Source organism: Paenibacillus sp. FSL L8-0494 (genome assembly GCF_038003695.1).
GTDB lineage: Bacteria > Bacillota > Bacilli > Paenibacillales > Paenibacillaceae > Paenibacillus_AQ > Paenibacillus_AQ odorifer.
This window is the reverse complement of record NZ_JBBOPQ010000001.1, coordinates 5,014,592-5,129,934: the sequence shown is the minus strand read 5'-3', so window position 1 is coordinate 5,129,934 and position 115,343 is coordinate 5,014,592. Positions and strand designations below refer to the sequence as shown.

The window sequence follows — 115,343 nt, the reverse complement described above, 5'->3', positions numbered from 1 at the left end:
CAAACCCATCTCTTCGAGCTAGGAGTTATGATAAGAGGAGAATCCGAAACGACTTCATTTGGGGGAAATACATGATCTCGTATCTTTCTAGAAGCCCAATCAAAATTAAGCTGCTTATCTATTTTCTGCCTATTCTTGTGTCATCCGTTGCGCTTACCGGTTTCTTTTCCTATTTCACCGCCGTTAAGCAGCTCGAACAAAACGCTTATTATTTGCTAAGCGATACGACCGAGCAAACGGGCTTTTTTCTTAACGACAAGCTTTATACGATCTTCGAACAGCTGGTGTCAATCGAGAACAATTCAGCTTTTCAATATATTTTATTAGATAATGGACAAGACGAAGGAGAACATCGCTACGATGATATCATCGATCTTCATAAACAGTTCGAGGAAGCCTACCGGAATCATTTGCAAGTCATCGATTCTATTTTTGTCACGTTTAATAATGGGCGGACCTTCAACATACAGAAGGACTTTATACCCCGGCATGTCGGTGTGAATCTTAATGAATGGCTGGTCCGATATAACCAAAAGGATGCAGAAAGCAGTTATTACTGGTTGAATACGCATGAGGATCAAGTGTTTACAACTGTCACGAAACGTAATGTTGTAAGCGTATTTAAAATTATCGGAAATCTTGATTCTGAGGTCAGTGGATTGGCTCTCATTAATATGAAGGAATCCTATCTGCTCGACATTTTACAGAATGTCAATATCAGTCCCAATGGCTCGTTGGCTCTGATCAGTCCAGATGGGGTGATGTATTCCAAGCCGTTATCCAAACAGTACGCTATCGGCGATGAGATCGTGAACGATATCCGTAATAACTCCAATCACCAGGGAGATTTAAGGGCGGACAGCAAGTCGGATCAACATATGATGATTCACTTTACAACTTTATCGCTGAATGGGTGGAAGCTCGCCGCCATCGTTCCTGAAAGCGATATCTTAGCCAAGGCAAGCCAGATTAAATCAATAACGCTTACAATCGTAGCAGTTATTCTCGTAGTTTTTATTATCATGGCAACTTATTTTGCGAGCAGCCTGACGAATCCCATCCGTTATTTGTCCAAACAAGTGAAGAGTTTTAGACAAGGGAATCTAAATGTTAACTTTCAGCTGAAAGAGCAAAATGAAATTGGTGTATTAGCCAGTGGGTTGGAGAATTTGGTCGATTCGGTTCGCCAATTGCTGGAGCAAGTTAAGGATGAACAGGAACAGAAGCGGCAAATGGAGTTATTAGCATTGCAGTCGCAAATTCAACCACATTTTCTATACAACACTCTCGGATCTATCAAACATATGATTGATTTGGGTGAGAAGGAAAAGGCTTCGACAATGGTTAGTGCGCTGGCCCACTTTTTTCGGATCGGCATTAGCAGAGGGAGAGAGGTCATATCACTTAGAGAAGAGATCGAGCATGTTCAAAGCTACTTGCAAATTCAAAATATCCGTTACCAGAAAGATTTTGAATTTGAGATTCAAGTTGAAGAGAGCATTATGCATCTTCCTATCATGAAACTGACCTTGCAGCCTATTGTCGAGAACGCCATCTATCATGGCATTAAAAATAAGAAGGGAAAAGGGATCATCAGAATAACAGGAAAGCCGAGTGGGGATGCAGCAATAATTGAAGTCTTCGACGATGGTGCAGGGATGGATGTAGAGAAGGTACAGGAGATGAATACTTCTATTCAAGCGCAGAATGTTCAAGAGGCTCCAGTGACATTCGGGCTGCGTAATGTTCACCGGCGGTTGGCGCTGCAATTCGGCTACGGGTTCGGAATTTGGCTGGATAGTGAAGAAGGGGTTTATACCGTAGTTACTGTAAGGATTCCATATACGATAAATGAGGTGACGAATCGTGCATAAGCTGGTCATTGCGGACGATGACGAATGGATCCGGGAAGGGCTTCGCAGGAATATTCATTGGGATCAGGGAAACATTCAGGTGGCAGGAGTTGCAGTGGACGGGAAGGAAGCTTGGGAGCTTATCCAAAGGGAGAAGCCGGATCTACTGCTTTCGGACATTCGCATGCCTTTCATGGATGGGCTGAAGCTTGCCGCCCAAGTGAAGGAGAATGGCTTGGATTTGAAAATTGTCTTCTTAACTGGGTATGATGATTTTTCTTATGCGAAGGAGGCTCTACAGCTTCAAGCGTTTGATTACATACTAAAGTATGAAGACAATGATAAAATCCTGCGGACGATCATGAATGCATCTGAGGCACTGGAGGAAGAGCGGAGAAAACGTGAGAAGGATATAAAAAGCCATGGTCTTATCGTGAACCAATTTTTTAGCGAGTTGATCTCTGGGTCGGGGAATGAGGAATCGATTGATAGGGAGGCGAAGCTGCTCGGTTTAACGTTCTGCGGCTCGATGTTCGTGATGGCTGTTCTGAGCTTGGACGGTGTCGGAAGGTTTCTTAAACCCAATAAACCCGTCGATTTGGAGCTGCTATTGTTCACTCTCAAAAACCTCTGCAATGAGGTGCTAGAATCTGCAATTTGCGACGGGGTTCAGGTGTATGCGATTCAATATAACCACCGGATCAATCTGCTGTTCAACTATCGAAACGAAGATACGGAGAAGCTGAAGCAGGATACCGAGCATATTGCCCGCCGCTTAACAGTGATGATTGAGCAATATCTCAAAATTCACGCCAAGATCGGTATAGGCAGCATTGGCGAAGGGTTTAAACATATTGGCATCTCCTATGAGGAAGCATTGATTGCGACTCAGATGAAGGATGTCCGGATGGATCAATCGATTATTTTTCATGATCAGGTCAAATATTCAAGCAATTCGCATCAAGCTATTCTTCGCACGATTATGGATTATATCGCAAATCATTATCATAATGAGAATCTGGACTTAAAAGAAGTAGCGGAGACGGTCCACATTACGCCATCGTACGTCAGTACCTTGTTTAAAAAGTATACGGACGTTAATTTTTGTGAGTATGTTGTCCAAGTACGAATAGATAAAGCTACTGAACTGCTTGTGCATACCGATTTAAAGGTATATGAGGTTGCTGAGAAGATTGGGTATGTGAATACCCAGTATTTTAGTGTTTTGTTCAAGCGGCATACAGGGTTTACCCCGATTGAGTATAGACAGCAGCATAGCTCGTAATAGTTGGAAAGCGTTCACAAACAGCCTTATTCCAGTCGGTGACTGGGGTGAGGTTGTTTTTTTGCTGCTATTTTTTATTTTCAAAAAAACAAACAAACTTTGCAAGATATATTATTTAGCTAGCTTCATGCATAGCCTATTATTCTTATTGAGGTGATTATTTCATGAAGGTGAAACAACAATTAGCAACAGGACAAGTGACGGGAACGTCCAAGAGAAAAAACAAGATGATCGGCAGCGATAGGATATTTCCTTACGTTCTGATCATTCCGACTGTCGTTCTCATGGCGGTCATTATGTTCTACCCTATTTTACAAGTCTTCCAACTAAGTTTTCAGAACTATGACTTGACTCGACCGATGGATGACGGTTTTGCCGGTTGGAGTAACTTTAAGCAGATCTTATTCCATGACGATCTATTCCCAAGCTCGCTATGGATAACCATCAAGTGGGTGGTTATTGAAGTCGTTCTTCAGCTCGTGTTCGGCTTAGGTGTGGCCCTGCTGCTTAATCAAGCCTTCCGATTTAGAGGCGTTATACGTTCACTCGTGCTTATTCCTTGGGCGGTATCAGGCGTTCTTACAACAATGCTGTGGTCGCTTATGTACAACCAGCATATCGGAGTCATTAACGATCTTTTGAAGAGGTTAGGAATTATTCACGAGAATATCGCTTGGTTGTCGAACACCCATACCGTATTCGGTTCGGTTGTACTGGCCGAGTTATGGAGAGGAATCCCGTTCTTCGCAGTCGCGCTGCTTGCTTCGTTGCAGTCCATTCCGAAAGAAGTCTACGAGTCGTGCGAAGTCGACGGTTGCGGAAAGGCAAGAAAGTTATTTTCCATTACCCTGCCTTATCTTAAGGAAAGCATTATTTTCACTACGATGCTAAGAGCCATCTGGGAGTTCAACTCCATCGATATGATCTTCACGATGACAAACGGCGGTCCAATGAATATGACAACCACTCTCCCGATTTATATGTTCCAGACGGCAATTTTGAACGGGAATTATGGCTATAGCTCGGCTATGGGGGTTCTTTCCTTCGCTGTTCTAATGATTTTCGTTGTCGTCTATATGAAATTAAGCAGAGGTGGCCAAAATGAGTAAGCTTAAACGTTTTTTAACCACTTTGTGTTTGTTCTATATCCCTATGACTGTTACGTTGTTGTTTGTCCTGCTGCCTTTTCTTTGGGATATCTCAACTTCCCTTAAACATGAAAATGATATTATCAGCTCCACGATTCGTTACCTTCCGCATCCAATTACGTTTGATAATTTCATAAAGGTGTGGAGTGTCAACAATTTTTCGAGATTTTTCGTAAACAGTCTTTTCATCTGTACGGTGTCGGTGATCTTTATTACATTGCTGTCGATTTTCAACGGCTATGCTTTGAGTAGATTCAAATTTGCTGGAAAAAATGCTTTTATGCTTATGATGTTGGGCACTCAGATGCTTCCGGTAATCTTGTTCGTCATCCCGTTGTTTCTGATTTTTAAGAGCATGGGGATTATGAATACGCCTTTTGCGATCATATTGTTCTATATCGTTTCACAGGTTGCGTTTAACTCGCTGTTGATGCAGGGATTTGTATCCGGTATCCCGAAGGAAATTGACGAAGCGGCTATGGTCGACGGAGCGGGAAGATTCCGGGTCTTGTTCACGATCATTACGCCAGTAATTCTGCCGGGGATCGTAGCGACTGCTCTGTTCGCCTTCATCGGCTGCTGGAATGAGTTCTTGGTTGCTTTCTCATTCCTGACAGATGCGTCTAAATTTACGATCCCAATCGGACTGAAGTATTTGATCGGCCAGTACAGTGTAGAATATGGATCGCTCGCAGCAGGAAGTATTATTGGATTGATACCGCCTATTGTGCTCTTTATGTTTATTCAGCGTTATCTGATTCAAGGTCTGACAGGCGGTTCGGTTAAAGGATAAAAAGAAAAAGGACATGGGGAGGATTAATTCATGAATCTTGGAGAACACGCAGAGCCTTGGGTATCAGATCAGGGAGACGGAACTTATATCAATCCGATCCTGCATGCGGACTATTCGGACCCGGACGTAATTCGCGTCGGTGATGACTTTTATATGACCGCTTCAAGCTTCGGGCACATTCCCGGATTGCCGATCCTGCATTCGAAGGACTTAGTCAATTGGGCAATCATCAATCATGCTGTGCTGGAGATGAAATTGGAGGGATATGACCGTCCACAGCATGGCAATGGCATCTGGGCACCTAGCCTGAGATTCCATGCCGGGAAGTTCTGGATCTTCTATGGAGATCCAGATGTCGGCATCATGATGACTTCAGCGGTGGACCCTGCCGGAGAATGGACGCCGCTGCATTTGGTTCACGCAGGCAAAGGCTTAATTGATGCTTGTCCCTTCTGGGATGAGGATGGACAGGCGTATTTGATTCATGCCTATGCGAAGAGCCGCAGCGGCATTAAGCACAAGCTGCTGCTGTGCCGAATGTCCGCTGACGGTAAAGGGCTGCTGGACGAAGGCCAAATTGTCTATGACGGGACCGAAAATCATCCGACCCTGGAAGGACCAAAGTTATACCAGCGCAACGGGTATTATTATATCCTTGCTCCGGCAGGGGGCGTGGCAACCGGATGGCAGACAGCGTTCCGTTCCCGAAACATCTGGGGCCCTTACGAGGACCAGATCGTTCTGCAACAAGGGCAAACCTTAGTAAACGGCCCGCATCAAGGCGGACTAGTGGAGCTGGAATCGGGCGAATCGTGGTTTGTCCATTTCCAGGATAAAGGACCTTATGGCCGGGTCGTTCATTTGCAGCCGGTCAGCTGGGTAGATGACTGGCCTTTGATGGGAGAGCTTCAAGCAAGGGATGGGGCTGGAGAGCCAGTGATACGTTACCGGAAGCCTGAGGTTGGGAAGGCATACGCAGTGTCAGTACCAGCAACTTCTGACGATTTTGATACTTCAACGCTTGGATTGCAGTGGCAGTGGCAATCTAACCCCGAATCGTCTTGGTATAATCTCGAGGCAAGAGAGAGCTATCTTCGGTTAAATGCTGCACATAAACCTGTAGACAACAAAGGGCTATACCATAGTCCGCAGCTCTTGCTGCAGAAATTCCCAGCACTTTCGTTTACAGCAGCCTGCAAGGTTGACCCTTCGGGGCTGGAAATGGGGGAGTCCGGAGGTTTGATGATTTTTGGTTATCGTTATTGTTGCTTGGTGGTACGAAGATTAGAAGACCAAGATCAGAAGGGGACGCTAGCCCTATCGCTTATGCAAGGAGATGATACGGGAGAGACAGAAATGTGGTCATGTCCTTTGATAGACACGGATAATCTTTTCCTGCGGGTCAAGGTATTAGAGGATGCGACTTGCCATTTCGGCTACAGCTTGGAGGGTACAGACTTCACTTCTGTACCTGTAGAGTCATTTCAAGCAATAGAAGGACATTGGGTGGGAGCTAAGACAGGTCTATTTGCCGTAGGTTCCGGCAACGGAGGGTATCTTGATATCGATTGGTTCCGAATCACCAAGTAACCGAATAACCCAAAACAAAGGAGATGCTTAACGTTTCGAAGCGGAATGAGCCTCTGATAAAACATATTTACACTGCCGATCCGTCGGCTCATGTTTTTGAGGATAAACTATATATTTATGTGTCTCACGATCTTGAAATCAGCGTTCCCAACAACTTAGATGGAGATCATTATGCTATGGAGGATTACCATGTTCTAACTATGGATGATAGGTCAGCAGAATTCGTAGACCATGGTGAAATACTCCATATGAAGGATGTCCCGTGGGTATCCAAGCAAATGTGGGCTCCGGACGCTGCCTTCCGAAATGGAAAATATTATCTTTACTTTCCGGCACGGGATCTCAGCGGCGTGTTTCGGATTGGTGTGGCGACAGCAGATTCACCGGCAGGACCCTTTACGCCGAAAGTGAATTACATGGAGGGAAGCTTCAGCATTGATCCGGCCGTATTCAGCGACGATGACGATGAGGTTTATCTGATCTTAGGTGGGCTTTGCGGGGGGCAGCTGGAGAAGTGGAGTACGGATACCTACATGCCTGATGGCACGGGGCCGGCTCCACACGAACCTGCATTGGGACCTCGCGTGGCAAAGCTAAGCGAGGATATGTTGTCCTTCCAGGACAAATTAATGGAAATCTCCATCATTGATACTGAAGGACGTCCTATTCTGGCAGGCGATGAAGAAAGAAGATTTTTTGAAGGTCCTTGGATGCATAAATACGAGGGAAAATACTACCTCAGTTATTCTACAGGGAACACACATAAAATCGTCTACGCCATTGGAGACAATCCGCTGGGACCGTTTACGTTTCAAGGCACACTTCTGACCCCAGTGATCGGATGGACAACGCATCATTCCATCGTGAACTTTCAGGACAAATGGTACCTATTTTATCATGATAGTTCTTTGTCGGACGGTGTGAGCCATAAACGCTGTGTGAAGGTTACTGAATTAAAATATAATGTGGATGGAACGCTGCAAATGATCGATCCAAATTTAGTATAGCTAGACTTATAAGGCAACAAGCAATGGTTTTGTAGGATTCCCCTCAGGTAGGCAGTGGAAACAGACCTCATGGTAGATGAGTCTAATCACAGTCAATCGGAGGGGATTTTTTTATAACATAGTTGCATGCGCTTTCATTAAAGGGGGTGATCATTCGGGTAGGGTCGTTTCACTAAAATAAGTAGGAGGGATCAAATGATTAAAAAAGTGCTAAGTAGTTTAATGCTGGGAAGTTTATTGGTGACTTTAACTTGCTTTAATCCAGCAGGCAACGCAGAGGCGGCAACGGTAAATACAATTCCTAACACATCTAAGGTTGAGCAGAGTTATGACAGCAGTTTTTTATCAGTTCCTGGTTTTGCATCTTTAGATGTAAAAGATAGAAGCAGTTATGCTGGTACCTCATATTATCGAGCGGTCAGCAATGGCCGAGAGTTTTTACAAGCAATCTTGGATGCAGGCAGTGGTACTGTAAAAGTTATTGAAGTTACAGATAATCTAAACTTAGGGTGGACTGAATTAGCACTAAATTCTACTGAAATTTCAAAATATAGTTTTGTTACAAAATATCCTGATCCATCAAACGGATTCACGAACCCACTCTTAATAACCTCCGGTGTATCCAAATTAAGCATAGCCAATATTGATGGATTAACGATTTTTTCAGCATCTGGTAAAACTATTAAACACGCCGAATTAAAATTACAGAGCACAGTGAATGATATTGTCATTAGAAATCTCAATTTTGATGAAATGTGGCAATGGGATGATACAGGTGAGCACAAAGAGGTAGGCTGGACTTTTATCAAGGTAAATGGCGCAAACAATGTATGGATAGACCACTGTAAGTTTTCGATAGCCGCGGATGGAATGATTGATATGGAAAATGGTTCAACGAATGTAACTTATTCTTGGAACGAATTTGGTCTATCGGCAGCTCAAAATCCAGCGACTAGTAGTTCTATTTATAAGTCAATCGAATATATGGAGCAAAAATATGCAGCAGGATCACTGAACTCCTCCACCAGCCTTTATTATAAAATGCGTAACGAAGGGGCTACCAAAAATCAAATCATGGCTTATGCCGCCTATCACTCCAAAGTTCATTTGGTAGGATCGGGTGACAAGGATTATACGAATTATGTGGGTTCTAACGGTGTGGAAATTAAAGATGGAAATCAAAGGCTTCGCTTAACTTTAGCATACAATCGTTATACAAATGTTGGGTCGCGTCTGCCAATGATTCGTCAAGGAGTTGGGCACTTATTTAATAATTCTTTTGATAACTCTACACATCAGAATGCACTCGACAGCGTTACAGCAATCTCCAAATACGGCAATGATAAATTATCGCGTGGAATGAACGCCAGAAATGGAGCTTCTATAGCGGGGGACACGAATGTCTATAATGCTTTTAATGAACCGCTGATTGGTGCGGAGCGTCAAGGGGATGATACCGCCAATATGAATGCTCCTTTTGACGTATTGTTTAAGGATGCGATGAACCATAGTTTAATTGTAAATTCTACAGTAACAACTAGTAGCGGAACAACCTATACAGGCAGCAGCTGGGATAATAATGGCCTTAATGCCTTTACTAGCGGAATGAACTGGAATAACAAAGCAACCATTGGCCAGTGGGCTTGGTCATCATCAATAGTCGGCGTTGAAAATATGAGTAAATCAAACCCGCCATCTACGCCTTTTACATTCACTTATGGGTATAACGAGCAATTGCCTTATGCTTATAAAACAGTTCCTCTATCTGGCGTTGTCTCCACAGTAAATCAATATGCCGGAGTCTCAAAAGTTACTTGGAACACTGCGGAGTGGTTAAAAACAAATTATTATGATGCCTATTCGACGATCGAAGCAGAACGTTATACCAGCATGTCTGGTGTGAAAAATGAAGCGAGTTCCGAAGGCGGTCAGAATGTCGGCTATATAGAGAACGGCGATTATATCGTGTTTAATAATGTTAACTTTGGAAGCGTCAGCCCCACGAGTTTCGAAGCAAGAGTAGCGAGCGGTACATCGGGAGGAACTATCGAAATTAGACTGGACAGCTCAACAGGAACTCTGGTTGGAACTTGTCCGGTAGCAGGAACAGGCGGCTGGCAGACCTGGGTGACTAAAACATGTGCAATCAGCGGCGCCACCGGCACGCATAATGTATATTTGAAATTTACCGGCTCAAGCGGATATTTATTGAATCTCAATGGGTTCAAGTTTATTAAGTGATTTTATTAGGTTCTGAGGGAGAGTGAAAACACTTTATGGTGGGGCGGGTAGAGAGGTCTCGGCTGGAGTGGAAGCGGGATTTATACCGTAGAATGTGACGGATCGAGCGGAAGTGGCGGATGGAGTGGATGCGGCGAAAGAGAGGCACAAATACCTAGAATGTTCCGGATGGAGTGGATGGATGGACGAATGCGGTGAAATGAGTGGTATAAACCTGCAGAACGCAGCTGATTGAGCGGATGCGAAGAAATGAACGGGATAAATCCCGCAGAATGCAACTGATGGAGCGGATGTGGGGAAATGAGCGGTATAAATCCCGCAGAAAGCAGTCGATCGGGCGGATGTGGGGAAATGAACGGTATAAATCCCGCAGAATGCAGCTGATCGAGCGGATGTGGCGAAATGAACGGTATAAATCCCGCAGAACGCAGTCGATCGGGCGGATGTGGGGAAATGAGCGGTATAAATCCCGCAGAAAGCAGTCGATCGGGCGGATGTGGGGAAATGAACGGGATAAATCCCGCAGAATGCAGCTGATCAAGCGGATGCGGAGAAATGAACGGTATAAATCCCGCAGAAAGCACCGTATGGACCGGGACCAACACACCCTAGAGGAGTGATTCCCTCCATTAACCGGAGACTCACTCCTTTTTTATAACCAACTATATAATCCAGTCAACGACGACCTCCGTGATGCTTAACTGTGTATTTTGCTGAACTCGATTCGCGAGCTGAAGGACCTAGTAAACTCTTTTTCGATTATTGTTTTCATGATGTTGTGATGCACTTTGAGTTGTGATTGATCGGCGTGGTCTCTAAGGAGTTCAAAGAGCGCTGCTGATTTTTTGAAGCCTGTATCATCGTCTAGCTTGATGCTTAATAATAAGATTTCTAGAATAGTGTTGATCGTATCGTACAAATTCTCTTGTTTATAGTAATACATCGCCAGCAAATAAATGTAATCCTCATGGTATTTGATGTTCACAATAGTCTCATGTTCTCCTATGTCATCAACATTGATTTTGAATTCCTTGAGAATCCAATCAACGGAATAATCATGTATTATCGAAGATTCTAAGATTGTAATGAGTCCCGGCAATAATTCTTCGTCATCACTTTTTCTAATAAACTCAACGTATTTATGCAGGACTCCCATTTTGCCTTCCAGCAGATCGATAACGTATGAATTGGCTTTTGCTATATTGCGGTAATATTCGACTTCATAAATACCCTCTTCATCTAAACCTACTATCCAGCCCAGGTCAGCATACTTCTGAATACATAGTTTTGCCTCGTCATACTTACCGGTCTTTTGTAGTGCTATACCTTTTGCGCATGAGCTATATCCAAAATAATAGGGGATACTCCGCTTCAGTTTAGTACCTCTTATGAGGTTACTATTGTTTTCATATATGATGGAAATTTGTTCGTGTAGCTTGTCTGCAATTTCAATCATGGCATCCCAATTCTCAAATGAAAATGATGCCTTAAGCATCTGAATCAAGGAATCCACATTCAATTCTTCCAAATCCAACTTCAATCCTATCTCCCTTTCTAGAGCATATCATGCATCGATTAAGATGATTGTATTTCATTTCTAAATTATTCATTTATTTTACATTAAATCATGTGATTTCCATCACGTTACATAAGGTTAAAAGGGTCTTTATTAATAATTTTAAAAATACTGTGAAGTCAAAAGCATATGCCCGTTTCGTCGGACTTGATTTCAAGGAAAGAGATGCGATCTTCAGTGATAACTATTTCGACCTGTCAGCTAGCGTTTCAAGAATCGTTACGGTTGCCAAACAAGATCTCGATAAACCAGCTACGGCTGAGGAACTGCGTGCCCAGCTTACTGTACGTTCCGTCTTTGATATTTAAGAAAAAGGTTATTTTCCTACTATATCCTAGGCTACCAATCTCCAAATGATAGTTTGATGATATATATTCTAGTGGTTTAGATCCTGCGTATAGATAGATCAATATTTTACTATAATAGGTATAGATATTAAGATTGTATACCCTTCCATTTCACTCTAAAATAGACTTCGAAGAAGCATTAACTACAAACAATAAACGTTCTATTGAGCTACCTTAAGGAGAGTGCAAACATATTATGGGTATTTATTATGATGACAACCGCAAGGTGTTTCATTTACAGTCTGAGAAATCCAGCTATATTATTGAAATGATCAAAGGTGTTATTCCAGCGCATGTCTACTGGGGCCCAAAATTGGCAGGGAGAGAATTTCAACATCCGTTGAATTTGGTGGAACGTTGCTCTTTTAGTCCAACTTATTTGCAGGAGGATAAAAATATCTCCCTCGACACCTTGCCAAGCGAATTCCCTTCTTATGGAAACGGTGATTTCCGCGAGCCGGCACTTGAGGTTCACCTAGTAGATGGCACGACCGTAACGGATTTCCGTTATAAGAGCCACACCATTAATAAAGGAAAACCTGCACTCAAGGGTCTGCCTGCTACTTATGTTGAAAGTGAAGAAGAAGCAGAGACCCTGGAAATTATACTGCAAGATGATAAAACAGGATTGATCGCTGCCTTGAGCTATACCGTATTTAACAATCAGGATGTTATAACACGTTCCGTGCGGATTGAGAATCTGGGTAAGGACAATCTGGTTCTGAAAAGAGTATTAAGCGCGAATGTTGACTTCCATGATTCTGACTATGACATGCTGCAATTATCCGGTACTTGGACTAGAGAACGCCATATTCACAAAAGACCACTCGTTCCTGGCATCCAGCGGATTGACAGCAAACGCGGCTCCAGTAGCCATCAGCAGAATCCTTTTATGGCCTTGCTTGCAAAAGATGCAACAGAGGATCATGGCGAAGTTTACGGGTTCAGCCTTGTGTATAGCGGAAGTTTCCTTGCCCAAGCAGAAGTGGATCAATACGGAATTTCCAGAGTAGGGATCGGTATTCAACCTTTTAACTTTCAGTGGTTGCTTGAACCGGGCGAATCCTTTCAGGCTCCAGAAGCCGTATTGGTAAGATCCAGTGAAGGGCTTGGTGGATTATCGAGAACCTATCACCGTCTGTATCGGACCCGATTATGCAGAGGTGAATTCCGCGATAGCAAGCGTCCTATTCTGATCAACAACTGGGAAGCGACTTATTTTAATTTTAATGCGGATAAAATCAAAGAAATTGCTAAAGCAGGCAAAGAGCTAGGCCTGGAGCTGTTCGTGCTGGATGACGGCTGGTTCGGCAAACGTGATAACGACGACAGCTCCCTGGGAGATTGGGTAGAGGATCGTCGCAAGCTGCCTGAAGGTCTTGGAAAGCTAGGCGAAGATATCACGGCAATGGGCATGGAATTCGGATTATGGTTCGAGCCAGAAATGGTATCGCCTGAAAGTGATCTTTACCGTGAACATCCAGACTGGTGTCTCCATGTACCTGGGCATAAAAGTTCGTTAGCCCGCCAGCAGCTAGTGCTGGATTTATCCCGCAAGGATGTATGCGATTATATCGTCGAGTCAGTTAGCTCGGTATTGTCATCTGCTCCGATTACTTATGTGAAATGGGATATGAACCGGAATATGACGGAGATTGGATCAGCGCTTCTTCCAGCCGAACGTCAACGCGAAACGGCACACCGTTATATCCTTGGACTTTATGATGTGCTGGAACGTATCGTTTCCCGTTTCCCTCATATTTTATTCGAAAGCTGCTCCGGCGGTGGCGGACGATTTGACCCGGGAATGCTGTATTATATGCCACAGACCTGGACTAGCGATGATACGGATGCCGTGGAAAGATTGAAGATCCAATACGGAACAAGTATGGTGTATCCTGCGAGTTCAATGGGTGCGCATGTGTCGGCTGTTCCTAACCATCAGGTACATCGTATTACTCCTTTGGAGACACGTGGTCATGTCGCGATGTCGGGTAATTTCGGCTACGAGCTGGATTTGACCAAGCTTACTGAAGCTGAACGCGAGGATATCCGCAAGCAGGTTTCGGAGTACAAGGAACTGAGAATGCTGATTCAGTACGGTGATTTCTATCGACTGCTTAGTCCTTTTGAAGGAAACGAGACGGCATGGATGTTTGTTTCCGCTGATAAAAAAGAAGCCTTCGCCACCTACTTCCAAGTTCTGGCCGGGCCTAATCCACCGTTGCGCAGATTGCGTCTGAAAGGACTCGACCCTGCGAAATCGTATAAGCTTGAGCTTAACGGCGGAGTATACAGAGGGGATGAGCTGATGCACTTCGGACTCACGCTTCCACAGCTAGAGGGCGATTTCAGAAGCCTACTTTTCGTGCTTAGAGAAGTTTAATCAAAAAAGGAGGGTGCCCAAAAGCCATTGGCTGCTGGGCACCTTCCTTTTTTTTCTCCTTTTTTGAGTTCTTTTGTGACTAGCTGCGCGCCCGAAGCTGTTATTGGATGGGGCGCTTTGCGAGATATGCTTACTTGGCCGGGGACTGCTGTACGCGAACTAGTACGACATGCAAGTTGCTTACCCAACCAACACAGTGCTATCGGACTCAGATGCCGCTAACTGCAGTCTTTTCACACATTTGGAGTTTTATCGGACCGCATAGTCGCTATTGGCTCGAAAAGTACCTAATATGCACCTCTTTCGAAGGAATAGCTGCACTGGAGTCCGAAACTGTGCTCAAAAGACGAAAAATTGGCAAATAGCGTCATTGAGGTCCGAAAGCGGCGGGGGATGGGTGTGACTCGGTGCTGCCGTACGCGAATTAGGGTGTTTAACAAGATGCTTACCTAGCCGGGGACTGCTGGACGCGAATTGGTACGCCTTGCAAGTTACTTACTCAGCCAACACAGTGCTATCGGACTCAACTGCCGCTAACCGCTCTCTTTCCACACATTTGGAGTTTTATCGGACCGCATAGTCGCTATTAGCTCGAAAAGTACTCAATAAGCACCTCTTTCGAAGGAATAGCTGCACTGGAGTCCGAAACTGTGCTCAAAAGGCGAAAAATTAGCAAATAGCGTCATCTGGGTCCGAAAGCGGCGGGGGATGGTTTTGAGTTGGCGCCACCAAATCTGAATGGTTACTACTTGCATCCACCGGCCCCGAATTAGCACGCCACGCATGCCACTCAGCTCTATCGAAGCCGAACGGTTATGCCGAGCAACATCAATTTTCAAAAAACACATGTTTGGACAGGAACTCCAGATCCTGCTCGCGGTAAGTGGAGGGGCTGACTCCAAAATAGGAACGAAAGACTTTGCCGAAATAGCTGGCATTGTCAAACCCGGTGTCCACAGCGATCTGGTAGATCGTCTGATCTGTTGTTTTCAGCATAGATGCTGCCAGCTCGATCCGTCTCCTTCTTAAATACTCAAAAGGCGAGAGATTGATGTTTTTTTGAAATAGCCTGCAAAGATGATGTTTGGAAATTCCAACATGTGCGGCGACATCGTCTAAGCTAAGGTTATTATTGTGCAGATCATTTTTCATAAATTGTATAGCAGCATGAAGTTTGTCATTTTTTATATAGGTGGTTAACAAATTCGGTTTCTTGAGGTATTTCTCCATGGACAATATCCACTGAAAGGTTTTCCCCGTTAGAAAATGCAAATCTCTTTCCTCATCAACCTGTATGTCCTTGAACATACTCCACAATAAATCCATCGGAACCGATTCCTGAGGGAGTTCTATAATGGGACCGCCATGTGCGATCAGCTGGTTCCAGAGTGAAATAGCTAGAGGTCCTCGTACATTCAGCCAAATGAATTCCCAGGGCTCTGTACCTTCCTCCGGATAATAATATCTGTGTATACTGGGGACAGTCACTAGGAAAGCTTTGCCCTTTGTTAATGGGTGAACAACCCCGTCTATTTCAATTCTACCCTCTCCAGATAAGGTGTACTGAAAAATAACACAACTTCTCTCCGTCCGGTTCTGGCCGTTAAATGAATATGCCGGAGTCTCGGCTTGTTCCCAGCCAATTGAATCAAACAGAAGCATAGAAGCTTGTTCTTCCGAGCGAATGGTGTAGGAGGAGCGCAACATTAGCAGGTTTCCTTTCCATGGTTCGTTACTTCATTCAAAGTGTAAACTTTTTTGCTGATCTGTTCAATTTTTGTTTCATTTAATCTGCTGTCTTCGATATTGATAAGGCGTAATGCCATACTGATCTTTGAACAGCTTAATGAAATATTGTGGCTTTTTGTAGCCGACTAGATGTGAAATATCGAGCACATGTAAGTTGGAATCGATCAATAACTTGGAGGCCTTTTCCAAGCGTTTAGAAGAAATGTAGCTCGATAAATTTTCGCCCGTCTCCTGCTTATAAAATTTGGACAGGTAAACAGGATGGAGGTGAACAATTTTCCCTAAGTCCTCCAGGCTCAAGCATTCACTAATATGATTGGAGATATAGGCTTGAATGGTATGAACAATATTTTGATTGGAAAATTTAGCGCTTCTATCTAATTGGGTGAGGCTCTGCAAGATGGATTGAAGAGCCGTATTTGGCTCTGATAATTGATTGAAAATCCAGTCTGCGGCCTCAGCTGATTGGATTTTAGCGGTTGTGGAATACAGCAAATTAATGAATTCGAGCAGGTAGAGGAGCTTTTGTTTTTTGACAGTGAGCTTGGCAAAGTTTTTTAAAATGTTTTTTCTGGTTTGCTCCCATTCTCCAAGCTCTAATTTAGGGAGAGCACTAGAGTCATGCAGCATAGTAAAGTCACTGGTACCTATATTTTCATTAAAAAAGAAATGATAAAAAATATGCCGAACAGCATGCTTTTGAGAAAATTCAAACGGCTCGGAAAAAGAAATGGAATCGACGCTGCTTGCCACAGTTTCGATATTTGATTCTGGAATAATTCCAGTAATGGCTGATGGAGTGGTCCAAATAAAGTCTCGTCCACCATTATGATCTTTTAACATCATTTCATCTTTCCCACTAGCCCCTGAGACATGAAAAAAGCAAAAATGCTCATTCCGGAAGGTAGAATCGAATGTACTGTAATCATTACGTATTGGGGAAGATTCGCTAATAACAGATAGCAGGTAACCTAGCCCATCTATCTTTTTCTCTACCACTGGGGTTTTTGAGGGTTTCTCAGCGATACTCTTAATAACTTGACTCATGGCTTTTTCCATATCCTCTTTATCTACCGGCTTGAGTAAATAATCCAAAGCGCCCAGACGAATGGCTTGCTGTGCATAATCAAATTGAGAATAACCGGAAAGAAAAATCACCTTGGTTTTGAGCTTTTTTTCATGAACATGATGCAGTAAATCAATGCCGGATACCTCGGGCATACGAATATCTGTAATAAGAATATCTATATGATTCTGATTCAATAGCTCCTTGGCTTCAATCGAATTTGTTGTCGCCTCAATATGCTCAATCCCAAATTTGTTCCAATCCAGCAGGTGTTTTAAATATTCAACGATGTAATGCCCGTCATCAACTATCAGTAATCGCATATTGACCTCCTTCATCCAGCGAGAAATCTATGAATGCCAGCACGGATAAACCGCCCCAGTCATTAATGAAGAAACGCAGTCCGCTTAATTCACCATACGCATTTTTGAGGCGATGATGAATGTTCCAAAGACCAATTCCTCTTGATCCTTCAGGAGGGGATTCATTCTCAAGCCTGGCCATTAGCTGGTGTATTTCCTCAGCAGTAAGCCCCTTACCATCATCGGCTACAATAATTAACGCTCCAGTATCAAGTGCTTTTACATCTATAGTAACGCGATAAGCCCCTTGCTGTTCTTCAATCCCATGCTGAATCGCGTTCTCGACCATAGGCTGGATAATCAGTGGCATAATCAGATGCTCTCCCAGTTCAGGGGGCAGGTTGATTTCATAATTTATTTTTTTGGAAAGTGACATGATGGATAAAAAATGATCGGCAAGCTGCAATTCAGAAGCCAACGTAACATTATCTGAATTCATTTTTGTTAAATAACGATAGTACTCTGCTAAATGTTTGCTCATCTGCATTACGGCTTCCGGTGAAGTTTTTGCCACAGCCATAATGAAAAACAGATTATTGTAAAGAAAATGTGGATTGATCTGAGCCTGCAGCTGTTTCACTTCCGCGTTTCTGCGCAGCTCGGTTTCTATTTTTAATGAAGCGAATAAAGCCTGTATTTTGGCGACCATGTGGTTAAAGCTTTTAAATAGACTATAAAATTGATTGTCCGGGTTCTCACTAATTCTGGTGCTGTAATTCCCTTGTTCCACTTGGTAGAATTTCTTGTCGAGCAAATATACATTACGATAATAGTTTCGATAGAACATAAAAATCACGATAAGACCAATGATCAGGATCATTAGGATGCTGACAAAAAACACCTGTTTATTCCGGTTAAGCGGATTCAAAAAATCACTCATTCGCGTATAGGTAACAAGATACGTATCAATCGGCTCAATATACTTCGATAAAACATAATAATCGTCATCGTTGATATGATAGTCAAACTTTAGAATTTCATGTGCATTGGGTGTTATCGTCTCCTTGGCTTTTTCCTCGATTCGAATATCCACCGCTTTATTGCTAATCATCAAACTCTTGTTCACAAGCAAAAAGGCATTGGAGCTCTCACCGCCACTCACTGCTTTTTCTAAAAGACTTGTTAAATACTCCTTTTTCAGCTTAACGCCCACAATGTATTGAATATTGGCAGGATTCTTAGGCTCATGAATATAAGGGTAGATTGAAAAATAATACAAATTATTATTAACAATCTGCCAGCCTCGCTGCGTGACCTTTTGAAAGGGCTGTTTGGCAAGCGAATCATGACCCGTAAAAATAAAAGTGCCGTCCGATTTCCAGTAGATACCGATAGATTCAATCGCCTGACTGGAGAGAAGTGGTGCTGATATGCGGTCATAGATATCATTTTTTTTCATCTGGGCATCGTAATTGTTCATCTCTTGTATTTTGCTTTGATAGAAACGTACGGAGGTGTCGGCTGTATATTGGATGCCATACAAACTTGCCTCAGAGATGATGCCATCCAGTATGCTTTCCGTATAAGCTAGCTGATTTTTGGAGGAGTTAACCAAGCTCTCTTGAATGGTTTTGGAACCTAGGGAGTTCATTATGAAAAACAAACTTAAGGTAAGTAAAAGGAAAAAAACGAAAAAATATATGAATCGTTTCATATTTACTTTTTTAATCATAAGCATTACTCCTGTCGCTAGGACTCTTGTGAATTCATCATAAGCCATATATTCCAAAAGAAAAAGGGAAGAGCTCTCGCAAAATGAAAGCGTTTATAAAGATGTTTAGCGAGTGGTTATGATATTTAATTTGAGACATTTTCGAATGAAAGCGCTTTTGTTAACATTAAACCAGAAAGAAATTAGCAGCCAAGAATGTAAAAGGGGGTAAGCACAATAGCACAGATAATGAATACCCAGCTCAAATGGAGTGAGAAAGCCAACGTTAAAAAAAGCAGAAAAAATCCTTGGAAAAAGGAAATCAAAAAAAATTGGCCATTGTATGTTTTATGTATCCCAGCTTTGGTATTCGTTCTAATTTTTGCCTACGGTCCTATGGTCGGATTAGTGATGGCCTTTCAGGATTACAAGCCCTGGCTTGGAATTACAGGTTCAACTTGGATTGGTTGGGATAACTTCGCAAGAATCTTTCAATATAAAGAGGCGACACAATCTATTATCAACACCCTCATTATTGCTGTAATCAAAATTATAGTGGGAATTATCGTTCCTATCTTTATGGCGATTCTGCTAAGCGAGATTAGAAACATGGGGACTAAAAAGAGTATTCAAACCTTGGTCTATTTACCGCATTTCCTCTCTTGGGTAACCGTTGCCGGAATCATGATTGATATCCTGGGTCTTGACGGGGGCATAAATCATTTTCTTACGAATTTCCTCGGACTAAAACCCATTTTCTTTTTGGGTGATCCTACGCTGTTCAGACCGACGATCATCATCAGTGATTTATGGAAAAACTTCGGATTTGGCATGATTGTTTACTTAGCGGTGATCACAGGGATCGACCCTTCTTATTATGAGGCCGCCGAGATAGACGGCGCGTCACGCCGCCAACAAATACGCCATGTTACCTTACCGAGTATGATGCCGATGATCATCGTAATTGCGACGTTAAGCCTTGGAAATATTTTGGATGCAGGATTTGACCAAATCTTTAACTTATACAATCCACTCGTATATAGTACGGGAGATATCATCGATACTTATGTTTACCGGTCATCCTTATTGAATGGCCAATACGGTTTTGGTACCGCTGTTGGGTTGTTTAAATCTGGCATCAGCTTCATTTTAATCGTAATTTCCTATCGAATTGCTTACAAGGTAGCTAACTACAAAATATTTTAAGTCGAAGTTGTTAAGCTTTCAAAACAGTTAGGAGGAATGGGAGTGTATTATAAATCCAAGGGATATAGGATATTTTCGATTTTCAATCATATCCTCCTGATTCTAGTAGCCTTATCGTGTTTATTGCCTATGCTTCATTTGCTAGCACAATCATTTAGTAGTAAGTCAGCGGTAAATGGGAATTTAGTATCCTTTTGGCCGGTCGATTTTAATATCGAAGCCTATGTGAAAACTTTTAAAAACACGAATTTTACAGGCTCCATGAGAATCTCAGTGGTTCGGACGGTGCTGGGGACGTTAATCAGTATGTTTATTATTACAACGTCAGGGTATGCCTTGTCCAAAGATTTCCGGGGGCGTAATGCTTTAATGTGGATTTTTATTTTCACGATGTTGTTTTCCGGTGGATTGATTCCTTCTTATATATTGGTTACGAAACTTGGGCTCAAGGATACGATCTGGTCGCTCGTTCTTCCCGGTGCCTTCGGAGCTTACAATTTGATTCTGATTATGAATTTCTTTAAAACAATCCCTAAGGCGCTTGAAGAGGCGGCATTTATCGATGGGGCTTCGTTCTTCGTCATTTTCCGGAAAATCTATCTTCCACTTTCCCTTCCCGGTCTGGCAACCGTCGGATTGTTTATCATGGTAGGGAGCTGGAACGCATGGTTTGATGGGATTTTGTATATGTCGAATACAACGGACTATCCGTTAGCTTCATTCTTACAGACTGTAGTTGTACAAGGTTCAGCGCAGAGTATGGCACTTAGTCAATCAGAAGCAGCCGCGTTGTCAGAACAGAGTATCAAAGCTGCGCAAATTTTTATTAGCACACTGCCCATTATCCTTGTGTACCCGTTTCTACAGAAGTATTTTGTCAAAGGCATCGTTCTGGGTGCTGTAAAAGAATAACGTGACCAACATATAAAAACTTTAATTCAAAGGAGCTTATTGATGAAAAAAACAGGGGCCTTAATAACGACTACTGTATTGATGGCAGGATTGCTAGCGGGCTGCGGCTCAAACGGTAAAGAATCTAATGCGGCAGAAGCGGTTCTCAAAGACGGCAAATACGATCCTCCTATTACTATCAACATCGCCAAGCAACAAGATGAGAATGCCGGTAAATATATCAACGGGGAGAGCTTAAATGATAATGTGTTGACCCGCTGGGGTGTCGAGAATCTAGGGATTAACATCCAAACTACTCTTTTGGGCGGTGATGCCTCCCAATATAATACGAAACTTCGTTTAGCGCTCACTGGTTCCGAGAAGCTTCCGGATGTTTTGCCAGTGTATGACACCTCATTAGAAAATGATTTGATTCAATCAGGACTTGTAAAAGATATTGCGGAAGACATAAACAAATACATGCCTGAGCGTCTGAAAGAAATATATAAACAATATCCAACAACGTTCAACCCGGTTATCCAGAATGGCAAGGTTTATGGGATGGCGATTTCGCCCAATCTCACCGAAGGTGAAGTCATGCTTATCCGTCAAGATTGGTTAGATAAATTAAATTTAAAAGCGCCAACAAATATAGATGAATTTGAACAGGTTATCGCTGCCTTTACGAATGATGATCCGGACGGTAACGGAAAAAATGATACTTATGGATTTGATTTCTCGGGAAAAGATTCTTACAACACGGGCTGGGTGAGTGACTCTGTAATGATTTTTAGTGCTTATACAGGCAAGAGTCTCCCCGGCCAATGGTATAACGACAATGGTAAACTCACTTACGGTTCTGTCGCTGATGGGACAAAAGATGCGTTAGCTAAACTTCGCGATTGGTACTCCAAAGGGTATTTAAATAAGGAATTGGCTACACAGGGTGCATGGGATGCACTTGCGGATTTCACTGAAGGTAAAGCAGGGATTATTATTGGCCGTCCTTGGCTGTACGGCAGTGTTAAAGATGTGGAAACTAACGTAAAAGGGGCTAAAATCAAAGCTTACCCAACAATCAACGGTGTAAGTGGGGATCGAACCTACCAATCCGGTCAACAGAACGATGGTGTCTTTATGTTTAATAAAGACTTTAACAATATGGAAGCTTTCTTCTTGTATTATGACAAGCTTTACGATGCGGCATTTGGTACCGGAGATTTCAAATATGGTTATGCTCAGGGATATGATTATGACATCGTAGGCGATGAAGTGGTATTCGATTCAAAAAAATTCAACACTCCTTTGGATGCCGCTCAAGGTGTAGGGAAAATGGCTTTTACCAAAAATACACCAAGTGTTGATGGCCCAGGTAAATCTTTTTATGATCTTTCCAAAGGTGCAAAAGCAGAGAATGGGGTCTTGATCAGATCGGCATCAAATGATGAAACAGCCAAAGAGGGATATGTGATTTCCTATGAGAATAGAGAGTCGCTGCTTCCAAATGCATTTAACGGTCCGCCTACCAAGACCATGCAGACAACCTGGGAGCAACTGAATACGATGGAAAAGGAAACCTTCACCAAAATTATTTACAGTAAAGAGCCGCTAACTGCGTACGATGACTTCGTGAAGCAATGGCATGACAAAGGCGGTACGAAAATTTCCGAAGAAATCAACGAATGGTATAACAATGCTAGCAAGGTGGATGTGATGTCTCAGATGGGATTGAAATAAGTTCGCAAGAACAGCAGGTTCAGTTAAGGTCATCCTTGGCCAAACCTGCTTTTTTGTATAAAAATCTGATCCTCTGGAGGATAATCATGGACGAAAACGCGAATATAGTCACCCTATTAAATAGCGCTCCGCTTCTGGATATGAGCGGGAACCCTGTACATGCACATGGTGGACATATGCTCTATAAGGATGGATATTATTACTGGTTTGGTGAGAACCGGATGGATCGGCGGAGAGTGAACTGCTACCGATCTGTGGATCTAGTGAATTGGGAATGGCGCAATGATGTGCTCACACTCGATTCACCGGTACAGCCGATTTATCATCGCACCACATTAGAGCTTGAACCCTTGGACAGGGAGGGGCGCCCAACGGGTGCGGTAATTGAGCGCCCAAAAGTACTCTACAACAAACTTACAGGGAGATTTGTTATGTGGATGCATTGGGAAAATGGACGCGACTACTCTGATGCGCGCTGCGCGATCGCTGATTGCGGGACGGTAGATGGGGATTATGTTTACCGGGGCAGCTTTAATCCGATAGGTAACATGTCTCGTGACTGCACCTTGTTCCAGGATGACGATGGGACGGCTTATTTTATCTCCGCGGCAAGGGAAAATGCTGATCTTATTATGTATCGTCTGTCACCTGATTACCTCAGCATAGAAGAACAGGTCAAGACCTTGTGGCCCGGACAAGCGCGTGAAGCACCTGCATTAATGAAACGTCAGGGTGTATATTTCCTCATCTCGTCCGCCTGTACGGGCTGGTTGCCTAACCAAGGAACCTATGCCTGGTCCGAGGAATTATTTGGTCGTTGGTCACCCTTGCTGCCTTTGGGCGACATCACTACATACGACAGCCAGCCTGCTTTTATAGTTCCTATTGTAGGAACAGACAATGACCAGTGCTCTTACCTGTATGTTGGGGATCGCTGGGACCCTGCGGATTATTATGCCTCTTCCTATGTATTTCTGCCGCTCAGCTTTCCTTCTGACCGGGAAATGAAGCTTGACTGGGCAGAGCGAACCGTGATTGACCTTAGGAAGGGAATCGTAGCTGTGGAATGCGGCTCTGGTAGTGGTCTGTTCAGATTGAAAAGCTTAGGAATGGGGCTTTATCTGGCGGCGGGAAATCAATCTATTGAACATGAGGAGACCCTGAACGTCGAAGTCCGTACGCTTTCGTATGAAGATCAGCAGCAGAGATGGACGGTTGAATACGGGGAGAAGGGCAGGGCAAGAATTCGAAACAATGTAAAGGTCTTATCTATTGGCCCGTTGAATTCCTTGCTGCTGGAGCCTATTCGGGACAACGAAGATCAGTTTATATGGTTGCTTACAGAGACAGAAGCAGGTTCACTGACTATTGGGAGCAATGACGGAAGAGTTCTTACCGTAGCAGGAGAACAGCATGGGGGCTGGGGTTGTGTGTTTCTTGAATCCAAACGCTGCCATGATCCCCGTATAGTTGCAGACCCGCAGCTTTTTCAACTGATTTCAGTAAGGTAAACAGTTTAGAGAAAAGAGGTATACCGATGAGTTTATCTGTCTCCTTCCCTATGGAATGGTTTAAAAGTGCCCCTCATACACAACTTACTGCGACTTCCTCTGAGGCGTTTCAGTTAATCACTACACCAGAAGGTGGTGGATTTGAGCTTCAGCCAGGGCATCTGGAATCCGCCGCTTGGTGCGATTATGGTTTCGTTAATGCGGAGGTTTACCATGAAAGCCATGATGTTCTGGTGCTGTTATTCAGTTTTTATGATCGGGATCATCGCGTCATTACTTATCATGTGGGAATTTTACCTGGTGTGCGCACGAAAATTTGTTTACCCTTGATTCATTTAAATGGGGAGAAGTTGTTCCTTCCCCGTTATCCGGGTGTGATGCAGACAGTACTGCGGGGAGATGCAGGCATCGATCGCAAGCATATCACCCGATTCTCTATCGCTACTCTCCCTTCAACAACAAGTAGAGCTGTGCAAATTAGTGGCTTAGCTCTAAGTCTAACTGAGCCCGCCTTTGAGTATGAACAGCAACCATATATAGATGATCTGGGCCAATTAAAGGGAAGGGATTGGCCAGGGAAAACGGTTGATGCAGAAGCGTTGACGGAACGGCTGCGCGCAGAGTGGCAACTTGCGGCACAAGTTGATCACAGTGGAGGTGACCTCAGCAGGTACGGAGGTTGGAAAGCGCTGAGATTCGCGGCAACTGGATATTTCCGCATGGAGTTTGACGGCAGCCGCTGGTGGTTCGTTGACCCAGAGGGTTATGCCCTGTTCAGTACGGGGATGGACTGTGTGGGTCCGGCTTGTTCTATGCATGTAACTGGTATGGAACACTTGATACCCTCATTGCCGGAGCGGGAAGGAATCTATCAAGAAGCTTGGTCACAGGATGGCGAGGAATTCAGCTTCGAGATTGCTAATCTGATCACTGCTTTTGGGGCGGAGTGGCGCTCTAACTGGGTGGCTATGACGGATTTTCGCTTACAACAATGGGGATTCAACACCATCGGTAACTGGTCCAATGATCTTTTTATTGAGGAATCTCAGCTTCCGTATGTTTATCCTCTAGTGGACTTTCCTATGACGGAGCAATCTATTTTCCGGGATTTCCCGGATGTGTTTAGCCCGGAGTATGAGCGGAATGCCGGGAGCTTTGCGGAGCAGCTTCTTCCATTAAGGGAAGATCAGAGAATGGTTGGCTATTTCATGCGTAATGAGCCGCATTGGGCATTCGTGGATGGGTTGAATTTGACCGGGCAGATGCTGAAATCTCCGGTCCGTTATGCCAGCAAGAAGAAATTCATTCGCTGGCTTGCAGAAAAGTACAAAACAGTGGAGCAATTAAACATGGCGTGGGATAGTGTTTTTGAAGAATTCGAGGATTTATACGATGTATCGAATGTGAATGTAACCGGGGATAATCTCACTTCTGCCCGAGAAGTGGATTATAACCAGTTCAACCGGATCATGATCCGGCGGTATGTAGAAGTGCCAGCCTGTCTTTGCAAGCAGACGGATCCGAATCATCTGAATTTGGGAATGCGTTATGCCTGGGTTGGCAGTGATGAGGTGCTGGAGGGCTGCGAATGGTTTGATGTATTCTCTATGAACTGCTATCAGTTCAGTCCTGACAAGGAACAGATCGCCCAGATCAGCGGACGACTGAACAAACCAGTCATGATTGGGGAATATCATTTTGGTGCGGCTGAAGGCGGCATGTTGGCTTATGGGATCCGTGCGGTGGCAACTCAGAAGGAGCGCGGTGAAGCTTGCCGTTATTATGTAGAGCAGGGGGCAGCCATCCCGCAGCTGATCGGAGTTCATTATTTTCAATGGAATGATCAGCCTGTGCTAGGACGTTATGACGGAGAAAACTATCAAATCGGCGTAGTGGATGTCTGCAACCGTCCATATGAACCTTTCGTGCAAGCAGCGAAAAAGGCCCATGACCAGATGTATCAGGTGCGGACGGGGAGGACAGCACCCTATAATATTGTGCCAATAGAGATTCCGAAAACGGGATTCTGATTGCAAATCTTTACAACAAAAAGGCCCCCAGCCAATGGGGGCCTTTTTTGTCCTCTCCTCTGCAATGTAGCCCCTTTATAAGCCAAGGCCGGAGGAGGGGAGTGAACCATCACGGGAATAGCGCTTGCGGTATTCCCCCGGAGTTATTCCGGCACAACGTTTGAACATACGGATGAAGGAATTTACGTTCTGATAACCAACCTGAAGCGCGATATCCTGAATCCGCAGTTCCAGATTCATTAGCAGCTCTTTGGCCCGCTCAATCCGCAGATTGTTCAGATATTCACTGAAGTTGATGTTTGTTTTCTCTTTAAAAATGCTGGACAGGTAACCTGGAGTTAAATTCAACTTGTCTGCTACTAGGTTGAGGTTGATGTCCTCGCCGTAATGTTTGTCTAAGTAATCCAGCACAAAGCTGATAATGGGGTCGCGCGACTCCGAGCGGTTACTGATGACCACGAGCACAGGACGAACCAGATCACGCAGCCATTCCTTGTATTGATCCATTGAGTGGAAAGCGTTAAATGGCTCTAGACGGGGTGGTAAGAGACGCTCCGCTTCCGCTTGGGGCAGATTCAGCTTCGTCACCGTTTTGCTCGTCTGTTCCGCTGATCCCAAGGCAAATGCCCGAAAATCCGCCGCCGCCGCGTCCTTGTGCTGCAGTTGCTCCAGCTGACGATCCAGCCAAGCGAATACAGCCTCCTCATTGCCAGACTGCAGCAGATTGTGCAGCTCCTCTCCGTGTGTCACCTTTAAATGAAAGGATTTGGCGGACGAAGCTCTAGGTTCTACGATAATTTGTGTTTCCCCGTTCAATCTACGCTCATTTAACAACATCGATAGATTATTGTAGGCATCGGTAAATGAGGTTTCGCCTGAATATACCGGACTTACAGCAATAGTCAGGTATAAGGATATCTCCGAATCCAGCAGTTCTTTCAGTGCATCAAGAGCCTGCAGAAAACTGCTCTGCGGTCCGGGGTTGAACAGGAGCAGCAAGAGCTGATCCTGCTCCGGCTGGAGTGCGACGCTGTCGCTTTCACCTCCGGTGATCAAGGTTTGGATTAGCTTCCATAACATCAGTGTGTGTTTCTCAAATTCGTCCGGCAAGGTTTTGAAGCTGACCTTGAACAGAATGGAGGCATAGGGTAGTTCGGATTGCCGGACATCTTCAAGCTCCGCAAGACTTTTACTCAGCGGGATATTTTTCACTTTATGAGTGTAGGCATATTGGCGTACCAGTGAGTTCTTATGATCAAGATCGGTCTGGATGAATCGGTTATTCTCCAAAATGGAGCTCAGGCGGTCGCCGATAATGGCGAATTCCTTCACACTGCTCAATTTTTCTGGCCGGCTGCCCGCTTTACGGTCCAAGGCAGCAATCAGGCGCTGGAGCGGCTGGTTAAGCCGATGGCTGAAGATCAGGGATGAGAGAACACTGATCAGTACTGCCGCAGAGAGTAACACAGCCAGCAATAGCTGCATACCACGCATTTCTGCGGCAATAGCCGCTACCTCGGTCACTCGGATATAGGTGAATCCGGTTTGTTTACCTTTTTCATAGAAGTAATATTGATCTCCGACCCGCTCATGGGCATTGCTACTTTCCGGAAGCTGGCTTGTTTGCAGTTTAACATCTGATGTAGAGAACAATAAATTTTCTTGTGCATCCAGAATATAGAATGGGGTATTGCCGGCATCACCGTAGGTATCCTGCATCAGCTGCGGATTCAGCATGACAATCCCATACACTTCCTCATAAGGAATCGCTTTGACCAGCACTGGCATTAACCTTCCGAGCGTACGGGTGGAATGTATAGTTTTCTCGGTAAAGGTTACGGCGGGCATGACTTTTAAAAATTGATTGTCCATCGTTTGCCGGCTCCAGTACTCCGGAGGGTATTCTGCACTGAAGTAGTATTTACCGAACATATCTGCGGCGCTGCTCAGGCCCTCCCTCTCCAGTACATAATCTTCCTTTTTAAAATAAAGAATGAAATTTTCGATATGCAGAAAAGGATTAGCATACAAAGTTGAGAGATCCGATGTCACTTCTGCCGGGATATCATATCGACGGTTCTCTTTGAGGTGGCTTAAAATGCCCAGATTGGCAGTCCATGAATCGGATTGGGTGAGGGCAAGAATCATGTTCTGGGTCAACCGGAAATGATTTTCGTAGCCTTCGACCGTTTGTGCGAGTCCAAGCTCATTTTGACGGATCATCTCCTTATAGATTTTGCCGCTTAAATAGAGATGGGAGAACAGATTAAATGATGCCAAAATCAAGATGACACTGAGGAAGCTTAGCATCAGCTTAACGAACAGGGCATTCAGCGCAAATTTGCCTGTAACGGATCCCTTCATATGTATCCCCCTTTGGATGCACCCGTAAATGAATTGGATTAATTCTATCATAGCGGCAAAAAGCTAACACCAACAATATGCAATTTTGCTGATTTGTACGCTATTCTATGGAAATCCGCAGTTAAGGCGAAATGTTATATAACATGTAGATAGCGCTTTCCAAAGAAATGCAGCTATAATTCGGAGACAAATCCCAGAAAAAAGGGGGAAGTAATCTGACATCTATATGATTTATGATCATTTTAACAAGAGGAGACATGCATATGGCTCAAGCTAGCGTAGTGCAGGACAAAATGCGAAAGAAAGTGCACCGGCAACCCCAACACCACAAAACGGGAATCCTTAGAACTTGGAATAAAAACAAGGCGCTCTGGCTGCTGTTCCTGCCGTGCCTGTTGTATTATTTGATCTTCCGCTATGCACCGATGTTTGGATTAGTTATCACTTTCAAGGATTACAATCTTTTTAAAGGGATTTGGGCCAGCGATTGGGTGGGACTCAAATATTACAGGATGTTTATAGAGAATCCCGATTTTTGGCCGCTGATGAAAAATACTTTTCTGCTTGGTTTATATAAGCTGTTTTTTGGCTTCCCGGCACCAATTCTACTGGCGATTTTGCTTAATGAGGTGCGCAAGGCTGCTTTCAAACGAGTTGTGCAGACCGTAAGTTATCTTCCACATTTTATCTCAAATGTCATTGTTGCCAGTATGGTGATTATGTTTTTATCCCCAACCGGAGGGCTGATTAATAATCTGCTTGGTGCCATAGGGATTGGACCGATCAATTTCATGAACGAACCTGGATTGTTCCGCGGTATTTATGTCCTGTCGGAGATCTGGCAGCATATCGGCTGGGAGACCATTATCTACTTGGCCGCGTTGACCGCTATCGACCCGCAGCTGTATGAAGCTGCTGATATGGACGGAGCCAGCCGCATGCGTAAAATATGGCATGTCACCTTGCCCGGCATTTCACCCGCCATCGTGATCACCTTGATTCTTAATATCGGTAAAGTGCTCGAGATTGGCTTCGAGAAGGTGTTCCTGATGCAGAACCCGGCGATCTACGACACAGCGGATATTATCAGTACTTATGTCTATAGGGTGGGTATGGTGCAGGGGAACTTCAGCTATGGCGCTTCTATTGATCTCTTCATGGGCGTGATTAGCTTGATCTTCATCTATACAGCAAATTACATCAGCCGTCGTGTAAGCGAGACAAGTTTATGGTAGAAAAGAGGTGTGGTGATGAGATCACCCCGTTTATCCTGGTTTAATGTCGTGAGCACTTTTATCCTTCTCGTGGTTGTGGTGGTCACGCTTTATCCGTTCCTGCATATGCTCGCTGTCTCTCTCAGTAGTGATGTGCATGTCATGAAGAATACAGTTTCTTTCTGGCCTAAGGGTTTTAACCTGAATATGTATAAGCTTGTACTCGGAGATTCGCAAATCTGGGTGGCTTACAAAAATACACTCATTTACACCGTGCTTGGCACCTTTATCTCGTTGGTGGTTACCTCCACGGGTGCCTATGCACTCTCACGCAGTGATATGGCGCTGCGCAAGAGCTTCACCCTGTTGATTGTGGTGACGATGTTTTTCAGCGGAGGGATGATTCCTACGTTCCTCGTGGTTCGCTCCCTGGATCTGGTCGATACCGTATGGGGCATGGTGCTGCCGGGGGCGGTTAGCACTTGGAATCTGATTCTGATGCGGACCTTTTTCTCCGGCATTCCTAAAGAGCTGGAGGAGTCAGGCCGCATCGACGGCCTGAATGATATCGGCATATTTATCCGTATTATTGTTCCGCTTTCCAAGGCTTCCTTCGCCACCATAGCACTCTTTTACGCGGTTGGCATGTGGAATAACTTTATTTACCCGCTGCTCTACCTGCGCTCACCGGATTTGTTCCCGCTGCAAGTGCTGCTGCGCAATTTGGTGCTGGCTGGCAGTGCTAGCTCGGGAGATGTTACTAGCATTGGAGGTGACAACATGGTGATAGAAGAATCGCTGAAGTACGCGACGATTATGGTCTCGACGCTTCCGATTCTGATTGTGTATCCATTTGTGCAGAAGTATTTCGTTAAGGGGGCCATGATTGGCGCGGTTAAAGGCTGAGGTGGGTGGAACCGTCACAAATTCAGAATAAGGGAGAGATCGTAATGAACAAATGGAAATCTGTACTGCTGCCACTGGTAATTGCAGCAACCGTAGTAACTGGCTGCAGCGGAGGGGGCAATGACACCTCGCCGCAGAGTAATACTCAGGGCAGTAGTACCGCTTCACCTACTGACTCGTCCAAAACGGAAAAAACCTTCACTGCGCTCTTAGACAACAATGCTACGTTCCCTTATTCGAAAAGCTGGCCCATTTGGAGCTGGCTGAAGGAGAAAACCGGTGTCACACTCGAGGTGCAGACCCCTTCCGGAAAGCTTGAAGAGAGCTTGAACCTGGCGATTGCCTCGAAGGCAATGCCGGATCTGATGTATATGCCTAACCGCAAAGAATCGAATAAATTCGGGCAACAGGGTGCGTTGGTGGATTTGATGGAGTATATGGACAAAATGCCGAATCTGACCGCCTGGGTAAAGCAGTATCCAGAGGAAGCGAAGGCTGCACTGTCTGCTGATGGCAAAATGTATATGTTCCCGAATCAGGGCTTTGGCGAGACGAATCGCATGATCTGGTTATACCGTAAAGACATTTTTGACAAAGAAGGAATCCAGGCACCAGCCACATATGAGGAGCTGCATACAGCTCTAAAAACCTTGAAGGCGAAATATCCGGACAGCTATCCGCTTTCGATCCGCTACGGACAAATTCCCGATGAAATGAATGCCAATATGACTGTGAATTACGGGACGGGTGAAGGGGCTTATTATGATTTTGATAAAAAAGAGTGGCTTTTTGGACCCACGGAAGATAGTTACAAGGAAATGGTTGGCATGTGGAAAATATTTTATGACGAAGGGCTGATTCCGCCCGACTTTCTATCTCTGCAAACTAAGCAATGGCAGGACATGGTGTCCACGGGCAAATCGTTTGTGACCATTGATTACATCAGCCGGATCGATTTTTTCAACAATGCGATGCAGCAGGAAAATCCGGAGTTCAACATGCAGTTCATGGCTCCTCCAGCGGGCATTGCCGGCGGCAAGCAACTGAACCCGTATTTTCATTATATGGAAGGTGGCCTAACCGTGGCATCAACCTCAAAGAACATCGATGATGTGACGAGCTATATGGACTTTTTCTATTCCGAAGAGGGACGTACGCTCAGCAGCTGGGGCGTGGAGGGCGAGACGTATGTGAAGGAAGGCGACACGATCAAGTTCAAACCAGAGTACAACGATGTGATCGAAATGCGGAAACAGACAGGACTTCAGACTAGCGGAACGTACACATGGATCGACTTTGGCTCACATCTGTCGTTGTTCTCAGACAATTTAAAGTATGCCTTTGAAGAAGCAACGAAATATGATCCGTCCATGATGCAGCCGCGTCCTGCATTTACGGAGAAAGAGAATGAAATTATCGCGATTACCGGCCAGGCGATCCAAAAACACCGCGATGAAAGCTTTGCCAAGTTTGTTACCGGCTCCCGAAAGCTGGCCGACTGGGACAAATATGTGGAGGAGATGAACAATCTCGGCGTGGATAAGCTGCTGGCTACTTATAAGGAAGCTTACGACCGTGTTCAGAACATTCAGTTAAACGGGAATTAATCTGTCTGGTGCCAAGGACAATAGTTGCCCGGAAAGGATGAGCGGTATGAATGACATCATTAAGCCTTTAGAGACACACAGAGTAGAGCAGATGTCCGTTCAGGTTTATGAAGATCGTAGCCTAATGGGCGTTGCGGCGGCATCGCAGGTTGCGCAGAAAATTAGAGCTTTGCTTCAAGATTCTGCGCGTCAGGTCCGAATTGTGTTTGCTGCCGCACCTTCGCAAAATGAACTGTACGAGGGGCTGGTGCGGGAGCAGGGGATTGATTGGTCCCGGGTCAATGCTTTTCATATGGATGAATATATTGGCCTTGCGGCTTCGGCTCCCCAGCGTTTCGGCCGTTTTTTGACAGATCGGCTATATAGTCGGGTTAACCCTGGCCGGGTAGAACTGCTGGATGGTCTCGCCGCTGATGTGGTGCAGGAATGCCAGAGATATTCGGCTTTGTTGAGCGAGGAGCCTATTGATATCGTTTGCCTCGGGATCGGGGAAAACGGGCATATCGCGTTTAATGATCCGCCAGTCGCTAATTTTACCGACCCGCAGCTGGTCAAAGCGGTCGAACTGGAGGAAGCCTGCCGCCGCCAGCAGGTGAATGACGGTTGTTTTACCGGGCTGGACGAGGTGCCAACCCATGCGCTGACGCTTACGGTACCAGCCTTGCTGGCTGGCCGTCACCTGTACGGAATTGTACCTGGGGTGTCCAAACGCAATGCTTTACAGGCGGCGCTCCATGATTCGATCGGCACGGCATGTCCAGCTACTATTCTGCGAACCCATCCGGAGATCACGATGTTCACGGATCGGGCTGCCTTCGGCCTATGAACGTGTCAATTAAAGGAAAGCACTACAAGACTGGGCTGCCGGTTGAGGTAAGTGTCGAGCAGGGGCGAATCACTTCGGTCACCGAACTTGCGGAGAGTCCAGCCATGGCCGATTGGCCCTGGCTGGCACCCGGGTTGGTGGATCTGCAAGTGAACGGGGGCTGGGGGCTGGATCTCAACACGCTGCCTTTGCAGCCTGCCACGGTATTGGAACTGTCCCGACTTCTGCTAGGAAACGGGGTTACCAGCTATTGTCCAACTCTGATTACCAATGGCAAAGAAGCGCTGGCTCAAGCGATCTCAGCCATTGCGGAAGCCGCTTCGCTGTATCCGGAAGATGCTGGGGGGATTGTAGGTATTCATCTGGAAGGACCTTTTCTGTCACCAGAAGAGGGTCCACGCGGCGCTCATCCAAGGGAACATATTGGCCCGCCGGATTGGGATATGTTGTGCCGCTGGCAGGAAGCGGCTGAAGGGCTTATCCGTATCCTCACCGTCTCCCCGGAATGGCCAAACGCCGCTGCATTTATCGCCCGGTGCAGTGAATCAGGCATCCTTGTTTCCATAGGGCATACAGCAGCTTCCCCCGAGCAGATTAGGGAGGCGGTTGCCGCAGGAGCGGTGATGTCTACGCATCTCGGCAATGGTACACATCTGACGCTGCCCCGTCATCCCAACTATTTGTGGGAGCAGCTGGCGGCGGATGAACTATACGGCTGTATGATTGCAGATGGCCAACATTTACCACCCGCTCTGTTGAAAGTAATCCTACGGATGAAGCGCAGCCGCACCATCTTGGTCAGCGATGCTGTATCACTGAGCGGAATGCTGCCGGGAACTTACCACCTGCACATCGGTGGAGAGGTTGTATTAACAGCAGAAGGACGGCTGCATCTGGCCGGTAATCCGCAGCTGCTGGCAGGCTCCGCCATGATGCTTCCAGATCAGGTAGCCTATCTTGCGGAGGCTGGATTAGCCCGGCTGGATGAAGCCTGGGATTGTGCTTCTGTTCATCCGGCTACTTTGCTGGGGCTGGAGCAGGCGGCAGGGCTTAGGGCTGGAGCACCTGCCGATCTCGTGAGCTTCTGCTATGACGACAGGACACTTACCGTGCTGGAATGCTGGAAGAATGGTCACAGCAGGGCTTGCAGTAATGAATTACAGCAAAGATTAGGAGGAGAACGATGCAGAGCTTGATACCGCAACCGAAGCAGATCCAAGTGAAAGAGGGAGAAGCTTTTCAGTTCAGCGAGGATGTAAGCCTGAGCCTCTACATGGAGCGGCATGATCCGAGACTGGTGGTTCATTGCCGCCGCTCGTTTCCGGAGCTGGAATGTACACATGTTATCTCGGGAAAAGGATATTCACTTATTCTTCAGAGTCTCTCGCAGCCAGAAACGGAAGGAGCACAGCCAGATGAAGTGGATCTGAAATTGCTTAACGGCCGGGCGGAAGGGTACAGGCTGGAGGTGTCGGAGTGCCGGATGGTAATCCAAGCACTGGACGCGCCGGGGCTGTTTTACGGGTTACAAACGTTACTACAGCTGCGTAAGTCAGCAGGGGAAGTTCCTGCCGTGACCATCACAGACTGGCCGGACACTTCTGTGCGGGCGATGAACTTTGATCTTCGCCAGACATTTTCCAAGCCAGAGCTGCTGTTATCGTATTTGGCGGATTTTGCCCGGTATAAAACGAATGCGGTTCTGATTGAATACGAAGATAAATTCCCATTTCAAAAATACCCGGAATTCGTGCATCCACAGCATTCGTTAAGCCTCACACAGCTAGAGGAGCTGAAACGCACAGCCCATGAATATTTTATTGAGATCATTCCGCTGCAGCAGAGCTTTGGACATCTGGAGTATGTGCTCCGCCACGACACCTGGCGGCACTTGCGCGAAACGGAGTTATCCCTCGGGGAGATCTGCCCGTCGCATCCGGAATCCTTCGAGCTGATTACCGATCTGTTACAGGGGATGATGGATGCCCATCCTGATTCCCGTTATATTCACCTCGGCTGCGACGAGGTGTACAGCTTATGTGAATGCGAACGCTGTAAAACGTTGTTCGGAGGGGTACGGGAGCGGGCGTTTATCGCTTTTTTGAACACTTTGATTGAATTTACAGCCAGCCGTGGTAAAAAAGCGATTTTCTGGCATGACATGCTGGACAAATGCCCGCCGGAAGAACTGGCAAAGCTGGATAAGCGGAGTGCGGCGATGATCTGGATATACAACGGACGTAATATCGAAGCTGAGGTTTCCTCTCTTGCGGATAAATTCAGGTCACTAGGTATCGAGGTTATGGGAGCACCGGCGGTTCGCAGCTTTGACTGGGCTGAACATCAGAATTATCCGGTACTATTGAACCGGACGGATAATCTGCTCCAATGGGCGGAGACAGCGGATAAGCTGGACCTCGGTTGCATCGTCGCCACGAACTGGACGGGGCCGTTCAGCCTTGGCGTTCCTTATGGTATCTTCGAGACGACGTGGTATCCGATGCTGCTGCACGCCGATTTGGCCTGGAACCGCAAAGCGGACGCCTCAACATTTATCGATCGATTCATGGAGCGGTTTCATGGCATTGATCCTAGAACAGGTCATGCTCAGCTCGGGAATTATCAGCTGGAAGATTATTATGATGTTATCTGGAAGCTGCTGGACAAGGTGAAGGATCATAAGGATGAAGCAGAGCTGATTGCCATTATGCATGATTTTGAAGCGGCGACGGACCGTTCGCGGGCGATCCACAAATATGTCTACCGCTGGGAGCTCTATCCGGGAGACGATGCGGAATGGCATTCGCTGCTGAACAATTACATGAGAAATCGCCGTGGACGTGAGAACGTTTTGCCTCGCATGAAAGCGGTTTTGGAGCGTTACCAGCCATCCGATATGGCGGAGCATTTTGTGAAATCCCGGTTCTATCTTCACGATTATCTGGAGCAGACATTATACCGTGAGCTGGGGTTTGGCCAGGCTGAATAAAGGTTTTGAAAAGATCGTACGGCTACCGTGTAAGCGGGTAGCTGTGCGGTCTTTTGTTATTCCTATCTGGATAAAAATGTATATTGAAACATAGTCAGGAACAAAATCCCATTTCGCTGCGTCTAACCTTATAAAGTTCTAGCAAACTACATTGGAGGAGAATGAATATGAGAGCAACACCCATAAACAGGACGATAAGGAAGGTTACACTTACCGCATTATGTATTTTGCTTGTATTGCTGAGTGGCAGGGTAATGGCGGAGCCGTCTCCGGCACAAAAGACAACCGCGGTATTCACAGCGGAGATGCAGAGTACCTTGGAAGGGGCGCAGAATGTGCTGCTTACGATACAGCCATTCCCGGACGAAGCAGCCGTAGGTTTCTTCAAGAATGGGCGCAGTCTGCCCAAGGGATATCTGGAGCAGACTGCCGATAAGATTCTGGAACAGCGGGGCAAGTTCACCAAGGTGGCAGAGCTAACTCGAACAGCGTTGGCTTACAGTGCTGCGGGGGGAAACATCAACAACATCGCGGGTATTGATCTTTATCCATTCCTGATGAATCATGACGGAATTGATTCGGAAGGGGCAGCAGCGGTAGCAGCCGCCTATATTACCTCGAAGAACTCCATTTCAAATTCATTGGAGCGGACAAACCGTTACCCCGATTTGCTGTTTTATCAGCTGCTTGATATGCAGCTAGCGGATGGCAGCTGGCCGCTGGCCGGGCAGAAGCAAGGAGATCTGGTAGCTACTGCCTGGGTACTGACGGCACTTGCTTCGGAAGTGAGTTCAGAACAAACTGCGCAGCCGATTGAGAAGGCTTTGCAGTGGCTTAAGAGCAAGCAGCAGCTAGACGGAGGATTCGATGGTAAAACTACGACGACAGCGCAGGTGATTGTTGCTTTATCCTCGCAGGGAGTTGATGCAGCAGATTTCACCAAGGAAGGCGGAGCCTCGTTGCTGGACCATTTGCTGGCGCGGAAGCTTACGGGTGGCGGCTTTGCGCAGACAGCAGGCGGAGGAAACGATAGTCCCGCTACTGTGCAAGCCTACCTTGCCTTGACTTCCTATAAGCTGCTGTCCAAGCAGGCTGGCATGCTGTATAGCGGACTACATCATGCTGGACTTGACCGGGCAACGATTCAGGTCGAAGGACCCGGTGGCACCCTTGCCGGGGGGCATATTGTTGGCGGAGATGCTGTGAAGGCAGCGGCAGCTTTTTTACAGGCGAAGGGTCTGGCGTATAAGCTGAATGCGGATGCAGCTAAACCGGCCTTCACAGCTATAGAAGGGATTCAGAACGGGCGATACAATGGACGCGGAGAATGGAAGATTGCTGTATTCAGCGGGGGTAGTGCATGGATGTATCCTGAGAATAGCCCGTACAGACTGACAATAGGCAATGGGGATCAGCTGCTTGTTTACTACGCGGATGATACAGAACTGCTTGACCGGATGGAAGTGAAATGGAAAGATAAAAACGGCCAGGAAATGGGTGGATACGCAAGCGCCAATATGCCGTTTTCCCTCCATATCACCAAGTCAAACGGTCAGCTGGGCGGTCTTCCGGCTTTCGGCACTACAGTGACACTTCAAGGAAAAAGCGTAGTGGCTGACAGCACGGGAAAGGTGTCTTTTGCCGGGATGAAGCCCGGTGTCTATCCTGTGCAAGTCACCAAATACCGTAAAGATGCCGCTCCAGCACTTTCCAAACGGACGTTTGCGCTGCATGTCTCTTCCCCGGAATTGGCCAGCTTTACGGATGCCAATAAAGTCGCAGCTTGGGCACGTTTGGATATCGCAACAGCGCTCAGCAGCGGATATATTCAGGGCGTGAGTGCCAGCGGAAATGTGCTGGCTCCTAAGCAGAAGCTGACCCGGGCTGAATTTCTGACCCTGCTGTTGCGGCTATTGCATGAGTTCCCCGATGCCAAGGCCACTTCTAGCTTTAAGGATGTTCCGGCGGACAAATGGTACAGCGGTACCATCGCCAAGGCTGAGGAGCTGGGCATTATCAGCTCTTCAGCCGGCAAGTTCGAACCGGACCACGGTATTACGCGGGAAGAAGCGGCGGATATGGTAACCAAAGCTGCCCGGTTGTCTACGTACGGCAGTCCGGACCGTGTGAAGTTTGCCGATACTTCCAGTTTGTCAGAGGCGAGCCGTCAGGCGATTCAGGCTGTGAATGAACATGAAGTAATGACCGGCAGCGGGGGCCGTTTCGATCCTAAGCAGATTCTGGTGCGTGAGCAGGCAGCGGCAATTTTAGTCAGACTGCAGAAATTAATCCCGGAAGCCTTCTATTAATGGAATAAACGTCCAGGGATATGATAAGCTTCAGATAGAGTTATCACATCCAGTGCAGAGGAGGCAAATCTATGAGCCGCTTGATCACAGGCAACATATATTATGGATTTCAGGTCGTTAATGAGGAATTTATCCGGGAGATCGATTCCGCCGTATTCACGATGGAACATCTGAAGAGCGGCGCCAGGCTGCTTTTCGTGCAGAATCAGGATGACAACAAGGTATTCAGCGTAAGCTTCAGGACTCCGCCTGAAGATAGCACAGGAGTCTTTCATATTTTGGAGCATTCCGTATTATGTGGTTCGGAGAAATATCCGGTGAAGGAACCTTTTGTAGAATTGCTAAAGGGCTCGATGCAGACATTCCTGAATGCATTTACGTTTGGGGATAAGACGATGTATCCGGTGGCGAGCCGGAATGAGCAGGATTTCTCCAATCTGATGGAGGTCTACCTGGATAGTGTCTTTCAGCCGAATATTTATAAGCAAAAGGAGATATTTGAGCAAGAGGGCTGGCATTACGAGCTTCAGCAAACTGAAGCTGATCTGATCTATAAAGGCGTGGTTTACAACGAGATGAAGGGTTCCTATTCCTCGCCGTTTACGGTACTGATGGACAGGATCAAAAAGTCGTTGTATCCAGACACGATTTACCGCCATTCTTCAGGTGGAGATCCGCAGGAGATTCCTGCGCTTACGTATGAGCAATTCCTTAAGGCGCACAGCAACTATTATCATCCGTCCAACAGTTATTTTTATCTGTACGGAGACGTCTCTATTGAAGAGAAGCTGCAATTTATAGACCAGGAATACCTTAGCCGTTATGAAAAGAACAGCTTTGATACCACCATTCCCCTACAACAGCCTACCGGAATGACGGAGCTGGTAGCGGATTATCCGATTCTGGAAGCAGAAACGGCCGACGACAAAACTTATTTGAGTCTGAACTATGTAATTGGAACCTCTACGGATCGGGAACTGAATCTGGCTTTTGATATTTTGAAAAGCATGCTAATGGACAGCAATGCAGCTCCGCTTAAGCAAGCCCTGCTGGAAAGCGGTCTGGGTAAAGATGCCTTTGCTTTTTATTCCGACAGTATGGTTCAGCCGCTGCTTGGTATTACCCTGACACATTCGAACGCCTCCGCCAAAGATGCCTTCGTGGAGCTGGTGAAGACCACATTAAGCAGCTTGGTTAAGAACGGGCTGGATGAGAAGCTGGTGCTGGCGGCGGTCAACAGCAAAGAATTTGAGCTGCGGGAAGCGGACTTTAGCCGATATCCAAAGGGACTTACTTACAATATCGAAGTGATGAAGTCCTGGCTCTATGACGGTCAGCCGTCTACTCATATGCTTTATGAAGAGGTATTCACTACCATTCGGGAAAAAATAACGGATCGTTATTTTGAGAAGCTGATTGAGGTCTACTTACTGAATAGTGATCATTGCAGTCTGGTGGTGCTGAACCCGTCCAAGACGATTGCAGCCGACAAGGAAGCGAGCACCCAGCGTCAATTAAGTGAATACAAATTATCACAGCAACCAGACCAGCTGGAGCAGCTTGTGCAGAGTACACAGCATCTTCTGGCGCGGCAAGGTCGTGCAGATGCAGCCGAGGATTTGCAGAAGCTGCCGAGTTTATCTCTACAGGACATTAACCGCAGTGCTGAACCTCAGGTGCCATCCCATGAATATAACCTTGAGGGTCTAAAGCTGATCCACCATGACGTATCTACTCAAAAGATTGCGTACTGCAAGTTTTATTGGGATACGAGTGTTGTGGCTCCTGAGCAAATTCCTTATCTTGTACTGCTGGCAGAGGTATTGGGCCAAATGGAGACAGCTTCTTACAGCATTGAAGAGCTCACTAGTGAAATTGGGATCAAAACCGGAGGCATTCATTTCAAAAATGAGATCTTTGGCGCTGCAAAAGATACTGGAGCCAGTTATCAGCCTAAATTCACTGCGCAGGTTAAGGTGATGGCGGGGCATATTGGCGAATCGCTGGATCTGCTGCGCGAGCTGCTCTATACCAGCGCGCTTGATAATCTGACGAAGCTGCAGGAAATCGTCCGGCGAGAAGCCTCGCAGATGGAATCTGTTCTGAATCAAAAAGGCAATGAAATTGCGGCCAGCCGCCTGATGTCTTATTTTTCGGACATGGGAGCGTATCAGGAACAACAGGGTGGTGTGGCCTATTACCACTTTATCCGTGAGCTTGCCGAGAAGATCGATCAGCAGGGAGCTGAGGTGGCAGACACGCTGAAGGATATCTGTGCGGTTTTATTCAATAAACAGAATTTAATCATCAGCGTGACGGGTACCCCTGATTTGTATGAAGAATTTGCCGCTAATGTAGCGAAGCTGGATATTCAGGATCGGCCAGTGGTGAATAAACCTAAGATTACGGCGCAGGGGCATGCGGATAATGAAGGTTTTATGTCTTCCAGCCAGGTGCAATATGTGGTTAAAGGCTACGACTTCAACAAGCTGGGATTTACGTATTCCGGCAAAATGCAGGTGCTCAAAAAAATCATGAGCCTCACCTATCTGTGGAATGCCGTGCGCGTGAAGGGCGGAGCTTATGGCGGAAGCCTGATGCTGCGCAGAGATGGGATATTGATGTTCACTTCCTACCGTGATCCCAATTTGCAGGAGACGCTGGAGGTTTATGATCAGGCGTACCGATTCACCGAAGGATATGAAGCGGATGCCGACGAGATGACCAAAGCAATTATCGGCACCCTGTCCATGCTGGACCAGCCGCTGAGCCCAAGCGCTCAGGGACGGCGGGCGGACCGGCATTATTTTGAGCAGGTAACCGGGGCCGAGCTGCAGCAGGAACGGGATGAAATCTTGTCGACCACACCGGAAGACATCAGACAGTACACCGATTTGCTTAAGGCTGTGACGGAACAAAATTATTTCACTGTTGTCGGCAATGAATCCAAGCTGAAATCAACAAAAGGCTTATTCGGAAACCTAGAAGAACTTGTGATGTAATTCTCTCTATAAACTCCTCTTCAGTACCTGTCTGCCGACAAGTGCTGGAGAGGAGTTTTTTGTATTTAGATAGAACCTTGACAGTTAGAGTTCTATCTATTATGATATTGATGTTACTTAGAGTTCTAACTAATTCAAAAGAGGAGGGAATAACAATGAACAAACCCGTTGTAGACACACCATTTTCTAATTTAATACGAGAGATTGGGATAAAAATAAAAGGTACAGCTGACACCAGGTTAAATGAGTTAGGTCTGAATTCACAACAAGGCCGCATGATCGGCTATATTTTTGAGAATCAAGCAGAAGGGGTTATTCAGAAGGATTTAGCGGAGGTCTTTAACAGGAAGGGGGCGAGCATCACCAGTATGCTTCAGGGGTTGGAGAAGAAAGGGTATATCCAGCGTGTCACTCCTGAAAATGATGAACGTCAAAAGAGTATTTTTGTATTGGAAAAAGGTGCTCTTTTAGTGGAAGAGTTCAATGAGATTTTCTCTGAGGTAGAAGCAAGCATTACTAAGGCGCTTAGTCCGGAAGAAACTGCAACCCTAAAGTCTTTACTTCAAAAAGTTAGTTCGAGTTTATAAACGTTCGGAGGTTCACTTATGACAAATGAGTTCTCAAATCAATATTATTTAGAGTCGGCGCCCATGAAAAAAGCGATCGCTCATTTATCGATTCCCATGATGATTGGGATGTCTGTGGGTACTATTTATAATGTAATCAATGCTTATTTCATCGGCTTATTACACAATACAAGTATGCTGACCGCAATCACGCTGGGCCTGCCTATTTTCACCGTTTTAATGGCTTTTGGAAATGTATTGGGGGTAGGCGGAGGAACATTTATAACCCGCTTGGCGGGGCAAAAAGAGACGGAAAAAGGGAAAAAGGTTGCTGGATATACTTTTTACGGGAGTATTGTAGTGGGGCTTCTTATCGCGCTCATCGCTTGGTTAGCTATTAATCCGATCACGCGAATGCTTGGTGCAGATGCTGCTACCTTAGACTTTACGAAGTCTTATGCGCTCACTCTTTTTGCCGGCGGATTTGCTGTTGTGCTTAATTTTGCTTTGGAACAACTGGTCCGTTCGGAAGGGGCCTCGAAGGAATCAATGTATGGTATTTTTATCAGTACGGCTTTAAGTTTGATTTTTGATCCTTTATTTATTCTCGTGCTGAATTGGCATGTTGCCGGAGCTGCTTTGGCTATGGTTTTAGCAAATTTGGGCTCTGCCATTTATTATATTTACTTTTTGGAAACGAAAAGTGAGCATTTAAGAGGATTTTTGAAGCATTTCAAGATATCTGTACGAGATCAGCTTGAGGTTTATAAAATAGGTACAGCGGAGCTATTGCAAGCCAGTTTTTTAATTGTCAGCACGCTTTTGTTAAATAACTATTCCATTCAATATGGGGAGAGTGTGGTCGCCGGATTTGGTGTGGCTTTAAGAATTGTGCAGATTCCAGAATTTTTATCGATGGGTTTATTTTTGGGATTGATTCCGCTATTTGCTTTTAACTTTGCTAGTAAAAATACGGAGAGACTTAAATCCAGCATCAAATACGCTTTTGCATATATAGGCGGCATTGCAGTTGTTTTTGTGAGTCTAGTATATGTGTTTAGAGGAACGATTCTTCATTGGTTCTCAGGCGATCCTTCTGTGTTAAGCATGGGAACTTATATTTTGGCAGCTATGCTGATTTCGGCTTTATTTAATGGATTTACCGGATTATTTATGAGCATTTTTCAAGCAACGGGGCAAGGCACACCCACTACTATTATGGCAATAAGCCAAGGTGTATTATTTATACCGATGATTATCGTATTGCATTCTATTTTTGGCCTGCACGGTGTGATTTGGTCGATGACTGTGACTGAGGTAATAACGAGTGTGATGGGTGTGGTTTTGTTTATGATTTTTCGGAAAAAACTGAATAGTGCGGGCGGGGATGGAAAAGGCGCTGTAGAGGTTACGCCGGTATAACGCGATTGCTTTATGTAAAACTCAATATGGATTTTGTTTACTGCGGGAGCTTGGCTCGCGCTTTTTTTGCGTTGTGCAAAAGGAATATAAAACTGTTGGATCGGTAAAATTCGTTCCAAAATGAACAATTCTAGTTCTTATGATGACCGCTTACTTTTTCTACAATTATGGATAAGTAAAGGAGGAGAACTATGATACGCAAAAAAAGGTTTCATCTTAACATGGACACACGCGAAGCGATGGCGGGATATCTATTCGTTGCTCCGCTTATGCTTGGGCTGATCATCTTGACCTTGATCCCGGTGCTGGGCTCACTGCTGTTAAGCTTCACGGACTGGAACTTTGTGGCTGGGTTAGGGGGGATTAAGTTCGCGGGCGTGGATAATTTCATCAGGCTGTTTCATGATGATGCTTTTATGAAAAGCTTGCTGAACAATTTGCTCTTTATTATCACAGTACCGGTTACGATCATCGTTGCCCTGCTGCTGGCTATCCTGATTGATAAACAGGTTTTTCTGAAGGATTTGTTTAAAGTGATTTATTTCCTTCCTTATATCTCCAGTGTAGTAGCCATCGCTATGGTTTGGCAGGTTATGTTTCACCCTTCGCTGGGACCCGTCAATCAATTCCTGATGTCACTGGGGTGGAACAACCCACCCAAATGGTTAGCTGATATCCATTATGCTCTGCCGTCGCTGATGCTGATTCAAGTCTGGATTCAGCTCGGTTACAACATTATTATTTTTATCGCAGGTTTACAGAGTATTCCAAAGGATCTTTATGAAGCGGCTGATATTGATGGTGCCAACGTCTGGCGCAAATTCCGCAACATCACGGTTCCCTGCATTTCGCCAACTACCTTTTTCCTGCTGGTAACAGGGGTTATCGGCTCATTTAAAATCTTTGATCTGATACAAGTATTGACCCAGGGTGGACCGGCTAACTCCACGACCGTTATCGTCTACGAGTTATATGATACAGCCTTCAATCAGCTGAAGACAGGTTACGCCTCTAGCATGGCACTCGTTCTGTTCCTTATTTGCCTGATCATTACAGCCTTGCAGATGTTGGCGCAAAAAAAATGGGTCAACTATTAAAGGCGGAAAGGAGAAATTACAGTGAAAAAAGAGCTTCTATCCAGAACCTTCTGGACCATCGCCATGGGACTGCTAGGTATCGCATTTCTTTTACCGTTCCTATGGATGTTATCCACTTCCTTTAAGCTGGAGAAAGATGTGTTTAACTTTCCGATTCAATGGTTGCCACAGCAGTGGAACCTCATTGAAAATTATAAACAGGTATGGTCGGGTGACTTCGCTCGCTATTATGGAAATTCCATTTATATTACGCTGGCTACGACTATAATTAATGTGCTGATATGCGCACTTGCTGCTTATGGGTTCTCCAAGCTGCGTTTTCCGGGCAGGGATGCGATGTTTATAGTTGTATTGGCACTTTATATGGTTCCTCCGCAGGCTTCGTTGGTTCCACAGTTTCTACTGTTTAACTGGCTGAATTTAATTGACACACATTTGGGATTGATCCTGATTAACAGCTTTAGTATTATTGGAGCGTTTATGCTCAAGCAATTTTTTATGGGGGTAAACAACGAGTATCTTGAATCGGCGCGGATGGATGGAGCAGGGCATTTTCGCTCTTTTCTACAGATTGCCTTTCCGCTGATCCGTCCCGCTGTAGCTACTTATGCTATTTTGCGCTTTATTTGGACCTGGAACGACTATCAATATCCACTCATTTTTTTGAAATCTAAAGAGTTGTTTACGATTCAGCTGGGGATCCGGTTGTTCGGGGATCAATACGGGGATGTCTATTCACTCATGATGGCTGGTGCGGTATCTGCAATTCTGCCGTTGCTCATCATTTTTGCACTCGGACAGAAGCAGGTTATTGAGGGAATTGCCCTCGGAGGTGTGAAAGGATAATAAAAGTCAAAATAGTTTCTCTTCGGTAGAATATGAGAACTTTCCTCGTCAATCCTACATGTTAGGATGTTCTTGTAAGCAGTTACATAGTCACTGGTTATTAAGCGAGTGATGCCCAACACATTTATAGGAGGGTCTAAATGAAAAAGAAATTATTATCTGCATTCATCATCACATCGATGGCGTTATCATTGGCCGCTTGCGGCGGAAATGCGAAAACCAATAATGCAGGAGCGACTAATGCACCCGATGCTGGTGGAAATTCAAAGCCTGCAGCAGAGAAGGTTACCCTGAAGCTGAGCACCTGGCAGACAGAAGCCAAAGCGAAATGGAGCACGATTATCACGGAGTTTGAGAAGACGCATCCCGATATTCATGTGGAAGTAGATTTGCTGAATGAAAAAGGTGATTCGGTTGCCTCTATGCAGAAGCTGGATTTGATGGCGGCTGCGAGCGATCCGCTGGATATTGTCGAACTGCCTTATACCAACTATTCACAGCGTGCAGATATCGGGTTATTGGAACCGATGGATGACTATATTCAGAAGGAAGGTTATAAGCTCGCAGATGAATATCTGGTGGACACTACGGTCAATGGCAAAATCTATGCGTTACCGTCTTCCATGCAGCGCTGGTTCGTGCTCCTTAACAAAGAAATGTTAGATGAAGCAGGCCTTCCGGTTCCGACAGATTGGACATGGGCGGATTTCGAAGAGTATGCCAAGAAATTGACCAAGGGCGAGGGCGCAACGAAACGTTTTGGCGCGTATCTGCATAATTGGCCGGATTATTTCCAGCTCCAACTGATGAGCAAGTCTACGGATAATACTTTTCTAAAAGCTGATGGAACCTCCAATGCACTTGACCCGCAATTTAAGGCTAATCTGCAGATGATGAAGAAAATGATGTACGAAGATAAGAGTGCCACTCCTTATGAGGATATTATTTCGCAAAAACTAGCTTACCGGAATCAGTATTTTAACGGTTTAGCAGCGATGCTTCCGATGGGCGACTGGATGGTTGCGGAATCGGGTGGAACGGATGCCATTCCGGCAACCTTTGTTACCGCGTTTGCGCCGATTCCCCGACTTGAGAGTGAGAGCAAACACTACTCACCCGTACAGCCGACCTACATGGGAATAGCCGCTAAATCCAAGCATAAGGAGGCTGCCTATACCTTTGTGCGCTGGTATACCTCAGAAGGACTTGAAATCGGTGGACGCGTTTTCTCTGGCTGGGCCAAATCGGATACGAACAAATTAGTGGATACAATTGTGAGTGGTTCTAAGGATGCCTCTAAGATTGATGTCGATTCTCTGAAATATACGATGGAGAACTCGACACCTGGTGCAACGCAAGTTCCGGCTAAATATGCGGATGAAGCTAAGAACAACGTTATTCCAGAAGCGGAGATGTATCTCCTTGGCCAACAGGATCTGGATGTCACGGTTGCCAATATCGATAAAAAAATAACGGAAGTTGTTCAGAACAATAGCGGAAAGTAAGCGGAGGCTGATTGTACGCTTTTCAAAGGGGGCTTATAATGTGGGGGCAGGAAAGCATTTCTGCCTCCTGCTCCAAATTCAAACAGATGTGGGGCCTGTAATCCGTGTTTAGAAAGCATCAATCCCTCCGTAAGAAACTTGTCTGGTCATCGCTGATCTGCGTCCTGATCCCGCTTATCTGCATTTACATGGTTACTGATTATTTGACCCGGGATCTCATTCTGGAGAAAGCGGTTGGTAGCGCAAGAGAATCTTTAAATGCAGCCAGCGCCAATATGAATGCCATATTTGAACAGACACTGGAACAGTCCAATTTTGTGCTCCAGAACAGCGAGATCAGGCAGATGATGTCTGCCGATTCTGAGTCGCTCCGTGCACCAAAGCAGATCATTCAGTATAACCGTATGTCGCGGATGCTGGATGATATGTTTGTTTTAACAGAATATTTGAAAGTGACGTTAATCGGAAAGAATGGTTTTATTTATACCAGCTATCCTTACAGTGACTTTAATCCGAGTAATTTCTACAACAAGAATTGGACATCGTTGCTGAAACAAATTCAACCCATCTCGACTTATTGGAGAGCGGAGCACGATACTTACTACAATTATTCTGATAAAGGCTCAGCTGATTGGGTAACCATTGCAAGGCCGATTCAATCGACCTCTAGCAGTACCATCGGATATTTAATTATTAATATCAATGAGCGCAAGCTCCGTCCTTATCTAAATAACGATAATGATAAAGAGATGATGCTTTTGGATGACAAGGGAACTGTAGTTTCCCATGCTGATAAGGCCCGAATCGGAGAGACGATGACGTGGTTGAAAAAGGATGGCGAGGTTGACACTGTGGAAATCGACGGAGAGAAGTTTTTATATGTTGATCAGGAGCTGAGCAGCAACAAATGGCGGATGGTCAGCATTATCCCGCTGAAGGCAGCCTTGTCAAAAAATAAGCAGATTTTATTTATCAGCCTGGCGGTGCAGATTCTTTTCTTTACTTTGTTTTCCGTTCTCTTAACCGTTCTAATCTCAAAGCTGACTCAGCCTATCGTAAAATTAAGCGCTTTTGTAAAGCGAATAGGTCGTGGTCAGTTAGATGAACGTTCGTTCATTCGAGGGAATAATGAGGCAGCACAGCTCGCCCGCACCATTGACCAGATGCTAGATCGGATCGAGTCTATGATTGAACAAATCACTTATGAACAGACGGGAAAAAGAAAAGCCGAACTAGAGATGCTACAAGCGCAGATCAATCCACATTTTATGTTTAATCTGCTGAATTCGATTCGCTTAAATATTCTGATGCAAGGCGATCGGGAGAATGCTGAGTTGATTGGTTCGCTGTCGTCTTTGCTCCGTATGACCTTTAACAGGGACAATGAGTTTATCCCGCTTCGTGAGGAGACAGATACGATATCGCATTATGTCACTTTAATGAATTTCCGCCATGCCAATCAGGTCAGGCTGGAAATGAATTTAGCGGACGGGAGCGCTGAAGCACTGGTGCCTCGATTTATGATTCAACCCATGATCGAGAATGCCATCATCCATGGCTTCGAGCAGTTTGGTGGCGAGATTTTTATTGAAGCTCGTATTGTTGCAACTACGGGAAGCTTGGTTATCACCATTAAGGATAATGGGATCGGGATGTCACCGGAAACTTTAACAAGACTTCGTGAAACCGCATACAGCAGCGAACAAATTACAGAGGAGGACAGAAAAGGGTTCTCCGGCATAGGTTTACGCAATGTGGCCCAACGCCTCAGTATGATTTATGGCGCTTCTTTTAAGCTGAATATTCAAAGTGAACCTGATGTGGGCACGGAGATTTGTCTGGAGTTTCCTCTGGATTACGGAAAGGTGGGTGTGGAGAATGCTGACGGCAATATTGGTGGATGATGACTATCCGGTTATCCGTTATTTGTCGCAGGCCGTACCTTGGAGTGAGCTCGGTATTGAACTCATCGGTTGTTATTATAGCGGTCTCGAGGCTTGGGAAAAAGCACAGCAGAGTCCACCAGATCTCATTATTACCGATATTGGCATGCCCAAGATGAACGGGCTGGAGATGCTGGAGCTATTCAGAGCTGTGCAGCCCGGAATCCGTGCGATTATTCTCTCCTGCCACAACGAATTCAAATACGCCCAGCAAGCGCTGAAATTAAACGTAGGAGAATATATTTTAAAGGAATCACTGGATATTGAGCAGTTACAGCAAGCGATTAGAACCCTTGTGGCGGAAGTGGGACTGAATAGGCAGCAGCATACGGAGATGCTGGTTTATAAGCAAAAGCAGTCTCAAAATCGCGCCGCGCTGAAGGAAAAGTTTCTAAAAGATACCTTGTATCAATCCTGGGACAAGGGGGCTTGGATCGAGCAGGCCCGATCAAACGGAATTATGATCCATGCCAAAAACTATATTCCGCTGGTTATTGTAATTGACCGTCCAGAGGAAGCTTCAAGGGTGCGCCGGATGAGTGAATATACGATTTCTTTTGCAGTTGAGAATATCATGCAGGAAGTGCTTGAGGCTGATCACAGTCTGTTTATTTCGAGATACAGCCATAAGGAGATAGTCATTCTCTTTTGTAGCGACCAGCCTTCCAAAGATCACCAGGCAATCTATCACTCCATTCAAAATGCGGCCTCTGCGGTTCAGAAATATCTTAAACTTTCTGTCTCTTGCTTATTTGGCGCTGAGGCGCGCAGTCCTGAGGAAATTCGTGGGACATTGCAGCGGATGCTGAAGGAGAAAATACAGCGCTTTTATCTCCCTGCGGCGGGAATTCACCGTTTTGAAGAAGTCTGCTTTTCCGGAGAAGATATTTATGCTGAATATGGAACCTTGTACGCTGTTATCAATGATGATATTGCCTTGAACAGGAACACGGAGCTTCGCGTTCATGTAAAGGAATGGAGGGAATGGGTGGCCTCGCAAAAATTCCATCCGAATGAAGTCAAGGAATGTGTGCTTCGCTTGCTGATGGACTTGCAGATGAAGACGAAACAGCTTCTGCAATCTCCATTGCCTATAACCGAAGAAAAGCTATTTAGCGTGGTTGGTGACATTGAAACTCTGGAGCATTTGGAACAATGGCTGGTGCAGTACTTGGAGGAATTAGCGCGGAAAATAAGTATGTTCTCCATCAAGTCTAAACGGAGTGAAGTCATCAAAGCCCAGCAGTTCGTGATTAGTCATGTGACGGAGAAAATAACGCTGGAGGACATGGCAGGCCGCCTTAACTTAAATGCGAGTTATTTCAGCCGCTTATTCAAACGGGAAACAAACCAGAACTTCATTGAATATGTAAATATGCTAAAGCTTCAGAAGGCAAAGGAGCTGCTTAACCAATCTGAAAAGACAGTGGAAGAGATCTCCGAGTATTTGGGATATGCCAACAAAAGTTATTTCATCAAGCTGTTTAAACGGGAAATGGGCATGAGACCTAGCGAATATGCGGCTTGGCATTAAGTGTGGACAGGAGGAAACATTGCTGTGGAAATAAAGGCCACTAAAAATGAATTACAGATGTTCCTAAATGAACTATATACTCCACTGGAGAGCAGATTTACTTCTGGTTGTGCAGGAATTAATATGGGCGCTACAGGATCGATTTACAATGAAGCTACAGCGCTTATGGAAGCTTTCGCACGTCCTTTATGGGGCCTTGTTCCTCATGCCAGCGGTGGAGGGGAAAGTGCACTCTGGCCGATGTTTCTGGAAGGGATCATCAACGGAACAGACCCGGAGCATGAAGAATATTGGGGGCAATTTACTACCAAAGATCAGCGTATGGTAGAGCAGGCCGTGTTGGGATTGGGGCTTGCTCTTGCACCACATAAAATGTGGGAGCCGCTGAGCGACACGCAGAAAATGAATGTATATAACTGGCTGAATCAGATTAATCATGTGGATCGTTCCAATCCGAATAACTGGCTGATGTTCACGGTTCTTGTGAATGTGGGCTTCAAGAAAGTCGGATTGCCTTATGATCAGAGCATAATGGATGATTATCTAGCGAAGATCGATAATTACTATCTTGGTGACGGTTGGTATTCCGATGGATTGACCGATCAGAGGGATTATTATATTGCTTTTGCTATGCATTATTATACGCTGATATACGCTAAGCTGATGGCGGATGATGATCCTCAGAGAGCTGCTGTTTATCGGGAAAGATCCGCACGATTTGCCGAGGATTTCATTTATTGGTTCGCTGAGGACGGAAGCGCACTTCCTTTTGGTCGTAGCCTGACCTATCGTTTTGCACAGGTTTCTTTCTGGAGCGCGCTGGTGTATGCAGAAGTGGTTCCTTTTTCATATGGCGTTCTTAAGGGAATCATTATGCGCCATTTTCGTTGGTGGTTTGAACAACCTATTATGGGATTAGACGGACTGCTTAGCATCGGATATGCTTATCCGAATCTAGTTATGACAGAGAGCTACAACGCCCCCGGATCTCCGTATTGGGCCTTTAAAGCTATGCTTATTCTTGCCTTGCCAGATGATCATCCTTTTTGGCAGGCGGAGGAAGAGCCGCTGCCTATTTTGAAAGAGGTACGGGCTCTCCAAGAGGCGCGAATGCTTGTGAGTCGTCCGGAAGGAAACAGGCATGTTATTGCCTATACCTCTGGCCAGATGGCTAATTTTGATATGGCCCATAGTGCAGCCAAATATTCTAAATTTGCATACTCCACTCTGTTTGGCTTTAGTGTCCCGAAAGCGGGTTACGGGTTGGTTCAAGGCGCTTACGATTCTACACTCGCACTATGCGAATGTGATGAACACTATCGGGTACGCAGATTCTGCGAGACCTGGGAAATCGGAGACAGCTATGTATATTCCCGCTGGCATCCCTGGAGTGATGTAGATGTGGAGACATGGATTATTCCGGCAGGTCTATGGCATGTTCGTGTTCACAGCATTCATACTGCCCGGCGGCTGGATGTAGCGGAGGGTGGATTTGCCATTGGCCAGTCAGCTGGCTTCTCGCACAGTGAACGGGAAACCATTAAGGTATCAAACACTGCTGTTTCGGTGCAGCTGCCCTGGGGAATCAGTGCCATACATAGGCTAAGCGGCTTTGATCGGGGAGAGTGCGTACATCCCGAGCCGAATACCAATCTGCTGAAGCCGCGGACACTTCTTCCGAGCTTGTGCTCCAGACTGGAACCGGGAGATCAAGTATTGATATCTGCTGTCTTCGGAGCGACGAATACTCCGGAGAACCAGGCAAGTCTTGCTTCACCACCGCTTATTCAATGGCACTCGGACGGAAGGGTTGCTGTATACGAACCTAGTAACGATACACTTTTGCATACTGTTGATTTAAGGGAAGGGAGAAACAAAGATGTGGAATAAGGCTATTGAGGATGCGATTCACAAAGTTGGGAGCAATATGGCTAACCATCCGGGCAAACTGCCTCATATCGCTGAGGGGCAACAGTACGAATGGGGAGACAACGACGACTGGATAGAGGGTTTCTATGTTGGGATGATCTGGCTTGTCTATGAATATAGTAAGGATTCATGCTATAGGGAGGCGGCAGCCTCTTGGTTAGGGGACTTCAAGCATCGTCTGGATCAGCACATTGCCCTGGACCATCATGATATTGGTTTCTTGTATACACTGACTGCAGTTGCGGAGTGGAAAATAACGGGCAGCGAAGCTGCGCGAGCTGTCGGCCTGCAAGCTGCGGACACGCTGTGCAAGCGCTGGCGTGAACCAGCAGGGATTCTTCAGGCCTGGGGACTGGAGAGTGACCCGGAGAATGCGGGACGTATCATTATTGACTGCTTGATGAATTTACCTCTATTGTTCTGGGCAGCGGAGGAAACAGGAGATAAGCGCTATTATGAAATAGCGCTCGAACATGCGTTTAAGAGCCGGAAATTTCTTGTGCGTGGGGATGCCTCCTCTTACCATACTTTTTATTTTGATCCGGCTACCGGAAATGCAATTCGTGGGGGAACACATCAAGGTTATGAGGACGGATCGACCTGGACACGGGGTCAAGCTTGGGGAATATACGGTTTTGCTCTGGCGTATCGCTATACGCAGAATGAGGATTTTCTTAAGACCTCTAAGAGCCTAGCGGATTATTTTATCAGCCATCTACCGGAGGACAGTGTGGCTTATTGGGATTTCGATGTGCCAGTGGGAGCGGACACCCCTCGCGACAGCTCGGCTTCGGCGATTGCTGCAGCCGGTCTTTTGGAACTGCTCGATCACCTAGGCGTAGATGATCCGGACCGGGCCATTTATGAAGTTGCTTTACACCGTAGCATGAAATCCCTAGTGGAACATTATGCGACATCTGGAAATCCGGAAGCAGAGGGACTTCTAAAGCATGGTTCTTATCATGTGAGAGGTGGACGTGTGCCTGATGGTCATATGATTTGGGGAGATTATTATTATTTGGAAGCGTTGATCCGCTTGCAGACTGGCATCCGAGGCTATTGGTAGTGGGATGTTAGAATGTGGAAAGGTTTAGCCTATAGAAAAAGGAAACTGCTAAGACTAATCTCTTAGCGGTTTTCTTTTTTTTGTGGACTACTATACAAGAATTTTAAAACGTAGTTATTTACTTGGAATAGTATGAATAAAATCATATCACCACACGTAAGGTTTAATGTAAGATTTTGATAATTATTAGAAATTAAGAAAAGGGGATCGGGTTACTCAGATATGAATTTAGACTGGGAGTTTATCTATGAGAGTTTGCCGCTTTATAGTGAGGCGATGTGGCTGACAGTGAAGCTAGCGTTGTTAGCTATTGTCTTCTCACTCCTTATTGGCTTACTGTTTAGTATCGTCTTGTACTATAAGGTCAAAATCGTAAGTGATGTTATTAAGATCTACATTGAGCTTTCACGGAACACCCCTTTACTTGTGCAGCTCTTTTTTCTTTACTATGGCTTACCTAAGATCGGAATTCACTTTAGTGAGATGACCTGTGCGATTGTAGGCATGACATTTTTGGGCGGGAGCTATATGACGGAGGCTTTTCGTGGTGGGTTCGAGGCAGTTAGCCAATCGCAGATTGAATCAGGTCAGAGCATTGGACTGTCTAAGCTGCAGCTGGTCAGATATGTTATTTTTCCCCAAGCCTTTGCGATAAGTATTCCTTCTTTAGGGGCAAATGCGATCTTTCTGCTGAAGGAGACCTCTATTGTAGGTGCCATTGCTTTAATGGATTTAATGAATGTGGCAAAAGACTTGATCGGCATGCATTACAAAACAGCGGAGTCTCTGCTCCTTCTGGTACTCGCCTATTTGGTGTTAGTCCTGCCCTTATCGCTTTTATTGACTTGGGTGGAAAGGAAGGTGAGATATGCAGAATTCGGGGATTGAGGTGCTTTTTGAAGGTTCTAATTTCGAACGATTATTAGGGGGCTTACTTGTAACGATTGAAATTTCATTCCTCTCTATTGGAATCGGTACGTTATTAGGTATCCTTATGGGATTGCTCCGGACGCTGGGATCGAGGCCTTTAAGGTTTATATTACGTCTTTATTTGGAGACCTTTAGAATTATTCCGATTCTAGTGTGGCTGTATGTAGTACATTTCAGTTTCTCTCCATTACTTCATATCGATATCAGCGGGGAGGCTACCTCTATATTGGTGTTCAGCTTATGGGGAGCTGCGGAGATTGGGGATCTTGTTCGTGGAGCTTTGCAATCTATGCCAAAACATCAGGTGGAATCTGCTAGGGCGCTAGGTCTGAGCAGCAGTCAACTTTATCGGCATATTTTGATTCCGCAGGCTGTACGCAGAATGCTGCCGGGAATGATTAATCTTGCCACACGAATGATCAAGACAACATCACTGGTGGTGCTGATTGGAGTGATTGAGGTGGTAAAGATCGGGCAGCAGATTATTGAACTCGGCGTGATAAAAGCGCCCACCGCTTCCTTCTGGGTATACGGCTTTATCTTTATATTATATTTTTCTGTATGTTTTCCGTTATCCAGACTTTCGAAAAAAGTTGAAAGCAGATGGCAAAATTAGGGCTTAGGAAGGAACGGTTGTAATGGCAGATTCCGGAGAACTCCTGCTGGAGGTTACACAATTACACAAATATTTTGGAGAGCGAAAGGTTCTGGACGGCATTGAATTGCAGGTGGCAAAAGGAGAAGTAATCGTTATTCTCGGTCCCTCTGGCTGTGGAAAAAGTACGTTCCTGCGTTGTCTTAACGGTTTGGAACCGGTTCAGGAAGGGGCGATACAATATCGTGGGCAGAACCTTGCGGGGGCTGCTGTAGATTGGCGTGAAGTTAGGCAGCATATCGGAATGGTCTTTCAAAATTATGAGTTATTCCCGCATATGACGGTTATGGATAACATTCTTTTAGGCCCTCTAAAAGTACAAAAGAGAGAGCTTAAAGAAGCAACGCAGCAAGCGGAACAGCTCTTAGAGCGGGTTGGGCTGCTTGAGCGTAAACTGGACTATCCACGGCAGCTTTCCGGTGGACAAAAGCAGAGAATAGCTATAGTAAGAGCTTTATGTATGAATCCGGAGATTATGTTATTTGATGAAGTGACGGCATCCTTGGATCCGGAAATGGTTCGGGAAGTGCTTGATGTGATCTTAGGGCTTGCTCAGCAAGGAATGACGATGATCATCGTGACTCATGAAATGGGGTTTGCCAAATCGGTTGGGGATCGGATCGTGTTTATGGATCAAGGCAAGATATGTGAGATCGCTGCCCCGCAACAATTTTTTACCCACCCTGCGACAGAACGTGCCCAGCATTTTCTGGATATATTTCAGTACGAAAAATTATAGAAATAGGAGAGGAAGAGAAATGAAGAAAAGTTTGAAATGGCTAACGATGCTGGTAGGTGTAAGTATATTATTGATGGGATTGGCTGCTTGTGGCAATAGTTCGGATAACAATGGAAACTCAGCATCTTCTAAATTCACTTCTATTGAACAGCTAAAGAAGAAAGGGAAGATTAAGATCGGCGTATTTGCAGACAAACCACCTTTTGGTTATGTGGACGCTGAGGGTAAAAACCAAGGGTTTGATGTGTATATTGCCAAGCGGTTTGCCAAGGATCTGCTAGGAGATGAATCGAAGGTTGAATTTGTATTAGTTGATGCTGCCAGCCGCGTGGCTTATCTTGAATCGGGTAAGGTTGATATCATTATGGCTAACTTTACGGTCACCGAGGAAAGAAAAGAAAAAGTGGATTTTGCTAATCCGTACATGAAATTGTCCTTTGGGGTCGTATCCCCAGACAGTGCTCCAATCACTTCCATTGATCAATTAAAAGGGAACAAGCAAAAGCTCATTGTAGCTAAAGGTACGACAGCGGAAACCTATTTTACCAAAGAATATCCGGATATTGAATTGCTCAAATTCGATCAGTACACCGAGATTTTTGCAGCGCTTAAAGATGGTCGGGGGGCGGCAATCGCTAACGATAATACAGAACTCATTGCCTGGGCTAAATCAAATCCTGGATTTACGGTCAGCATTCCTGCTTTCGGGGGTCAGGATACAATTGCTCCAGCAGTGGCAAAGGGGAATAAGGAATTATTGGACTGGATTAATACAGAACTTGATACCCTTGGTAAAGAACAATTTATCCATCAAGCCTATAAAGAAACCTTAAATGAAATTTACGGTGAAGGATATACCGATGAGCTTGTTGTTGAAGGTGGGAAAATCCAGTAACAGATTAGGAATAACATTGCGGGGGCATCTGAGAAGATGCCTTTTCTGCTGATAGACTATTGCAATTTCTATAATGCCGAGTATAATACTGGGTATACACAGAATAAGGAGTCGGTGAAAATGTCTGTCGATGATTATCTGGATCTTCTAAACTACGCCAAAGCAATTAACGATGGACAGTGGCAAGCTGACATCATAGACCGTTTGAATAAGCTGAGTAAGGCTTCTCATGCTGAGACAACAGAACAAAGTGTGAACGAGCTGTGGATTCAATTCGACGATATAAATGCAATATTAATGGATTTATTTAATAAGCTGAGGGAAAGTGTGGATCCAGTAGAGCAGTATCGGTGGAAAGAGAAAATCTGGGAGTTAAAGCAGGAACGGATTAATCTATCGAAGAAGATTCAGAGTAGATATATCAGGATATAATTTAAGCCCACATTGTGATAAAAAAGAAAATAAAAAAAGGCATGCAGTTAGTCTGCTCTGCCAAACTTACGATGGTCTATAGGCTACTTAGACATTTGCATTCCTTCGCGCATCATTGTCATACACATAGTCATCATTTCATCGCAGTCCTGCATTTTTTTCATCATCATATCCATGTTCATATCCATCATGCCCATTTCAGACATTTTTTCCATGCCCATCTTCATACAGTTCATCTTAGACATCATATCATCCATACACATGTTCATCATCATTTCCATACACATCTTGTCCATTTTTAATTCCTCCCTTCTTTTAAATTACCTTTCTTCCATAAAATACTATACAATTTCGGAACAATCAACGCTAGATTTGATATTTTACTAACTTATTTTTCTTATTTGTCGTAATTATGTATATCCTTACCATGTGGATGTTATTAATCAGAATACTTAATTGCGGATCGGTGACTATTGGCTAGATTGCCTCAGGTCAGCGTTTTTTTTGCGTTCTACAGAGTGAGGAATTAACGAGCCGGATCATCACTTTGGGATAAACGAGAAGACACTGCCATAGGTCCCTGTAAATACGGGCTGACCGAATTTTTGTGTCCATTCCTTGAGTAGCTTATATGAGACCTTTTTGCTCGTAATAACATAATCGGGATGATCGTAATTAACGATCTCGGGAAGGTATTCAGAGAATCCGTGCATCGAGCGTTCAAAAGCAGTCCAACCCAATACGCCAAGAGAATCTTTTGTCACGAAGGGATCTTGTCTGCCATCACATAACACATCTCCCCCTCGGAACATGACATAGCCGGATGAACCGTAGTGGGCGAGAACTTTGGGACGTGTACCTTCAGGTGTATGCTGCAGAATATAGTCCATTTCATCTACAGGATATTTTTTAGCGTCAATTACTGGTGGTACAAGGAACAGATAAGCAATGTTTAGCAGCAGACCAACTGCCAGTAACCCTCGTAATGTACTTTGTCGGACTAGAATACCTGTTTTGGTGAACTCAGGAAGCGCATCAAAAAATACAGCCGCAAAATAGGGAATGAACAGCCACATAAACAGGTTTTGCTTGAAGTTTGATACACCGAGGTATAGAATCCCAAGCATAAGAAAAAAACGGAACGGTTTACGCTGGAGTGCAAAAGGAAGTGTGCAGGCAAAGAACAAAAGCAACAGTAGAATGGGCAAATTATCCAAGCTATTGAACCGAATCGGCTGCCATTCATTAATCAGCAGGTTAAAGTTCTTTTTCGTTACTGTCAAAATAAACAAGAGGCTTTTTACGCCGCCTGGATTTAGAATGCCAACTAACCAGATGAGACCGAAGACTATAATTTTACGCTCATTCAGCGTTTTTTGGATCAATGATTCAAGCAAGGCCATCCCTGTAAATACAGCAATTACAAGCCATACTCCTGCATGGAAATTGGCAATGCCAATAGAAAGGGCAATCATCGCAGCGGCATATTTCTTTTGAGCACTCATTTGATATTCACGCAAATATACGAAAAACCAGACAATCATAAACGAAGAGATCATCTGTGGACGGCCTTTGAAATAATTATAATAAATCCAGCAAGAAATTAGCAGCACAAAAGGGAGCAGGAGAACATGGTCTTCTTGAAGTCCCAGTTCTTTGCGTGAAACTTTACCCAGCCGAAGCAATCCGAGCACTAAAAAGAACAAGCATACAGCGGTCAAAATATACACACCCGGCCATCCAAACGCTGCATAAAGCGGGGCAACGAGCAGCTGGAATCCGAATTGATGAGGGACGTAGGGCAGCTTATTTCCGTAAAAAGTATGTATGGCATGATGTAGAACTTGTCCGTGCTCGATCATATATTGTCCTAGCTCTATATGCCAGAAGGTATCGGGAACATTGTAAGAAAATTTAGGGAACATCAGCAAGATAGCGGCTATAACGAATATGCCGTACAAAAGTTTGTGTATATTGAATTTCACCATTATTTTGTTTCCTTTCTTATATAATAGAAAATTTATGAAGCGGAGTGAACACTCATGCATCAACTATTTACGTGGATATCTGAATCCGCGCTTCACCTTGTTAATTCTATGGGCATTTGGGGCATATGGTTAGGGATGATTCTAGAGAGTGCCTGTATTCCCATTCCCAGCGAAGTGATTATGCTCAGCGGTGGCTGGCTGATTGCGCAAGGTTCGCTTACTTTTATGGAAGTTGCTGTTGCTGGGATATTCGGAAACCTACTGGGTTTCATCATTGCCTATTATATTGGTAAGGCTGGTGGACGCCGGTTATTAGAGAAATACGGAAAATATATTCTCCTGAATGAGCATCATTTGGAGCAATCGGAGCGTTGGTTCGAGCGTTATGGCGAGAGTACCGTATTTTTTACTCGTATGTTACCCTTTATTCGTACTTTTATCTCACTGCCCGCAGGGATTGCTGGAATGAAAGCTTGGAGATTCATAACATTTACAGCACTCGGCTGTATCCCGTGGAACTTAGCTTTGATCTATCTGGGATACCGCTTAGGTGACAACTGGGGTATCGTGGAGCAATTTATTCGCCCAATCAGTTATACCATTTGCGGAATCGTGGTGCTTCTTGTGTTGAGATGGTTAGTACGGAGATTTCGTAACCAGACTTAATGCCAACTCTTCGGGGGTTTTCTGCTCGGTGAGCCTCGCAGCTTATTATGGATAAATTAAGGTTAGGAACGTCGATGCTAGAATTAACTGTTATATGTTGAATGTATTCTATATTCAAGATTAATCTACTTATGTCTGGGAGGTTTGAAATGAAGGTCAAACGAATCGTCGCCAATATAAACACGAAGGATATCACGGCAGCTAAATGCTTCTATGAGGATGTGCTCGGTCTTGATTTAATGATGGATCATGGTTGGATTAGAACTTATGGTTTAGACGAGGAGATGAGCATTCAGATTAGTTTTGCCTCACAGGGTGGCTCAGAAATGCCTACGCCTGATCTATCAATTGAAGTCGATGATGTCGATGCTACATTTGAAAGCATGAAGAAAGCTGGATTTCCGATAGAATATGGGCCTGTTGATGAGCCTTGGGGCGTTCGGCGATTCTATGTCCGCGACCCGTTTGGCAAACTTATTAATATCCTTGCACATAGACATTAGAAGAGTGGTCACGGCGTGCAGAAATCTTGATTGTTAAACTGTCGAATAGCGATAGCTAAATGATGACATAGGGGCAGCCGGTCAGGGGATCGGCTGCCTTTGTTCAACTAACGGGCAGTAGAGCGTAATGTCGCTGATACAAAAAACTAACATTACATAAAGTGTTGCTACGAATTGTATGTCTTGGGTAGAGATAGGGCAACCTAATTAATGGAAAATAAGATAACGGAGGAAAAGAGCGCGTGGATTTTTTTAAGAGCCAAGAGTCATTGTCGGCAATAGGGTGGATTTTACGCTCGATTGTCGGATTTGTATTCCTTATAATTGCTGCCAAAATGATGGGTCAGCGTTCAATATCGCAGCTTAGGTTTCTTGATTTCATCATCGCGCTGACGCTGGGAAATATTATTGCGCATCCACTGTCGGACGAGCAACTTGGCCTGAAGGGTTCCATGATTACGACTCTTTCGCTCGTGATCCTATACATAGTCGCGATCTGGCTCAGTTTAAAGATCCCACTGTTAAAACAATTTTTCGATCCTCCAGCGATTACTCTTATTCAGGAAGGGAAGCTTAATTACCGGAACCTATCGAAGGCAAAGTTACCTATTGATTTTTTGTATGCAGAGCTGAGAAAGTCGAGCGTAGAGGATATCTCGAAGGTTGCCTTTGCTTCATGGGAGCCAGGCGGTACTCTTTCTGTCTTCGTAAATACGGCTTATCAGCCTGTAACTCCGGCTGATCTGAAGTTGGCCACACAACCATTTAACCTGACCAAACCGATTATTGTGGATGGCCACATTGAACATGCACTGTTACGCGAAATCGGCAAAAACCGCGAATGGCTGGAAACGGTAATACAGCCCCACTTATTGAACAATGTCATCTTGGCAACCGTAGATAGTAAGCTTACAGTGCAGGTACATGTGGTTGAGGGTCCATAAACGTATGTTTCCTCCGAAAGTGTAATCGCGTAGCCATGAAATTTGAATATATAATACGGTTCACCGTAATGCTTCCAAATACAAAGTACAGTTTGACCACAAAATGTATATCAGTATATAAAGCAAAAAACACTCCTGACAATGGAGTGTTTTTTGTTATTCAAATTTATTTGAGGTCCATGTAGCAATTCCATTCATTGGACATGCAACAACCAGCCAATTATCAAATTCTACTCCCACCTGCCAACATTCATACTTCTCATGAAAACCATTAACAAATAATATGCTTCCTGATTCCAAGTTTATAATTAAATGTGGAGTAACGTCTCCCAATTTTATATCTGTAATTTTTTCACGTCTCAGCTTTATTATTTGACTTTCATTACTAGGGTATTGAGAGGGAACTGAATCAAATATAGTCCACTTTGATTCAATGTTCAGGTACAGTTGACCAGCTAAATCATCGAACTCGTTCAGCGAAGTCCCTATTTTCTTTATTCATTCCGTTCCCAGCTCTTTTCATCAACGTATAAGCAAAATTTTTACACCATATCTTGGATTTGTCGGTGTTGGCTTTTCGCTTCAAATTTCACTCCTAAAAAACTCAATTACGACACAAAGGCAGCCAGTCAATGGAGCGGCTGCCTTTGTTTAGCTAACGGAAGGTTAGTTCAAATATGCAGGTGACCTGCGTTTTTATATTAGCGTTTTGGCATTTTGCTCTCATCCATGTACAGCAGATTCCAGCGGTGACCGTCCAGGTCGGCAAATCCTGCGCCGTACATCCAGCCGTCAGTTTCACTTGGCTTGCCAAAGATGTTTCCTCCGGCAGACTCTGCTTTTTGGATAAAGGCATCTACTTCTTCTCTGCTTTCAGCACCAATGGAGAATATTACTTCAGCGCTATGGGAAGTATCTGCGGTCTTTGAACCTGTGAATTTCTCAAACGCCGCATCCGGAAACAGCAGAATTGTTGTTTGGCCTATAACAAGCTTGGCTCTCTCGTTACCAACACTCACCGCTTGGAATCCAATCTCATTGAAAAAGGCAGTTGACCTCTCAACATCTTTGACTGGCAGGTTAATCCAAATCTCCTGTGACATGGCTGTAGCCTCCTAATATATTTTCAACTATTCCTACTATACTCTACTTCTGGCAGCAGAAGCGATCTCTTTCGCAACTCACCTTTAATTGAAATACTCGATAGTTTTCTCAATAAATGCCTTGGCCGATTTTGTCAGAAAACGGTCGGAACGATGAATGATCTCAAAGTGACGATATGGCGGATCGTCTGTAATTCGGATGCAGTGTAGTGTTGGTTCATTCATCGCTTGGATCAGAGGATAAGGCAGCAATGTTCCTCCGACGTTGGCTTTAACCAAGCTAATAATGGAAGTTGCCGAACTGGTCTCCATGATCGTATTCAAGCTGAAGCCATATTTACGGCAATAGCCATCAACCAATTCTCTGCCTGTAAATCCTTCGGGGAACATTACAGTTTGGATATTACGCAGTTCCTGGATTCCAATTGTGCTTCGTTCAGCCCAATCATGTTTCTCGGAAACGACAAGTACATATTCTTCACTGCACAAAGGAATGCGTACAAGCCGGTCATCAGGAGCGGAAATGATCTCGATCCCGATGTCTACTTCATTATCCAGTACTTGATTCAAGACGTAGATCGAAGAGATAACCTTCAGCTGCACCTTAGGGAATCGCGTATGAAAATTCACGAGTAATGGGGTGAGCCGATAGTCCAGATCGGAAGGGAGAACACCAATTACCAACCGCCCTCGTTGATCATTGCGTAATTCAGCTAACGCATCCTGGGTATTCTGTAAATGCCGAATCATCTGTACACAGTGCTCCAGAAAGAGATTTCCGGCCTGAGTCATCACAATCTTTTTGCCGACTCGGTCAAATAAGGGAACTCCGAGTTCATCCTCGAGCGCGCGTATTTGTTGACTCAACGTAGGCTGAGATATGCCAAGCTTCTCAGCTGCTCGTGTAAAATGAAGCTCCTCACACACAGCAATGAAGTTTTCCATCTGACGAATCTCCATATGAATGACCTCTAATCATTGGTTTTTGTAATCATTTTAATAGAAACTATAGTATTGTTCAATCATTCTAATGATTCTATACTTAATCGTGCACCATCCAAAGATCTGTTATTAACAAATAGGATCATGGGTGAATGCATCGATACTACTACCATGAGGTGATTCATAATGAAACTTTTTTATATCGTCTTGGCGCTTATTCTGGCTTCACTGAATTTACGGCCACCCATTACATCCATTTCTCCTCTAATGAGCACCATTCAGAATGATCTGGGTATAAGCGGGATTACCGCCAGTCTGTTAACCACACTTCCGGTATTATGTATGGGTATATTTGCTCCGTTCTCCGTACGATTAAGCAGAAGGTGGGGAAATGAGGGTGCAATTGTTCTGGCTTTAATCCTCATTGGGTTAGGTACGGGATTACGATGGTTTGTTGGTACAACTCCTTTGATGATGTTCACTTCTTTTCTGTCCGGTGTAGGGATTGCATTGGCAGGGCCGCTGTTGTCCAGCTTCATTAAGCAGTACTTCCCTGACCGAGTGGCATCCATGGTGGGTATTTACTCTACAGCGATGGTGATGGGGGCCAGCATTAGTGTGGGACTATCGGTTCCGCTACAGCATACGCTGGGTGGTTCGTGGAGAGGCTCGTTGGCTGTATGGGCATTACTCGCAGCCATTGCATTGCCGATATGGTTGAGATTAGCCTGGTCTGCGCACGCAGATCGACAATCCGGTAAAATCTCCAGTGTACTTAATGCACCACTTCCGGTGAACAACAAACGTGCCTGGGTGCTGACATTATTCTTCGGGCTGATGGCAGCGATCTTCTATTCATTGACCGCTTGGCTTGCACCAGCAATCCAAAGCCAGGGGTATAGTCAAGAGACGGCCGGCAAAATCCAAACTTTATTTACATTGATATCACTGCCCTCTACGTTGTTCATTCCCATGCTTGTACATCGTTACCAAAGACGTGTATTCTGGCTTGTCGGGTGTGCATTATTGGAGTTGATGGGTGTCCTGATGCTGAACCTAACCGTTAGCCCCTGGCTCGCGGCGATTCCGCTCGGTATTGGAGCGGGTGGGCTGTTCCCGATTGCACTGATGTTGCCCATTGATGAAACAAGCAGTGCTCAAGAAGCCAGTAGCTGGTCCGCAATGACCCAATCTGGTGGCTACATTCTCGGAGCGCTTGGGCCGCTAGCCATTGGCTGGCTGCACGATGCAACAGGCAGCTTCGTTCAAGCATTTTATGGATTGGCTGTAATCATCGTGCTTCAGATTATCGTTCAAATGGCTATAGGAAATAAAAAAAAGTTCTCCAGCGAGTTATGATAAACCGCAACCTGGTGTATAAAGAAATCTATCAATATGATGAAATCTCCTATTTCTGTTCCGTCTCTTTTTCTAGAGCGTGAGCAATGCTAAGCTCCACAAAGTTCAGCGCTTCGTCGGAAACGGGATATAGTCCTGACTCTGATGTAGGGAGCTTCCTCACTTCCCAAAACTTCTCCATCAATTCCTCGTCTCCATTAAAGGTTTCGTGTGATAGCTTTATTAACTCACAGGCAATGGAATAACCTTCATCAGATTCAGGTGGAACAGATTGTTGTATGCACCACTCAATCCGGCGCAGCAAAGAGGCATATTGCTGAGTGGTCTGGTCATTACTGCTGAGATTGGGTAGTGCATTTTGTAGAAAGGTACTTTCGTCATCGTTGAAGTAATCGATCCATTGTTTAGAAATGGGTTGTACGTTCTGGACCAGATGAGAAACCCGATCCCAGGAGAGTGTACCTTCTAGATCAATCATGTTGATCAAAGAAGTAGTATTTGCAATACTGCCCTGAAGAGAAGCAAGCTGCTCCTGAAGATGATTATGATGTGCGATTAGAATATGACGAAAGGATAGCTTGTCCATTACATTTTGAATGTCTTCAAGCGGTAGTGATAGTGATTTAAGCAACGTTATCTTTTCGAGAGTGAATAAATCTTCTTCTGAATAATAACGGCGGCCGTTATCTTCCTTATAACTCGGTGTAAGTAGACCGATCTGATCGTAATAACGTAGGGTTCGAACCGAAATGTTCCGCTGTTTGGATATTTGTCCTGTTGTCCATCTATTCATGGTTCTTTTTCCTCCCAAAAATAATGCTTGCAGGTGACGTAACGTCACCTATTATCATTAAATTATATCACAGAGGATTGAGGGATTAAGGATGACCAGCACGGAAATGTGGAAGAAGATGGATCAGTGGACATGGCGTGAGTTTATTGCTTTACTTGCGCTTGAGTTTGTATTTGTTATATTCGTTATCAAATATGCGGTACAGTCAATGTATGAGCAATGGCTGGGGAATACTCTTTATTCAGGAACTCTTACAGGGCTTACCATAGCAATTGTACTTTTGTTAGGGTTATATTTTATTGCTTTACGACCGAAGAAAATGCCTTGGACTGAGGTAGGAGTAAAGAGATTTTCTGCGAAAGATTGGTGGAGAATTGCGCTGTGGACACTTATTCTTATCGTATTGAGTATGGCGACTCTCTATCTCACGAGTTTTCTTGGGAATACGGTGGACAATAGCAAAACAGAGAGTCTGAAGCAAAATGTCACTCTATTTACTATGATTATTGGTATTGTGTCGGCAGGGATCGTATCACCATTTTATGAGGAGATATTTTACCGTGGATTTATATATCGTTGGTTACGGACTCGTGTTAGTATGAGCTGGGCGATTGTGATTAGTTCGCTAATCTTTACGCTTGCACATTTTCCCACTATGAATGCCATGCCCGTGAATTTTATTAGTGGAGTTGTCCTTGCATGGACCTATGAACGTACGGGATCGGTCGTGCCTGGTATGATCGTTCACGGTGTGTTTAATACGATTGCCGTGTTGTTAACAGCGATGAGTTAGAGTGATGATTATATTATGTATAAACGATGAGCGCTGATGAGCCTCAGGGTTTCTGCATTAATTGGACGAGAGAGCAACGTATTTAAGACTTCGGTACTGACCAAAGGCCTGGGTGTAATTCAACTAGCGGGTAGGATAATGGAAATGATTTGTAGAAAAAAACCTATAAATGAAAGTGACAAAAGTGGACAATTCTACCGGCAGTTGAATAAAGCGCCTGTGAAAATTCAACCACCGCTTGATAGGATTGCGTTTGAGGAAATGCTATGCTGTTTTCGACAGTGCGCACTGTACATTTTGTTTTATTGGAGGTATACAATGCTCGACTTGCGTAAAATTGGAGCTTATATTTCGAAGCTTCGCAAAGACCAGGATTTGACCCAATTAGAACTTGCCGACCAACTGAATGTAAGTCATCAAGCGGTATCGAAATGGGAACGGGGCGACTCGCTACCGGATATCGGAACGCTTCCGCAGTTTGCGAGGTTATTCGGCAAAACGGTAGACGACATTTTAAATGCAGGAGACAACGCAGAAAATCGGGAGCACCCGCACCTAGGAACGATCGTTGAGGATATCGCAGAGAACAGGCCGGACCAAGTTGCAGAGATGGTCAATACCGGTGAGGTGGAGGTGGAAGAGCTTGTAGAAGTAGCGCCGTTTGTAAAAGCGAGTGCTCTGCATAAGGTTACAGAACGATTAGACAGCAGCGTCCTTAAGTTAGACGTGATCATGCGGCTGGCTCCGTTCCTTGGAACAGATACATTGGATGAACTGGTTCGTCAGGCAGAAGAGGGCGAAATTGTGTGGAATACCATTACTGGACTCGCTCCGTTCGTCAGCAGCGACACATTAAGCCGACTGGTAGATAAATCAATTGACGGTTCCTTAGAAGTGCACAATCTTGTTGGAATTGCCCCATTTCTTGAAAAAGAACATGTAGATCGGTTGGTACAACAAGCAGAAGAGGGTAGCTTGAGCTGGAATTCCGTTCAAGGGTTGGCACCCTTTATTAGCAGAGAAACGTTAAGCCGCTTGGTAGACCGGGTTGCAGATGGCACTATTGATGCGAACCGGATCATTAGCCTCGTACCTTTTCTGGACAGGGAAAATCTCGAGAAGTTAATTAGTGGAGTCGAAGCTGAACATCTTAGCCCAGATCTGCTGGCAAGCCTTGCTCCTTTCGTCGATCAAGGGACATTGAGCAGAATGGTGACAAACTTATTAAATAAAGTAAAGTAGACACGTATATCGGAGATTGGTGATGCATAGGCAATGGCGTTAAGCTAACATCATACGCTAGTTCAATAAACACGATAAAGGCAGCCCGTCAGTAAATGTGATCGGCTGCCTTTATTCAACTAACGGGCAAGTTACCTTAATAAACTAGGTGGTGGATAAAATATAAATATAAGAGTTCTCTCCCGAACTATTAGAAAAAGTCATGGTACGATGTCCTTATTCGGTTGTTTCAGGGGGAGTGAGGAGAACATGTTAAATACTCATGATGTTGCAATAGAAGCATTAACTTGTTATTCAATTACTTATCAATCAATAGATCATATTGGTCAAAATGCAAACACTATCTATAAAGTGACAGATGAAGAAAGTAACTGCTATAGTTTGCGGATACATCTATCAAAAAATGATTCGATGGAAAGGATTTGGTCTGAGGAAAAAGTCATTCATTCAGAAATGATTTGGCTGGAATCATTAATAAATGATACTGATTTGGTGTTACCGTCACCTATAAAAAATAACATTGGTGAATATGTTACTAAGATAGCTGACATGAACTGTACATTGGTAAAATGGGTAGAGGGTGAGCAAAAACAATTTGTTCCAACAGTCAATGATGCCGAGTACGTAGGCAAATTGATCGGAAAGCTTCATAAACAATCATCTATTTGGAAGGTTCCGCAATCATTTACTAGACCATCCTTTGATAATACTAGAATTTCACAATCATTAGAAAAGCTCAAACAGCTTGCTGACGGTGGTGGTGAGCTCAATAAAAATGATGTGGCAATTCTGCAATTGGCAGGAGAGCGTGCAATTTTAATGATGAACGATATAGAAAGAACACCTAGCAACTGGGGGGTAATTCACGCAGACTTGATTCCAAGTAATTATGTGTTTCATAAACAAGAAGCTAGAGCCATTGATTTTGGAGCTTGTGGGTTCGGATATTATTTATTCGATTTAGGTTGGACACTTTCTTATATCCATCCAGTTTTCAGAAGCCAGTTGCTAGAATCATACGCAAAACAATTCGACCTGCCTCATAACTATGTTCAACAGTTAGAAGGCTTCTTTGTGGCGGCCCAACTTGAAACAATGAATTTTTGGCTTGGGTTGCCTGATTCTAATGAGTGGTTGCCCAGTCATATTAGTAAATTAGCAAGTCGGGAATTTAAGTTATATGTAAATAAAGAAGAATTTCTCTTCAGTGGGACTCCTTACTGGGAGTAGTTTGTTTAATTAACGGGAAACGATGGCTCAAGAATCACGATCAGGCAGCTGCGTGGTCGGCTGCTTTTTGCTCGATCTTGATCGTATCGGACCGTATTGCAGCTATTCCAGCATATGAGTTCATATTGCGAAGGTTTCGGACTGTATAGCTCTTATTGCACTTGATTTGCATAGAAAAGAAGTACATTTGAGCGAATAGCTGCAACTGAGTCCGATAGTGTGGCAAAACGAGCTGAATTATGGAAATAAGAGCAACTGAGTCCGAACAGTTGGTGAAAAGAACGCCGCCTGCCAAATTTGCTCCTAAACGTGCTACCCAGTGCTTAAACTAGCCGTCTATAGCTCAAGCTATCTACACCGTGCGCGGAATTAGCTACCTATAGCCCAACCTAGCTACTCCGTGCGCAGAATTTGTTACCGGTTGCTCAAACTAACCGCCTATGTCTCGAAACTAGCTGCCTTTTGCTCGATCTTGATCGTATCGGACCGTATTGCAGCTATTCCAGCATATGAGTTCATATTGCGAAGGTTTCGGACTGTATAGCTCTTATTGCACTTGATTTGCATAGAAAAGAAGTACATTTGAGCGAATAGCTGCAACTGAGTCCGATAGTTTGGCAAAACGAGCTGAATTATGGAAATAAGAGCAACTGAGTCCGAACAGTTGGTGAAAAGAACGCCGCCTGCCAAATTTGCTCCTAAACGTGCTACCCAGTGCTTAAACTAGCCGTCTATGGCTCAAGCTATCTACACCGTGCGCGGAATTAGCTACCTATAGCTCAACCTAGCTACTCCGTGCGATAATTTAAGGATGGGCAAAGGTGAAAACGTTTATTGGCTTATTACGCACCAATTAAACATTGGAAAGAAGCTGAATATAAACAAGAAGGCAGCCGATCAACACGATCAGCTGCTTTTGTTCATCTAAGAGTAATTTCTTAAATAAATAAAAGCATCCTTGACTTTCCCCTGCACGGGAAGCTGTATACTCACATTATGTTATAGATTGGAGATGATATTTTGTTCAAAATCAGTGCATTTTCTAGGCTAAGCAAGGTATCCTTAAAAACACTGCGTTATTACGACCAGATTGGCATACTTAGGCCGAAAAAAGTGGATCAGGATACGTGCTACCGTTACTATTCCGCAGATCAGCTTCTTGAGCTCAACCGAATTTTAATCTATAAGGAATTGGGTTTTACATTGCCCCAAATTAAACAGCTGCTTCAGGAAAATATTTCATTAGAAAATATTCAAGGCATGTTTAAGCTGAAAAGAAGCGAAATCCAGCATATCATCGATACGGAACAAGCTAAACTCGTCAGGATTGAGGAGCGTATGCAGCTTATAGAAAAAGAGGGGCAATTCGAAACGGGTCAAGAAATCAGAGTCAAGGCAGAGGCTGCTCAATTGTTTCTTTATCAGAAAGCATGCGGGAAAGAAGAGGACATTCCGGATTTGCTTCGTCAATTTGATCAGTTTATAACGACGGAAAATCGTCAATTAATTCAAGGTCCTCAGGTTGTTTTGTGGAAAGAAGTCGAAGGAAAAGAGGATGAGTTTGAGTTTGAAGTTGGGTATTTTTTAACCTGTGAGCTGCGATCATTCCCAGAACCGTTTCAGCTACGGACTCTTCCTCCTGAACCGATGATGGCCACAATGGCTTTTCATTCAAATACTAATTTTGATTGTGCGGCCTGTGTTCATTTAGCTAAATGGATTGAGAAAAACAACTATCAGATCAAGGAGAACGAACCGGGCAGGGAGTTATATTTACCGTTATCTCCAGAACGAGATGCACAATTCATAGAAATACAAATTCCCATTATAAATAGATAACTGAAGAAGGTGGAGTGGGGGAAATTGAAAAATAAACGGATCATTTATGTTCTGGCACTGGCTGTTTTTCTGATTGGAACCATTGAATATATTATTACGGGAGTTATTGAGATGATCGCTGTGGACTTGGGAGTATCTACTTCAGAAGTTGGATTATTGGTGACTGTGTTTGCCCTCTCCGCAGCCATTGCCGCTCCGGTTTTGATTGCATTAACGATCAATGCAGATCGCAAAAAACTACTAATGACCACCTTAGGTGTGTTTATTGCCAGCAACGGACTTATGTTTGTAGATCTTGCTTATGAAACAGTACTATGGTTACGTATTATCCAAGGGGCTAGCGGAGGAATTGCTACCGTTGTGGCCATGGCAATAGCGACACGTCTTGTTGAAAAAGAAAAAAGGGGCAATGCCATCGGCATCATTTTGATGGGGCTTAGCAGTTCGCTAGTGCTTGGTGTTCCTGTGGGCACATTTTTTAGTGAGATGTTTGGATGGAGAGTGCTATTTGTTTTAATAGGATTATTAAGTATTCTTCCATTACTTATCATCTATAAAAAGGTTCCGGCAATCAAAGAAGAGGAAAAGGTTACTCTCAGAATGCAGCTCTCTATTTTAAAAAATCCAACCATTCTGATGGCCTTGGTTATTACGTTATTTTATGTCGGCGGCTATTCTACACTGTTTACTTATATTACGCCTTTCTTGCAAGCAACCTCCTCTCTTTCCATGACCGAAATCAGCGGTGTTCTGTTCTTGGCGGGCATTTGCAGCTTTGTCGGATCCAGATTAGGCGGACAATTGGCAGATGCAAAAGGATCGAAATTTACCATTTGTCTCGGGCTCCTGTTACAAGGGGCGACTTTGCTTTTATTCGCTCTAGCCGGAGTGAATCTCTTGGTATTAATCTTGGTTTTAATGATTTTTATGTTAGCAACGTGGAGTATTTCCCCGGCCCAGCAACTATATCTGGTTACTCTGGCGCCTAGAAATCCGGACATTGCTCTTAGTGTAAATACTTCGTTCATCCAATTTGGCTTTGCACTGGGATCTGGATTAGGCGGGTTAGTTATCAGTCGTACATCTGTCCTATATTTGAATTGGCTGGGTTTTGCCGCTGTATGCATAGCTTTACTTCTTGCCATCTTACTATTTAAAAAAATGAGCAGTAGGACTAAAACTACTATGGCTATTAAATAAGAAATGGATCGAACTGCTGATGATTTCGAGAGCCGGGTGGATAGAATTAATTGCCTATCATGGTTTTCAAGGGCTATATGAAATTAATGAAAAAAGTGGTTGGTTTGACTGCGATAACCTCGAAGAATTTATTTTTGAAGTCGAATCACATGTCGATTCATTACCTTAACTTTACGCTAACGTGAAACGATAACTCAATAACGACACACAGGCAGTCGGTCAATGGATCGGCTGCCTATGTTCAACTAACGGGCAGGATACTTCCAATATGTGGTATTCTAAGGTATGGGATTTGAACAGGGGGGAGCCATGTTGACGGAAATAAAATATCCAGTTAAGAATCCATCAAGAATTGGAACTATTATAGGCATGATTGCTATTATATCGAGTCAATCTATTCTTGTATTGAGATTATGGAATCAGAGGGGGGTATTCTACGCTTCGTTAACTGTGGTTCTTTTGTGTTTAGTTTTATTGTTACTCGCATTGTACAGAACATTTTTTAAGAAACCAACGGAGTTATGCCTATCCAATGAGCAAATTTTATTAAATGGAAATATTATTAATTCAAAGGATATTAAAGTGATAATGACCAGGGGGTACTTTAAACCTGTTATTGGGATATTACCTTACAGGAGGAAGATCGTCCCATTGGATATGGCATTTAGGTATTTAAAGGATGAAGATAGAGGTATCTCGGATTTAAAGAGTTGGGCAAAAATGAACAATGTTAAGATGGTCAATAAATCGTTTCAAACGTGGATATAAGTGTATTCAAAAGCACTATTCGGCAGTTAAATGCGGTATTATATGGTACGATTATCCATAAGAGATGAGGTGCCTTTATCAAGAAGAAATATGCTTTTCTAATCGTTTCCATATTATTATTTGTGATGGCTTATACAAAACCAAGTAGTCAATATTATGATAATTACCTCCATAAGGTTCATGGTCTTAAATGTGACAGTTCCGAAAGCTCAAATTGCTTTCATACTATTAATGACTTGAAATCATCAAGTCTCACACATCAGATTATTTTTATGACAGCAGAAACAAAAATTTTTGGAGAGGCAGATAATAAAATACGAGTAGTAGGTATTTTCAATCATTTTTTTGTAATAGAAAATCGTCTTCATCCTAAATCAGATAATAACAATAATATCGAAGTTCCGTTAAGCTAACGGGCAGATTAACGTAGGAAAATAGATATGGACGTGACTGAAACGGAGCTTTTAAATATAGCTATATATATTGAACTTGAAAATATTTTATAAGGGAAGAGAGACGCAAATATAAAATATTGGGAATACGGATGTTAGTGGTTATGGATCTATCAATAATTAAGTAAAACATGAAAGCGAAGAAGGAGCCATTGTCGAAAAACAACGGCTCCTTCTTTATGACTTGCTATTTTGATGAACTTGTTGGAATATGAGCATCAGTCGGGTTTTCATTTGTTTCATTTATGAGTAACGAATTGGGATAAAATTTCGAAAATGTTGATTCATCTACTTTTAAAAAAAACTTGCCTTCAAAAATTAGTTGATTCGTATTAGGTCCGATTTGATCTAAATTTCTTGCTATCTCCGATTCCTTAAAGATACTTTGTTTATCTGCTCGCAAGAACATGCCATGAGGTGTATATAGTTGACTATAATACCCTTTTGCGATTTTTGATTCTACGGATTCTTTTACAGATTCTACGGATTCCACGTTATTTGTTGAAAAATTAGTGTTAACAGGATGTTCATCTGTCTTATTTACGGTTACCATTTCTGGATAGGTGTCTGCTTTTGAATTGGATATTAACACCACTCCTGAAATAATAGTCACTGCAAAGGCTATTAAGCCTATTTTTTTAAACATACTATCCCCAACCTTTCTTTACCAGTAAATATGTCCTACTTTAAAACATTATATTCACAAAAATGTTGAACGAATCGATAAGGTTCGTAAAGGAAAAGATCCCACTATAAAATGTTCTATTTTCCTAATTTTATAATAATACCTTTTAAAGTACATGTGAACATCATTTTACGATAATATTAATTTCCTTATGCATTAAATCTCCAATTCTTCTCTATGTATTTCCGGTGGCATTTGGAAAGACATGCGTTAACCGAAATTGTAGACATTTTGGACAAATTATTTCCTGCCCTCAGCGGGTATTTGGAACGCTTAACGCAAGCTGGGACTTCAGGCCTTGAATTTGGTGTGTATCCTGGAGGAATCCGAAAACTTTCTGACGAACAAGAAGAACGGCTGAAGGAGACCATTGCCAAGCAAAGAACGGTGATGCTAGATTCGAAGCGAAATGCACTTGGACGTTCGTGCATGGGTCCTTCGCGAGTTCGGCGAGAAATATACCCTAAAAGGAATCCCTAGAATGCTGAACGGCTTGGTTTTAGCTATACAAAAGCCACCTATACGCTGGTATGAGACAACAAGAGGAACAAAAACAATTCCGCGATGTCACTTTACCTGAGCTAAAGGAGAAACTGAACCAGCGAGAAATTGACCGTCTTTTATTTGAAAAAGAACCCTTTTTTTGAGCATTCAACTATCGGGAAACGATAGTTGAATAATACATTACATTGATAAGCAGGTGCTTCGGTATTCTGCTCTTTTTATTAAGCTAACGGGCAGGATAGCGTAAACAAAATGATCCAAAGTATTAACCATACGTAGTTAATTACATTTCGGGATTAGCGCAATGATTTTCGGCAGCTTCGTTTGGTTAACGGGGGTAGTTTAAGTAAATGTAAATATTTACTTGCGAACTAATGTTCGATACAATAAACTTGATTCCATTACAAAAAGGAGATGTTGGATATGTATAAACACATTAAAGATTTTGCCGCAACTTGGCAGAATGAAACGGAAGCAACAATGCGGACACTGGAGATGCTGACCGACGAGTCTCTTGGCCAACAGATAACAAGCGATCATAGAACGCTTGGACGTGTTGCATGGCACCTTGTACAGACGTTGCACGAAATGCCATCTCGGACGGGACTGTCTTTCGAAGGACCGGGCGAAGATATGCCGGTGCCAGCTTCGGCAGCAGACATCGCGTCAGTCTATAAGAGGACCTCACAAGCGCTCCTTGATGCTATACAGTCCAGTTGGAAAGATGAGAATCTGCTTATCATGAGCGATATGTATGGTGATCAATGGCCAAACGGCTTAATGCTGGATATTCTCGTAAAGCATGAGATTCATCATCGTGGTCAGATGACAGTCCTGATGCGTCAGGCAGGCCTTCGTGTGCCGGATCTTTACGGCCCGACAAAAGAGCAGTGGGCAGAGTACGGAGCGCTACCTCCAGTAATTTAGAGTAAGATTATATCCGCTTTGGCCGTTTGGCTATAGTGGGATTTATAAGTATTTTATCATAGGATTGAAAGTGGTAGCTTGAATCATAGACAAGAGGATACCATCGGACTGAAACTGTTGATTCTATTGAACTAACGGGTAAGTTGAGCCACGCGGATTGAGGTTAAGATTTATTGAACTAACTGGAAACGTTAATTAAAAACATGTAAGCAGCCGCTCAAACAACCGGCTGCTTTTTCATTAAAGCTAACGGGCAGGATAGTTGAATGATTTCGCGAATAACTTAAGTCATGACGAATTTACGAAGTTCGCAAAAAGGCGTTAGCCGAAAGAAGTTCTTAGTTTAGGAGGAGTCTATATGATATTAGAAAAAGTTATAAATAGAATTGAAATACAAAGTGAATATAAGGATTTTGTTGATAAGTATATAGATAATATACTTACCGAATTCAAAGGTAAGATTCATAGCATTTATATGTGTGGCTCGATTCCAAAAGGAACTGCTAAACCTTTTAAGTCAGATGCAGACTTTACTATTGTATGTGTAAATCCCAAAGATATTGATTACGAAAGATTGTCAAAAATTAAAGACAGGCTTTTGGAAGAATATCCAATAGTAACTAAGATTGATACGATAATTTGCTCGATTGACGATGTATTAAGTAAACCAAATGAGTGGGGTTTTTGGGTAAAGATAATTTGTGTTTGCATATATGGTCATGACGTTGGTGAAAAAGTACCACCGATAATTATTTCTCCAGAGTTCATTTTAGACTTAAATACAGAGACCAAGGAGGAAATAGATCGTATACATAGTTTACTTTCTAATGCTAGTGATAACACAATGAAAACTAGATATATTAAAGGTTACTCTAAGAGATTAATTCGTGCATTATACTCTTTGGTTTTAGAAGATACAGGTGTATGGCAAGATGACATTATTAAGATGAAGAATGCCCTATTAAACTATTGTGAGATTGACTCCGCTTTAGTTGATTATCTGTATGCTTGTTACTTGGATAGTAATGTACTTGTTGAAGAGTTTCTGGGAATTGCAGATGAAGTATGTAGCTATTTTGAGAACGTCTTAAATGCAATGGCTGCTTCCAGAACTTCCTTCGGCTAACACCATATTGACGCTCCGGGTCACTCTGAGAAGCGAGTGACCACATCCAGCCCCCTAAGCCCGTCGGGACGTCACTGCGTTAGGTGTTTGGCAAGCCTCACAACTATAAGCAGCGACTCTAATTAAAACATATGACTATCGAGCTAACGGGAACTTTAGTTGAATACTACACATTAATGAGCAGGCGCTACGGTAGCCTGCTGTTTTTATTGAAGTAACGGGCAGATTTGCACAATAGTCACCGCAGTTTAATGCGACTTCAAAATAAAAAGGAGAGAAAAGACCCATGAATACTACACTTGGCAGATTAACAGGTCGAATCGCAATAGTAACAGGTGCAAGTCGCAGCACAGGAATCGGTGCTGCAGTGTGCAAAGAGTTGGCCTATCTAGGCGCTGATGTATTTTTTACACACTGGGTTAGTTACGATCAACAGATGCCCTGGGGTAGCAATAACGAGGAGCAAAAGCAACTTTGTGAGGAAATACGTTCCATGGGCGTTCGTTGCGAACACCTAATGATGGATCTTTCTGTACCTGAAAGCTTTGTGGATTTATTAAATAACGTTGAGCAGAAGCTGGGAGAACCTTCCATTCTTGTTAACAATGCTTGTTATTCGGTTAACGATGACTTAACCACGATTACCCCAGAGTCTTTGGATGCACACTACGCAATTAATGTTAGGGCGGTAACTATGCTTAGTGTGGAATTCGCTAGACGGTTTACGCAATCGGCAGGTGGTCGAGTTATTAATATGACATCGGGCCAATCACTAGGTCCCATGGCTGGGGAAATCTCTTATGCCACAACGAAAGGGGCAATAGATGCTTTCACACGAACTTTTGCAGCAGAGGTGGGACCGAAAGGCATCACCGTAAATGCGATAAATCCTGGACCCACAGACACCGGCTGGATGACTCCTGTCCTACGACAGCAGTTATCTAAGCAATTTGTAACAGGTAGAGTAGGATTGCCTAAGGATGCAGCTCGTCTGGTTGCATTCTTAGCCACCGATGATGGGGAGTGGATTACCGGCCAAGTTTTACATTCCACGGGTGGATTCAACTAACGGAGAACGATAGTTGAATAATACATTACATTGATAAGCAGGTGCTTCGGTATCCTGCTCTTTTTATTAAGCTAACAGGCAGGATTGTTTAGAAAGTCCCTGATTGTATTTACCTATGCTTACTGTTAATCTAAACAATAGAGATGCAAACAAAGGAGCATAAACTTATCATGTGGAATACTCTGTAAAGATTAACAATTTGAAAGGATGCCTGAAATAGTGACTACACTATTTTATTAGGTATGCTTTTCTTTAATCTTATAGGGTATGCAGGAAAAGGTGTATCATATACCCATCCTGCGGATACCTGATGGTATCCGCTTTTATTCGTGGGAAACAGCATAACAGCATCTCTATTGATTCCTACCTGTTTATCCTTCTACTAGCGAGTGGAGGAACTTTGTTATGCGATCGAAGTTAGTCTTGATTGAGGGAATGCCAGGATCTGGTAAAACAACAACTGCTCAGCAAGTTCATGAAATTCTTACGGAAGTGAACATTACATCCCAGCTTTTTTTAGAAGGAAATCTGGAACATCCTGCTGATTATGATGGAGTCGCTTTCTTTAAGAAAACCGAATGCGATGAATTATTGAATACCCGTAAAAAGTTTAAAGATTTGTTGAGTAATCTAATGATTAAACAAGGTAACGATTACTTCCTGGAATATCGGAAAATAAAAAATGAAGTCTGGTCAAGTTTTCCAGATGAATTGCATCACGCAGTTTTTAAACATGATATTTATGAATTGCCGCTAGATCAAAATAGGAAACTGATAACAGAAAGATGGAAGAAGTTTGCGGATCGTGTTTTGTATGGCGCAGACACCTTTGTTTTTGATTGTTGTTTTATACAAAACCCTGTAACTATAGGCATGATTAAACATGGTGCGAAGAAGGAAGACGTTATAAGTTATGTTATTGAACTGGCAACAATTGTAGAGCGATTGAATCCATTGTTGATATATGTACAGCAGAATGATCTTGATCATTCTTTCAGAAAGGCTGTAAAGGAAAGACCTCAGGAATGGTCAGAGGGATTTATTGAATATTACACGAACCAAGGGTATGGAAAAGAACAAAATTATAAAGGGTTAGATGGAACACTGCAGGTTCTTAAAGCAAGAAGGGAACTGGAAGAAGAAATTTTTAACAGATTAAACATTACCAAGATAAAAGTTGATAACTCTTCTTATAATAAAAATGATTATAAGCAAGTTTTAGAGGGCATTTTATCAGAATATTATAAAACAACAAACTAATGAGAGAATGGATTCTAATGATTGCAGGCTGAAAAAGAGGCAATCTATAAAGCTTACGGGAAACGATAGCTGAGGAGCATTGCCATGACAATGCTCCTCTTTTATTTGTTAAAGTTACGGGCAGGATTGCTTCATCAATTGTCGAATCCTTTGCTTGAATATTTCTATAAAGGGGGGGATGGAAATTAAAATACGAGAAGTTGTAGCAAATGATTATACTGAAGTTGTTTTTTTATGGAATGATGTACTTGGCGTTCGCAATGTTAATATTGAAAACTTTCGAGTTACTATGGAAAACATGAATAAGGCTGGAAATTACAAAACATTCGTTGCATTATTTGAAAATGATGTGGTTGGTTTTGTCACTATAGTTCAGGCGTTATCCGTAGGGTCTTCGAATGGTTATCTACATATTCAAGGGCTTGCTGTTAAAAAGGAATTACAGCATAATGGGATAGGTACAGAACTACTAAGATACACTGAAAATTACGCTAAAGAAATGGAAATATCAAGTATTATTTTATGTAGCGGATTTAAGCGAACCGACGCCCATGCTTTCTATGTGCATAATGGCTATGACAAAGATTCATACTGCTTTGATAAGATTATTAAACTTGACTAATTTTGAATATGTAATAGCCGAGCAGCCATTTTGTATTAAGTTAACGGATAACGATAACTCAATAACGACACACGGGCAGGTCAGCGTGGGATTTATGTTGTTATTCAGGAGGATTTTTAATTGTGGGTTTTGAACAGGATTTTAAAAAAAGGGTACATGAAGTTATTACACAGAAACAATTATGTTCAGTTATGAATGACACTAAGTGGGGAAACTTACAAAGTGATGTACTAAATAAACTACCTTTTACCCCTCCATATCAAGCTAAGTATGTATTAGACGATATACTTTATCCAGAGAACTTCGAAAACGACGTCTGGTATTTAGGGGATTGGATAGAAGGACTTTCACCTTTTTTTTCTGTAGAATGGATACGGGTTAGACCAAGGTATCAGAAGCACAAGGGGAATCTGCTTCCTCCTGAATTAATTGACATAAGTAAAGAATTTCTTTCGATTTTACATGAATTAAGAATTCCGTATAGAGAAGAAAATAATACATTTTTCATTTATGGATATATATCAAATACAGACTCACTTTTCAAAGGTAATCAATTGAGCTAACGGGACACGTTAGTTCAATAAACCAGCGGCAGTCTAAAACTTTATTTACTCAGACACCAACTTTCATTTAATTTGATCATATTACACGTTCGAAGATGCTTTCGGACACAGTTGGCCTTTAACTAAACACAGAACATTAATCCTATCGTTACTGGAGGTTGATGCACTGTGTTTTTTTCTGCGGATTTCTTCGTTTGCTTCGCTCTATAGAAAATCATGAAGTTAATATTCAGTTGAGGATCTCATCACTATCTGTTTACGATTCAGAGTTAGAGTTAGAGAAGGCCAAGCGAAAAAGGAGCTTTCTCATGAACACAGATCCTAAAGTACTTATTGTAACTTCGGCATTTGGAGACGGGCATATCAAAGTAGCAGAAGCAATTGATCATTCTTTTAGACGTAGAGGGATCAGCCGGATTGTTACCTTGGATCTTTTCGCTGCAGTCTACCCTAGTCTGAATGAGCTGTCCCGCAGATTCTATCTGAACAGCACAGGTTATACTCAAGAATTTTATGGATTAGTGTATAAGTTGACGAGTAAGATTAAACCAGACCAGTTCATGGGTAAATGGATTCATTCTATGGGCAAGCGGAAAGTGCAAAGGATCATCGACGAGATTGGACCGGATATTATCATTCATACCTTTCCCTATTTGGCCGCTGCTGAGCTTGCATCAACAAAGGGAAGACGAATCCCCCTTTTCACTGTCATGACGGATTATGTGGTTCATGGCAGGTGGCTTCATCCACAAACCTCGAAGTATTTTATTGCTACGGAAAGTATGAAAGCAGAACTGATGTCATTAGGTATTGCTGAAGAAAAGCTTGTGGTTAGCGGGATTCCGATTCGTGAAGCTTTTGAACAGACTCAGGAACGTGAAGCCCTTTTACGTAAGCATGGACTAGATGGAAATCGACATTATCTATTACTTGCGGCAGGGGCTTACGGCGTATTGAGTGATATTAACCATTTAATAATAAGGGCGCTGCAGCAATCAAACTTCGATGTAATGGTATTGTGCGGGAATAATCATAAGCTCCAGATGGCTACGGAAGAGCTTTTTCAAGAGAATCCTCGGGTTCACATACGGGGTTATACAGAAGAAATGCAGGAGCTAATGTGCATATCCTCCTGTCTGTTGACCAAAGCAGGGGGGATTACCTTGACTGAGGCGATGGCTCTAGCACTTCCTGTAATTGTCTATCGTCCGCTCCCCGGTCAGGAGGCAGGCAATGCAGAATGGTTGTCTGAGCACAATTTAATAGAGATTGCCCGAAACGAGGAGCAGTTAGTAGAGCAGCTTCAGAGATTGGAGCATCTGGGGTACAGGGATGAAAAGGTGCAGGATATAAAGAACTTTTCCCGGAAATCAGCCGCGGATGCTATCGTTACTGAGGCTTTAGAGGTTATCAAGCTGCGGCAGCCGTCTGTTTCAGCCGTAAAATCTATGGTTGTTGAAGGGCAGGCGAAGACGATTCATGGATATTATTAGCAAGGTAGAAAGACCACGCGTTGTGGGTCCTCTAATTGGAGGCTGGCTCGGAAGCTCGGAAAATGAATTGCTGCCTTTTCAAGTAAGCGACTGTTTATTTGATTATAATTATTTATTACCAGATAAAGGGTCGATAAGATGTTATTATTTGTATGGGTGAATTTATTGAAAATGGTGCTTTATTGTCATTGGGGAGGACAAAATGTACACGAATCAGAAGATAGAGGATATCTTGCATGAAATGCTAATCAAGTTTGTGGAAAATGAAAAGTTTCCGGGATTAGCGGCCGGAATCGTAAAGGACAACCGAGTTCTGTTTACTGGTGAATATGGGACGGCAAATTTATCGACGGGTGATCCTGTAGTTCGTGGCACTTTGTTTCACCAAGCCTCTGTCTCCAAAACCTTCGTAGCAACCGCCATTATGCAATTAGTTGAGCGTGGTAAGGTAGAATTGGATGCCCCCATCACTAAATACCTGTCATATTTTAAGTTAGAGGATGAGCGGTATCAAAATATAACAATAAGACAGCTTATGAATCATACCTCCGGTATGCCTGATGAGGAAGATTATGCGTGGGATCGCCCTGAATACGACGAGCAAAGTCTTGAACGATATGTAAAAGGGATAGGTCACCACAAGCTGTTAAGCCAACCGGGAGAGAAATTTGCCTATAGTAATATAGGATATGAGATCTTGGGAGATATGATAGCAAAAGTCAGCGATATGAGCTTCGAGCAGTATATGGAAAAAAATATTCTTGAACCAACAGGAATGCAGTCCAGTTCTTTTCTTAAACAGGAGGTTGAAGCTTATATTGCTGCACCTCATGTGCTTGGAGCTACCCATGAATGTGGTGGCTGCGTTAGTAGTGTTTTTCCATATAACAGGGCCCATGCACCTAGCTCCACTTTATATACCCATGCCGAAGATATGTGCCAATATCTGTTGATTCATCTAAACGGTGGAACAGCCGGGAACGGCAATGAAATCCTCCAGCCAGGTAGCTATGATGAAATGTGGAAACCTCATGCACAAACGGGCTATGATCCGGAAAATGCACAGATAGGATTGGGCTGGTTTCTAGGAGAATATAAAGGTTCTCGTATTCTCTCACAATCCGGCTGGGATACTGGATTCTTAAGCAATCTGTTCCTGCTTCCCGATGAAAAAATCGCTATTTCTGTTATGAGTAATTGTGACTATGTCAACATGGGCAGTGTATGCTTCCCAATCCTTGATCTGTTGCTTGGCTCCAATATTTAGAACGAGTCTGTAACTGATTTTACAACTTCATAACAAGGGGCTTCGTACTTTATAACATTCGTAACTTAAAGTACATGTAAGTCAAGCCCACTTACACTATGGAGGTTATGAGAAATGAAGAGTAAAGATGTGAAATCAGCCCTTGGGGTGATCGCGATATCCGGTGGTCTGCTGGCCCTGACTGCTTTGGCAGTGCCCAAAATCGTCGCTTACACTACAGTGAACCAGAATGTGTCTCAAGCGAACGTTTCCTACACGCAAGAACTCAACCAGAAGCCTGCTGTTCAACTGGCGAGCAGCCAGATCCCGGTACTTAAGGTTGCAACCAAAACACCAGTCTCGACGATCAAGTCTTATTTTGAGCGCACAGTCACCGCTGAAGAAATTAAGCAGATTAATGAGTATGCAGAGAAGGCCAGGCTCACTGGCAAGGATGAACAGCTTACGCGGCAATTTACGGACCAGGAGAATAAGCGGCGGATGTTATTGGATGATCAATACAAGTACGATGGTTTACGGCCCAAGCAGAAGCTACCTTTGAAATCAGGGAGCTCCGAATTTTATCTGGATCAAAGCAAATTTACCTATGTATTTCCTAAGCGCGAACTGACCGATGAAGAAATGCTGCAATTGATCGACTGGAATTACCGTTTTAATTATGTGGTAAGCCTCAATCTTGTCGTGGCACAGCCAGATAAGAAGGACATCAGTCAGGATGAAGCCCTACGCAGAGCAAAAGAGAGCGTAAGCCGTCTATTCGGTGTGGATCTCTCTAAGTTGCAGGCTCAGACCTCATATCATAAGCCTTTTCCTGATTCGAAAGGTCAATGGTTCGTTAATTTTCTACCTTACCGGGCAGAGACACTGCGGGCTCAGGATAAGTCCTATTTCATGTATAATACGTTCGTGGATGCAAAGAGCGGGACCGTACTGGATACTACGATAGTGGATCTGTCCTATAAGAGAACTCCGATTACAGCAGCTATAAATAAAAAGATTAGCCAGGATTCCAGCTGGCTTCAAGCCGCTAAATCCATTGTGGTGGACAAGCAGGGCGAGACCCGTGCGATAACCAGCTCCTCTATCATTAAAGACAGTGCATATGACAAAAGCGGAGTGGTAGCGGTCTTGGTCAAACTGAAAGACGGTAGCACCTACACGGCAGAGCTGCGCTATCCCGAGAAGACGCTGCGCTGCCTGATCTATACACCGGTTTCTAAGTAATGAAGTGAACCAGCGTTATAACCTACTTTAGTATTTACAACCTACAGCAAGCCCCACTCGGGGCTTGCTGCTATGCATTTTGAGAGCTGGTGGATGACTATTGTGAGAGCAGACATGGGTATAGGAATTTCTTTTTACAAGAAGGGATGGTTAGATGCTAGATATTAAATCCTTACAAGAATGTCCTCTTCGTCAAAATGAGCTTATTAAGTATGTCAAAAAACGGTGGCCAAAAGTACAACAAGTTGTGCTCCCCAATATACAAGAAAGTTTAATCTCAAAAGATGAGGAGTTTCCTTTTACATTTTTGCTGTTGAAACATGATGTAATCATCGGGTTTTATCAATTAATTGAGCAGGAATTTATAACTCGAAAAGATTTATCACCTTGGATTGCGCCATTGTTTATTGACGAAAGTGAGAGAGGCAAAGCACTAGGAGCCGTTTTGTTGGAGCATGCCAGAAAAATAGCTGGACAACTAGGTTATGCAAAAGTCTACTTGGCGACGGATCATATTCTTTATTATGAGAAATATGGATTTAAGGAGATAGGTCTGGATAACTTCGAGTGGGGACGGCCCACCAAAATATATGAACATGACACTATTACATAAATGACCCAAATGGAAAGCAGGAGTTATCATGGAGCATATCTTCGAATTAGCAAAAATAAAGAGTGAAGAAATAACGATACTCGAACTGCAGGATGCAATGGTAAGAGGGGATGTTAGTTCTAGGGAACTTGTTATGTATTACATGTATCGGATAGCAACGTTTGACCAGAGTGGTCCCATGATAAACTCTATTATGGAAATGAATCCAGATGCGATTTTTATTGCCGAGGCATTAGATCAGGAGAGAAAATTAAGCGGAGCACGAAGTCTTTTACATGGTGTGCCTGTATTATTGAAAGGAAATATTGAAACGAATGATAAAATGCATACAACCGCTGGCGCATTAGCTTTGGAAAACCATGTTAGCTCAAACGATGCTTTTCTTGTCCAAAAACTAAGGGATGCTGGGGCAATTATACTTGCAAAAACAAATATGACGGAATGGGCAAATGGGATGTCATCATCCATGTGGGCTGGGTATAGCTCAATAGGAGGACAAACCAAAAATCCATACGGGGATCATTTTCCGGGGGGGTCCAGTACGGGTTCTGCCGCTTCTGTTGCAGCCAATTTTTCAACAGTAGCCGTGGGGACAGAGACGTCTGGCTCTATTTTAAGTCCAGCTGTGCAAAACGCGATTGTTGGTTTAAAGCCAACTGTAGGTCTAATAAGTAGATCAGGCATAATTCCATGGTCATATTCTCAGGATACAGCTGGACCTATGGCAAGGAATGTGACAGATGTTGCGATCTTATTAAATGCACTTACGGGAAAAGATGAAAGTGATCCTGCTACTTGGAAAAATGAATATTCTACTATGGACTACACAGCATTTTTGGATAAAGACGGATTAAATAAAGCGACCATAGGCATTTTTAGAAATGCTCTACCTAAGAATTATTGTGACATGGGTGAATATGATGAACATTTATTTAATGATGCTGTGGCTAAATTAAAAGATTCTGGAGCCAACATAATAGAAGATATAGATATTCCATCGTTCCATAGAGAGTGGAAATATAACAAAATGAATCTTGAATTTAAGCATTCCGTTGAAAATTACTTATATAACCTTCCGGCTCAACTTCCTGTCCATAACCTAAATGAATTGATTGAATGGAACGAGCGGAATTCGGAAAAGGCTTTGAAATATGGACAAGATATGCTGAACTATCGATCACAGCTAGATAAACCGTTGAATCATTCGGAATATATTGTAGAGTCTATCTCTGACTTATATTATTCGCAAAATATAGGGATCGATCATGCTTTAGAAAAGTATGGATTGGATGCAATCCTGTTTCCTGCTTATGTCGGAGCTGATTTAAGTGCTAGAGCAGGTTATCCAACTATAGCAGTGCCCGCAGGCTTTCAAGAGAATGGAAGAGCCTTTGGGATCACATTTGCAGGAACGGCATTTAGTGAACCGACACTCATTCGGATTGCATTTGCATTCGAACAACAAACGAAACACAGAAAAATGCCGGCTCTAAAGAAATGAAAGATGATTTGAAAATTAGAAAAAGGTGCATTTACAAACGAACGTATGTTTGCTAAAATGTTGATGTGGATAAAAATACCAAAGTGAAGAAAAGAGCGTTTGAGATTAGCAATCCATAAGAAACAACCCAAGTTGAATTCTGCTAAAATGTAGTTAATGTCTAATGTAGATATCCCTCATGAACAAAGGAGAACTGAAAATGAGAAAACTCGTTCTATTTCTTCACGCATCGCTTGACGGTTTTGTAGAAGGGCCGAATGGTGAAATGGACATTGGCTGGGTTTCCTACGATGCTGATTTGGAGAACCATGCGAAAGAAATTCTGAGTACTGCCGACACTGTCATTTGGGGACGTGGGACTTATCAGATGATGCACAGTTACTGGCCATCTGTCCCTTCGAACCCATCAGCTTCGCAGCATGAACGGAATCATGCCGAGTGGATCGAAAAGACAGCTAAGATCGTTTTTTCCACGACGCTGGAGAAAGTCGAATGGAATAATTCCAGACTCGTGAAAGAAGCTGTCGAGGAAGAGATCAATAACCTCAAACAGCAGCCCGGCAAGGATATGGTCATCCTCGGCAGTCCTAGATTCGCACACCACCTTATGCAGCTTGATTTAATTGATGAGTATAAAATTACGGTTTCTCCCGTCCTGATCGGTAAGGGATTGCCATTATTCCAAGGTCTCAAGGAGAAGAGAAATCTTAAGCTAATCGAAAACAAGACCTTTGATTCTGGAGCCATAGGTCTCGTTTACCAGACGGTAAGATGACCTTGTCACTTAAGGTGATTACGCTCACGGGGAACGTTATTGGAACGACAACAGCGGCAGTCTAAGACTTTATTTATCAAGTCTTGGTCCGCCGCTGCTTGTTTTAATGGATCCAGTCTAATACTTTATTTTTACCAAACACTAATCAGATGTTGGTTCTTTCATAAACCATGAAATATGGGTGCATCGCTTACAAATAAGGATGGCAGCGTTTTTGTTCGCCCAGTCAAAGCCTAAAAATGATGCGCCGCTTGTGTTAAGCAGTTTATAATCCAGATCAAAGGTATCGTTTTGACAGCAAGGACAGGTTATTGGTGCGCCTGCAGCACTGTATCTCATTATAAAAACCTCCTGTAGATTTGTATATTACTTTAACGTATTTAAGGTTATTTAGGTTTCGTGCACTTGAAAGGATTACTCACGAGTTCATTTTGCCAAGGGCAAGAGTGTTAGGTTTATTTCAGTTATAATATTTGATATAAGGTATACAGGATTCGTTTTAATGAAGAAGGTGAGGGACTGATTTTGACCCATAATATTATCGAATACTGTTTACAAAAGAATGGAGCAACAAAGGATTTTCCTTTCGGCTTCGATCCAATGGTGATCAAAATTGCCGGTAAAATGTTCGCGCTTATATTTGAGAATAAGGGGAATTATGCTTACATAAATCTAAAATGTGATCCGGTGATTGCAGGGAACTTGCGAGAGCAGCATGAGAGCGTTAGGCCAGGATACCACATGAACAAAAAACACTGGAATACGATTGTTTTGGATGGCTCCTTACCAGAGTCGGATATCTATTTAATGATTGATCATTCTTACGATATGGTTGTCAAAAATCTCCCTAAGAGCCTCCGACAAACGATATATTGAAGGTGGCATTAAGTTGTCGTTAAAATGGCAATGAACTGGTATAATATGGTTTATATTCATGGGAAGGAGTTGTATTTATGTCTGACTTTTTTAATTCAGGACCTAATCCCAATTTGTCGGACCCTGCAGGCCATAAAGCAAACCATGATGTAAATGCGCAAAAATATCATACTGAAGGCGTTCCAGGATTCTGGAGTGAGGTAACCAATCTGTTGATCGTTGTGGCTATAATTGCTATCATTTTTTTAGTTATAAGGTTTGTTTTATGATTACCCTGGTTTAGAGTGAAGACATTAACTTTTAGGAGGCGGTTCCATTGGTAACTATCATTAGGTGGACAGAATTTAGAAGGATAACGCCTACTCGTCCATAAACTGCGTATTTCCTTCTTAATGAGGGTACTAGATGCAAGAATATAAAATTAGTACAATGAAAGACTATTCAAAGCAATCGATTGATCAAATCCGCATATTAGAACATCTTTGCAAGACGTCCGACAGGTCAAGTTTGAGGGTGGGTATAGAAAGCCTTAAGGAGATAGACGGAGATGAAGCATTCTTGTGCCAGATCGATAACCAATTAGTCGGATTTCTCAGTTGGTATACTTCGGATGGCATCGAAGCTAATATTAACGGAATGGTTCACCCGGACTTTCGTCGCCAAGGTGTATTCCACGACTTACTGAAAAGTGCCGCATCAGATATGCAAATGCAAGGCATACAAACTTGCCGTTTTAGGATACCTTCTAATTCTGAATCAGGGATGGATTATATACGGTATTTAGGGGCAAGTGCTGCACCGTCTGAATTCCTCATGGTTTTTAATCGGGCACAAATCGCTGGATCAAGCCACTCCGGTTTAGCTGTGCGATTAGAAGAAGATCAGGATTTAGAGTTCATGGTTAAATGTTCATCACAAGCTTTTGGTGATTCAGAGTCCTGGACTAGGAATTATTTAACTCGTACAAGAGAACCGGCACGGATTACTTACATTGCTGTGGACAACATGATTCCGGTTGGGATGATCAGAGTCAATTATTTAGATACAAATACAGCGGTTATACATGATTTTTGTGTGCTTCCTTCGTGTCAAGGCAGAGGATACGGACGTGAAATTCTTTCAGAGGTAGTTAAAATCTTGCGAGATCAGAGGGATTTCCAGATTCGTCTTGGCGTGGTCACTCAAAATAGAAAGGCATTATCCCTCTATCAGTCGATTGGGTTTGAGGTGACTGCGGAGTCTAATTACTATGTAATATCCGTCGATATGATTTATTAAGAAAGAGGCGCTACTCATGCGCCTCTTCTTTTTTTATCATGCCCTTCTAATTATCACGCTGAATCTAGCTATAGTTAATACTTATAACCTGTCATAGCTCATTGGTAGATCGGTTTAGTCAGTCGGTTATGCTATATTTATTCTAATAATTTGTTTACGAGGAGATTAATATATGAGCATTCAAACCGTACCCCAAAAACGAACCGTTACTCCATTTCGATATGATATCGTGGGCAGCTTCCTGCGCCCCCAAGCGTTGAAAGATGCTAGATTAAAATTCAAGAATGGTGAAATTACTGCCGAGCAGTTGAAGGAAGTAGAGAACGACGAAATCGTTAAGCTCGTGCAGAAACAAAAAGAGGTGGGTCTTCAAGCAGTAACCGATGGCGAATTCCGCCGCTCTTGGTGGCACCTCGACTTCTTCTGGGGACTTGACGGTGTAGATCGGACAATTATTGACCAAGGTTACCAATTTAACGGTGCAGAGTCCAGACCAGAAACAGCCCGACTGACCGGGAAAATAAGCTACAGCAGCCATCCTTTTGTTTCGCATTATGAATTTTTAAAAGGTGCTGCTGGTGAGGACGTTGTTACGCGTCAATCGATTCCTGCGGCTGCACAATTCCTGTTCGAGCTAGATCGGGCGGAAAACAAGGAAAGCACAAATGAATTATACCCGAATCGCGAAGAGCTTATCTCGGATATTGCCAAAGCATACAAAGCATCGATTCTGGCCTTCTATGCAGCGGGCTGCCGCAGTATTCAGATCGACGATTGTACGTGGGGAGCGCTTTGCGACGAACAGTTTATAGCATTTATGAATCAGATTGGCGTTAACGTAGCTGAATATGCAAGCGAACTTGCAAAATTGAATGAGGAAGTTGTAACTGGTCTGCCGGAAGATCTTGTTGTAACGACCCATGTATGCCGGGGCAATTATGTTTCGACTTATGCTGGAGTAGGTGGAGGCTACGAGCCTATCGCGCAAACGCTTCTTAATATCAATAACTACTCGGGTTATTATCTGGAGTTTGATACCGAACGTGCAGGTGACTTCAAGCCATTGCGTTTCTTGAAAGACAATCAGCAGGTTGTGTTAGGTCTGTTCTCATCCAAATTTGGTGAGCTTGAAAGCAAGGGAGATATTCTGAAGCGTATTGAGGAAGCGAAGCAATACGTTGATCTAAACCGGATTTGCCTTAGCCCGCAATGTGGCTTTGCTTCCACGGAAGAAGGCAACCACCTGACAGAAGAGCAGCAATGGCGTAAGCTTGCTTATATTAAAGAAATTGCTGAAGAGATCTGGAACTAACTCTAATTAAAAAGTAGACAGAGATAAAGATAATGCACCTTTAGCCATTCGGATGTTCATCCGTTCGGTTAAAGGTGTATTTTGTTCTACAGTGAGCATACCGATGTACTTGGCCAGTTCTATCTATACCGTGACGGAGGATTAGGGAAAACCTCCCTAATAAAAGCCGATAATTGCTCTAAATGAATGAAATTAGGGAATAACTCCCTAAAAAACAGAGCAATATCAAGAATTACCGCCAAATCAGTTAAATTTCAGGGAAGAATTCCCTGATTATTAGTCTGATGACCAGAATCCTCTGGTAATAAGGGAGGAATTCCCTAATTATCTCCAGGGCGAGCATATGATTGAGCTTTACGGAGTTTTTTTGCCACGCTCAGTATAAAAGAAATCACCCCCGTTTAATAAACGGGGGTGATTTAGCCTAAGAAGTAAGAGTGTCAGCTTTTAATTGTCTTTAGAGTGTCTTTCGCCAACCTGGAATTCATCGGCATGTTCAAACATATATTTCACGGTCAGAGGGTCTTGACCAGTAAGTTGTTTGAAGTCGTCCGTATAAACATCCATTTTTCCTTCACGAATAGCTTGTCCGAAAGTAACCATACCTTCTGAAGAAAAGGGTGCTTCGGAGCCTTCTTTAAATGCACCGTCGGTGGTTCTAGGCACGCCCATTGCTTCGAATACGGCATAATTTTCTTCATCCGTGTTTTCTTTGTAGGTGACATGATTGCCCGTCACTTCATTACCAATCTTAATGAAGTCGGTAATTGTCATCAATTCAAGTCCGTTTATATTTAGAATCGCTTCCTGATAATTATTGGAGGCTAGGGCATACGCAACGGCTTTTGCGCAATCCTTCCGCGAGATATAAGCCATTTTACCGTCACCTTGATTGTTTGTTAATACCCCGTCACCCTTCACATACGTGAAGTAATTGGTAATCATGGCTTCCGCGTATTGGGAATTCCGAAGGAAGATATAATCTAGCCCAACGCTTTGAATATAACGCTCGGTATATACATGGTCGATTTTTTCTACGCTTGGATTGCTTTCATCGGCTGCGTTTACTAGAGAAGTATAAATGATTTGTTTGACTCCAGCTTCTTTGGCAGCATCGACCACATTTTTTTGTGCATTTTGGCGTTTTTCTCCAACAAAAGGCATGGAGATTAGAGCGAGTTTATCGGCATGAGCAAAAGCTTCGGCAAGGCCGTCCTTGTTATTAAAGTTGGTCACATGTGTTTCAATCCCTTGTTCCGCATATTCTTTCAAACATGCTGGATCGTAAGCGCAAAAAATGATTTGGTCTTTATCTACCAGCTCCAACAAATATTCCGCAGCTTGCTTCCCTAGATTTCCATCGACACCAGTCAACAATAATTTACCCATGATCGTTGTCACTCCTTGTTGAAATGAATTATACCCTTATAGTATGTGAAAAAAGTAACATAGTCTAACACATAAAACTTATGGTCGATTGCTAAATCCAATTTGGATTTGTTGCAGGAAGGAAGGCAAGGCCGGGTTTGTATTATTTTTGAGATAACCTGCTTCGATTGCAAAGGTATGGTGTGAATCATCTAAGGGAATTAGCCGGACTTCATCTTGAAGATAAGCGAGCTGATAGTTATCCGGGAAAAAGCCAATCAAATTCTCCGTGATGATATAAAACAATTCTGTCTCCACATCGTCTGCGGTTCGAAGAATGTTCGGCTGATAGCCGTCTTCAATTGCATGCTGGATCATTAGATGATAAGAGTTTCCAATAGCTGTTGGATTCAGCATGACTAGTGGATGTTCATATAACTCCTCTTTGGCGATCGATTCATGATGAAACAGGGGATGGTGGTGACTCACAGCCGCACAATAACGTCCCTTATACAAGGGATAGGTTACAATGTCCTCTTTTCCCTGAAACTCGGAATCAAAGGCAATAGCCACGTCGTAAATCCCTTTTTGCAAGTATTCTGCAATATCTTTTAGCAATACTTTATTCAGTTCCAGCTTAATATTCGGATGATGATCCTGAAACGAGGGAATCAATTTCAACAAACTTTGGATATCCGTCATCGCCGCATATTCGATACTCAAGGATTGCGTATTATACTTTTGAAAGTTTTCCATGCTCATCTTCATATGGTTATATTGCTTCCAGAGGATGAGGGCTTCGCCATAGAAAAGCCATCCGGCTTTGGTTGGCTCAATAGGGATCTGCTTTCTGTCAATCAATTGAATGTTGAATTCCTCTTCAAGCGCGGCGATTTGTTGGCTAATGGTGGTCTGCGATACATAGTTCTTTTTAGCTGTTTCCGTAAAATTTCTGCATTCCACGAGATCGATAAAATATTTAATCCTTCTTATGTTCATAGTATCCTCCGCCTGCCGCTGTTTGCTTTTATTATAACCCAGAAAGTAAAAAAGAGAGCCTCGTTTAGAGACTCCCTTTGTTGTACTACTCTTATTTTGTATAGTTATCGAAATAACCTTGGATATAAATCATTGGTGTTCCTTTATCGCCACTACCAGAAGTCAAATCAGATAATGATCCAATCAGGTCAGTTAATCTACGAGGTGTAGTCCCTTGGGCTTCCATCGCACCAACTAGATCATCATTTTTATTCTGGATGTATTTAGAAATGGCTTGTTTTAACTCTTCGCCACGAAGATGAGAGAAGTTGTTATCGGCCAAGTATTTCAATTTTACTTCATTTGGGGTTCCATCAAGTCCGGCGGTGTAAGCAGGGGAGACAACTGGATCTGCCAGCTCCCAGATTTTTCCGACTGGATCTTTGAATGCTCCATCGCCATAAACCATAACTTCTACAGTTTTACCTGTCATTTCTTTGATTTTTGCTTGGATACCATCCACGATAGGCTGGCAGTTATTTGGAAATAGCTTAACACTTTCTTCTGTTGCTTTATTTGATCCTAGCAGACCATAGGCTTCGTTAAAGCCGCTGCCATCGATTGATTGTGTAAGAATATCATCCAAGCCAAATACTTTTTCAGCACCGTTGTTTGTGAGAATACGTTTGGTTCTGAAGCGAGTGTGAATATCGCAAGTTAATACATTTTTTGTATAGTTTAAAATGGTTTTTGGGTTGTTGGAGAAGATGACTTCACAAGCCACACCTTCAGCTTCAATTAAACCTTTATAATATTCAATATAGTCAACCCCTGTGAATGGGTGCTTAATATAGCCGAAAAACTCACGGAACTGAGCTTCTGTTAATACATCCGTCCATGGATTGATACCTTTAGCATCTAGTTCGTCGATGTCTACAAGGTGGTTGCCTACTTCATCAGCTGGATAGCTTAACATTAGGACTACTTTTTGTGCCCCTTTGGCAATACCGCGTAAGCAGTTAGCAAACCGGTTACGGCTAAGGATTGGAAAAATGACCCCTACGGTTTCTTCGCCGAATTTCCCCTTTATATCAGCAGCAATATTGTCAATCGTCGCATAGTTTCCTTGTGCCCGAGCAACAATGGATTCAGTTACGGTCACAATGTCACGATCTTCGATCGAAAAACCCTCGACTGTTGCTGCATTCAATACCGTCTGAACTACGATTTCTTCAATGTTATCCCCATTGTTAATGATAGGTCCGCGAAGTCCACGTACAACTGTTCCAACTACTCTTTCCAATATGATCTCTCCTCTAATAAGGGTATACTCTATATTATTAAAATGGTTTTAAAGCCTATATTACTATACCCTTTTAGAGCGATATAAGTAAAATTAATGTTTATAATATCTAATATAAAAATGATTTATAGTTAAGGAGGATTACAATTGGCGCGTGTGTTATTTATTAATGGTGGATCAGAGGGACATATCAATCCCACGATTGGCGTTGTGGAAGAGCTTATTTCGCGTGGCGAAGAGGTAGTGTACTTTTGTATAGAAGCTTACAGAGAGCGTATGGAAATGACGGGGGCTACAGTACGAACATTTGACGATCAGAAATTTATACAAGCTTTTATCTCAGGTGGAAGAAATTATGTACTGGAAAGAATCAACGGCCTTTTACTTACGGCAGATATAGTTATTCCAAGCGTTCTTGAACAGATCAAAGGGGAGCATTTTGATTACATCGTCCATGATTCTATGTTTGGCTGTGGACGTTTGCTAGCTCAAATTCTTAAGCTTCCGGCCATTAGCTCCTGTACTTCTTTTGCGCAGACAAAAGCAGCATTCGATGACATGTTAGAACGATTTTATACTACAGTCCCTGCAGAAGTAACTAATCCTATAAAGGATAAATTCCAAAGCTTGACGCAAATGGTGAAGGGCAAATATGATGTGGACATCCAATCCCCTTATGAAGTGTTTTGTAATCCTGCCCCACTTACTATCGTTTATACAACTAGGGAGTTTCAACCTGAGGGAGAAGCTTTTGACCCGTCTTATATCTTTGTAGGACCCTCCATCTCTTCACGATTAGCTCCAGAAAAATTCGATCTCATGGCAATTAAGGGGAAAAGTCTAATTTACATTTCACTCGGCACAGTTTTTAACCAAGCCATTGAATACTATAAACTTTGTTTTGAAGCATTGGGGAACACGGAGCACACTATTGTGATGTCAATTGGAGATAAAGTCCAAATCACTGATTTAGGGGAAATTCCGCAAAACTTTTTCGTGAAAAATTATGTTCCACAAACGGATATACTGCAATACACAAAGTTATTTATTACACATGGTGGAATGAACAGTATCAATGAAGGGCTTTATTACAGGGTTCCGCTAATTGTAATTCCACAAAGTGCGGATCAGCCAATAATTGCGAAGCAAGTCGTCCATGTCGGAGCAGGCATTAAGTTACAAATGCAAAGTTTAACTGCAAATCACCTACGAGAAGCCGTAGATCATGTATTAAGCGATTTATCTTATAAAAAAGCTGTCTCCAATATCAGTGAATCGTTTCGGAACTCGGGTGGGTATCGACGAGCTGTTGATGAGATTGTTCGGGGAGGGGGAGTCGTATGAACAAAATGGACCGGTTGTTAGCTATAGTGCTTGAACTGCAGCGTAACAAAATGTTGCGGGCGGAGGATTTGGCTGCTAGGTTTGAAACGAGCGTAAGAACGATCTATCGGGATATTCAGGCACTGAGTGAAGCGGGCGTATCCATTATAGGAGCGCCAGGGCAGGGTTACTCCTTAATCGAGGGGTATTTCCTGCCACCCGTTAGTTTCACGCTGGATGAAGCAGTGACATTGCTTATCGGAACTGATTTTATCGAGCAGCGGTTTGATGCACACTATGGTAATAAGGCTAGAAGTTCTAAAGCAAAGATAGAAGCTATCCTGCCGGAAGCCATCCGCAGTGAAGCATCACAGATTCGCAAAAGTTTTCGTTTATTTGCATCCGTAGAAGATATAGCACCCATACAAGAGAAGGCATGTTTGGAAGCCATTCGTGGAGCGATATTGGAGGGAAGGAAAATAAGATTTCGTTATTCCAAAAGAATCGCCGAAGCCGATGGGAACCGTCAAAGTGTTCGTACGGTTGCTCCTTATGGACTTGTGCTTCATCACGGGTCATGGGTACTCATCGCCTGGTGTGAATTGCGTCAAGACATCCGTCATTTCCGGTTATCCCGAATGAGGGAGCTTATTAATCTGGAAGATGAATTTATACTGCCAGCAGATTTTCATCTGGAGGTATACCAACCTCCTGATGATCGCAACGTTCATGTGCTTATCTTAGTCCAAGCTGACATAGCCGATAAGGTAAGGGAATCAAATAATTTCTATATGGAAACTATTGAGGAGCATGCGGAGGGGTTACTTGTTACTTTTCGCGTTCGCGAGCCAGGGGAATTGCTGCAATGGGTGCTTGGCTGGGGAGGCGGTATGGTTGTGCTGGAGCCCGAATCTTTCCGTGATCAGGTTAGAAATGAAATAGAAATAATGTTAAAACGCTACTGACATAACGCTGTCAGTAGCGTTTTTGTATACTTGGACCATCAATGACTACAGGAGCTGATATATGATGATTACAACAAAAGAAGCCTTACAACGATTTGAAGAAACTGCGACATACTATATTCAAGAATTGGAGCGATTCAATCTGGAGCAGCTGAAGCAAAAGCCGAGTGAAAACGAGTGGTCCATCGGACAGATGTTTCAGCATCTCATTAACTCGGCGCTGTATATGCAGCTTCGTAATATTGATCAATGCCTTGTGCTCGACCAAGATCCCTTAGTAGCTCATGTGGGGAAAACTGAGGATGGTGCGGCTATATTTGCGCAAGGAAGCTTTCCGCCCATTCGTATTCAGGTTCCGCCTTCCGCCCAATATACGCCGGAGCAGCCGGAGAGCAAAGAACAATTAATTCAAGGGTTACGTACAGTCATCCAAAGAATGAGAGAGATCGAACCCTCTCTTGAGAAAGCATCCAAACAAAATACCGTTTCTCACCCGCGATTCGGTGGATTATGCGCGGAGGAATGGTTCCTACTTATTGAAATGCACTATCGTCATCATCTTCTGCAGCTGGAGCGGTTAAACAAAAGAATTGTTGTTTAATTCCATATTTGCACCTAAAGAAGGGTTCATTCAGGTTGTGAAAGGATCATAAAATCAGGAACCGCATTCCAATAAAAAGAGTTGGAATGGTCTTAATTTCTTGAACCAAGCGTGGCCTGAACGTGATTCTTATATTCACTAGGATTAACACCAAAGTGTTTTTTGAATAACCGGGTGAAATAAAATTGATCGTGTATACCGATTTGCGTGGAAATTTCTTTAATGTATGGATTCCCTTTAAGTATTAAATCTGCGGCTTTTTCCATTTTCACAGTATTAATGTAGTGAATGATGCTTTGCCCCACTTCTTCTTTGAAGATTCTGGACAGATAGTTCTCACTTAAGTTGACATGCTTGGCAATCAGAGATAAGGTCAGCTTCTTCTGATAATGTGTGTTGATATAGTCAATCGCTTGTTTAACATCTCTATTGTGTGTAGTTACGATCTGTTGCTTTTGATGGGAGAATAGTTGGAACACAAGCTCCATTATAGATAGAACGTCAGTGGTACGTTTACTGCTGGCGATATTTTCTATATAGTTCTTTAAAAGCTTTGGATCCTCGACAATGAGATGGGCATCGCATAAGGGAAGATAATGCAGACAATTTACAATGAACTTTTTGGTTTCAGCAGGATTAATTTGCTTGGATTTACAGATGTCAAGAAATTGCTGAGTTGCTTGAGTAACGGCTTCAACCCCTGAAAGCTTCCAGTTCTGAATTAATTGCGTCGAGAAATCATGTACATCCTCGAAGTCCAGCGTATCCTTTAAATGGACATCCTTTGGATCTATAATCGTTATTTCGTTGTAAAATTGGATTTGCAAGGATTCTTTACATTGCTCTAGGGTTCGTTTTGCTTCAGCATATCCCCGTACAGGATCAGAAAAAACAATAGTAGGGGTGATAGAAATATACATTTTGATTAAACGAATGACCCTCTGGATAAAGTCTGTGCGGATAATTTGATGATCGTCTAAGGTATCACAGGAGATTAGAAGCAGCAGCCCATTAGATTCTAGCTGAATAATTTCTAACTGATCTACGGTCTCCAAGATATCCAAGATGATGTTTTCAATAAAGGATACGGAGATGTGATTTTGTCTTTCGTTTTGAGTGGCGTTATTCTGCTCAAAAGTAATGTAGAATAAATAACAGCTGCTTTCGCTGAAAGCGAACGTTATAGCATCATGCTGATCAAGCTGCTGCACATCGTAATAAGGATCGGTGAAATAATCTTTTAAAAGCGCATTTTTCACGCTTTTTAAGTTATGTTGTAATAACTGTGTTTGGGTCTCCTGCTGCTGCCTAGATTGAAGCTGTTCTTGAATTAGCTTCGTAGATTTCTCCAGCAAATGGATCAAATCCCCCGTTTTCATACTAATCTTCAGCATATAATCTACAGCACCAAGCACTAAGGCTTCACGAACTAACTCATACTCCCCGTGGTTGCTGGCCACCAGAATTTTTCCTGCAAACCCTCTGTTATTCAGTTCTTTTATCAGCTGCAGACCATCCATATTAGGCATTTTGAGATCTGTAATGATGATATGGGGATTAAACTTGTCTACAAGTGTTAAGGCTTCAACTCCGTCAGAGGCAGTAGCACAGATCATGTATCCAAGCTCTTCCCATGGAATCATGGTTCTGAGCGCAACTTTAACAATAGGTTCGTCATCCACTAGCATTACATTATACATAGGATACATAGTATCACCCCTTAAGTTCGTATGTTTGTATAGGGATAATCAGGCGGCAGCAGGTTCCATGACCCATAGAGCTTGTGATGAACAGCCCGTAACTCTCACCGTATTGAAGTTTAATGCGATCGGCCACATTTGAAATTCCGATACCCGACAGATTGTCAGCCTTTTCTGATTTGGTGGTGTCAAACCCTTTTCCGTTATCGATGATTTCAATAATAAGGGTATATTCATTTTTTGCGTATACCTTAATTTGGATTAGAACTTTTCCTCCTATATCTGTAACCCCATGAAGAATCGCGTTCTCTGCGATCGGCTGCAGGATGAGCTTGGGGATCATGCTCTGTAATAAAGACTCATCCAAGTCATATTCAATGTCAAACCTGTCGGCATAACGTATTTTTTGAATGGCAAAATAATGATCCAGATTGTTCAGCTCCTGCTTGATGGTGATTTGCTCATCTTGATCGATAATGGTACTACGCAGCAATTCAGCTAGTGAGGAGATGCCGTCGCTAAGGACGGGAACCTGGTTAATCATCGCCAGCCATCGTAAGGAGTTAAGTGTATTAAAAAGAAAGTGAGGATTAATTTGCGATTGCAGCATTTGCAATTCGAGCGAACGTCTTCTTTTCAGATCTTTCTTTTGATCCTTCATCAGCTGTTCCATTCTACTGACCATGCTGTTAATTCTATTGGCCAACACGCCCATTTCATCGTTGCTGTGATCTTCGATCCGACTCGATAGATCACCATAAAAAATTTGGTTGCAGAAGACGATGATTTGTTTGATTGGTTTCAGGATGCTTTTATACAATACGATAATAATTAGAATACACACGACTACAATGATGCTGACAACAATAAGTAGTCCAGTGGTGATTTTACTTGTCTCTGAATTGATATAAGAGAAGGGGACGGTAGAAATCATGTACCAGCCTAATTGATTATTGTTAATATAAGAGATTTGCTGCATTTTTCCATTGACCATGCCTTGGAAGGAATGGTTTTTCTTTGCCTCTTGTGTCTTGATTTGCTTAAAAAGCTCATCTTTATAATAGGGTTCTCCTAGCGGAGTATCCTTTTGATTCGAGGACATTACTTTTCCCTCCCTATTCATAATAAGGAGACTGGAACCTGTACCTAAATCCACACTGGAAAGAATGACTTTTGAAAATAACTCCCCACCAATAAAAACAAACACATGACCTAAGGGAACGCCAATGTCATCTTGATCAAAAATTTTCCGGCCCAGGACAATGGTATTGTAAGCGCGATAGCTTTTTACGTAGTTAAGACTGTCATAAGGGGCATTCAGCTCTACTTGTTTCATAATTTCTTCATACTTAGGATTGGGGATGCCGTCGTAGCCTAATTCATAGATAGGTTGGTTCTTGGCGTCGATGACCCGAACGTTCTGGACATATCCGGGGTAGATGGTTCTATATAAATTGTCCATGGCATGATTAATGGCAGCATTGCTAGGAGCGGGTTCATTTGGTGCTGCCGATAAACGCTCCTGAATAATACTATTGGTAGAAACAGAGCCTGCAAGATATTGATAGTTGTTAAGTTCACTTAACATCGTTCGATTAAGCAGCGTTAAAGCCTGAAATGTGGATTTACTTAATTTATTGTTAATGGATTTGGAGTAAATGGTGTAGGAGTAGAAACCTATAAAGATGATTGGGATCACAGAAACGATTAAGAAAATGACGGTTAAGCGATTTTGAATTTTAACCTTGCGCATGATTTGCGGAGGATTAGGAAAATGCAGCTTCCCTTTACGTCGACTCAGGTGGATGACCTCCCATTCACTATCTTTTACTTACAAGTTAACATAAAAAGAACAATGGAATATATATGCAGCGGCGAAAAGTGAGAATAATCTATGGAATGGATAATATTATCCATTCCGTTAACGGCTAAGTTTACAGGTTATGTGACCCTGATGAATAAGCTTATACGAGCTTGCATTGGAAGATGGATAAGATAATACATAGGTAGGTTTGTATTGTAAATGTAAATATAGCGTAAATCCTTTTATACTTAAATTATTAAAAAAGCGTTTACAAGAATATCTTAAGGAGGGCGTTTATGAAAAAGACTATGAGTACATTATTAGCAGTAATGCTGCTAGGTGTGGGGTTGCTCGGCTGCGGGAACAGCAATAATAAACCTGCTGCCTCTAATGAATCGGATCCAACGAAAGCTGCGAGCACAGCGCAAGCTACAAGTACAACGAACGCCGAGAATACTAAAGAAGAACCTGCTAAAGATTTTGATAACAAGGAACTTAGTATTGCTGTATTCCAAGGGGGATATGGTGCGGATTATTGGAATGAAATTGTCAGCAAATTCGAAAGTACTTATCCAGGTGTGAAAGTGAACATGACGATTAATCCAAAAGTTGGTGAAGTAATCCGGCCGCAGATTGTTGCGGGTAATCCTCCCGACTTCCTGTCTGTTACAGATACAGAGCAAAGTGGTATCGTGCTTTCATTAATTAAAGAAAAAGGACTGCTAGATATCAGCGATGTATTTGAAAGCAAAGCGCTTGATAAAGAGGAGACAATTAAGGACATGATTCTTCCGGGGATGCTGGACAGTACAAGATTTCAGCCCTATCAAGATGGAAAGACGTATCTCGCACCTTTTAATGCTGGACCGATGGGCTTGATTTACAATAAAACACTGTTCGCAGAAAAAGGCTGGAGTGTTCCTGAGACTTGGGAGGAGTTCTTTGCTTTAGGTGATGAGCTGAACAAAGAGGAGAACTACCTGGTTAATGCAGATGGAACTAAAACGAAGCGGGCTTTATTCACTTATCAAGGCATCTATCCGGATTATTTGGAGGAAATTCTCTACCCGGCCATTGCCAGTGCGGGGGGGAAAGAAACGCTGGATAAAGTCTTTGCATATGAAGAAGGTTCATTTAAGAACGACACGATCAAAAAAGTACTGGATATTTTCTATAAAATCTCTAAAGACGGTTATCTGATGGACGGCACGGTTGCCTTGAACCATACACAGTCGCAGACCGATATGATGATGGGTAAAGCTTTGTTTATCGTAAACGGCAACTGGATGGAAAATGAAATGAAGGATTCACCTAGAGAAAATGGGTTTGAATTTGGGATGACAACAGTACCTGTGTTCAATAAAGGTGATCAGAAGTATGTGCTTTCCAGCTACGAGCAATTCTCCATCCCTGCTAAGGCTAAAAATCCTGAGCTCGCTAAGGAATTCTTGAAGTTCCTATATACCGATGAGTCTGTGAAACTATTCGCGGAAAAAGCGAATGGGGCGTATGCGCTTAACGATGCGAAGGAGCTGTCTAAGCCATTTTTAACTAAAGGTGTCTATGACATGTTTGAGGCTTATAATGGTTCCATTTCTATTCTACAGGGCTGGCAATCGTTACCGAAGGGTTCCAAGGTTAGTGTAGTCACTGAAATGTTCAAGAATACGGTCACACCAGTGATGACAGGCCAGATGACCACGGATCAATGGATGGATAATGTGGAAAAAGCTTTTGCACAGATTCGTAAAGAGAAAGCAGCTAGTAAATAATCTATAGTATCTCATGCAAATGCATCCTGTTAGAAATGGATAAGGTTATCTATGAACGGGATGCATTTTGTATGAAGAGGAGTGAGAAAGATGTCTGAAATGCAGCTGGCAGAAGTAGCTCCTAGACAGAGAAAATCAAAGATTAGGACAGCGAACACCAGAAATCCTAAGCTATTCATAGCGGTATGCACGATTCCTACGCTCTTGTTAACCCTCGTATTTATGATTATTCCAACCTTTCGGGCATTTTTTATGTCTTTTACGGATGCCACCGGGATGAGTGATGAGAACAAGTTTATCTTTTTGGATAACTATAAATATATGTTTCAAGATGAGATGTTCCTCAAAGCTCTGAGCAATACATTTAAACTGATGCTGGTTGTGCCAGTAATTACATTGATTTTTGGGCTGGTGCTTGCTTTTCTATTAACGCAGACGAAGCTGAAGGAAAGAGGATTTTACCGAACCGTATTCTTTTTCCCTAGTATCATCTCTTTGACGGTAGTCGGAATTATCTGGTCCTTTGTGTTTCATCCCAACATGGGCATTTTGAATAATATTCTGGGGAGCATCGGATTAGATCAACTGAGCAGACCCTGGCTTGGAGATAGCCGAACAGCATTGTGGTGTGTAGCCGTTACACTGATCTGGCAAGCGGTTGGTTATTATATGGTCATGTACATCGCTGCGATTGATGGGATTTCTGCGGATGTGTTTGAATCGGCGACTATTGATGGTGCGGGATATTTCCGGAAGCTTACCAGTATTACGATCCCTCTGCTAAAAGATATTATTGGCATTACGTTTGTGTTGTCCCTGGCAGGTACGATCAATTTAAGCTTTATAGTTGTAACTGTAATGACTGGCGGTGGTCCGGCAGGTGGAACTACTGTTTTACTCCACTACATGTACACGCAGGCCTTCCAGAATGCGAACTTTGGTTATGCCATGGCTATAGCTATATTTACGCTGGTGTTCGCCTTTGTGCTTTCTTTTCTGTCCAGACTACTTACAAATCGAGCAGAAGGGTAGGGGAGAAGGATGACGAGCAATCAACAGAGTCTTCTAAAAATGAATATTGCCCACTGGATTACCCGGCTGTTTCTGATTGTAGCCACCATTGTTTTGTTATATCCGTTTGTATGGAATCTCTTAGCTTCATTTAAAAGCAATACGGAATTTCTGACCGACCCCTTCTCCTTTCCACAAGCCTTACACTTTGATAACTATGTACGCGCTTTTCAGAAATCCAAGATGGGGAGTTATTTCCTGAACTCTATCTTTCTTGTAATGTTATCCACGGCGATTCTAGTTATTTTTGTAGTTCCTATGGCTTATGTCTTAACGAGATTTAAGTTTTGGGGCTCCAAACTAATCCTTAACCTTTATATGGCCTGTATTTTTCTGCAAGCCTCCTACATTATGGTTCCTCTATTTCTTCAGGTGAATTCGTTCGGGATGTTGGACAATCGCGGGATGCTCAGTTTAATCTATGCTGTTCTGCAGTTTCCCTTTGCCATCTTTGTATTAAGTGGATTTCTGCGGTCCATCCCTAGAGATTATGAAGAAGCCGCTAAGATTGACGGTTGTGGCAACACGGGAGTGCTCGTCAGAATTGTTGCGCCGCTTGCTAAACCGGGTATTGTGACGGTCTGTATGCTGGCAGCGATGGGCTTTTGGAATGAGTATCCGCTGGCGTTGGTCTTAATTCAAAGTGATAGCAAAAAAACATTGCCAGTAGGTTTAGCCAATCTTTTTGAGGTTCAACGTTATGCTACAGATTGGAGTGCACTTTTTGCCGCGCTGATCCTAGTGCTGATTCCAACAATTCTTTTATATGTGATAGGACAAAAGCAATTGCTCCAAGGAATAAGCGCAGGCGGAATTAAGGGCTGAACAACAAAGACATGGAGGGAAGTTACGTGGACAAAGGAAGATTTACACTGCCTGGTGAAACAGGGATGGAAGAGGTCATAGCCGATCTCGTCGAAAGATGGGGTGTAGATGCCGTACGTGACAGTGATGGCACGAATCTATCGCAGGACATTCTCGATATGGGTCTGCAAATTTATTCAACGCTTTGTCTCGTCCGTGAGGACAATGAGTGGGCGAAGCAGCATCCGCAATATAGACAGCAGATCTATCTGATGACTGCTCCAGTAATAGTAACTTCAAAGGTGAAGACTATCGATATTATGGCTGATTTTTATGCCGATCAATTTATTCCTAACACAGATGTGGATATAAAAAAATATTGGCAGGTTGTAAACCGGACTACAGGAGAAGTATTACCTTCTGAATGTTGGAGTTATGCAGAGGGGATTGTCACATTTGAGCAGGCGGTACAATTTCACAAATATACGGTCAGTTTCTTGGCCTACCAGAAATGGGAGCCGGTCTCCATGTACAACCACATCACGAATGATTGGGATGAGGAGCATCGTTTACCGTTGGATATTCGTTATCCCGAGGCTCAAAAACATGTATTGAGGGTGCTGGAAGATTGGCTGAAGAAACATCCCAAGACAGATATCGTACGTTTTACTACCTTCTTTTATAATTTTGATTTGATTTTTAACAAGGAAGGTAAGGAGAAACAAGTGAATTGGTTTGGCTATCTCAGTTGTGTAAGTCCACTTGCGTTAGAGCAATTCGAACAAGCTTATGGGTACCGATTGACTGCAGAAGATTTTGTGGATCAGGGGCGATATAACACACCATTTAAGAACCCGACCCAAAGATATCTGGACTGGATGGACTTCAATCAGAAATTCATCGCAGGTTATGCCAAACAATGTGTAGATATGGTGCATGATTTCGGGAAGAAAGCGATTATGTTTTTTGGGGATCACTGGGCGGGCACAGAGCCTTATGGCAAATATTTTCCGGAGATCGGGCTCGACGCAGTGGTTGGGGCAGCAGGAGATGGCGTTACAACCCGTATGATTGCGGATATACCTATTAAGGATACCGAGGCACGTTTCTATCCTTATTTCTTTCCAGATGTCTTTTTTGAAGGGGGAGACCCTGTCGGAGAGTCCATGCCGATCTGGATCAAATGCCGGCGTGCGCTCATGCGCAAACCAGTTGGCAGGATGGGGTATGGCGGATATTTAAGTCTAGCGCATCAATTCCCGGATTTTATAGATCATGTGACAGAGATTGCAACGCAGTTCAAAGGGATTCATGCCAATGCAGAAGGGACACAGCCTTTTAAAGCTCCTTTTAAAGTGGCGGTTCTGAATACTTGGGGCTCCCTTCGAAGCTGGCAGACACATCAAGTGGCTCATTCATTATGGAATCAAAGATGTTACTCCTACATAGGGGCATTAGAGTCACTGGCAGGCTTGCCGTTCGACATTGAGTTTATAAGCTTTGATGACATCAGGTTAAGTGGGATTGATCCTAGTATCGGTGTGATTATTAACGCGGGTGATGTCCATACCTCTTGGAGCGGTGGAGATCAATGGAGCGATCCGCAAGTTGTGGCAACACTTCGTGAGTGGGTGGATCAAGGGGGCGGTTTTATTGGGATTGGTGATCCATCAGCTTATGAACATCAAGGGGTTCTTTTTCAACTAGCGGATATTCTAGGTGTTCAGAAGGAGATTGGATTTACAGCAAGCATCAATAAGCCCAAGGTAACGCCTGTGCAGGATCATTTCATAACGGAAGATCTGGAAGGTGAGATCGATTATGGTGAAGGGATGACCATGGTTTATCAAGCGGAGGCCGGAGCAGAAATATTGGATGTGCACCAAAGCAGCTGCAATCTTGCTGTGAATTCATTTGGTCAGGGGCGGGGCGTTTATATCGCGGGGCTTCCCTATAGTATTCAGAATACCAGACTACTCAGCCGAGCGATCTTTTGGGCTGCACATCAAGAGGAGCAGTTGTATTCATGGTTCTCAGTGAATCCGAATGTTGAATGTCATGCGTATCCTGAGACGGGTCGATATTGTGCCGTAAATAACACTTCCGAGATCCAAAAGACAACGATCCTGATGGACAACGCCGTGATCCAAGAAATAGAGTTGGGTGGGATGGAAAGTATGTGGTTTCAATTTGAGATCACACATTAGGAGTCAACCGTAACTACGGAAATAATTGGCCTTTCGGCCGCTGTTGTCTCCAACTTTCCTGAATTGTACCGCTTCGATGGAGTGATTGGGGAATTTCTCCCTGAAATTCCGGGATTTTTGGTCATCAGACTAATAATCAGGGAAAATCTCCCTAAAATTTAGCTGATTCGTTAGCAATTATAGAAATTCCTCTTATTATTAGGGAGGAATTCCCTGATTTCGTTCATTTAGAGCGAATATTGATTATTTTCAGGGAGTTTTTCCCTAATTAGTTTTAGAGCCGCCGCCCCCTTCTTTGATTTTTCAGGGAAGGGGGCTTTTGCTTTTTTGAATCATAAGGAAGAATCCACCACCCTCAATGTTTTTAGCGAGTTCTTCTAACTTGGATTGAGATATTCTGGGGTTTCCGTATCTAGAGTATCCGGGACAACTTGCGATAAGCCCGCGGAGAAATCCCCTCATTCGCGGTAAATACCCTGCTGAAATAATGGATATCAGGATAACCAACGTTATCACCGACCTGTTCAATCGGCCAATCCGTTTCGCGCAGCAGCTTGCGTGCTTCCCGATGCCGGATGGAACGGAGATATTCACCAGGAGGCATGCCAGCCACCTCACGAAATAGCTTGGAGAAATGGTCTTCATGCATATTCATGGCACCAGCCATGAATTTATTACTCCAGCGGTCTGCTAGCTTTGAATCCATCTCGTCGATTAAAGCTCTGATCCGCCCGGTATGAACGGAAGATTTGGCTGCATTTCGGGAGCTTTGTGTTCGGAGCAGCGAGGTTAGGATGCCGAGCAGTAACCCCCGACAGACCCATTCATAACCGGCAGGCCGCATCGTAAATTCATGCACGAGCTGTTCCATCGCATGAATACATTCGGGTGGCGGGGTATAAATGGGCTCCTGTGACAATGGCATAAAAGGAGCGGTCACAGCTTCCAAGGCAAACTTCTCGGCCATAACCTCCTCCTCATTGACCAGCATGTCTTCATCGCTTGTAATAATCGATTCCCCAAAAAAATCAAAATGGATCCCAATGAGTTTGGTTTCCGAATCTGACACAATCGCATTCTGATGATATACCCCGGAAGAAAGGAATATCAGTTGTCCTGAATTCAGGATATATTCCTCCGTATCCATTTTTGTTGATAATTTCCCCTGGCGAACATATAGCAGCTCGAAATCATACAATCTTCTTCTTGGAAAGAGGCAAGGTGAGAGGGTTTGGAATTGTGCGTAGTGAATGCCAGGTGACCACTCCCGGGAAGGGACCTGTTTTCTCAGGGGATAACGGGGTTCTTTTTCAGCCACGAATAAACCTCCCATACAGTATAAAATGATTTTTTCAAATAGACCGGAATCGTGCAAAAAATCTCTTGTTCACCTAAATAAATCTAACTTACAATCTATTATAATATAAATAAATCAAGGATATAAGGGTATTTAGGGCAGGATCTTAAAAGACGGAAAATAACAAATTTGAGGAGGATTCAGATGAAAAAGGGAATAAACATTTGGTCGTTTCGTGAAGGTACTGAGATCGAAGAATGTGCACGTCTGGCTAAAGCGGCGGGGTTCGATGGAATTGAATTGTCTTTGAATGAATCGGGTGAACTTGGCCTGCAAACCACTGAGAAAGAAGCTATTAAGATCAGAAATTCCATTCAGGAGATGGGGTTAGAAATTGCAGGACTGGCGACAGGACTATATTGGTCATATGCCATGACAAGTGAATCCGCGGCGAACCGGACGAAGGCTATCGATGTATGTAAAAAACAATTGGAGCTGGCAGCAACACTTGGCGTAGATACGATTCTTGTCATTCCTGGTGCGGTTGGTGTCGATTTTATTGAGGGCTGTGAAGTAATCGATTATGAAAAAGCTTATGATCGAGCCTTGAAGGCGATCAGTGATCTAGCTCAGGATGCTAAAATGGCGGGTGTTTCTATTGGGATTGAAAATGTGTGGAATAAATTCCTGCTGTCTCCGCTTGAATTACGTTCTTTTATAGATGCTGTAGGCTCCAATTATGTAGGTTCCTATCTGGATGTAGGGAATATCGTTCATTCTGGTTATCCAGAGCAGTGGATACGGATTCTAGGCCATAGAATCAAGAAGGTGCATTTCAAAGATTACCGCCGGGCAGCCGGAGGACTTCATGGATTTGTTGATCTACTTGCTGGGGATGTGGATTATCCTGCTGTTATGGAAGCACTGCAAGAGATCGGCTACAGCAATTATGTTACTGGTGAAATGATACCGCCATATACGCATTATTCGGAGCAAATCATTTTTAATACTTCTGCAGCGATGGATGCTATTTTAGGACGCACTAGTTACTAAGTTTAAGAGAGGTGAAGGCTGTGCTCAGAGTGGGGCTGGTGGGCTTTGGATTTATGGGCCGAATGAACTTTGATCAGTATGTTCAATTGCAGGAAGACGGCCATCCGATTTCTCTGGTTGCCATTTGTGACCCGCAGATTGAAGTCCTTAAACATACTAAATCCGCGGGGAATATGAACACGGCCCACGAGGTATATGATTTATCCCCTTACAATCTTTATGAGAATTTGGAGCATATGCTCGAAAAAGAAGAACTAGATGCTATTAGCCTTGCGGTACCTACGTACTTGCATGCTGAAATGGCTTGTTCGCTGCTGGAACGAGGGTATCATGTGTTCTGTGAAAAGCCGATGGCGAGACATTCCGCAGAAGCTTGGAAGATGGTAGCGGCGGCGCAAAGCAGCGGAAAAAAATTGCTGATTGGCCATTGTCTTCGCTTCTGGCCGGGATATGAATATTTGAAGCGGATCATAGCTAGCGGTGAGTTCGGTGAAGTGACAGAGGCTTATTTTTACCGGGGTTCCGGTGCTCCTAAAGGGTGGCTGGTCAATGATGAGCTAAGTGGTGGCTGTATGCTGGATATGCATGTACACGATACGGACATCATCCATCACTTATTCGGAAAACCGGATAAAGTATCAACGCTTGGGCGGAAGGTTTTACCGGGAAGTGGCTATGATATCGTCTCCACTCATTATTTTTATCAGGATGGAAAAGTGGTCAATGCCCAAGCGGACTGGACACTGGAAGGCGACTTTGGTTTTTACATGGGCTATCGGATTAATTTTGAACGGGGGAATGTAGTCTTCGATGGCGCGGAAGTTAAGGTGAATCCTAATTGTCAACCGGGGTTCATTGCGAAGCTTTCTTCGCATACCGGATATTACAGAGAGTTGGTATATTTCTTAAAAGTCATTCAGAACGATGAGCCAGTGACTCTATGTATGCCCGAAAGTGCGGCCCAATCCATAGAAATCATTGAGGCTGAAATCCAATCGGCTGATCAGGAAGGTACCTGGATACGGATACGTTAAGTGCCATATTTTTAGTAAAGGAGACTTCACGATGTTGAAAATAGGTTTGATCGGTTTTGGATTTATGGGCCGGATGCATTTTGATAATTATGTGCGCTTAACGGAAGAGGGGCAGCCCATTGCCCTTAAAGCCATCTGTGATTTGCGAATTGAGGAATTAAAGGATGGAAAAGCAGCCGGGAATATGAGCACTGCCCAGGAAGTCTATGATTTGTCAGCTTACAATCTATACGATGATCTGGAGAAAATGATAGCCAGTGAGGAACTGGATATGATCGACATTGCGGTTCCTACTTATCTGCATGCGGAAATGACTTGTTCGCTGCTGGAACGTGGATATCATGTATTTTGTGAGAAACCGATGGCCAGAACTTCCGCACAAGCGCTGAAAATGGTGGAGACGGCAGTCCGCTGTGGGAAAAAACTGATGATCGGACATTGTCTCCGTTTTTGGCCGGGGTATGAGTATTTAAAAGAAGTGATAGAGAGCGGGCAGTTCGGTCAGGTCACGGAAGGGTATTTTTACAGGGGATCTGGTGCTCCTAAGGATTGGTTTCTGGATGAGACACTAAGCGGTGGAGGCATTATGGATATGCATATTCACGATACGGATATGATTAACTATCTGTTCGGCAGACCGGATAAAGTATCATCCTTAGGACGTAATGTCCTTCCGGGAAGCGGATATGATATCGCATCGACTCACTATTTTTATAAGGATGCAAAAGTAATTAATGCTCAGGTGGATTGGACGCTGGAAGGTGATTTTGGGTTTTACATGGGGTATCGGGTTAATTTTGAACGAGGAAATATAGTGTTTGACGGCAGCGAGGTCAAGGTCAATCCGAACGACGGGGCAGGCTATTTAGCGGAACTTTCGCCGGATGTTGGCTACTATAGGGAGCTTGTATATTTTCTGGATGTCATTATTCAGGATAAGCCTATCATTATTTGTACACCAGAGAGTACAGCGGAGTCTCTAAGAATCGTGGAAGCAGAAATGAAGTCAGCGGATGCTGAAGGCGAATGGATCGTGCTAGATTAGTTGTGTGCAGAGTGAGTAAGGACGTGAGCTGGAAGAGGATCATTCACAATGACCTTTTTCCAGTTCACGTCCTTTTGTCATCGCTGAAATTTGGTATTGTCTCTTGCATAATGGGATACTGATCCGTCATATCTTCTCAGCCGTACTTGTTCATCAGAGAACAGTTCAACAATTCCTGAAGCAACCTCTGAATACATTCCATCAGGATCAAGCTGTAGCGCAGAAATATAGGTTTGGGATAAGGCAGCTATAAAAAAATCAATGTTTTTCACTAGTGTTTGTGGCATGTTATTCCCTCCGGTGACATCTTGTACATGATGATATATTAAACCATAGGAGTTATTTTACCATGATTTATCGTTGAGTTTTAGGAAGAATTCTTTGGTAAAAGTCGAAAATATGAGAAATTTGGTTGAAAATGTATTTAAGATCATCTTTAATGAAACAAAGAGGGTAATTTTACCACTCTAAATAAATTAAGGGGATTACATAATGAAAGACTATGAAGTGCTGGAAATTAACAAAAAGAGTTTTTTTAAAACGACTATCTATTTTATGATCATTCCTACACTGCTATTGTTTATAGTAGGTTTAGGGATGGTGGTGGTCGGGCTTATCATTAAAGAGACGTTTATGGTTGTTATGGGTATCCCTTATTTGATTATGCCGGTTATTTTGATACTCATTTATGGATTGGTGGGTATGCTGGTAGCGCTGGTATATAACAAGCTGGCGAAGAGATTCGGAGGTCTAGAATTGAAAATAGTGGAGAAAAACCCTCCGGTTGAAGCAAACTATTTACCATAACCCGAAGTTATTAAAGGGCAGGTATTGCGATGATTTCGCTACCTGTCCTTTTTTATCTTTTTAATTTGAAAAGAAACCGGGGAATGGATATGATTTGGATAATGAAAGGATGATTGCCAGATGACGGAACAGACACAAAGAGCCAAGGAGCTGTACATTCAGTTTTTGGGTCATTTTTTAAATATGCATAAAGCAGGAGTGCTTAAGGAGTACAAGAGTTTTGAAATTCCAAGAGAAGTGGAGCTGGAATGGCTGCAGGAATGGGCTACGGAGCACGTCAAGCAGTTGTCGATACGGGACTGGGATGCGATTACGATACTGGAATCCATCTCGCGGAATTATCAGGATAGCTGGATTGTGGAAAAAGTGGCTTCTTTTGCTTCGCGGAATATAATGAGCGCCGATAGTTTGGTTAGACTGATTTATGCGGAAAAAATGCTTGAAATCATTCGTTCTCATAATCAAGTGATCACAAAAGAACTGTTATTTCAAGGATGTAAGGTTGCTGTTCAAATCCTCGAGGATGTAATCTCACAGCCGCTGGTCATTGATCCTGGACACGAACTTAAAGAACATAACCTTAAAGATAAACGTGCGTTAAACAGTCGAGCCCAACAAGGGATTGAAGAGGTAAAGGTACTAATTAATTCTTAGCTGCCAAAGTTGACATACTGTTGTCAAATTGGGTGTGCTACGATTTCCTGACAGAATCAAGTTTGCTGATCTAAAGAAGAAAATGAGGGATTATCGAATGGCTGAACCTTTAAAAGCAATGTACAATGAACAATTTCTGCGTGAGTTCGGCGAAAAAATTCGTGGCGTACATAATGTCTTCGAGACAGAGGCATTTGTAAGCTCAGCCATGACTGAACCGTGGGAAACGCTTGAGCTGAAGGCAAGAATGCGGCGGATCACCGAGACGTTGGGCAGCCACTTACAGCTTCCTTATGAGGAAGCGCTGGCTATCCTATTCGCCATTGCTGAGGAATGTGTAGGATTTCCGTATTTAATTTTTCCGGATTTCGTTGAGGTATATGGCCAAGGAGACGAACATTGGGCGTTGTCTATGCAGGCGCTGGAAAGATTCACAGCGAAATCATCGGCTGAATTTGCAGTTAGGCCGTTTCTTTTGCGGGAACCAGAGCGGATGATGGCTCAAATGCAGATATGGGCGAAGCACCCTGATGAGCATGTACGTAGGCTGGCTAGTGAAGGCTGTCGGCCTCGTCTGCCTTGGGGACAGGCGCTCCCCATGTTCAAGCTTGACCCAGCTCCGGTATTACCTGTACTTGAGCAGCTTAAGGCGGATACATCCCTGTATGTGCGTAAAAGTGTCGCTAATAATTTGAATGATATTGCGAAGGATCATCCGGAAGTGGTGCTCGATACCGCTCGGCGCTGGAAGGGAACACATCCCGATACAGACTGGATTGTGCGGCACGGCTGCCGTTCTTTGATTCGTAAAGCTGAGCCAGAGATTATGGCTTTATTCGGATACGCAGAGCAGACAGACGAAGCTACTCCACTTATAACGAGTGCTTCAATTCTATTGGAACCTTCTATCCTGACCATTGGCGAAAGCTCTGAATTACAGTATAAGCTTCAAGTTCGTGAGGGAGCTCCGGCACGGATTCGGATTGAATACGGAATCTATTTCGTGAAAGCGGCAGGTCGAACCTCTCGTAAATCTTTTTTGTTATCGGATAAGACCGTACCTGGAGGTACAATTCTGTCAGGTAAACGGACACATCGTTGGGCTGATTTAACAACTCGGCGTCATTATCCAGGAGAGCACCGGATTGTGCTGCTGGTAAATGGGCGAGAAGTGGCGGAAGTGACGTTAGAACTTAAAGGGAGTGCTAATATATGAAAAAAGAAGTTTTGATGTTTCTATCCAATGGCTACGCTGATTGGGAAAGCGGATATATTAGTGCCGAACTAAACAAGCCGGAGAGTGAATTTAAAGTAAGCACAGTTGCTTTAACTAGCGACAATGTCAAATCTATGGGTGGATTTACTGTTGTACCTGACTATACTTTAGACAGTTTACCTGTTCAGTATGAAATGTTAATTTTAATCGGGGGCACAGGCTGGAAAGATAATTCAGCTATTACTCCAGTGATTGAAAAATGTTTGCAGGAGAGTGTACCTATCGCCGCTATATGTGACGCTACAACTTTTTTGGCTGAACATGGCTATTTAGACAACATACCGCATACCGGAAATTCATTGGATTATTTAAAACAAAACGCTCCTAATTATAAAGGAGATGCAAATTATATAGAAAAACAGGCAGTTTCGAGTGAACATATCATTACTGCTAATGGTACGGCTGCTTTAGAATTTGCAAGGGAAGTTATGAAGAAGTTAGAGGGTTTCCCAATCGAAACCGTCGAGGGATGGTACAATTTTTTCAAAGATGGTTTTTATCAAGAATAAAAATGTATATAAAAAAGGTGGTCTCAAGTCTTAACGACTTCAGATCACCTTTTTGGGGTTGAAGCTTATTTTTTCACTTCTGTAACACCAGTTACTTTTCCTTGATCGGATGAATTAAAGGTGGATTTATATTGATCGTTTGCGAAGTAGACATTGCCTTCAACGGTTGCGTTCACCAGGGTAAAACCATCCGCTTCTACGTATACATCTCCAATAAAAGTGCCGCCTTGAATACGGGCGTTTTTACTCTTGATGGTCAATTTTGGAGCAGTCAGTTTGAAGGAGTTGGTGATGTTGTGATCCGCATCTTGTGTGTATAGAGCAATTTTTCTGGCGGGTTCCTCTTTATTCATGAATTCTCCATCCACGACGAGATCTTCGGTGAAGGTTAAGTCTTTAAGTGTGGCAGCAATCCAGGTTCCCTCTGGACTGATGGCGCGTTTGAAGGCTTCTTCATTATCTACTACGGAAGCTGAGGTTACAGCATCTGTGGTGTTATTTTGATTATTAGCGGTGCCTGCATTATTAGTGGTACCCGCGTTATTTGTGTTCTCAGGAGTGCTTGTTGCAGTAGCATTATTAGCATTATCTGTTGCATTTCCACATCCGACCATTAACACAAAAGCAAATACCGCAGCAACACTTGCTATCTTTCTCATCTGTATAACCTCCCTAAGTAATTGTACTGATATCCTTCGAGCTTACTATAGAGTGATTAGTTAGTAATTTACCAATCAATCTACAAATGGTAATATAGGCCTGGACATCTCTGGCGTATAGTATGACCTGAAAAATGTGATTTATCCGATGAATTCACGAGCAATATGGATTACAATAAGTACAGGCAGTAGAAAAGGAGCATTATCCATGGCCAAGCAGAAATATTATGTAGTCTGGGAAGGTAAACAACCGGGAGTCTATAGCACTTGGGCAGAATGCCAGGCACAGACAGATCATTATACCGGTGCAAAATATAAATCCTATGAATCCAAAGCAGCAGCTGATGCGGCATATAAAGCGGGCTGGAAGGGGAATTGGGGAACAGGGGCAGCTGGTGCAGCAAAGTCTAAGGGGACAAGTTCTTTTAAACGCAGTGCTACAGTAGAGAACTCTGAGGAGATTGATTACAACAGTATTTCAGTAGATGTGGGGACTCGTGGTAATCCGGGGCCTGTTGAATATAAGGGTGTAGATACACAAACGGGAGATATCATTTTCTCCTGTGGTCCGATCAAAAAGGGCACTAATAATTTAGGTGAATTTTTAGCGATTGTCCATGCCTTGGCGTTGTTGAAGAAAGAGGGAAGCGATAAAACGGTTTACAGTGATTCTGTAAATGCAATGAAGTGGGTGAAGCAGAAGAAGGTGGCAACAACCTTGCCGCGCGATTCTTCAACAGAGGAAATTTGGGTGCTTATTGATCGGGCAGAACGTTGGTTGCAAACCAATACATATGACAATAAGGTGCTCAAGTGGCACACAAAAGAGTGGGGCGAGATCAAAGCGGATTATGGTCGGAAATAAAAAACTATATCGCTATGGTTTCGGTTAAAGGAGGAGTTTGGGGATGTTTGGCAACGATTGGGATGAGGTATTGCAGGATGAAATGCAAAAGCCTTATTTTTTAAAATTAATGGATGTACTAACAGA

General features: G+C 43.4%; 99 protein-coding genes (1 of these 99 cut by a window edge). 79 read left to right on the top strand and 20 right to left on the bottom strand.

What is annotated here, in order from left to right; translation table 11 throughout:
- Positions 1–71: 71 nt before the first annotated feature.
- The 8 genes from NYE35_RS23270 to NYE35_RS23235 all read left to right on the top strand — a co-directional run bounded on the left by NYE35_RS23270 (position 72) and on the right by NYE35_RS23235 (position 10,537).
- On the top strand, positions 72–1,874 hold the full coding sequence (locus NYE35_RS23270) for a sensor histidine kinase (protein WP_341122117.1): 1,803 nt from the start codon (positions 72–74) through the stop codon (positions 1,872–1,874).
- A complete protein-coding gene (locus tag NYE35_RS23265) occupies positions 1,867–3,138 on the top strand; it encodes a response regulator (RefSeq protein ID WP_341122116.1) in 1,272 nt (423 codons plus the stop codon). Before NYE35_RS23270 ends, NYE35_RS23265 begins: the two co-directional genes overlap by 8 nt.
- Positions 3,139–3,302: 164 nt before the next feature.
- Positions 3,303–4,247, top strand: a complete 945-nt coding sequence (locus tag NYE35_RS23260) for a carbohydrate ABC transporter permease (RefSeq protein ID WP_076128908.1) — start codon at positions 3,303–3,305, stop codon at positions 4,245–4,247.
- The gene (locus NYE35_RS23255; protein WP_076275145.1) at positions 4,240–5,079 is read left to right on the top strand and encodes a carbohydrate ABC transporter permease; all 840 of its coding nucleotides are present in this window, start codon (positions 4,240–4,242) and stop codon (positions 5,077–5,079) included. The genes NYE35_RS23260 and NYE35_RS23255 overlap by 8 nt, the downstream gene beginning before the upstream one ends.
- 30 nt (positions 5,080–5,109) lie before the next feature.
- Positions 5,110–6,669, top strand: a complete 1,560-nt coding sequence (locus NYE35_RS23250; protein ID WP_341122115.1) for a glycoside hydrolase family 43 protein — start codon at positions 5,110–5,112, stop codon at positions 6,667–6,669.
- Positions 6,670–6,692: 23 nt separating this feature from the next.
- Positions 6,693–7,676: a glycoside hydrolase family 43 protein gene (locus NYE35_RS23245; protein WP_341122114.1), complete on the top strand. Its 984-nt coding sequence runs from the start codon at positions 6,693–6,695 to the stop codon at positions 7,674–7,676.
- A gap of 195 nt (positions 7,677–7,871) precedes the next feature.
- On the top strand, positions 7,872–9,917 hold the full coding sequence (locus NYE35_RS23240) for a carbohydrate-binding protein (protein ID WP_341122113.1): 2,046 nt from the start codon (positions 7,872–7,874) through the stop codon (positions 9,915–9,917).
- A 239-nt stretch (positions 9,918–10,156) separates the two neighbouring features.
- Positions 10,157–10,537, top strand: coding sequence for a hypothetical protein (locus NYE35_RS23235; protein WP_341122112.1), 381 nt, complete (start codon positions 10,157–10,159; stop codon positions 10,535–10,537).
- Between the two features lie 77 nt (positions 10,538–10,614).
- On the opposite strand, the gene NYE35_RS23230 is transcribed toward NYE35_RS23235, so the two are convergent.
- Entirely contained in the window at positions 10,615–11,457 is an 843-nt protein-coding gene (locus NYE35_RS23230) for a hypothetical protein (RefSeq protein ID WP_076207951.1), read from the bottom strand.
- 89 nt (positions 11,458–11,546) lie between these two features.
- On the opposite strand from NYE35_RS23230, the gene NYE35_RS23225 reads away from it, so the two are divergent.
- Both NYE35_RS23225 and NYE35_RS23220 read left to right on the top strand, forming a co-directional pair.
- Entirely contained in the window at positions 11,547–11,801 is a 255-nt protein-coding gene (locus NYE35_RS23225) for a glycoside hydrolase family 2 protein (protein WP_341122497.1), read from the top strand.
- 235 nt (positions 11,802–12,036) lie between these two features.
- Positions 12,037–14,226 (top strand): alpha-galactosidase, encoded by a 2,190-nt coding sequence (locus NYE35_RS23220; RefSeq protein ID WP_076099821.1) that lies wholly within the window; start codon positions 12,037–12,039, stop codon positions 14,224–14,226.
- A gap of 828 nt (positions 14,227–15,054) precedes the next feature.
- On the opposite strand, the gene NYE35_RS23215 is transcribed toward NYE35_RS23220, so the two are convergent.
- The 3 genes from NYE35_RS23215 to NYE35_RS23205 all read right to left on the bottom strand — a co-directional run bounded on the left by NYE35_RS23215 (position 15,055) and on the right by NYE35_RS23205 (position 19,075).
- Complete coding sequence (locus tag NYE35_RS23215) at positions 15,055–15,933, bottom strand: AraC family transcriptional regulator (protein ID WP_036683178.1); 879 nt, start codon at positions 15,931–15,933, stop codon at positions 15,055–15,057.
- Between the two features lie 75 nt (positions 15,934–16,008).
- Positions 16,009–17,364 (bottom strand): response regulator, encoded by a 1,356-nt coding sequence (locus tag NYE35_RS23210; protein WP_076134622.1) that lies wholly within the window; start codon positions 17,362–17,364, stop codon positions 16,009–16,011.
- A complete protein-coding gene (locus NYE35_RS23205) occupies positions 17,345–19,075 on the bottom strand; it encodes a sensor histidine kinase (RefSeq protein WP_326047017.1) in 1,731 nt (576 codons plus the stop codon). The genes NYE35_RS23210 and NYE35_RS23205 overlap by 20 nt, the downstream gene beginning before the upstream one ends.
- A 228-nt stretch (positions 19,076–19,303) precedes the next feature.
- Here NYE35_RS23205 and NYE35_RS23200 point away from each other — a divergent pair, with 228 nt between their 5' ends.
- From NYE35_RS23200 to NYE35_RS23180, 5 genes are all read left to right on the top strand, one after another.
- Complete coding sequence (locus NYE35_RS23200; RefSeq protein ID WP_341122111.1) at positions 19,304–20,260, top strand: ABC transporter permease; 957 nt, start codon at positions 19,304–19,306, stop codon at positions 20,258–20,260.
- Between the two features lie 42 nt (positions 20,261–20,302).
- On the top strand, positions 20,303–21,172 hold the full coding sequence (locus tag NYE35_RS23195; protein WP_081389349.1) for a carbohydrate ABC transporter permease: 870 nt from the start codon (positions 20,303–20,305) through the stop codon (positions 21,170–21,172).
- A 42-nt stretch (positions 21,173–21,214) separates the two neighbouring features.
- Positions 21,215–22,888 carry a hypothetical protein gene (locus NYE35_RS23190; protein ID WP_076100980.1) on the top strand — a complete coding sequence of 558 codons (1,674 nt, stop codon included), beginning with the start codon at positions 21,215–21,217 and terminating at the stop codon, positions 22,886–22,888.
- A gap of 86 nt (positions 22,889–22,974) precedes the next feature.
- The gene (locus NYE35_RS23185; RefSeq protein ID WP_341122110.1) at positions 22,975–24,399 is read left to right on the top strand and encodes a family 43 glycosylhydrolase; all 1,425 of its coding nucleotides are present in this window, start codon (positions 22,975–22,977) and stop codon (positions 24,397–24,399) included.
- A gap of 26 nt (positions 24,400–24,425) precedes the next feature.
- Complete coding sequence (locus tag NYE35_RS23180; protein ID WP_341122109.1) at positions 24,426–26,429, top strand: beta-galactosidase; 2,004 nt, start codon at positions 24,426–24,428, stop codon at positions 26,427–26,429.
- Positions 26,430–26,504: 75 nt separating this feature from the next.
- Here the strand turns inward: NYE35_RS23180 and NYE35_RS23175 are convergent, their stop codons facing one another.
- Positions 26,505–28,793 carry a helix-turn-helix domain-containing protein gene (locus NYE35_RS23175; RefSeq protein ID WP_341122108.1) on the bottom strand — a complete coding sequence of 763 codons (2,289 nt, stop codon included), beginning with the start codon at positions 28,791–28,793 and terminating at the stop codon, positions 26,505–26,507.
- 293 nt (positions 28,794–29,086) lie between these two features.
- Between NYE35_RS23175 and NYE35_RS23170 the strand changes: the two genes are divergently transcribed.
- From NYE35_RS23170 to NYE35_RS23065, 22 genes are all read left to right on the top strand, one after another.
- A complete protein-coding gene (locus tag NYE35_RS23170; RefSeq protein ID WP_341122495.1) occupies positions 29,087–30,028 on the top strand; it encodes an ABC transporter permease in 942 nt (313 codons plus the stop codon).
- 15 nt (positions 30,029–30,043) lie between these two features.
- Positions 30,044–30,913: a carbohydrate ABC transporter permease gene (locus NYE35_RS23165; protein WP_036683160.1), complete on the top strand. Its 870-nt coding sequence runs from the start codon at positions 30,044–30,046 to the stop codon at positions 30,911–30,913.
- 44 nt (positions 30,914–30,957) lie between these two features.
- Positions 30,958–32,520 (top strand): extracellular solute-binding protein, encoded by a 1,563-nt coding sequence (locus tag NYE35_RS23160; protein WP_341122107.1) that lies wholly within the window; start codon positions 30,958–30,960, stop codon positions 32,518–32,520.
- Positions 32,521–32,566: 46 nt separating this feature from the next.
- On the top strand, positions 32,567–33,346 hold the full coding sequence (locus tag NYE35_RS23155) for a glucosamine-6-phosphate deaminase (protein WP_341122106.1): 780 nt from the start codon (positions 32,567–32,569) through the stop codon (positions 33,344–33,346).
- Entirely contained in the window at positions 33,343–34,542 is a 1,200-nt protein-coding gene (locus NYE35_RS23150) for an N-acetylglucosamine-6-phosphate deacetylase (protein WP_341122105.1), read from the top strand. Before NYE35_RS23155 ends, NYE35_RS23150 begins: the two co-directional genes overlap by 4 nt.
- Entirely contained in the window at positions 34,530–36,335 is a 1,806-nt protein-coding gene (locus NYE35_RS23145) for a DUF4838 domain-containing protein (protein ID WP_341122104.1), read from the top strand. Before NYE35_RS23150 ends, NYE35_RS23145 begins: the two co-directional genes overlap by 13 nt.
- A 167-nt stretch (positions 36,336–36,502) precedes the next feature.
- The gene (locus tag NYE35_RS23140; RefSeq protein ID WP_341122103.1) at positions 36,503–38,644 is read left to right on the top strand and encodes an S-layer homology domain-containing protein; all 2,142 of its coding nucleotides are present in this window, start codon (positions 36,503–36,505) and stop codon (positions 38,642–38,644) included.
- A gap of 71 nt (positions 38,645–38,715) precedes the next feature.
- On the top strand, positions 38,716–41,646 hold the full coding sequence (locus tag NYE35_RS23135; protein ID WP_341122102.1) for an insulinase family protein: 2,931 nt from the start codon (positions 38,716–38,718) through the stop codon (positions 41,644–41,646).
- 155 nt (positions 41,647–41,801) lie between these two features.
- Positions 41,802–42,233, top strand: coding sequence for a MarR family winged helix-turn-helix transcriptional regulator (locus NYE35_RS23130; protein WP_036683144.1), 432 nt, complete (start codon positions 41,802–41,804; stop codon positions 42,231–42,233).
- 18 nt (positions 42,234–42,251) lie between these two features.
- A complete protein-coding gene (locus NYE35_RS23125) occupies positions 42,252–43,634 on the top strand; it encodes an MATE family efflux transporter (protein WP_341122101.1) in 1,383 nt (460 codons plus the stop codon).
- 191 nt (positions 43,635–43,825) lie between these two features.
- Positions 43,826–44,731 carry a carbohydrate ABC transporter permease gene (locus NYE35_RS23120; protein WP_036683142.1) on the top strand — a complete coding sequence of 302 codons (906 nt, stop codon included), beginning with the start codon at positions 43,826–43,828 and terminating at the stop codon, positions 44,729–44,731.
- Positions 44,732–44,794: 63 nt separating this feature from the next.
- Entirely contained in the window at positions 44,795–45,577 is a 783-nt protein-coding gene (locus tag NYE35_RS23115) for a carbohydrate ABC transporter permease (RefSeq protein ID WP_052097522.1), read from the top strand.
- A 140-nt stretch (positions 45,578–45,717) separates the two neighbouring features.
- Positions 45,718–47,082 carry an ABC transporter substrate-binding protein gene (locus NYE35_RS23110; RefSeq protein ID WP_339809607.1) on the top strand — a complete coding sequence of 455 codons (1,365 nt, stop codon included), beginning with the start codon at positions 45,718–45,720 and terminating at the stop codon, positions 47,080–47,082.
- 104 nt (positions 47,083–47,186) lie between these two features.
- Positions 47,187–48,986, top strand: coding sequence for a cache domain-containing sensor histidine kinase (locus tag NYE35_RS23105; protein ID WP_076275116.1), 1,800 nt, complete (start codon positions 47,187–47,189; stop codon positions 48,984–48,986).
- A complete protein-coding gene (locus NYE35_RS23100; protein WP_076100510.1) occupies positions 48,961–50,559 on the top strand; it encodes a response regulator transcription factor in 1,599 nt (532 codons plus the stop codon). The genes NYE35_RS23105 and NYE35_RS23100 overlap by 26 nt, the downstream gene beginning before the upstream one ends.
- 24 nt (positions 50,560–50,583) lie before the next feature.
- On the top strand, positions 50,584–52,449 hold the full coding sequence (locus tag NYE35_RS23095) for a DUF2264 domain-containing protein (protein ID WP_341122100.1): 1,866 nt from the start codon (positions 50,584–50,586) through the stop codon (positions 52,447–52,449).
- Entirely contained in the window at positions 52,439–53,554 is a 1,116-nt protein-coding gene (locus NYE35_RS23090; RefSeq protein WP_341122099.1) for a glycoside hydrolase family 88 protein, read from the top strand. The genes NYE35_RS23095 and NYE35_RS23090 overlap by 11 nt, the downstream gene beginning before the upstream one ends.
- Positions 53,555–53,776: 222 nt before the next feature.
- Positions 53,777–54,442, top strand: coding sequence for an amino acid ABC transporter permease (locus NYE35_RS23085; protein WP_076147952.1), 666 nt, complete (start codon positions 53,777–53,779; stop codon positions 54,440–54,442).
- Positions 54,423–55,100, top strand: coding sequence for an amino acid ABC transporter permease (locus NYE35_RS23080; RefSeq protein WP_036683130.1), 678 nt, complete (start codon positions 54,423–54,425; stop codon positions 55,098–55,100). Before NYE35_RS23085 ends, NYE35_RS23080 begins: the two co-directional genes overlap by 20 nt.
- Before the next feature lie 22 nt (positions 55,101–55,122).
- A complete protein-coding gene (locus NYE35_RS23075) occupies positions 55,123–55,878 on the top strand; it encodes an amino acid ABC transporter ATP-binding protein (RefSeq protein ID WP_076100519.1) in 756 nt (251 codons plus the stop codon).
- A gap of 19 nt (positions 55,879–55,897) precedes the next feature.
- Positions 55,898–56,773 (top strand): cysteine ABC transporter substrate-binding protein, encoded by an 876-nt coding sequence (locus tag NYE35_RS23070; RefSeq protein ID WP_038572649.1) that lies wholly within the window; start codon positions 55,898–55,900, stop codon positions 56,771–56,773.
- 120 nt (positions 56,774–56,893) lie between these two features.
- Positions 56,894–57,205, top strand: a complete 312-nt coding sequence (locus NYE35_RS23065; RefSeq protein ID WP_036683223.1) for a hypothetical protein — start codon at positions 56,894–56,896, stop codon at positions 57,203–57,205.
- Between the two features lie 83 nt (positions 57,206–57,288).
- Here the strand turns inward: NYE35_RS23065 and NYE35_RS23060 are convergent, their stop codons facing one another.
- Both NYE35_RS23060 and NYE35_RS23055 read right to left on the bottom strand, forming a co-directional pair.
- Positions 57,289–57,501, bottom strand: coding sequence for a hypothetical protein (locus tag NYE35_RS23060; RefSeq protein ID WP_038572647.1), 213 nt, complete (start codon positions 57,499–57,501; stop codon positions 57,289–57,291).
- Between the two features lie 246 nt (positions 57,502–57,747).
- Positions 57,748–59,193, bottom strand: a complete 1,446-nt coding sequence (locus NYE35_RS23055; protein WP_341122097.1) for a hypothetical protein — start codon at positions 59,191–59,193, stop codon at positions 57,748–57,750.
- A 54-nt stretch (positions 59,194–59,247) separates the two neighbouring features.
- Between NYE35_RS23055 and NYE35_RS23050 the strand changes: the two genes are divergently transcribed.
- The 3 genes from NYE35_RS23050 to NYE35_RS23040 all read left to right on the top strand — a co-directional run bounded on the left by NYE35_RS23050 (position 59,248) and on the right by NYE35_RS23040 (position 61,306).
- Complete coding sequence (locus tag NYE35_RS23050) at positions 59,248–59,859, top strand: DedA family protein (RefSeq protein WP_341122096.1); 612 nt, start codon at positions 59,248–59,250, stop codon at positions 59,857–59,859.
- 149 nt (positions 59,860–60,008) lie between these two features.
- A complete protein-coding gene (locus NYE35_RS23045) occupies positions 60,009–60,362 on the top strand; it encodes a VOC family protein (RefSeq protein WP_341122095.1) in 354 nt (117 codons plus the stop codon).
- Positions 60,363–60,604: 242 nt separating this feature from the next.
- The gene (locus NYE35_RS23040; protein ID WP_036683116.1) at positions 60,605–61,306 is read left to right on the top strand and encodes a DUF421 domain-containing protein; all 702 of its coding nucleotides are present in this window, start codon (positions 60,605–60,607) and stop codon (positions 61,304–61,306) included.
- A gap of 701 nt (positions 61,307–62,007) precedes the next feature.
- Here NYE35_RS23040 and NYE35_RS23035 read toward each other — a convergent pair.
- Positions 62,008–62,409, bottom strand: a complete 402-nt coding sequence (locus NYE35_RS23035; protein ID WP_036683113.1) for a VOC family protein — start codon at positions 62,407–62,409, stop codon at positions 62,008–62,010.
- Positions 62,410–62,493: 84 nt separating this feature from the next.
- A complete protein-coding gene (locus NYE35_RS23030; RefSeq protein WP_235219488.1) occupies positions 62,494–63,354 on the bottom strand; it encodes a LysR family transcriptional regulator in 861 nt (286 codons plus the stop codon).
- 183 nt (positions 63,355–63,537) lie between these two features.
- Here NYE35_RS23030 and NYE35_RS23025 point away from each other — a divergent pair, with 183 nt between their 5' ends.
- The gene (locus NYE35_RS23025) at positions 63,538–64,710 is read left to right on the top strand and encodes an MFS transporter (protein WP_036683107.1); all 1,173 of its coding nucleotides are present in this window, start codon (positions 63,538–63,540) and stop codon (positions 64,708–64,710) included.
- 49 nt (positions 64,711–64,759) lie between these two features.
- Here the strand turns inward: NYE35_RS23025 and NYE35_RS23020 are convergent, their stop codons facing one another.
- Positions 64,760–65,503, bottom strand: coding sequence for a MerR family transcriptional regulator (locus NYE35_RS23020; RefSeq protein WP_038572641.1), 744 nt, complete (start codon positions 65,501–65,503; stop codon positions 64,760–64,762).
- Between the two features lie 91 nt (positions 65,504–65,594).
- Between NYE35_RS23020 and NYE35_RS23015 the strand changes: the two genes are divergently transcribed.
- The 6 genes from NYE35_RS23015 (at position 65,595) to NYE35_RS22990 (ending at position 72,575) form a co-directional block, all read left to right on the top strand.
- Positions 65,595–66,296, top strand: a complete 702-nt coding sequence (locus tag NYE35_RS23015; protein ID WP_038572639.1) for a CPBP family intramembrane glutamic endopeptidase — start codon at positions 65,595–65,597, stop codon at positions 66,294–66,296.
- 318 nt (positions 66,297–66,614) lie between these two features.
- On the top strand, positions 66,615–67,538 hold the full coding sequence (locus NYE35_RS23010; protein WP_176462608.1) for a helix-turn-helix transcriptional regulator: 924 nt from the start codon (positions 66,615–66,617) through the stop codon (positions 67,536–67,538).
- A gap of 249 nt (positions 67,539–67,787) precedes the next feature.
- Positions 67,788–68,768 (top strand): phosphotransferase enzyme family protein, encoded by a 981-nt coding sequence (locus NYE35_RS23005; protein WP_341122094.1) that lies wholly within the window; start codon positions 67,788–67,790, stop codon positions 68,766–68,768.
- A gap of 1,020 nt (positions 68,769–69,788) precedes the next feature.
- Complete coding sequence (locus tag NYE35_RS23000; protein WP_038572631.1) at positions 69,789–70,607, top strand: MerR family transcriptional regulator; 819 nt, start codon at positions 69,789–69,791, stop codon at positions 70,605–70,607.
- 24 nt (positions 70,608–70,631) lie between these two features.
- Positions 70,632–71,807 (top strand): MFS transporter, encoded by a 1,176-nt coding sequence (locus NYE35_RS22995; protein WP_094902921.1) that lies wholly within the window; start codon positions 70,632–70,634, stop codon positions 71,805–71,807.
- Between the two features lie 309 nt (positions 71,808–72,116).
- Positions 72,117–72,575, top strand: a complete 459-nt coding sequence (locus tag NYE35_RS22990; protein ID WP_038572627.1) for a hypothetical protein — start codon at positions 72,117–72,119, stop codon at positions 72,573–72,575.
- 639 nt (positions 72,576–73,214) lie between these two features.
- On the opposite strand, the gene NYE35_RS22985 is transcribed toward NYE35_RS22990, so the two are convergent.
- Entirely contained in the window at positions 73,215–73,673 is a 459-nt protein-coding gene (locus NYE35_RS22985; RefSeq protein WP_076273046.1) for a hypothetical protein, read from the bottom strand.
- 966 nt (positions 73,674–74,639) lie between these two features.
- On the opposite strand from NYE35_RS22985, the gene NYE35_RS22980 reads away from it, so the two are divergent.
- From NYE35_RS22980 to NYE35_RS22925, 12 genes are all read left to right on the top strand, one after another.
- Entirely contained in the window at positions 74,640–75,143 is a 504-nt protein-coding gene (locus NYE35_RS22980; protein WP_036683089.1) for a DinB family protein, read from the top strand.
- Between the two features lie 358 nt (positions 75,144–75,501).
- The gene (locus tag NYE35_RS22975) at positions 75,502–76,269 is read left to right on the top strand and encodes a nucleotidyltransferase domain-containing protein (protein ID WP_076148236.1); all 768 of its coding nucleotides are present in this window, start codon (positions 75,502–75,504) and stop codon (positions 76,267–76,269) included.
- Positions 76,270–76,555: 286 nt separating this feature from the next.
- Positions 76,556–77,338 (top strand): SDR family oxidoreductase, encoded by a 783-nt coding sequence (locus NYE35_RS22970; RefSeq protein ID WP_341122093.1) that lies wholly within the window; start codon positions 76,556–76,558, stop codon positions 77,336–77,338.
- 405 nt (positions 77,339–77,743) lie between these two features.
- Complete coding sequence (locus NYE35_RS22965) at positions 77,744–78,598, top strand: hypothetical protein (RefSeq protein WP_076098601.1); 855 nt, start codon at positions 77,744–77,746, stop codon at positions 78,596–78,598.
- 178 nt (positions 78,599–78,776) lie between these two features.
- Positions 78,777–79,220: a GNAT family N-acetyltransferase gene (locus NYE35_RS22960; RefSeq protein ID WP_038572621.1), complete on the top strand. Its 444-nt coding sequence runs from the start codon at positions 78,777–78,779 to the stop codon at positions 79,218–79,220.
- 122 nt (positions 79,221–79,342) lie between these two features.
- Positions 79,343–79,783 (top strand): DUF6678 family protein, encoded by a 441-nt coding sequence (locus NYE35_RS22955; protein WP_051491267.1) that lies wholly within the window; start codon positions 79,343–79,345, stop codon positions 79,781–79,783.
- A 308-nt stretch (positions 79,784–80,091) separates the two neighbouring features.
- Positions 80,092–81,276, top strand: a complete 1,185-nt coding sequence (locus NYE35_RS22950) for an MGDG synthase family glycosyltransferase (RefSeq protein ID WP_341122091.1) — start codon at positions 80,092–80,094, stop codon at positions 81,274–81,276.
- 202 nt (positions 81,277–81,478) lie between these two features.
- The gene (locus tag NYE35_RS22945; RefSeq protein WP_341122090.1) at positions 81,479–82,543 is read left to right on the top strand and encodes a serine hydrolase domain-containing protein; all 1,065 of its coding nucleotides are present in this window, start codon (positions 81,479–81,481) and stop codon (positions 82,541–82,543) included.
- Positions 82,544–82,657: 114 nt separating this feature from the next.
- Positions 82,658–83,767, top strand: a complete 1,110-nt coding sequence (locus NYE35_RS22940) for a hypothetical protein (RefSeq protein ID WP_038572617.1) — start codon at positions 82,658–82,660, stop codon at positions 83,765–83,767.
- A 154-nt stretch (positions 83,768–83,921) separates the two neighbouring features.
- A complete protein-coding gene (locus NYE35_RS22935) occupies positions 83,922–84,380 on the top strand; it encodes a GNAT family N-acetyltransferase (protein WP_076104339.1) in 459 nt (152 codons plus the stop codon).
- Between the two features lie 28 nt (positions 84,381–84,408).
- Positions 84,409–85,881 carry an amidase family protein gene (locus tag NYE35_RS22930; protein ID WP_341122089.1) on the top strand — a complete coding sequence of 491 codons (1,473 nt, stop codon included), beginning with the start codon at positions 84,409–84,411 and terminating at the stop codon, positions 85,879–85,881.
- Positions 85,882–86,080: 199 nt separating this feature from the next.
- Positions 86,081–86,656: a dihydrofolate reductase family protein gene (locus NYE35_RS22925; protein WP_038572611.1), complete on the top strand. Its 576-nt coding sequence runs from the start codon at positions 86,081–86,083 to the stop codon at positions 86,654–86,656.
- A 141-nt stretch (positions 86,657–86,797) separates the two neighbouring features.
- Here NYE35_RS22925 and NYE35_RS22920 read toward each other — a convergent pair whose 3' ends face one another.
- A complete protein-coding gene (locus tag NYE35_RS22920; RefSeq protein WP_036683067.1) occupies positions 86,798–86,995 on the bottom strand; it encodes a hypothetical protein in 198 nt (65 codons plus the stop codon).
- A 186-nt stretch (positions 86,996–87,181) separates the two neighbouring features.
- Between NYE35_RS22920 and NYE35_RS22915 the strand changes: the two genes are divergently transcribed.
- The 4 genes from NYE35_RS22915 (at position 87,182) to NYE35_RS22900 (ending at position 90,122) form a co-directional block, all read left to right on the top strand.
- Entirely contained in the window at positions 87,182–87,532 is a 351-nt protein-coding gene (locus NYE35_RS22915) for an MmcQ/YjbR family DNA-binding protein (protein ID WP_036683066.1), read from the top strand.
- A 77-nt stretch (positions 87,533–87,609) separates the two neighbouring features.
- Positions 87,610–87,801, top strand: coding sequence for a hypothetical protein (locus tag NYE35_RS22910; RefSeq protein WP_036683062.1), 192 nt, complete (start codon positions 87,610–87,612; stop codon positions 87,799–87,801).
- A 244-nt stretch (positions 87,802–88,045) separates the two neighbouring features.
- Positions 88,046–88,810 (top strand): GNAT family N-acetyltransferase, encoded by a 765-nt coding sequence (locus NYE35_RS22905; RefSeq protein WP_176462640.1) that lies wholly within the window; start codon positions 88,046–88,048, stop codon positions 88,808–88,810.
- 172 nt (positions 88,811–88,982) lie between these two features.
- Positions 88,983–90,122: a 5-methyltetrahydropteroyltriglutamate--homocysteine S-methyltransferase gene (locus tag NYE35_RS22900; RefSeq protein ID WP_036683058.1), complete on the top strand. Its 1,140-nt coding sequence runs from the start codon at positions 88,983–88,985 to the stop codon at positions 90,120–90,122.
- A gap of 447 nt (positions 90,123–90,569) precedes the next feature.
- Here NYE35_RS22900 and NYE35_RS22895 read toward each other — a convergent pair whose 3' ends face one another.
- The 3 genes from NYE35_RS22895 to NYE35_RS22885 all read right to left on the bottom strand — a co-directional run bounded on the left by NYE35_RS22895 (position 90,570) and on the right by NYE35_RS22885 (position 93,771).
- On the bottom strand, positions 90,570–91,511 hold the full coding sequence (locus NYE35_RS22895) for an NAD(P)H-binding protein (protein ID WP_341122088.1): 942 nt from the start codon (positions 91,509–91,511) through the stop codon (positions 90,570–90,572).
- Between the two features lie 78 nt (positions 91,512–91,589).
- Positions 91,590–92,489, bottom strand: a complete 900-nt coding sequence (locus NYE35_RS22890; RefSeq protein ID WP_036683054.1) for a LysR family transcriptional regulator — start codon at positions 92,487–92,489, stop codon at positions 91,590–91,592.
- A gap of 91 nt (positions 92,490–92,580) precedes the next feature.
- The gene (locus NYE35_RS22885) at positions 92,581–93,771 is read right to left on the bottom strand and encodes a coenzyme F420-0:L-glutamate ligase (protein WP_038572605.1); all 1,191 of its coding nucleotides are present in this window, start codon (positions 93,769–93,771) and stop codon (positions 92,581–92,583) included.
- Positions 93,772–93,918: 147 nt separating this feature from the next.
- Between NYE35_RS22885 and NYE35_RS22880 the strand changes: the two genes are divergently transcribed.
- From NYE35_RS22880 to NYE35_RS22870, 3 genes are all read left to right on the top strand, one after another.
- Positions 93,919–95,115: a macrolide family glycosyltransferase gene (locus NYE35_RS22880; RefSeq protein ID WP_341122087.1), complete on the top strand. Its 1,197-nt coding sequence runs from the start codon at positions 93,919–93,921 to the stop codon at positions 95,113–95,115.
- Positions 95,112–96,059, top strand: a complete 948-nt coding sequence (locus NYE35_RS22875; RefSeq protein ID WP_038572601.1) for a helix-turn-helix transcriptional regulator — start codon at positions 95,112–95,114, stop codon at positions 96,057–96,059. Before NYE35_RS22880 ends, NYE35_RS22875 begins: the two co-directional genes overlap by 4 nt.
- A 67-nt stretch (positions 96,060–96,126) precedes the next feature.
- Entirely contained in the window at positions 96,127–96,660 is a 534-nt protein-coding gene (locus NYE35_RS22870; RefSeq protein ID WP_038574709.1) for a DinB family protein, read from the top strand.
- Positions 96,661–96,752: 92 nt separating this feature from the next.
- Here NYE35_RS22870 and NYE35_RS22865 read toward each other — a convergent pair whose 3' ends face one another.
- Positions 96,753–98,369 (bottom strand): response regulator transcription factor, encoded by a 1,617-nt coding sequence (locus NYE35_RS22865; RefSeq protein ID WP_038572600.1) that lies wholly within the window; start codon positions 98,367–98,369, stop codon positions 96,753–96,755.
- Between the two features lie 4 nt (positions 98,370–98,373).
- Complete coding sequence (locus NYE35_RS22860; RefSeq protein ID WP_036683043.1) at positions 98,374–100,113, bottom strand: cache domain-containing sensor histidine kinase; 1,740 nt, start codon at positions 100,111–100,113, stop codon at positions 98,374–98,376.
- A gap of 347 nt (positions 100,114–100,460) precedes the next feature.
- Between NYE35_RS22860 and NYE35_RS22855 the strand changes: the two genes are divergently transcribed.
- From NYE35_RS22855 to gnpA, 4 genes are all read left to right on the top strand, one after another.
- The gene (locus NYE35_RS22855; protein ID WP_038572598.1) at positions 100,461–101,936 is read left to right on the top strand and encodes a carbohydrate ABC transporter substrate-binding protein; all 1,476 of its coding nucleotides are present in this window, start codon (positions 100,461–100,463) and stop codon (positions 101,934–101,936) included.
- Between the two features lie 90 nt (positions 101,937–102,026).
- Positions 102,027–102,968, top strand: coding sequence for a carbohydrate ABC transporter permease (locus NYE35_RS22850; RefSeq protein WP_341122086.1), 942 nt, complete (start codon positions 102,027–102,029; stop codon positions 102,966–102,968).
- A gap of 9 nt (positions 102,969–102,977) precedes the next feature.
- Entirely contained in the window at positions 102,978–103,832 is an 855-nt protein-coding gene (locus tag NYE35_RS22845) for a carbohydrate ABC transporter permease (RefSeq protein WP_341122085.1), read from the top strand.
- A 26-nt stretch (positions 103,833–103,858) separates the two neighbouring features.
- Positions 103,859–106,018 (top strand): 1,3-beta-galactosyl-N-acetylhexosamine phosphorylase, encoded by a 2,160-nt coding sequence (gene gnpA / locus NYE35_RS22840; protein WP_341122084.1) that lies wholly within the window; start codon positions 103,859–103,861, stop codon positions 106,016–106,018.
- A gap of 412 nt (positions 106,019–106,430) precedes the next feature.
- Here gnpA and NYE35_RS22835 read toward each other — a convergent pair whose 3' ends face one another.
- Positions 106,431–107,336, bottom strand: a complete 906-nt coding sequence (locus NYE35_RS22835) for an AraC family transcriptional regulator (RefSeq protein ID WP_076098612.1) — start codon at positions 107,334–107,336, stop codon at positions 106,431–106,433.
- Between the two features lie 183 nt (positions 107,337–107,519).
- On the opposite strand from NYE35_RS22835, the gene NYE35_RS22830 reads away from it, so the two are divergent.
- From NYE35_RS22830 to NYE35_RS22820, 3 genes are read left to right on the top strand one after another with little or no spacing between them, the layout of a single operon-like run.
- On the top strand, positions 107,520–108,368 hold the full coding sequence (locus NYE35_RS22830) for a sugar phosphate isomerase/epimerase family protein (RefSeq protein WP_036683033.1): 849 nt from the start codon (positions 107,520–107,522) through the stop codon (positions 108,366–108,368).
- Between the two features lie 20 nt (positions 108,369–108,388).
- On the top strand, positions 108,389–109,402 hold the full coding sequence (locus NYE35_RS22825; protein ID WP_341122083.1) for a Gfo/Idh/MocA family protein: 1,014 nt from the start codon (positions 108,389–108,391) through the stop codon (positions 109,400–109,402).
- A 31-nt stretch (positions 109,403–109,433) separates the two neighbouring features.
- On the top strand, positions 109,434–110,447 hold the full coding sequence (locus tag NYE35_RS22820; RefSeq protein ID WP_076104354.1) for a Gfo/Idh/MocA family protein: 1,014 nt from the start codon (positions 109,434–109,436) through the stop codon (positions 110,445–110,447).
- Between the two features lie 77 nt (positions 110,448–110,524).
- On the opposite strand, the gene NYE35_RS22815 is transcribed toward NYE35_RS22820, so the two are convergent.
- On the bottom strand, positions 110,525–110,734 hold the full coding sequence (locus NYE35_RS22815; protein WP_036683023.1) for a hypothetical protein: 210 nt from the start codon (positions 110,732–110,734) through the stop codon (positions 110,525–110,527).
- 205 nt (positions 110,735–110,939) lie between these two features.
- Between NYE35_RS22815 and NYE35_RS22810 the strand changes: the two genes are divergently transcribed.
- The 4 genes from NYE35_RS22810 (at position 110,940) to NYE35_RS22795 (ending at position 113,693) form a co-directional block, all read left to right on the top strand.
- Positions 110,940–111,254: a hypothetical protein gene (locus NYE35_RS22810; RefSeq protein ID WP_076146740.1), complete on the top strand. Its 315-nt coding sequence runs from the start codon at positions 110,940–110,942 to the stop codon at positions 111,252–111,254.
- A 120-nt stretch (positions 111,255–111,374) separates the two neighbouring features.
- On the top strand, positions 111,375–111,908 hold the full coding sequence (locus NYE35_RS22805; RefSeq protein ID WP_036683019.1) for a hypothetical protein: 534 nt from the start codon (positions 111,375–111,377) through the stop codon (positions 111,906–111,908).
- A 97-nt stretch (positions 111,909–112,005) separates the two neighbouring features.
- Entirely contained in the window at positions 112,006–113,124 is a 1,119-nt protein-coding gene (locus NYE35_RS22800) for a DNA alkylation repair protein (RefSeq protein ID WP_341122082.1), read from the top strand.
- A complete protein-coding gene (locus NYE35_RS22795; RefSeq protein ID WP_038572592.1) occupies positions 113,121–113,693 on the top strand; it encodes a type 1 glutamine amidotransferase family protein in 573 nt (190 codons plus the stop codon). Before NYE35_RS22800 ends, NYE35_RS22795 begins: the two co-directional genes overlap by 4 nt.
- Positions 113,694–113,758: 65 nt before the next feature.
- Here the strand turns inward: NYE35_RS22795 and NYE35_RS22790 are convergent, their stop codons facing one another.
- On the bottom strand, positions 113,759–114,352 hold the full coding sequence (locus NYE35_RS22790; RefSeq protein ID WP_036683014.1) for a hypothetical protein: 594 nt from the start codon (positions 114,350–114,352) through the stop codon (positions 113,759–113,761).
- A 208-nt stretch (positions 114,353–114,560) separates the two neighbouring features.
- Here NYE35_RS22790 and rnhA point away from each other — a divergent pair, with 208 nt between their 5' ends.
- Positions 114,561–115,217, top strand: coding sequence for a ribonuclease H (gene rnhA, locus NYE35_RS22785; protein ID WP_076215337.1), 657 nt, complete (start codon positions 114,561–114,563; stop codon positions 115,215–115,217).
- Between the two features lie 43 nt (positions 115,218–115,260).
- Positions 115,261–115,343: the beginning of a uracil-DNA glycosylase gene (ung, locus tag NYE35_RS22780; protein ID WP_036683009.1), read on the top strand. Its footprint extends 586 nt past the window's final position; 83 of the gene's 669 nt are visible here — the first part of the coding sequence; its start codon is at positions 115,261–115,263; the stop codon falls past the right edge of the window.

Excerpts from the sequence above, each read along its gene's own strand:
- NYE35_RS23270 (WP_341122117.1), top strand. The coding sequence starts at position 72 with ATGATCTCGTATCTTTCTAGAAGCCCAATCAAAATTAAGCTGCTTATC.
- NYE35_RS23260 (WP_076128908.1), top strand. The coding sequence starts at position 3,303 with ATGAAGGTGAAACAACAATTAGCAACAGGACAAGTGACGGGAACGTCC.
- NYE35_RS23255 (WP_076275145.1), top strand. The coding sequence starts at position 4,240 with ATGAGTAAGCTTAAACGTTTTTTAACCACTTTGTGTTTGTTCTATATC.
- NYE35_RS23250 (WP_341122115.1), top strand. The coding sequence starts at position 5,110 with ATGAATCTTGGAGAACACGCAGAGCCTTGGGTATCAGATCAGGGAGAC.
- NYE35_RS23245 (WP_341122114.1), top strand. The coding sequence starts at position 6,693 with ATGCTTAACGTTTCGAAGCGGAATGAGCCTCTGATAAAACATATTTAC.
- NYE35_RS23240 (WP_341122113.1), top strand. The coding sequence starts at position 7,872 with ATGATTAAAAAAGTGCTAAGTAGTTTAATGCTGGGAAGTTTATTGGTG.
- NYE35_RS23235 (WP_341122112.1), top strand. The coding sequence starts at position 10,157 with ATGCGAAGAAATGAACGGGATAAATCCCGCAGAATGCAACTGATGGAG.
- NYE35_RS23220 (WP_076099821.1), top strand. The coding sequence starts at position 12,037 with ATGGGTATTTATTATGATGACAACCGCAAGGTGTTTCATTTACAGTCT.
- NYE35_RS23215 (WP_036683178.1), bottom strand. The coding sequence starts at position 15,933 with ATGTTGCGCTCCTCCTACACCATTCGCTCGGAAGAACAAGCTTCTATG.
- NYE35_RS23210 (WP_076134622.1), bottom strand. The coding sequence starts at position 17,364 with ATGCGATTACTGATAGTTGATGACGGGCATTACATCGTTGAATATTTA.
- NYE35_RS23205 (WP_326047017.1), bottom strand. The coding sequence starts at position 19,075 with ATGATTAAAAAAGTAAATATGAAACGATTCATATATTTTTTCGTTTTT.
- NYE35_RS23200 (WP_341122111.1), top strand. The coding sequence starts at position 19,304 with ATGAATACCCAGCTCAAATGGAGTGAGAAAGCCAACGTTAAAAAAAGC.
- NYE35_RS23190 (WP_076100980.1), top strand. The coding sequence starts at position 21,215 with ATGAAAAAAACAGGGGCCTTAATAACGACTACTGTATTGATGGCAGGA.
- NYE35_RS23185 (WP_341122110.1), top strand. The coding sequence starts at position 22,975 with ATGGACGAAAACGCGAATATAGTCACCCTATTAAATAGCGCTCCGCTT.
- NYE35_RS23180 (WP_341122109.1), top strand. The coding sequence starts at position 24,426 with ATGAGTTTATCTGTCTCCTTCCCTATGGAATGGTTTAAAAGTGCCCCT.
- NYE35_RS23175 (WP_341122108.1), bottom strand. The coding sequence starts at position 28,793 with ATGAAGGGATCCGTTACAGGCAAATTTGCGCTGAATGCCCTGTTCGTT.
- NYE35_RS23170 (WP_341122495.1), top strand. The coding sequence starts at position 29,087 with ATGCGAAAGAAAGTGCACCGGCAACCCCAACACCACAAAACGGGAATC.
- NYE35_RS23165 (WP_036683160.1), top strand. The coding sequence starts at position 30,044 with ATGAGATCACCCCGTTTATCCTGGTTTAATGTCGTGAGCACTTTTATC.
- NYE35_RS23160 (WP_341122107.1), top strand. The coding sequence starts at position 30,958 with ATGAACAAATGGAAATCTGTACTGCTGCCACTGGTAATTGCAGCAACC.
- NYE35_RS23155 (WP_341122106.1), top strand. The coding sequence starts at position 32,567 with ATGAATGACATCATTAAGCCTTTAGAGACACACAGAGTAGAGCAGATG.
- NYE35_RS23150 (WP_341122105.1), top strand. The coding sequence starts at position 33,343 with ATGAACGTGTCAATTAAAGGAAAGCACTACAAGACTGGGCTGCCGGTT.
- NYE35_RS23145 (WP_341122104.1), top strand. The coding sequence starts at position 34,530 with ATGCAGAGCTTGATACCGCAACCGAAGCAGATCCAAGTGAAAGAGGGA.
- NYE35_RS23140 (WP_341122103.1), top strand. The coding sequence starts at position 36,503 with ATGAGAGCAACACCCATAAACAGGACGATAAGGAAGGTTACACTTACC.
- NYE35_RS23135 (WP_341122102.1), top strand. The coding sequence starts at position 38,716 with ATGAGCCGCTTGATCACAGGCAACATATATTATGGATTTCAGGTCGTT.
- NYE35_RS23130 (WP_036683144.1), top strand. The coding sequence starts at position 41,802 with ATGAACAAACCCGTTGTAGACACACCATTTTCTAATTTAATACGAGAG.
- NYE35_RS23125 (WP_341122101.1), top strand. The coding sequence starts at position 42,252 with ATGACAAATGAGTTCTCAAATCAATATTATTTAGAGTCGGCGCCCATG.
- NYE35_RS23120 (WP_036683142.1), top strand. The coding sequence starts at position 43,826 with ATGATACGCAAAAAAAGGTTTCATCTTAACATGGACACACGCGAAGCG.
- NYE35_RS23115 (WP_052097522.1), top strand. The coding sequence starts at position 44,795 with ATGGGACTGCTAGGTATCGCATTTCTTTTACCGTTCCTATGGATGTTA.
- NYE35_RS23110 (WP_339809607.1), top strand. The coding sequence starts at position 45,718 with ATGAAAAAGAAATTATTATCTGCATTCATCATCACATCGATGGCGTTA.
- NYE35_RS23100 (WP_076100510.1), top strand. The coding sequence starts at position 48,961 with ATGCTGACGGCAATATTGGTGGATGATGACTATCCGGTTATCCGTTAT.
- NYE35_RS23090 (WP_341122099.1), top strand. The coding sequence starts at position 52,439 with ATGTGGAATAAGGCTATTGAGGATGCGATTCACAAAGTTGGGAGCAAT.
- NYE35_RS23085 (WP_076147952.1), top strand. The coding sequence starts at position 53,777 with ATGAATTTAGACTGGGAGTTTATCTATGAGAGTTTGCCGCTTTATAGT.
- NYE35_RS23080 (WP_036683130.1), top strand. The coding sequence starts at position 54,423 with ATGCAGAATTCGGGGATTGAGGTGCTTTTTGAAGGTTCTAATTTCGAA.
- NYE35_RS23075 (WP_076100519.1), top strand. The coding sequence starts at position 55,123 with ATGGCAGATTCCGGAGAACTCCTGCTGGAGGTTACACAATTACACAAA.
- NYE35_RS23070 (WP_038572649.1), top strand. The coding sequence starts at position 55,898 with ATGAAGAAAAGTTTGAAATGGCTAACGATGCTGGTAGGTGTAAGTATA.
- NYE35_RS23065 (WP_036683223.1), top strand. The coding sequence starts at position 56,894 with ATGTCTGTCGATGATTATCTGGATCTTCTAAACTACGCCAAAGCAATT.
- NYE35_RS23060 (WP_038572647.1), bottom strand. The coding sequence starts at position 57,501 with ATGGACAAGATGTGTATGGAAATGATGATGAACATGTGTATGGATGAT.
- NYE35_RS23055 (WP_341122097.1), bottom strand. The coding sequence starts at position 59,193 with ATGGTGAAATTCAATATACACAAACTTTTGTACGGCATATTCGTTATA.
- NYE35_RS23050 (WP_341122096.1), top strand. The coding sequence starts at position 59,248 with ATGCATCAACTATTTACGTGGATATCTGAATCCGCGCTTCACCTTGTT.
- NYE35_RS23045 (WP_341122095.1), top strand. The coding sequence starts at position 60,009 with ATGAAGGTCAAACGAATCGTCGCCAATATAAACACGAAGGATATCACG.
- NYE35_RS23035 (WP_036683113.1), bottom strand. The coding sequence starts at position 62,409 with ATGTCACAGGAGATTTGGATTAACCTGCCAGTCAAAGATGTTGAGAGG.
- NYE35_RS23030 (WP_235219488.1), bottom strand. The coding sequence starts at position 63,354 with ATGGAAAACTTCATTGCTGTGTGTGAGGAGCTTCATTTTACACGAGCA.
- NYE35_RS23025 (WP_036683107.1), top strand. The coding sequence starts at position 63,538 with ATGAAACTTTTTTATATCGTCTTGGCGCTTATTCTGGCTTCACTGAAT.
- NYE35_RS23020 (WP_038572641.1), bottom strand. The coding sequence starts at position 65,503 with ATGAATAGATGGACAACAGGACAAATATCCAAACAGCGGAACATTTCG.
- NYE35_RS23015 (WP_038572639.1), top strand. The coding sequence starts at position 65,595 with ATGACCAGCACGGAAATGTGGAAGAAGATGGATCAGTGGACATGGCGT.
- NYE35_RS23010 (WP_176462608.1), top strand. The coding sequence starts at position 66,615 with ATGCTCGACTTGCGTAAAATTGGAGCTTATATTTCGAAGCTTCGCAAA.
- NYE35_RS23005 (WP_341122094.1), top strand. The coding sequence starts at position 67,788 with ATGTTAAATACTCATGATGTTGCAATAGAAGCATTAACTTGTTATTCA.
- NYE35_RS22990 (WP_038572627.1), top strand. The coding sequence starts at position 72,117 with ATGTTGACGGAAATAAAATATCCAGTTAAGAATCCATCAAGAATTGGA.
- NYE35_RS22985 (WP_076273046.1), bottom strand. The coding sequence starts at position 73,673 with ATGTTTAAAAAAATAGGCTTAATAGCCTTTGCAGTGACTATTATTTCA.
- NYE35_RS22980 (WP_036683089.1), top strand. The coding sequence starts at position 74,640 with ATGTATAAACACATTAAAGATTTTGCCGCAACTTGGCAGAATGAAACG.
- NYE35_RS22975 (WP_076148236.1), top strand. The coding sequence starts at position 75,502 with ATGATATTAGAAAAAGTTATAAATAGAATTGAAATACAAAGTGAATAT.
- NYE35_RS22970 (WP_341122093.1), top strand. The coding sequence starts at position 76,556 with ATGAATACTACACTTGGCAGATTAACAGGTCGAATCGCAATAGTAACA.
- NYE35_RS22965 (WP_076098601.1), top strand. The coding sequence starts at position 77,744 with ATGCGATCGAAGTTAGTCTTGATTGAGGGAATGCCAGGATCTGGTAAA.
- NYE35_RS22960 (WP_038572621.1), top strand. The coding sequence starts at position 78,777 with ATGGAAATTAAAATACGAGAAGTTGTAGCAAATGATTATACTGAAGTT.
- NYE35_RS22950 (WP_341122091.1), top strand. The coding sequence starts at position 80,092 with ATGAACACAGATCCTAAAGTACTTATTGTAACTTCGGCATTTGGAGAC.
- NYE35_RS22945 (WP_341122090.1), top strand. The coding sequence starts at position 81,479 with ATGTACACGAATCAGAAGATAGAGGATATCTTGCATGAAATGCTAATC.
- NYE35_RS22940 (WP_038572617.1), top strand. The coding sequence starts at position 82,658 with ATGAAGAGTAAAGATGTGAAATCAGCCCTTGGGGTGATCGCGATATCC.
- NYE35_RS22935 (WP_076104339.1), top strand. The coding sequence starts at position 83,922 with ATGCTAGATATTAAATCCTTACAAGAATGTCCTCTTCGTCAAAATGAG.
- NYE35_RS22930 (WP_341122089.1), top strand. The coding sequence starts at position 84,409 with ATGGAGCATATCTTCGAATTAGCAAAAATAAAGAGTGAAGAAATAACG.
- NYE35_RS22925 (WP_038572611.1), top strand. The coding sequence starts at position 86,081 with ATGAGAAAACTCGTTCTATTTCTTCACGCATCGCTTGACGGTTTTGTA.
- NYE35_RS22920 (WP_036683067.1), bottom strand. The coding sequence starts at position 86,995 with ATGAGATACAGTGCTGCAGGCGCACCAATAACCTGTCCTTGCTGTCAA.
- NYE35_RS22910 (WP_036683062.1), top strand. The coding sequence starts at position 87,610 with ATGTCTGACTTTTTTAATTCAGGACCTAATCCCAATTTGTCGGACCCT.
- NYE35_RS22900 (WP_036683058.1), top strand. The coding sequence starts at position 88,983 with ATGAGCATTCAAACCGTACCCCAAAAACGAACCGTTACTCCATTTCGA.
- NYE35_RS22895 (WP_341122088.1), bottom strand. The coding sequence starts at position 91,511 with ATGGGTAAATTATTGTTGACTGGTGTCGATGGAAATCTAGGGAAGCAA.
- NYE35_RS22890 (WP_036683054.1), bottom strand. The coding sequence starts at position 92,489 with ATGAACATAAGAAGGATTAAATATTTTATCGATCTCGTGGAATGCAGA.
- NYE35_RS22875 (WP_038572601.1), top strand. The coding sequence starts at position 95,112 with ATGAACAAAATGGACCGGTTGTTAGCTATAGTGCTTGAACTGCAGCGT.
- NYE35_RS22865 (WP_038572600.1), bottom strand. The coding sequence starts at position 98,369 with ATGTATCCTATGTATAATGTAATGCTAGTGGATGACGAACCTATTGTT.
- NYE35_RS22860 (WP_036683043.1), bottom strand. The coding sequence starts at position 100,113 with ATGCGCAAGGTTAAAATTCAAAATCGCTTAACCGTCATTTTCTTAATC.
- NYE35_RS22855 (WP_038572598.1), top strand. The coding sequence starts at position 100,461 with ATGAAAAAGACTATGAGTACATTATTAGCAGTAATGCTGCTAGGTGTG.
- NYE35_RS22850 (WP_341122086.1), top strand. The coding sequence starts at position 102,027 with ATGTCTGAAATGCAGCTGGCAGAAGTAGCTCCTAGACAGAGAAAATCA.
- NYE35_RS22845 (WP_341122085.1), top strand. The coding sequence starts at position 102,978 with ATGACGAGCAATCAACAGAGTCTTCTAAAAATGAATATTGCCCACTGG.
- NYE35_RS22830 (WP_036683033.1), top strand. The coding sequence starts at position 107,520 with ATGAAAAAGGGAATAAACATTTGGTCGTTTCGTGAAGGTACTGAGATC.
- NYE35_RS22820 (WP_076104354.1), top strand. The coding sequence starts at position 109,434 with ATGTTGAAAATAGGTTTGATCGGTTTTGGATTTATGGGCCGGATGCAT.
- NYE35_RS22815 (WP_036683023.1), bottom strand. The coding sequence starts at position 110,734 with ATGCCACAAACACTAGTGAAAAACATTGATTTTTTTATAGCTGCCTTA.
- NYE35_RS22810 (WP_076146740.1), top strand. The coding sequence starts at position 110,940 with ATGAAAGACTATGAAGTGCTGGAAATTAACAAAAAGAGTTTTTTTAAA.
- NYE35_RS22805 (WP_036683019.1), top strand. The coding sequence starts at position 111,375 with ATGACGGAACAGACACAAAGAGCCAAGGAGCTGTACATTCAGTTTTTG.
- NYE35_RS22800 (WP_341122082.1), top strand. The coding sequence starts at position 112,006 with ATGGCTGAACCTTTAAAAGCAATGTACAATGAACAATTTCTGCGTGAG.
- NYE35_RS22795 (WP_038572592.1), top strand. The coding sequence starts at position 113,121 with ATGAAAAAAGAAGTTTTGATGTTTCTATCCAATGGCTACGCTGATTGG.
- NYE35_RS22790 (WP_036683014.1), bottom strand. The coding sequence starts at position 114,352 with ATGAGAAAGATAGCAAGTGTTGCTGCGGTATTTGCTTTTGTGTTAATG.
- rnhA (WP_076215337.1), top strand. The coding sequence starts at position 114,561 with ATGGCCAAGCAGAAATATTATGTAGTCTGGGAAGGTAAACAACCGGGA.